This window comes from Aeromonas sp. QDB23 (assembly GCF_027707745.1).
GTDB lineage: Bacteria > Pseudomonadota > Gammaproteobacteria > Enterobacterales > Aeromonadaceae > Aeromonas > Aeromonas allosaccharophila.
On record NZ_JAPCJA010000016.1, the window covers coordinates 1 to 82,485 of the forward strand.

Genomic DNA, 82,485 nt, shown 5'->3' on the forward strand with positions numbered 1-82,485 from the left:
GAGGTACTGGGTTGCATTGATAATAGTCATGGCTTCGGGCGTGTCGGTTTTTTTTTGCGATTAAATCAGATCACAAAAGAAGCCTTTTTTCTATCTATTTCAATTGGTTGTAGCTAAAGATCCTGTACATGATCCCCGGATAGGGTGGGCTAGGGCAACGTCTGTTGCAGGGCCTGAAGTCGTGGCAGAGCTATCTCGGTTGTCGAAAGAAAATTCTGACTTGAGGGAGCAGCTTCGCTTGCTTGACTCAAATAAAGAAACAAAACAGCAAGAGGAGTTTGTAAAGTTAAAGGATATGATGTCCAGTGTTGAAATGAAGATGCCGCTCAGGTTAAAGGGGGATGCTGACTGGAACATATCAGCAGACACAACATTATACAAAATATATTCAATTCTGGCTTCTGAAATAACAATAGAGATTTCAGTTGAACGAGCAGCAACTTATGTTGGTCGTATGTCTAACCCAGATAAAACTAAAGAGTTAAGTGATGTGGCGCCATATCCATTGAACAGGATGCGAGATTGCTTTTTGTCACTTTCAGCTTTAGAACTAGTTGAACCTAGTAAGAAAAAACATCCCGTCTCTGATGTTAATGAGTATTGGTCTCTTAGTTGTCATGGCCTTGCTTTTTTGAAATTCATGAAGTTGAATGCCCTTAAAGATATGGCTAATAAAAAAACGAAAGGGCCGGATGTTTAAGTAAGCATATGTTCGTAAGAACCGGTAGCTGCGATTGTGCGGGCAATCCATCTACTATCTGTATGCTGCGCGAATCAACCCTAATCGCCCTTGCTTGTGCAACGCTCTGTTGTTGGTCGATGGCTTCTGTTGTGATGGTTCATCCCTAGGGCCGTAGGTTTGATTAGCGCAGCGTAATCAGACGATCGCGAAAACAGGTTGCCGTAATTCTGCTGGTGCTTCAGCCGATCTCTTCTCTATGTTCATAGCCACCGAGATTGCGGTGCGGACGATTACGCTTCGCTAATCGACCCTACTTGCCTCTGTTTTATTTGACGCTCTGCTGCTTGTCGATGGCTTGCTCCCCCTTATCCCCGATCCTTCTCCCCTTGTTTATGGCAAAGAGTGGGAGAAGGGAGCCCAGATCGCAGCAATTTTGGAATAGCGTGACAGCTATGGCTAAAGGTTGGCAGGCACTTGTCCCCTCTCCCTTTGGGAGAGGGTTAGGGTGAGGGGAGGTAACACCGGGGTGCAATGAACAAGGCAAATGGCACCGCGATTAAACCCGCGAGGTTTACCGGTGCAATGCGCTTCGCTTATTGCACCCTACGTCCTACCCGGCGGCGTGAGCGCCCAGAAATGCCGCCATGATGGTAAACAGCAGCCAGTCATTGATAATGTGCGCGCCGGTCGATACCCAAATATTTTTGGTAATGATGTAGCCACTGAGCAGCACAATGCGGGCCGTTCCGATAACCAGAAAACATTGCACGAAATTCCACTCATAAGTGGGCAGATGCAACGCACCGAAGATAAGCGCAGTACAGAGCCAGGCGGTGATAATGGCACGCTTGCGCGTCATGGCGAGTTTTTGGTGACAAAACCAGAGCACAGCCAGAAACGGCAATATGGAAACCACCTCCTCACCGAAGAGTTGCGGGGCTGTTTTTAAATAAAAGAGGATGAGTGCCGTATCGGATGCCCCTGCCAGCAGGGCGTTGGCCGGGTTTGCATTCATCTTGAAAACAAGCTGTAGCAACAATGCAACGGTAAAGGAGACCAGAATATTGGCGCCAGCAATGGCCACCATCAACAGAACATCCCGCCATGTCGGCGTGCGAAACAGTGCTCGCCACCCTTTACCCACCATGATGGCAAGCATGGCCAGCGGAATAAGCGGAAACAGAATGGCGGGAACAAAGCCGCCCATGGTGGTTTTAAAAAATGCGACAGGCAGCGTCAGCATCGAGAAACCCAGCGCCGCACCCAGCAGGAGCACTACCCAGTGGCGGGCAGATAATGCATGGGGCCCCTCGCGATAAAAGGGGAAGTCTCCGGCATTTTTGCGCTCGAAACCATAGCAATTCTTGTCATTCAATACCGGCATGGCGGCAGATTGATCTTCACTCATGGCGTCTCTCGATATGTATTCGGGTGTGGTGCAGACAATCGTACACCAAGGGAGCACCCCGCGAGGTTGCCGCTGCAATGGGCTGCGCAGATTACCCCTATGCCTTGATGTGCTGGATTGTTTCATTGGCGCAACAGCTAAAAATGGATTGGTTTCTTTGGTGCAAAAATCATCACAGGCGCCACTCTGCCAGCCTGAAAAAAGCTATCCATCCCGCCAAAAGAGAGGGCCCCGACATCTATGATGGCGGGACCCTTTGCATTAGCAGTAGCGTTGCTGATTCAACCGTTCGCGCTGGTAGGGGCCAGTGAAATGGCTGGCCCGCACCCGATCAGACGGGAATGGCAGCTCCTGCCGGTGGCGGGGTGATCTTCGAGGCGATCAGCTGGCGCAGGCGGGGCACCAGCAGCAACAACACCACGCCGCCCGCCAGCGAGCCCCAGCCCAGCATATTGAATACCGAGCTGTAACCCGGGTTAGTGGCGAGCGGGGTGCTGCCGATATTTTGCGGCATGGCGCCGGAGACATAGCCCGCCAGCACCGAGGCGACGCCAGTCACCATCATCCAGCAGCCCATCATCAAACCTTGCAGGTTGGCGGGGGCCAGCTTGCCAATCATGGCGTAGCCGATAGGGGAGATCAGCAGCTCGCCCAGACTCTGCAGCACATAGCTGATGGCGATCCACTTGAAGGCGACCAGCCCGTCGGCCCCCGCCAGATGGATGCCGATCGGCAGTACCAGCATCCCCAATCCCATGCAGAACAGCGAGGCGGCAAACTGGGAGGGGATATCGATATTCCAGCCCTGCTCGCGCAGCCGTTTGAACAGCAGCGCCATCAGCGGGCCGCCGATGACGATGACGAGGGTGTTGATGTTCTGGATCCACTGGGGAGCGACCCGCAGCCCGAACACGTTGAGGTTGATGTTGTGCTCGGAGAAGAGCATCAGCCCCATGGGCGCCAGCTGGTAGAGCGACCAGAAGATCAGGGAGCCAAGGGCGAGGATCAGGTAGGCCACCATGCGGCTGCGCTCGGCGGCGTCCGGGTGGCGGGCGGTCATCACGCAGAGCAGCACCAGCACCACTGCCCCCAGCATCAGCACGAAGCTGCCGCTAAAGCTGGCGTGGGTCAGCAGCAGACGCAGGGCGGGCACCAGCAGCGCCAGAATGGCGAGGCCGCCGAGCATCCGCAGGTAGAAGCCGCGCCCCTTGATATGACGCAGCGGGGTGTTGATATCCGCCAGAATCGGCCAGAAGAACAGGGTGGCGATGATGGCCAGCACGTTGCCGAGGGTGGCGAACAGGAACAGGGTGCGGTAATCCTCGGTGAGCTGGAAGTAGCCCGCCACCGAGAAGCCCATAAAGAAGCCCAGATTCATCCCGGCGTAGTTCCACAAGAAGGCGCTCTCGCGGCGGTGATCGTCCGGGGCGAAGCGCTGGGTCAGCATCATGTTGAGGCAGGTGACGTTGAGACCGCTGCCGGTGAGGAACATGGCGAGCCCCCAGTAGAGGCCGGTGATGCCCATCTCGGCGATGAGGTAGCAGCCGATCACCTGCAACACCATCCCCATCACGAACAGGTTGCGGTTACTGAGGTAACGCCCGCCGAGGTAGCCGCCAAACAGGTGCAGGCCGTAGTTGAAGGCCCCGAAGATCCCCATCATGGCGTTGGCCTGGGATTCGCTAAAGCCGAGCCGCTTGGTGGCGTAGAGCACCAAAGTGGAGTAGAGCACGGCAAAACCCAGGGTGGCGAAGGTCTGAATAAAGAACAGGGCGCCTGAGCCGGGTGGGACGGCGGCGTGATGAGGGTGTGGTGTCGAAGCGCTCACGGTCTGTCTCCTGTGAGAAGAGAAAATCACAACTCATCCTGAGAGCGTACCGGTCTGCTGCCGGCTAGCCTTTGGCGCTTCCATGCTGGTTTCAAGGCTGGTCTGTCATTTAGCGACCTGCCCGATCAAATTGCCAGACCTTAAATTTAATCCGGCGCGATTAATTGCTTTTTATTGATCTATTCCGCCTTTTTATGCGGGCGAGACCGTGATTTTAGCTCGATTTACCATGCGATTGCGGTACGTTTGATGTGATCTTGTCGGTCTTTTTATGCCAATTTCTGCGGTGTGGTGCGATCTCCATCCCGTTTATTACCCCATCACGTCACGACAACCCGGCTGTTGCGTCGCATATCATTTATTCATCTGCAAGCGTTGAGTGAATAAATATCGGGGGGAAAGGGGCGGCCCGAGGTGGTTGGCGTGTGTTCCCTCTCTGCTGGGGAGAGGGTCAGGGTGAGGGGAGGTGCTTGTCGCCTGATATAACAACGCCCGGCGGGCCGGGCGTTGTGGTGCGACAGGTTGAAGGGGCGACGAAAGCGGCCCTAGAAGTCGTGGTAGAGCGGCCAGCCGAGCAGCGGGTGCTTGAGACCGGCGCGCATCTCGAAGTTGTCGAGCTTCTCCGGCGAGGCGTTCTCTTTTTGCAGCAGCTGGTACTGGCGCACAAAGCCCAGCGTGTGCAGCAGGTTGGGGACAAACCCCTTGCTGAGATCCTGACGCAGACCGGCGATCAGTTCGCCCGGCAGCTCTGCCAGCAGCAGCTCCAGCTGGGCGGCCAGATAGTCGGTGTCGTACCACGCCTCGTTGAGCTCAATCTCCCGCGCCAGTTTGCGCTTGAGATCCTGCTTCACCTTGAGTTTGGCGGCGCCGCTGCCATTGCCGCAGAGAATGCGGTAGAGCAGCGCTTCGGCCAGCTTGTCTTCCATGGTCGGGTGGTCGTTTTCGCAGGCGAAGCAGTGCTGATCCAGCAGGGTCATCAGGCGGGCCTTGTTATGCTCGGCCAGCGCTTTTTCGTACTCCTGCCACCCTTGCCACTCTTCCACGTCCGGCGGGCTGGAGATCTTGTCCAGCAGGCGGGCGTCCACATCCCCAAAGAGGTTGTTGCCGCCGGGCTGCTTGCTGCTGACGGAGATCAGCATCGACCACCCTTTCTGGAACGGCTTGATGGGCCCTTCCGGCGCTTGCAGCAGTGCGAGCGCTTTAGTGGTGTCGCGCTGGGAGAGCTCCTGCAGGCCGAGGCTCACCACGCCGATCACGTCGTGGGCGGCCTGCTCCAGCAGGTGCATCTTGTACTTGTTGTAGTACTTGTCGGCGAACTTCAGGCTCATCAGCACCGCCTTGCCCTTGATGGCGGCGAGCTGCTGCTGACTCAAGAGTTCGTTTTCGCGGCCAAAGCGCAGCACCTGAGTGAGAAAGGGGCCTTGATTGACGTCGCGTATCACTAGTTGCATTGCGGGGTTCCTCAATCCAGAAAGCTGAACATGTCGTCGACTTCGGCGTACTCGTCCTCGACCTTGTTCTTCTCTTTGGCCTGCATCACCAGCTCGCTGGCGAACTTGTTGATGATCCCTTCCCAGCTGGAGTGCTCGTTGCGCAGCAACGCCTTGATGGATTTCTCCACTTCGGGGGTCAGCTCGCGGATCAGCATCAACAGGCTGCGCGGGTCATCCAGCGCGTAGTCGTGGGCATCTTCGCTCTGCTGGCGGTTGCTGTAGGAGAGCGCCTCTTCCAGATCTTCCTCTTCGGCGTGCAGGGGGTCGTGGAAGCCTTCTTCATCCTCGTAGCGGTCGCCACGGTAGAACTCGATAAAGGGGATGGCGAGGTAGAAGAGACCGGCCGGATCATCGGCGACGCACTCGAGGATCTCCCGCTGCTTCGTTTCGCTATCCTGGGTGCGGATCAGGTAGTTGAGGAAGTCGAAGGTGTGCTGTTGCAGCTCTTCGGCGTTGTTTTTGATCGCCTCTTCCCAATAGAGCGGCTGCTGGCAGACGATGTCGCGGATCCGCTCCGGGGTCATCAGCTCCGCGATGATGGAGGGGAAGGACATGTCATGCTGGCCGTTGATCTGGGTCAGGGTGACGATATCGATCTGTTCAATGACTTCGCCCAGCTGCTCATCGGACATGGTCTTGGCGATCAGCTCGAACTTTTCGCTGGCCTGCTTCGGCTCGATAACGGCCAGCTCTTTGATCTCGATGGCGGTAATTTCTATCAGACTGTTGTTCATGCGTTGCCCCAATTAGAAACGTACTTCGTCGTACATATCCTGATCGCCGTCGTCGTCACCATCACCGTTGTAGTCGGCGTCGGCATCTTCCCCGTCTTCATCTTCGTCGTCACGCAGTTCATAGTCGTCATCGGCACGGCGGCCACCGCGCGGCAGCGGGTTGTCGAGCTGGAACAGCACGGCGCAGGCTTCGATCAGCTGATCTTCGCTCTGGGCCCGTACCGCCTTGACCAGCGGCAGGTCGGCATTGTTGAACGCCACCGACACCTTGAATTCATCCCATGAGGGTTGTACGCCGCCGGTGAGCCATTTGTTCCACTCGGGCTTGGTTTTGGCCGGGAACTGCACCCGGCCATAGAGGGCCAGCGGCAGGTATTCGGGCATAAACTCCAGCATGCTCATATCGGCCAGCAGCAGGGTCTTCATCTGGCCGGTGAACTGTTCCAGCGCCTTGGGGTCATCCTGATCCCGGTAGGATTCGATGTTCTCGCTCGCGTCACTTATCAGCGCTTTGATACGCGCCTGATCCCATTTTTTTTGCATAGTGGCTCTTCTTTCCTGCGTTGGCATCAGGGGTAGAACTGATCCCACATCTCCTGCATGGCAGCAGCGGGATCGGTCACGATAACGTTGTTGAAATCCTTGATAAAGGCGGCGCGCTGTTTCGGGTCGGACAGCACTTCATAGGCCTGCTTTACCTGGTGCAGCTTGATGGCTGCCAGCTCTCGCTCTTCTTCGCTCGCCCCTAACAGCTTATCGGGGTGGTACTGGTTCGACAGCCGGCGATAGGCTTTTTTGATGTCGTTTTCGTTGGCGTTGGACTTGACGCCCAGCACCCGAAAGTAGTTGTTCATGGCAGATCCTGCATCACTGGCATCATCGGATTCATACTGCGGGTGCCTGATGGTGGGGATTGGCAAACCAGGCACGGCAAAAACCCGTCATTTTAACGGAAACGGCCCCCCAAAGCGATGAATTGGGCGACGAATTAAGGGGCGGGATGAAGAGGTGTCAGTTGAGCGTCTATTGTTGCCAGTCGGTCTGGCCAGTGCAAGGGCCGCGTACGGGAAGGCGATGAAAAAATGGCCATCCGGTAGGGATGGCCATGTTGAAAGCAACTATGTTGCGTGGCTAGAGTGACGCCCACCAGAGCCGCAGCTGCAAGCCCAACTTCGAGCTCCAGCCGGTGGTGCTGCTCACCAGCTTGCCATCCTTGATGACGAGGACGGTCGGGGTGACGCCCACCTGCCACTTGGCGGCCAGATCGCCCGACTCGTCGTTGTGGGTCGGAAAGGTGAGTCCCTTCTTGCCCATCCCCTTGCCTAACTGCTCCGAATTGCCGGAGCGCAGTGCCACCGTCAGCACGTTTTCACCCTCTTGCCAGAGCTGTTGCACGGTCGGGGTAGTGAAACGGCAGACGCCGCACCAGCTGGCCCAGTAGTAGACCAGCAGCGGCTTGCCCTGACTTAAGGTAGCGAGATCCGTGCTGATGCCATCCTGCAGGGTGACGGGGGCGCTCATCGCCCCTTCAGGCAGGGTCGGGCTGCGCCACAGATCCAGCAGGGTCGAGATAACCAGCGCCATCAGCAGCAGCCAGAGTGCCTCCTTGCCCCAGCGTCGCCAGCGGGATTGAGGATTGATTGTTGTCATCCCTTACCCCAGCTTGGCCAGTTCGGCCTGCACCAGTTGCTCCAGCTCCTCGTAGGGGATGGCGCCCGGCACCAGCTGGTTGCCAATCAGGGTCGCCGGTGTGCCCTGTACCCCGAGAATGGTGCCGATGCGCAGGCTATTGCGCAGCTCCTCGGTCGCCTTGCCCTCCGGTTTGAGCGCCACATTGCCGGTGGCCGCCAGCGTCTTGTTGATGTCTGCCTCGGTCAGCATCCCCTGCTTGCTCATCAGCTTGTCGTGCAGGGTGAGGAAGCGGGCGGGATCCTGCTGCCACAGGGTCAGACTGTACTGGGCCGCCTTGGCGGAGGTCTGCCCCTTGAACGGCAGCAGCTTGATTACCAGCCCCAGATCATCCGGATAGGCCTTGAGCAGTTTGGTCAGTTGGGGATCGAACTGCTTGCAGTAGGGGCAGTTGTAGTCGGTGAACAGCACCAGGGTCAGCTTGGGATTCTTGGCGCCGAGGCGCGGGCTGGTGGCGCTGTTGAACAGCACATCCTTGTTGCCCTTGATGAAGTTGCCAAGCTGCGCCTGCTGGGCGGCCGCGTTCTGCTTCTCCCAGGATTCGGCCGCCTCGTCGAGGATCTTGGGGTTGGCGATCAGGGTCTCGCGGATCAGCTCCTTGATGCGCGCCTCCTGCTCCGGGGTGAAGGGGGCGGCGTGCAGAGCCGGAGCCAGCAGCGTGGCACAGAGAGAGGCCAGCAGGGGCAGGGCGCTCAGGGTTGATTTCATTTGGTGTCTCCTTGAGAAGTGGCAATGCCTGCTTGCGCCAGGGTGGCAAGCAGGGTCGGGCGGTCCAGCAGGGGCGAGAGGATCTCGCCACCCTGCAGGTCGGGCCCGTAGATCTGGTTGAAGGGAATGGCCACGCTACCGCGTTGGCGCAAGAAGTCGGCGATGCTGGCAGAGGGGCGGCTCCAGTCCCCGCGCAGGGCCACCACATCGGGGGCGCTCAGGGCGTTTTGTACGTCATCTCGCAGCAGTACGTTGAATTTGTTGGCTTTACAGGTAATGCACCAGTCGGCGGTGACATCGACAAAGACCCGCTTGTTCTGGGCCAGCGCATCCTGGATGGCTTGCTCCGTGAGCGGCTGCCAGTTGACGGTATCTCGCTGGGGCTTTCCTTCCATCGTAAAGGCGCCGCCCAGCAGCAGGGTCCCGCCCAGCAAGCAGCCCAGCGCCAACCCCAGGGTCACGCCCCGAATGCCATGGCGCCACACGACGGCCAGCAGCAGGGCGGCCAGCATCAGCGCCATCAGGATCAGCATCCAGAATTGGCCGACATGGTTGCCGAGCAGGCTGAGCAGCCAGAGGCTGGATCCCAGCATCATCAGGCCGAGCAGCATGCGCAGTCGCCCCATCCAGCGGCCCGGCTTCGGCAGCCAGAGCGCAAGACGGGGGAAGGCGGCGATCAGCAGCCAGGGCAGGCTCATGCCGAGGCCAAGCGCGGTGAAGATAAGCCACAGCTGACCGAGTGGCGCCGCCAGTGCAAAGGCGACCGCGGTGCCAAGGAAGGGGGCCGAGCAGGGGGTCGCCAGCAGGGTGGCGAAGCTCCCCTGCAGGAAGTGGCCGCCGAGGCCGTTGCCACCGCTGGTGGCGAGGCGGGTGCTGAGATGGCTGGGCAGCCGGATCTCGAACAGCCCCAGCAGGTTGGCGCAGAACAGCGCCGTCACCACCACCATAAAGCCGATAAACCAGATGCTCTGGAACTGGATGCCCCAACCGACGGCGCCTTGCGTGGCGCGCAGCAGGCTGCTCATGGCTGCCAGCATCCAGAAGGAGGCGATGATCCCGGCACTGGCCGCCAGAAATTGCAGGCGAACCGGACGGCGCTCACGGGTTTCCAGCTGCAACACCGATCCCAACTTCAGTGCCAGCACCGGCAGCACGCAGGGCATCAGATTGAGGATCAGGCCACCCAACAGGGCGGCGCCCAGCAGCCAGAGCAGCGAGTGGCCCTGACTCGGCAGGGTCAGCGGGTCACCTATCTCGAGTTCGCTCTGCCAAGCCTGTTCACCGTTGGCCAGGACCAAGCCGAGTGGCTGGTTACGGATGTCGGGCGCATCGCCCTGCCAGCCATCGCTGACCGGAATGCGGGCGATCAGGGTGTTGTCTTGCACCTCCAGCTCGGGTTTGCCAAATTCGGCGCCCTCCAGCCGCTGGAGGAAAATCTGCGGATCCTGCCAGCCCTGCGGGTTGTCGGCAGTCAGCTGCAGCTGGTTTTGCTGATAACCCGCTTTGAGGATGACGGTCTCCGGCATGGCTTGTGGCAGCTTGCTCATCGCCTGGGCGTAGGCAAAGTCGAACCCTTCCGGCGCAGTGCCATCCAGCGCCAGGGTGAAGGGGTAGTCAGTCAGGATGCAGACATTGCTACAGGTTGAAAGGCGCAGGGTGCCCGTCAGCGCCTCGCGGCGGCTGTGGGCAAGCGTGATGGGGAGGCTGACGGCCTTCTGATAGCCCTGGGTCGAGATGCCGCTGACCTCAAACCGCTCCGGTACGGGCCAATGCCACTGCTGCGCCGCTTGAGGGTCATCCCAGAATATTTCAGGGGCAATGCCGCCTTCCCCCGGGTTCTGCCAATAGGTTTTCCAGCCGGATTCGAGCGCCAGGCTGAGCAGCACGCGCGTTTGGGCGGGATCACGGGCGTCGGCTTGCAGCCGCACTTTTGCGTGATCGTTCCGGGGACTGGCAAGCCAGCCGGTGTCGCTGGCCAATCCCATGGATTGCCACAGCAGACCGCCCATCAACAGGGCCGTCTTGATGATGTTTGACATTTTTCTGTCTCTTGAAAATGGAAGTTAGGGGGGTAAACCGCGGCTAACTCATTCTCGCCAGACACAGAGAGTAAGATGCAGTCGCCGTTCAGGCGGAGATATGTTCCGAGGTGGGGGCAACGCGGGTGAGCGGCGCGACAGCGGCGCCAGCAGGGCCATCACGAAGGCGATGGCAAAGAAGATCTGTTCAACGCAGAGCAGGGTAGCGGCGCTCAGCCACTTGCCATTGAGCTGGCAACTGGTGGGCTGCGGGCTGGCCGGTTTGGCATCCTCTTGATCCGTCGCGGCGCTCGGCACAGGCAGTGCCTGACAGCTGAGGGCCTGATCGAGTTGGGCTAGCCGGGCCAGCGGCTGGGCCGCACAGTTGAGCACCAGAATGCAGACCAGCAGCAGGAGTCTTGTCGCCACGCGTTGTCGCAAAATCATGCTCGCCCTACCCTGTTGAATGGTGCATATCCTATCGATCATTAATGACAGGAGCAAGTCAGCGGGATTCGATAAGACCATATGCGCGATGCGGGGTGGTCAGTTCTGTCTGGCGAACGCTTGTTCGCTAAAAGGGGGATCAGTATACTGCGCCGAGTTAAAACTCGAGGTGTTCGATGCTCAAAATTGCCCGTGTGCTGCTGCTTGGTCTGCTGCTCATTTTCTGGTTCCTGTTCGGCCTGCTGCTCTGTCTGGTTCGTCCGCGTCATCCCAACAACGTCTACGTCTTCGCCCGCATGTATCACGCGGTCTGCCCGTTGATCGGGCTGCGAGTCAAGGTGACGGTGGCCGAGGAGGTCAAATCGGTCGGCCCGGCGGTCTACGTCTGCAACCACCAGAGCAACTTCGACATCTTCACCGTGACCGGTGCGGTGCAGCCTGGTGTGGTGGCGGTAGGCAAGAAGAGCCTGCTCTGGCTGCCCCTGTTCGGCCTTATCTTCTGGCTCTCCGGCAACGTGCTGATCGACCGCTCCAACCGCTCCCGTGCCATCGGCACCATCGGTCAGGTAGTGGATCGCATCAAGAATCGCGGCACCTCCATCTGGATGTTCCCGGAAGGGACCCGCTCCAAGGGTCGCGGTCTGCTGCCGTTCAAGGCGGGCGCTTTCCACACTGCGGTGCAGGCGGAAGTGCCGGTGGTGCCCATCGTCTGCTCCAGCTACTTCGGTCAGATCGACCTCAATCGCTGGGACAACGGCGAAGTGCTGGTGGAGGTGATGGCGCCGGTCTGTAGCAAGGAGCACGGTGCCAGCGGCATTCGCGATCTCTCCGACACCTGCCGTGCCCGGATGGAGGCCAAGCTGGCCGAACTGGACAGCAAGCTGGGCCACAGCCACGCCGCTTGATGGATAGCGCAGCTGAATCGACAAGGGAGCCACCGGCTCCCTTTTTTGTTGGTGAAAATCACCACTTGGTTGGCTATTTTCACCAACAAACCCTTCTTGAATTTCCTCAATAAATCCCCATCTATATGTAAAACAACAATAATTTTTCTTGGCACGGCTCTTGTAATGTAATGGGAAGAGATAGCCATCCCATCAACAAGGAGCCAGACCATGAGCGTATTCAGCCGCCTGACCGACGTGATTAATGCCAACCTGCACAGCCTGCTCGACAAGAGTGAAGAGCCGGAAAAGATGCTGCGCCTGATGATCGAAGAGATGGAGCAGGTGCAGGTCGAGATGCGTACCCAGGCCGCTCGGGTGATTGCCGAACAGAAACAGCTGGAACGTCACCAGCAGGCGTTGCAGGCGCAGATCCTGGAGTGGTCGGCCAAGGCCGAACTCGCCATCCAGAAAGGGCGTGAGGATCTGGCCCGTGCCGCCCTCACCGAGAAGCTGGCGGAGGCCAAGAAATGTGAACAGCTGGAGCAGGACAAGGCCCGGGTGGCCGAGGTGCTGGCCCAGCTCACCGCCGACAGCGAGCGACTGGCGGCCAAGCTGACCGAGGCGCGCGAGAAGCAGAAACTGCTGACCCTGCGCGAGCAGACGGCCCACAGCCGCATTCGTGCCCGTGCTCAGGTAGGCAACCAGCGCATGCACGAGTTGATGGCCCGTTTTGACGGTTTTCAGGGCCGGGTCGATCAGCTGGAAGCCCAGCTGGAGGCGGCCACTCTGGGGCAGAATCCCTCGCTGGAGGCCCAGTTCCGCGAGCTGGAGCTCAATGACGAGATCGAGCGCGAGCTGGCTCGCCTCAAAGGCCAGAAGGCGGAGGTGTAATCATGAGCCCCTGGCCCAAGGATCTGGTGCATCGAAAGCTGACCGGGGTCTGCGCCGGTATTGCCAGGCGGTTGGGGGTCTCCAGAGTCACGGTGCGGGTGGTGGCACTGCTCGCCCTGATCCTGATGCCACCGCTGGCACTGGCCGCCTATCTGCTGGCGGTGCTGGTGATGCCGCCCCGTTATGAATTGAAGCGCTGGCTGGATTGACCGAAGGGTTGCCCAGCCGGCAGACAAGGTACTGATAAGGAGCAAGTTATGCTGGAATTTTTCATCTTGCTGGTGGTGCTGCTGGTCATGGCACTGACCGGTTTTACCCTGGTGGCCATGTTGCTGGTGAGCGGCCTGTTTGTGCTGCTTGGGGCGCTGGGTGGCATGCTTGCTCTGATCATCAAGCTGGCCCCCTGGTTGCTGCTGGTGCTGGCGGTTTGCTGGCTGATCAGCAACCGCAGCAAGCGCTCCAATACCTACCTCTAACCCGCCTGAGGTTGTGCAAGACGTTGTGTGGTGCTCCCTGATTTCCCCTTTTCGGCCACTCATTGAGTGGCCTTTTTTTGCCTGTCATCCTCAAGGCCGGGTGGCTGCGGGTAACCATTGCGGGCTCCAGCTCTGCCAGAGCGCAGGGTGCAGGATCAGCTGCTCCTTGAAGGATTTTGGCTGCTGCTTGAGGCGATATTCGATGCGCAGGGCCGCCCCCTTCTCACCGACTTCCTGCTGCCATACCAGCGTCAGCGGTCCCTTGCCGCGCAGGGCGCGAGAGCCCTTGCCACTCTGGTGCTGGCGCAGGCGGCGCAGTGGGTCCGTGCTGATCCCGGTATAGAGCAGGCCGGTGGCGGTGCGCACCATATAGACAGACCAGCGGGAAGGCTCGGGTGGTTGCGGCGCGGGTGTGGTTGTCGCGGACTCTCTCATTCAACGTCTCTGTGCCAAACTCAAAGCAGCTCAAGGAGGTGCGATGAGAGTCTGGTTCTGGTTGTGGTTACTGTTGTCGGTCCCGGCTCAGGGGGAGACGATCCGTCTCTACGATTACCATCAGCATCCGCCCTTCAATACCGGTGGAGAGGCAGGGTTGAGCCACGAGCTGGTCAAGTATCTCAATGAAAAGCTGGAGGGGGAACCCAGGATCGAGCTCTGGCTGGTCAATCGCGCCCGGCTGGCGCTGGAGATGTCGGATCCCGACTTCGACGGTCTGGTGGTCTGGGTCAATCCCGCCTGGGTGGGGGATCCCCAACGCGAGCGCTATCTCTGGACCTTTCCGGTGATGCGCGACACCAACGAGCTGATCTCGAGCATCGACAAGCCGATCACTTATCGCGGGCCAGATTCCCTCAAGGGGCTGGTGTTTGGCGGGGTGGAGGGCTATCGCTACCAGGGGATCGATGAGGCGGCCGCCGGGGGGGAGCTGGTGCGCCACGATGCCAAGAAGGTGAAGATCAATCTGGATCTGCTGGTGCGCGGGCGCATCGATGTGACTCTGGTGCCCGGGTCGGCCCTCGCATTTTTCACCCATGTCCCGGCCTATGAGGGCAAGCTGTTTGTCTCGCCCTTTCCCCAATCCAGCTATACCCGCCATATTCTGGTGCCCAGATCCCGTGCCGATCTCCATGCTCGTCTCAACGATATCGCCGAGCTGATGGACCGGGATCCCCGCTGGCACCAGGTACTGGAGTCCTATCGCGGTACGCCCTGAGGGCGGCGCTTGAGCCGGTGTAGCGGTAGCAGGCTCACCAGCAAGCCCGACCAGACGAAGGCGAAACCGACTGTCTTGATGGGGTCCGGCGCCTCACCAAACCAGTAGATGGCGAGCAGGAAGGCGAGGCTGGGCTCGATATATTGCAGCAACCCCACCGTACTCATCCGGGTTCTCGCCACCGCGTAGCAGAACAGTCCCACCGGCAGCAGGGTGGCGGGTGCGCTGCCCATCAGTAACAGCTTGTCGGCCAGATCCCCGTTCACGAATGCCCCTTCCCCGTGCCACGCCAGCGTGCCGATGATGATCAGCGCGACGGGCAGTTGCACCATGGCTTCCAGATAGAGGCTGGTGCCGGTGTCGTAGTGGATCTTCTTCTTGATAAGGCCGTAGCAGGCGAAGTTGGCCCCCATGATGAGGGAGAACCAGGGGAGCTGGCCGTAGCAAAACAGCATGTAGGCGAGCCCCGCCAGCGCCAGGGCGACCGCCAGATGCTTTTGCGGGGTGAGCCGCTCTTTAAGGAAGATGACGGCGAATACGATATTGAACAGCGGGGTCATAAAGAAGGCGAGGCTGGTGGTCAGCACCTGTCCGGTGGTGAGGCACCAGGTGAACATGCACCAGCTGATGGACATCACGGGCCCCGCCAGCAGAATGAGGCCGAGCTGGCGCGGCTCGCTGCGCAGTTGTGCCCACGGCACCTTGTGGCCAAGCACCAGAAACAGGACGCCCAGCAGTACCACAGACCAGAGCACCCGGTGGGAGATCAGCTCCCACATGTTGACCTCGGGCATAAATTGATAATAGAGCGGCAGCATCCCCCACAGGATGAAGGAGAGGGTCGCGGTGCCGGTGCCTAGCCAGTTTTTCATCATTGTCCGTTTATTAAATTAAACACCCATGGCGATAGTAGGGGGCGCGCCCTGTTTCCACAAGAGGGAAAACAGGGAAATGCTGGTACTATCAACATCATGCAGCAAATCGATACGTTGTTTGAGCAAATCAGGGCCTGCCGTCTGTGCGAGGCTCATCTGCCGCTGGGACCTCGTCCGGTGATCCGCGGGGCCGAGAGTGCCCGGCTGCTGATCATCGGTCAGGCGCCCGGCACCCGGGTGCATGCCAGCGGTATCCCGTGGGATGACCCCTCCGGTGACAGGCTGCGCCAGTGGCTCGGGGTTGATAAAACCACTTTTTATGACGAGTCGCGCATCGCCATCATGCCGATGGGGCTCTGCTATCCCGGCAGGGGAAAGTCCGGCGATTTGCCACCCAGACCCGAGTGCACGCCCACCTGGCACGACAAGGTATTGATGCTGTTGCCCAACATCGAACTGACCCTGCTGATCGGCCAGTATGCGCAAGCCTACTACTTGCGGGGGGCGGCCAAAGGGTCGCTCACCGAGACGGTGCGTAGCTGGGCCGACTATGGCCCCGGCTGGCTGCCGTTGCCGCATCCCTCCCCGCGTAACACCCTCTGGCTCAGGAAGAATCCCTGGTTCGAGCAGGAGATAGTCCCCCATTTGCAGCAAAGGGTCGCCCCTTTGCTGGAGCGACCCTGAACGGTTAAACAGCCGGTTCGGCCAGCGGTTTGGGTTTGCTGCGGGCCATGGCGACCAGCGGCAAGATGATGCAGAGGCACCCCAGCAGCAGCGGCAGGCCCGGCTGCTCGTCAAACAGCCACACCCCGATGGCCACCGCCATCAGCAGACCGGTGTACTCCGCCGAGGCGATCTTGCTCGCCTCCGCCTTGCGATAGGCCACCACGCACAAGCCCGCATAGACCATGATCAGCGCCGAGGAGCCAAAAGCCGGCCACCACATCTGCCACTGCCAGTCGCCCCCTTCCCACAATGCCAGCGCCAGAATGAAGGGCATGCTCAGCACGTTGGTGAAGAACAGGGTCTGGGCGATGGGCTGCTTGAGCGGGATCCGCTTGATCAGCAGGTTGTTGAGCGCCATGGAGAGCGCCACCCCGAGCGCCGCCAGCGCGGCCCAGTTCACCTCGGTCGGGCGCAGCACGATCAGCACCCCGATAAAACCGAGCAGCGCGGTCAGCACCTTCTGGCGCGAGATCGCCTCTCCCGCCATCCATACCGCCAGCGGCACCATCATCAGCGGCGCGGCATAGAAGAGGGCATTGGCGGTAGCGAGCGGCAAGCGGGTGAGGGCGACCACCATCAGGCAGACGCCAACCGCCCAGATATGGGCCCGCAGCAGGTGCCACTTGATGGCCACCGGCGGGTTGCGGCGCCATGACCAGAGCAGCCAGGGCATCAGCAGAAGGGCGGCCGAGAGTTGGCGAAAAAAGACAAACTGGAAGATGGGCTGATCCGGCTCCAGTACCTTGACCAGTGCATCGGAAAAGACCGCCACCATGTTGCCCAGCACCAGATAAAGGATGCCTATCCCTACTGCATTCATACCACCTCCTACTTCAGATGAGGGGAGGGTAGCGCGGGGGCCGTTATCCAGTAAAATGATAAAAAATGACCACTCATGAGATATTTAGATAATGAAGCTGCCCCCCCTGCGTGCCGTGCAATATTTTGAAGTGGTCGCCCGGCTGCTCAGCTTCTCCCGCGCCGCCCTTGAATTGAACGTCAGCCAGAGCGCGGTCAGCCACCAGATCCGCCTGCTGGAGGATTTTCTGGGTGAGCGTTTGCTGCTGCGTCAGGGGCGGCTGCTCTCGCTGACGCCACAAGGGGAGAGTTACTTCGAGGGGATTGCCGCCGGGCTCAGCCAGATTGCCCAGAGCAGCGAGCAACTGCGCGGTGGTGGCGAGATGCGAGTCCGGCTTGCGGTCTACAGCTCGTTTGCGGTGAAGTGGCTGATCCCCCGTCTGGCTGGGTTACGCCAACTCTACCCCGAGCTGGATTTGAGTCTGGAGATGGTGGCGGAAGACCCCGAGCTCTCCGATCGGGTGGCGGACTGTTTTATCACTGTGTCGCCCCACGGGCGTGGCTACTGTCACGATCTTATCTATCAGGAGCGGCTCTTTCCGGTCTGCAGCCGCCGTCTGTTGCAGCAGGTCAGCGGAGAGTGGCCGGGCGCCATCTGGCAGCTGCCGCTGTTGTCGGTGCAGTCCATCTACAAGGCGCGGGGCGAGGATTGGCAGCGCTGGGCCAAGGCGGGTGGGCTGGTTATTCCGGACGAGGCGCGGATGCACCACTTCAGCCATGTGCTGCTGGCGATGGAGGCGGCGGCCTGGGATCAGGGGGTGGCGTTCGTGAATGACTACATGCTGCGGCCCGATGATCCCCAGCTGGTGGCCTTGCCGGTACACCAACTGGAGACGGGGGATGCCTTCTACTTTACCTGCAAGCGCTCGCGGGCCCATGAGCCCGCCATCAGTCGGTTGCGCCAGTGGCTGATGATGGAGACACGGCAGAGTATGCCGCTGTAATTGCTCGGGTTATCAGGCTTTCTTGAACTGGCTCAGCACAAACAGGCTGGTGGCGCAGACGACGACCGAGGGCCCAGCCGGGGTGTCTTGATACCATGAGAGCGTCAGCCCGCCGAGCACGGCGAGGCAGCCGATCAGCGCGGCAAAGCCGGCCATCTGCTCCGGTGTCTGGCTGAAGCGGCGGGCGGTGGCGGCGGGGATGATCAGCAGGGAGGTGATGATCAGTGCGCCGACAAACTTCATCGCCACGGCGATCACCAGCCCGATCAGCAGCATCAAGACGCAGCGCAGCACATCGACCCGGATCCCCTCTACCCGCGCCAGCTCTTCCGAGATGGTCATGGAGAGCAGGGGATCCCACAACCGCCACAGGGTGAGCAGCACCAGCGCGCCACCGCCATAGATCCAGAGCAGATCCATCGGTTGTACCGAGAGCAGGTCGCCAAACAGGTAGGCCATCAGATCCACCCGCACGTTATCCATAAAACTCAAGGTAACCAGACCGAGGGACAGGGCGCTGTGAGCCAGAATGCCGAGCAGGGTATCGGTCGCGACCTGCTGGTTGCGGCTCATGATCACCAGCAGCATCGCCATGGCGAGGCAGCAGACCACCACCGCCAGAGTGAGATCGACCTGCAGCAGAATGCCCAGTGCGATGCCGAACAGACAGGCATGGGAGAGGGTGTCGCCAAAATAGGCCATCTTGCGCCATACCACGAAGCTGCCGAGGGGGCCGGCCAGCAGGGCGATACCGAGACCGGCTGCGAGGGCGTATAACAGAAAGCTGTCCACTTGAATGTCCTGTTGCTTGCGCTATTTGCTGTGAGCGTTGTTGCGAGAAGGCAGGCGGATGACGGGGGCCTGCGGTTCATGATGATGGTGTTCGCCGTCGCAGTGGTGATGGTGGGTATAGACCGCCAGCACCTCCTGCTCCGGTCGCCCGAACAGACGGGCAAATTCGGAGTGGCGCGCCACGCTTTCCGGCTCGCCATGACAGCAGACATGGCGATTGAGGCAGATCACCTCGTGGGTGCTGGCCATCACCAGATGCAGGTCGTGGGAGACCATCAGCACGGCGCAATTGAACTCGGCGGCGAGCTGACCGATCAGGGCGTAGAGCTCGATCTGGCCAGTGATGTCCACGCCTTGAACCGGTTCGTCCAGTACCAGTAGCTCGGGCTTAACCAGCAGAGCGCGGGCCAGCAGTACCCGCTGCATCTCGCCACCGGAGAGTTTTTGCATCCGGTTCTCAAGCAATCCTTCTGCGCCCACCCGGGCCAGCGCTTCCTCGATGGAGAGGCGGCTGTTTTTGCCCAGTTGCAGGAAGCGGCGCACCGTCAGCGGCAGGGTGGGATCCAGATAGAGGCGCTGGGGCACATAGCCGACCCGCAGGTCGCGGTTGCGGGTGATCTTGCCCGAATCCGGCGTGAGCAGGCCGAGTACCAGCTTGCTCAGGGTGCTCTTGCCCGCCCCGTTGGGGCCGACTAGTGTGGTGATTTTGCCTTTATTGAGGGTAAAGGAGACCTTGTCGAGCACAGAGCGTCCATCAAACGAGAGAGAGACCTCTTTCAGCTCTACCAGTTGGCTCATGACAACTCCGGGGTTTACAGCCAGTGAGAGTTATAATATAACAAAAAAGGCTGTTATATTATCACATACTCACCCCCTGACGAGATTCATCAATGAGAATTATTGCGCTTTTCACTGCCCTGCTGGCGGTGAGTTTGCCTGTTCGTGCCATTGAGGTACTGACCACCATCAAGCCTCTTGGCTTCATCGCTGCGGCGATCACTGACGGGGTGAGCGAGCCCAAGGTATTGCTGCCGACCGGTGCCTCTCCCCACGATTTTTCCCTGCGTCCCTCCGATATTCGCAGCATCAACAGTGCCGATCTGGTGGTATGGGTCGGCCCCGAGCTGGAAGGCTTCATGGCCAAGCCGCTGGCCAACCATCCCCATGCTCTGGCTCTGACTCAGGTTGAGGGGATGCCGCTGTTCAACTACGCGACTCAGGATAGCCATGACTCCCATGATCATGATGCGCATGATCATGACCACGCTGCCCACGAGCACGGCGACCATGACGAAGGGCATGAAGGGCATGAGGGGCATCATCACGAAGGGGTCGATCCCCATATCTGGCTTGGCCCGACGCAGGCCAAGGTGATTGCCAAGGCGATCGCAAGCGAATTGGGCAAGCTGGATCCGGCCAATCAGGCCCGCTATGACGCCAACCTCGCGGCATTTGATGCCAAGGTGGATGCCAAGGACAAGGTGATTGCCGGCCAGATGAAGGCGGTGAACCAGAAGGGGTACTTTGTCTTCCACGAGGCGTATGGCTACTGGGAGCGCCACTACGGCATGAGTTCAAAAGGTCACTTCACCGTGAGTCCGGAGCGTCGCCCGGGTGCCAAGACGCTGGTGGATATTCGCAAGGCATTGGAAGAGAAACAGGCGAGCTGCATTTATGCCGAGCCGCAATTCTCACCGGCAGTGATCGAATCGGTGGCACGCAATACCGGTGCCAAGGTGCTGTTGCTGGATGAGGTGGGTGAACAGGTGCCGCTCGGCCCGGATGGTTATCCCCAATTCATGCAGCAACTGGCTGACGCATTCGCCCAGTGTCGCTGATCACCGGCTGAGCCTCTCATCCGGACGGACTATACTGACCTCCAGCATCTGACATGGAGTGTCTGGTATGAAATGGTTGTTGATCCCGGCCTGCACCCTGGCGCTATGTTGCGCCAGTGTGCAGGCATCGCGTCTCTCCGAGTACATTGCCAGTCCGGACCTGCGGGCCAAGCTGCAGGAAGTGTATGGTGGCCGCGCCATTCAGCGGGCCGAGGCTTTTTCTCGCCTGCTGGCCCCCAGAGCGGGCACGACCGACCAGCAGAAGATCGAGCTGGTGAACAACTACTTCAACAATCTGACCTACAGCGAGGATCCCAGGTTGTGGGGGGATGAGGATTATTGGGCCAATCCGCTGGAGTTCATCGGTGCCCGCGGGGGGGATTGCGAGGATTACAGCATCGCCAAGTACTACACCCTGATGGAGCTGGGGGTAGATGAGAAGAGGCTGCGGCTGGCTTATGTCAAGGCAGTCAAATACAACCAGTTTCACATGGTGACGCTCTACTTCCCGACCCCCAAATCTGACCCGCTGGTGCTCGACAACATCAACAGCCGGATCCTGCCCGGTAGCAAGCGTACCGATCTCATCCCCGTTTACAGCTTCGATGCCAAAAGCATCTGGATCATGAAGTCACGCCGGGAAGGGACGCTGGCGGGGAGTGCCGATCGGTTGGCGCAGTGGACATCGATGAAGACCCGTTTCTCCAGCGAGCAACTGCGCTCTCCCCGTCGTCAGCTATAGCTTGCCCGCCGCTTTCAACTCCTCGAAATATTTTGCCGCGCCCGGATGCTGTTCAATGCTCAGCACCGGGCCGGTTTTATTGCGCGCCCGGTGAAACATATTGGCATAGCCATAAGTCTGTTCATTGAACTTGGTCTGCTGGGTCAGCATGGCCTTGGTCAGGCGATAGACAGACGCTTCCGGCATGGCGGCATTGGTGACCAGGGTGGCGGCGATGGCAAAGGTTGGCGTCGCTTTCAGATTGCCAGGGTAGATGCGGGCGGGCACCTGACTGCGCTGGTAGTAACTGACACCCTTGAGCAACTGATCCCGGGTGGCTCCCTCTATGGCAAGAAAGCTGACGGGGCAGCGCTTGGCAGTATCCAGCACGATCCGGTTCGGGTGCCCCATAACCAGTGCAAAAGCATCGATCTGCTTGCTGCAGAGCGCATCCGGCAGGTTGGCCATGCTCTTCAGGTCGAGGTCCTGCTCTTTCGCTCCCAAGATGTTGAACAGGGCCAGCGCCGTCTGGCGGGTGCCCGAGCTCTTCAACCCCATGTCGATGGGGGCGAGCTTGAGCTGTTCCAGTGAGGTGATATCGCCATCGGCACGGATCACTATGGTGAAGGGCTCGGCATGGGTGGCAAACAGGGCGCGCAGCTCAGGTTGCGGCTGTGTGGCAAAAGGGCCCAAGCCCTTGCTGGCCTGATACAGCCAGTCGGACTGCACCATGGCGTAGGAGGTCTCGCCGCTCTTCAGTCGCTGCAGGTTTTCTATTGAACCCGATGTGGCTTGTAGCTTGCACTCAAGTTGTTCATCGGCCTCATGGGCCAGCCGGCAAAACTCTTTGGTTATCTGATGGTAAATCCCCTGCTCACCACCGGTGGCGATAGTCACGGTTTCAGCCATCAGGCCGGGTTGCCACAGCAGGGGCAACAGTATGGCGAGCTTTTTCATGATTGCGCCTCCCTGGCATAACCATCGATACCCCAGGTCCGCAGTGTGTCGATGTCGCGGCACTCTCCCGATTCCGCCAGCAGGGTATAACCGGCGGCATGCATGGTCTGGGAGAGCAGATTCCAGTAGAGCGGCGCATCGGTCAGCTGGCAGCTGATAAAGATGGGGTTGAGCGGGTCAAGTTGATTGAAGGTATCTGCATTGAGGGGAATGGCGCTGAAGGCGAGCTCACACCCCTGTTCCTGTAGCGCGGCCAATGTGGACTGGCCGTGGGCGGGGAACGTGGCCACATCCCAGCGCCAATCCAGAGTCTTGCCGCGTCCCTGGCTCAGCAGGGGGGCGATCTCTGACCATTGCGGATGATTGAGCAGGGAGAGGGGCAGCAAGATCCCCTCAATATGGGAGTGCTGCCACTGTTGCAGAGCGGTCTGGATAGTCGCGAGATCGCTGTCTGCACCGAGGGGCTGGTTGGGCAAGAAGCGCTGATAGAGCGCGATATCCCCTTGAGTTGAGACAAATTTTTGCAGTTGCCCGCCTTCCGGTAACGGGCTTAGCCCTTGCAGCGGCAGCGGGTGGGTCAGTGGCAGCTGTTTGCCCAGCTGGGTGATCTTGAGCCGTTGTTGCAACAGATCCCGTTTGCGTTCGGAGACCAGTTGGTTGATGGAGATCGCCACCTCTTTGAGATCCTGCAACCAGGGGGTGGGCAGGGTGCTGTTGAACTGGTGTTTGCGGATCCGGATCAGTTGCAGGTTGATCTGCTCCAGAGGATGCAGCAGGCGTTTGCACACCAGGGAGATCACCAGGGTAAAGACCACCAGCCCCGCCAGTAGCGCCAGACCGGTGCGGCTGATGGCATTCCACAGATGCTGGTAGGCGTAACCGCTATGCCCCTCCAGTGTCAGGGTGCCCAGCATGCGCCAGCCATCGGTCAACTCTTGCTCAATTTTGACGGGCGGCATGCCGATAACCGAGGGAAGCCAGCCGGGGACATTCTGCTGGGTCGAGTGGAAGACCTTCTGAAACAGCAGCTGGCCATCGGGATCGATCAGGGTGACAGAGCTGACGAAGCCGCCATCAAACATGGCATTAACGATGGTCTCTGCCAGCACCTTGTCGTCATTTAACAAGGTTCCCTGCAAGACCAACCCAAGGGCTGTGATGGCGGTTTCCAGATTGGCTGACATCTGGTCGAGGATGGACTGGCGGACTGTCGTGACTTCCAGTGCGAACAGCAGCGCCGCACCTATCAGGAACAGGACGACAATTATTCTGATTAACAGTTTTGCTAACGACATATCCACTCCATGGAAAAGTTATCGCAACATTTTGGGTTTCTATTCAGAATCGAATCCGACCCGGTTCTTAAAAATAGGAAAAAATGGTTAAAAAAGACGATCATTTCTGCCCATCCGGGCGGGTTATGCATAAAATGTGGGGTTCATGCAGATTGCGATGAACTATTTGTAACTTTTTTTGTCCAACAAACAGTTTTATACGGTTTTGTCACAACTGACATCGCAACTCACACTCTTTAGATCTAAATACAGGATAGCGGATGAAACGTCTCCGTCCCTTGGTAGTACAGGCTGCCAATTGGGAACCACCGGTTCCCCGCAAACACTTTTATGCCATGCTGATGCTGACGGCCATGACCCTGTCAGCAGTGGCATTATTGCCAGCTCCGGGTGACATCCTCGAGCGGCCGCTGCGTCTTGAGTTGCCCATTGATACCGCCGGTACGGCAACCAACGAAAACAACACCGACTTTAACGAAATCCCCGATCACGAACTGGTTGATCAAAGTGCGCCGGATGACGACATCCCGGTTGACACCACCCCCCAGTGGCAGGATTACCGGGTTCGCAACGGCGAAAACCTGACCGCCATTTTTAACAATCTCGGTCTTTCCACCACCACCCTCTACAAGGTGCTGGACGCGGACAACAAGAACTATCTGGCGCGCCTCAAGCCGGGCCAGAATATCGAGCTGCTGATCGATCAGGACAACATCCTGCAGCAACTCAAGATCCGCCTGAACATCAAGCAGACGCTAGTGATGGCGCGCAGCGATGATGCCTATACCGCCTCCATGATCAATGAGAAGGTCGAGTGGCAACCGCAGCGTTACAACGGGGTGATCAACGGCAGCTTCTATGTCAGTGCCCGTAATGCGGGCATTCCGGCCAACCATATCCAGAAGATTGCCAACCTGTTCCAGTGGCGGATGAATTTCGCCAAGGATTTGCAGAAGGGCGACAAGTTCAAGGTGCTGGTCCGCCAGGAGACGGTGGAAGGCAAGAGCACCGGCAACAGCCAGCTGCTCGGCGTGGAAGTGATTAGCCAGGGCAAGAATGTGTCAGCCTGGCTGGCCGAAGATGGCAACTATTACGACGGTCAGGGCAACAGTCTGGAGCGCGGATTCCGCCGCTACCCGACTCACAGCCGCTACCGGATCAGCTCCAATTTCAACCCCGCGCGCAAGCATCCGGTGACCGGTGCGATCCGTCCCCACGAAGGGACCGACTTCGCGGTACCGGTGGGCACGCCGGTGCTGGCGACCGGTGATGGTGTGGTCCAGAAGGCGACCAGCCACCCGCTGGCGGGCACCTATGTGGTTATCAAACATGGCCGCACCCTGGCGACCCGCTATCTGCACCTGAGCAAGCTGCTGGTCAAGCCGGGCCAACGGGTGAAGATGGGCGACAAGATCGGCCTCTCCGGCAACACCGGCCGATCGACCGGTGCCCACTTGCACTATGAGCTGCGGATCAACAACCGCCCGGTCAATGCCATGACCGCCAAGCTGCCGATGGCTGAACCCCTGAGCGGCAAGGAGCGTCGTCAGTTCCTCGCCAAGGTGAAGAGCTACCGCAAGGAGCTGGCCGCGGGTTGATACCTGTCATCACTGCCTGAAATGAAAAGGCCCCGCCAGATTGGCGGGGCCTTTTTGCAGGCGCGGTGAGGGTCAGTACCCCTTGTCGAAGTCAATCTTGCCATCCAGTGGCTGGCCGTCGATAAAGCGGATGTAGTTGCGCACAAAGATCTGTGCCACATCCTCTGGGAAGCTGTAGGCGCTGTTGTGGGGGGTGACGATGAGGTTGGGTTGTCCCCACAGCGGACTGTCGGCGGGCAGCGGCTCCTGCTCGAACACATCCAGCACCGCCATCGCCAGCTTGCCGGTACGCAGCGCGGTGAGCAGATCGCCCGAGTGCACGGCGCTGCCGCGGCCAACATTGAACAGGATGGCGCCCGGTTTGCAGTGTTCGAAGCGCGCGGCATTGAACAGATGACGGGTATCGCGAGTGGCTGGCAGCACGCTGACGATGACATCGGCCTGCGCCAGCATCTTGTTGAGCGCCGGCAGCTGATAAACCTGATCAAACCCGGCCCGCTCCCGACCGCTGCGGCTGATGCCCAGCACCTTCATGCCAAAATGTTTGCCGGTCTGGGCGATATGCTGGCCAATGCTGCCGGTCCCCAGGATCAGCATGGTGCGCCCTTTGAGGCCCTGATAGGGGTGGCTCTGCCACAGCCGCTGCTTCTGCTGCTCCCGATAAAGAGGAATTTGGCGCATCAGGCTGAGCAGATGACCAAAGACATACTCGCTCATCAGCGGGCCGAAGATACCGCGCACATTGGTGAGCTGATAGTCGCGGCGACTGTCAGGGTCGAGCAGCACATCGACTCCCGCATAGGTGGACTGGAACCAGCTCAGCTTGTTGGCTTTGGGCAGCAGCGGTTTGGCACGGGCCGGTTCGGCCATCAGAATATGGGCTTCGCCAATCAGTTTTTCGGCATCGGCCGGATTATCGGCCCGCAGAATGCGCAGATGGGGGAGGTTGGCGGCCTTGAGCAGCCGTTCGTAGTGAGCATTATCCTGGCTGAGCAAAAGAAGGGTACGTTGGCTCATACTCTTGTTCCTTATCAGAATTTGCGGCGCAACAAGATGCCGCTCTCGTCCCATCTTACCTGACTTCATCTCGCAACATAGCCGACCAGGGCGCTTTTTCGTTTTCGCCGCGCCCCTCGTGGGCTACAATCTGCCCCACATTTTGCAAAGGATCCGACTCCAGTGTTTGGTGACAAGTTTTATAAGCGACTGGCCGAGCTACAGCCTTGGCAACAGACCGTCTACACCCTGGCGCTGGCAGAGCGCATGTACCCCAACTATGCCCTGTTCTGTCAGGCCTCCGGCTTTGGCAATGCAAGCGCCTTCCGGCATGCGCTGGATCAGCTGTGGGTCTACCTCACCGTCAAGGGATCCCGGGTCAATCTGGGTGCCATTCTCGAAGAGTTCGAGTCTCACATTCCGGATCCCCGCAAGTTTGAATCCTACGGCGCCTATCCCGCGCTGGATGCCTGCGTTGCGCTGGGCTGCGCCTACAACTCGGTGATCTGCCGGGTTGGCGAAGAGGCCAACGATGCCAGCCATGCATCAGTCGGTACCGTGGCCGGTTTTATCGAGCTGCTGGAAGAGCGGGATCTGACCGAAGAGGAGCTCTACGAGCACGAGTACATGGAAGCCGAGCTGGAGTTCCAGGTCGAACTGCTCAAGCGGGTTGCCCATGAGCGCGACAGCGATCGTATCCTGGCTATCAGAACATTCGCCTGCCAGGATGGCGTCTCCAATATCGGGATCAGCCTGGAAGAGTAATTCTCTCCAGCTCCTGATAGACAAAAGCTCCCGTTCGGGAGCTTTTTTTATGCCTGAAATTGTTCAGCAGCTTATGCCTGCTCTTCGGTGAGGGGTCTGACACTCAGCACCGGGGCTGCGTCGATTTCATCGGCATTCATCATGGAGGAGATGCGTTGCAGGGAGGAGAGCAGCAGGGTCTGTTCCCACGCTTCCAGCGCCTGAAAACGCTGGATGAAGCGTTCTTGCAGCGGGGTGGGGGCTTGGGCCAGCAGGGCGCGGCCTGCGTCAGTCAGTGTCGCGTGAACCTTGCGCTTGTCGGTATTGCTGCGAACGCGCTGCACCAGTTGGCGGCTCTCCAATCGGTCCATGATGGTGGTGGCGGTGGCCTGGCTCATGTTGGTGTGATCGGCCAGCTGGCGCATGGAGATCTGCCCCAGCTCATCGATCCCTTTGAGCAGCAAGAGTTGCGGGGAGGTGAGCCCGGCTTCTTTGATCAGGCGCCTGGAGTGCATGTCGATGGCACGAATAATCTGGCGCAGGGCGACCAGCACTTCATCATGTTTTTCCATGGGGTGTGCGTCATTGGAGGGCTATGGAGAGGCGCAAAATTTTCCGCCTAATTCGTCACAAGGTCAATATGGTTTTTGGTGTAATCATTTCTGCTCTAATTAATTTTGTGTTAGGTTGTCGGGCATTTCACGGAATTCACCCTGACATTTGAGGAGCGAAATGATGAACAACGAGCTGGATATCAAGTCTCTGGTGGCCGAGTTACGCGTGGTCAGAGTGCGCTATGAACTGCCGGATACCTCGGCTTTTGTGCGCTATCAGCCTGCCTACGAAGAGGACCCCAATACCCTCAAGGTGCACCACTATGATGGTGAATTACCCCTCTCTTGCAGCGAGACAGGTACTTTCAACCTAAAGGAGTTGGTGAATGAATTGCGCTACGCCTATGTGCTGGTGCATCTCTTTCCTGATGAAAGTGCCATGAACTTCTATCTGACCGGCCTCGATACTGGCCTGGCACAGCTGGAGTTCATCGGCGGCTCCTACGACTTCAACCGACTCTGGATCACCAGTGGTATCTCCAATCTGGGTGTCCCCATGGCCATCTTCCTTGGCAAGCGTCACGCCGTGAATGGCCAGCCCTCGGTTTCGCTGGTGGATCACCGCGAACAGGCAGCTGGCAAACTGGTCTATCGCGCCATCGGCGGTGCCGGTGATCATGTAGGCGAAGACTTTTTCAACAACGACTAAGGAGGCTGGATGCGAGCAAGCAAAGGGCTATTGAAAGGCCTCAACCCGACCATGGCCATGACGGCCCTCACCGTGATCACCCTGTTTTTGCTGTTTGGCGTATTTGTTCCCGATACCGCGGCCGCCTGGTTTGTCGGTGCCAAGGATCAGATCATTGCCGGGTTCAAGTGGTACTACATTCTGGTTGTCGCCCTGTTCCTGTTCTTCGCTGTCTACTTGATGTTCAGCCGTTTTGGCAGCATCCGACTGGGTGACGACGACCAGGTACCGGAGTTCGGCTACTTCGCCTGGTTCTCCATGCTCTTTAGTGCGGGCATGGGTATCGGTCTGGTGTTCTGGAGCATCGCCGAGCCGATGAACCATCTGCAGGGCAATCCGTTTATTACCGAAGGGATGACCCCGGAAGCGGCCCAAATCGCCATGCGCCTCACCTTCTTCCACTGGGGTCTGCACCCCTGGGCCATCTATGTGATCGTCGGCCTGTCGCTGGCCTTCTTCAGTTATCGCCGCAAGTTGCCACTGGCGATCCGCTCTGTGCTTTACCCCATTCTCGGTGAGCGCATCTACGGCTTCTGGGGCCATGCGGCTGATGTGCTGGCAGTGTTCGGCACCGTGTTCGGGGTGGCGACTTCCCTTGGACTGGGTGTCTCCCAGATGAATACCGGCCTCAACCAGATGTTCGGCATGGCCGTGTCGCAGTCCAACCAGCTTTGGCTGATTGGCGGCATCAGCCTGATCGCCACCCTGTCGGCGGTCTCCGGGGTCGGGCGCGGTGTGAAGATCCTCTCCGAGCTCAATATCTGGTTGAGTGTGTTCGTGCTGGGCCTCTTTCTGGTGCTGGGGCCGACCACCTATATCCTCAATGCCTATGTGCAGAACATCGGCGATTACCTGCAGAACATCGTCAAACTGAGCTTCTGGACCAACACCGAGGCCAACGGCACCTCGGCTTGGCAGTCGAGCTGGACGGCGTTTTACTGGGGTTGGTGGATTGCTTGGGCGCCGTTTGTCGGCATGTTTATCGCCCGCATCTCCAAAGGACGCACCATCCGCGAGTTTGTGCTCGGCGTGCTGCTGGTACCCTCGCTGCTCGGCATGTTCTGGCTCACCGTGTTTGGCGGTACGGCGATGAATCTGGAGCTGTTTGGCGGTGGCGGCGTGGTGGCAGCGGTCAATCAGGATGTGACGCTGGCGCTCTACAAGACGGTCGAGCTGCTGCACTGGGAGACCTTCGGCTGGATCGCCAAGGCCGTGCTGACCCTGCTCATCTGCACCTACTTCATCACCTCCAGTGACTCGGGCACGCTGGTCATCACCACCCTGCTCTCCATCGGTGATCAGGAGCCGCCGGTGCTGCACCGCGCTGTATGGGGTCTGGGGCAGGGGTTGGTTGCCGTCATCTTGCTGGTCTCAGGCGGCCTGGCAGCCTTGCAGGCGGCCAGCATCATAGCGGCGCTGCCGTTCTCGGTGATCATGCTGGCGATGTGCTATTCGCTGATGCTGGGGCTCAAGCAGGAGAGCCAGCGCCAGTTCGAGTATCGCCAGAACCTCAAGCGCCACGATGGCTCATCCCATATGAGCCTGATGGAGCGAATTGGTCCGGCATAACGGCACCAGCAGGGGTTAGCGCCCCTTCACATATAAATCTGGATGCAAAACGGCCGCCCTGGCGATGCTCTCCTTGTGGAGCTCATCATCAGGGCGGCCGTCTGTTATGGGGCCAACATTACTCTTCGATAAAGGTCCACTCATCCTTGATGCGGCTGATGGCATCGGTCCGCTTTTTGGCCAGCTGATCCTTGATCTCTTCCCCTTTGAAACCGGCCGCCACTATCTCTTTCACCGGCACCGCCTGGGCGGCAGCCAGCGCTTCGGCCACGTAGTCAGGCTCGGCGTAGACCCGCTCCTCGAAACCGGTGCGGCCGTGGAAGTCGGCGCGGCAGGCATCCAGCAGCTGGGCAAAGCGCTCGGGGCGGCGCCAGGCATCGGCCTTGTCGAACACCTTGAGCAGGGTGGCGGGCTTGAGCTCAAAGGCGATGTGGATGTGGGTATGCAGATCGCTCACCAGCAGCGCCAGATCCCGGCACTCGTTGGGTACCCTGAACCGCTCGCACAGGGCGCGAATAAGCGGCAGCCCCTTCTGACCGTGGCCGTGATGGCTGGGCCAGAACTCTTTGGGGGTGATCCCCTTGCCAAGGTCGTGGCAGAGGGCGGCAAAGCGCACCGTCAGCTCGGGGGAGATCCGGCACGCCTGCTCCAGCACCATCAGAGTGTGGATGCCGGTGTCGATCTCCGGGTGCCACTTGGCCGGGGCGGGGACGCCAAACAGGGCATCAATTTCGGGGAAGAGCGCCTTGAGGGCGCCGCACTGGCGCAGCACCTCGATAAAGATCTGCGGGGTCGGCCCCAGCAGCACTTTTTCCAGCTCCTTCCAGACCCGCTCCGGGGTGAGGTGGGCCAGCTCGCCGGCGGCCGTCATCTCGCTCATCAGGGTGAGGGTCTCTGGCGCAATGGCAAAACCCTGGGCATGGAAGCGGGCGGCGAAGCGGGCGACCCGCAGGATGCGCAGCGGGTCTTCGGCAAAGGCGGGGGAGACGTGGCGCAGCAGCCGTTTTTGCAAATCCTCGATGCCACCGTAGGGATCATGGAGCTGGCCCTGATCATCTTCGGCGATGGCGTTGATGGTGAGGTCCCGGCGCAGCAGATCCTGCTCCAGGGTCACATCGGGGGCGGCGTGGCAGACAAAGCCGGTGTAGCCCTGACCCTGTTTGCGTTCGGTACGGGCGAGGGCATACTCCTGCTGGGTTTTGGGGTGAAGAAACACGGGAAAGTCGCGACCGACCTGGGTAAAGCCCAGCGCCAGCATCTGCTCCACGGTGGCGCCGACCACCAGATAATCCCTGTCGCCCTGCGGCAATCCCAGCAGGCGATCCCGCACTGCGCCCCCAACCAGATAAGTCTGCAAACCGTCTCTCCCGTCATCAATCGTGGGGCCGAGTATATCGTCTTTGTTACCGCTTTGCTGCCTGACCACCACCTGGCCGCAGCGCCAGTCAGCGCGGCTTTGACTTGGGCGTGACGAGGCCTTACGCTGCCGCACCAGACAGCTGGCGCTGTGTTGCGTGATGGCGTTATGCCCGCGCTGGCCAGATGAGCCGAAGGAACCGCAGAGTTCCCCTTATATCAACGACATGAGAACAACGTGAATCAATCAACCTTCGCAAGCCGGGTTCTGGAGTGGTACCAGCTTCATGGCCGCAAAACCCTGCCCTGGCAGCAGGAGAAGACCCCTTACCGGGTCTGGGTCTCGGAGATCATGCTGCAGCAGACTCAGGTCGCTACCGTGATCCCCTATTACCAGCGTTTTATGGCGCGCTTCCCCGATGTGGTGGCGCTGGCTGATGCCCCCGTCGATGAGGTGCTGCACCACTGGACCGGGTTGGGCTACTACGCCCGGGCCCGCAACCTGCACAAGGCGGCCCAGCAGGTCCGCGATAACCACCACGGTCTCTTTCCCGAGCGTTTTGACGAGGTGATGGCGCTGCTGGGGATTGGCCGCTCAACCGCCGGGGCCGTGTTGTCGCTCTCTCTGGGTCAGCCCCACGCCATCCTTGATGGCAACGTGAAGCGGGTACTCACCCGCTGGCTGGCGCTGCCGGGCTGGCCCGGCCAAAAACAGGTGGAGAACGAGCTGTGGGAGATCGCCATCCGGCTCACTCCCAAGCTGGGTGTGGCGCACTACAACCAGGCGATGATGGATATCGGGGCCACGATCTGCACCCGCAGCAAGCCTGCCTGTGATCGCTGTCCGGTGCGAGCCGATTGCCAGGGGTTGTCGCAAGGCAAGCCCACCGTTTATCCCAACAGCAAGCCCAAGAAGAGCATTCCGGCTCGCGACGGCATCATGCTGCTGATCCGCCATGGCGATGAGTTGCTGCTGGAGAAGCGGCCGCCGCAGGGGATCTGGGGTGGGCTCTACTGCTTCCCGCAGGTGGCTTCGTTGGCGGAGGTCGACGGTCTGCTGGCAAATTTGGGGCTAGCGCACCACGGTTATCGAGAACTGGCCGGTTTTCGCCATACCTTCAGCCACTTCCATCTCGATATCCAGCCGCTGCTGATTGACATTGATGAGGCGCAGCCGCTGCGGCTCATGGAAGCAGATAACCGACTCTGGTATAACTTACGCCATCCTGCCGAGGTGGGGCTGGCGGCTGCCACGGCCCGTCTGCTCGCCTATCCAGAGTTACAACCATAGAGGTCAACATGAGCCGTACTGTATTTTGCCAACGCCTGAAAAAAGAGTGCCCGGGTCTGGATTTTCAACTCTATCCCGGTGAGCTCGGCAAGCGGATTTTTGACAACATCAGCAAGGAAGCCTGGGCCGAGTGGCAGAAGAAGCAGGTGATGCTGATCAACGAGAAAAAGCTCAATATGATGAATCTTGAGCATCGCCAACTGCTGGAAAAAGAGATGGTCAGCTACCTGTTTGATGCAGGTGAAGTGCAGATCGAAGGTTACACCCCGCCTGCCCAATAAGCTCTCCGGCTGTTGTTCGTGTGAACCGGAGCGGGCATGGCGCCACACTGGCGTGATCGCTCCTGAAGTCGCAGCAAATGAATGATGGGCAGCTCTGCTGCCCGGTTTGAGGATCCTATGGGCCGAATTTTTTGGCTGCTGTGCACCCTGCTGTTTCTCTCTGCCTGCTCATCCTCTCCCAAGCCCAGCGGGAGTGAGGATGACGATCTGGTCAACGGCAAGGACATCCGCGGTTTTGAACACATGATCAGCGCGCTCTCCCATAACGTGAACGAGATATGGGGGCGGGAGGCGCTGTTTGCGGGCAAGTTTGACTACGTCAAATATACGGATCAGTACAAGAGCCGGGCCCACATCGACTTCTCCAGCGGTCACATCATGGTGGAGACGGTCTCTGGCGTCGATCCGCGCGCTCACCTGCGTCGCGCCATCATCGAGACCCTGCTGACCCCGGATGATCCGGCCGAAGTGGATCTTTACTCCGATCGGGAAATTCTGACCGGCGGCGAGCCCTTCCTCTACGGTCAGGTGCTGGACAATCAGCGCCAGCCAATCCGTGCCTCCTGGCGCGCCGAGCGCTATGCCGACTACTTGCTCAGCACGGCGATGAAGAAGCGTACCCTGGGTATTCGTACCATCTTCTTCGTCGATATTCCCATGGTGGCCAACCATGAAGATCGACGGGGCTACAAGTATGCGGGGATCATCCGGGAAGCGTCGCGCAAATACGGCGTGCCGGAGAGTCTGATCTATGCGGTGATCAAGACCGAGAGCAGCTTCAACCCCTATGCGGTGAGCCATGCCAACGCTTATGGCCTGATGCAGGTGATTCCGGCCACCGCCGGTCGTGACGTCTATGTGCGGGTCAAGGGCAAGAATGGCCAGCCGACCCGGGAGGAGCTGTTCAATCCGGCCTACAACATCGATGTCGGTACCGCCTATCTGCACCTGTTGCAGACCGTCTATCTGGCGGATATCGAGGATCCGCGCTCCCGTCGCTATGCGGTGATCTCCGCCTACAACGGTGGTGCCGGCGGTGTGCTCAACACCTTCTCCAGCGATCGCAAGGCGGCGCCGGGCCGGATCAACCAGCTCTCCCCCGAGGCGGTCTATCAGGTGTTGACCGAGCAGCATCCCAAAGAGGAGGCGCGCCGTTACCTCTACAAGGTCAATCAGGCCGAGAAGGGGTTTAAAAGAACCTTTTCTGGTCGGGCCGGTTAAGCGATGACGCTGCGTTAACCATGCAAAAGGGCGCTTGATAGCAAGCGCCCTTTTTACGTCTGACCAGTTCGTCGGTGAAGTGGCCTTATTTGGCGATAAAGCCGCCCTTGCTCTGCGGGGCTGCGCCCACTTTCTCCAGGGTTTTCACTTCCACTTCGGTCTTGTTCCAGCTGTGGTCCACTTCACCACGGATACGGATCTGATCGTCCGGGCCCACTTCGGTGCCACGCCACACATCCTGATCCACTTCGACCTCCACTTCACCGCTGGCATCGCGGAACAGATAGTTCTCGCCGCCCAGATGCTTGACCAGTTTCCCTTCCAGGGTGGCCCAGCTGTCATCGGCCAGATCTTTCAGTTGAGCAACGGAGACCTTGTTCTGCTCCTGCGGGCCGGTATAGGCCGCCATGGCAAAAGAGGAGACAGACATCAGGGTCAACAGTCCGATTACGCTTGCGCTTGCCTTGTTCATTTCATACTCCTGTCGTTGGTATGAGGGCATTGTGCCGCGCGGGGCGTGAAACAAGCGTGAAAGAAATACGCAGTTGTGATTGTCTGTTTTGTGAGCGCAAGCGATTTCATCGGTGATGGAACATGTGTGATTTCATCTGGAACTGTAATCTGTCGCCTTCACCAGAAGTCAGTGGTGGCAGACTCTTCCCGTGCTTGCCGCCATTCGAGGGGAAGTCCGCAGGTCTCACCTGCTTAATCGAAGAGCATAACAATATGAAAAAATGGCTTGTTTGTTTATTGGGGTTAATGGCATTGACCGCGCAAGCGGCAGAGGGACGCCAGCCTTTTTCCCGGGTCGTGATGTTTGGTGACAGCCTCTCCGACACCGGCAAGATGTACAAGAAGATGCGGGGATATCTCCCCTCCAGCCCACCCTACTTCAACGGGCGCTTCAGCAATGGCCCGGTGTGGCTGGAGCAGTTGCGTGACCAGCATTTCCCCGGTCTGGTCGTGGCCAACGAGGCGGAAGGCGGCGCGACGGCGGTGGCCTATAACCATCTGGGCGCCCTCAACGGCTGGCTCGGTTTCTGGTCTTGGGATCCAAAATATCAGGTGATCAATAACCTTGACTACGAGATCGATCAATTCCTGAAAAAGGACAAGTTCCGCCCCGATGATCTGGTGGTGATCTGGGTTGGTGCCAACGACTATCTGGCCTATGGCTGGAACACCGAGCGGGATGCGGATCGGGTGATCGATACCATCCGGCTGGCATCCAACCGGTTGGTGCTCAACGGTGCGCAGCAGATCCTGCTGTTCAACATCCCGGATCTGGGGCAGACCCCGTCGGCCCGCAGCATGAAGGTGGTGGAGAAGGTGCGCCATGTGGCCAGCTACCACAACCAGCGGCTGCAGAACCTCACCCGCGAGCTGGCCCCCCTTGGCATTGTGAAGCTGTTCGAGGTCGACAAACAGTTTGACGAGATGGTGCGCGATCCCCAGATGTTTGGTCTGAGCGACACCGAGCACGCCTGTTATGACGGTGGCTACATGTGGAAGCCCTTCTCCGGTAGCGCCGCCGAGGTTGCCCCGGCTCCGGCTTTGAGTCTGTCCGAGAGGGTGGCGATCGCCGGTAACCCGATCCTGGCGCAGGCGGTGGTGAGCCCGCAGGCAAAACGTAGTGCCGCAGCCCTCAATTGCAACGAGCATATGTTCTGGGATCAGGTACATCCGACCAAAACCGTGCACACGGCACTGAGTCAGCGCGTGGCTGATTTTATTGACCGGAACTACGAGTTTGTTCGTCACTGATTCCTCACAGGGCCAGCATGCTGCTGGCCCCTATTCTCCCCCTAGCCCTCTTCAATGCGTCTTTTTGCGTCACACTTAGTTCAATTAACAAACATTTGTTGCTGTTTTTGTAACACACTTGCGTTACAGTGTTTTTTGTTAATTGATATCAGTGACTTGAAAATAGGCTAACGTTGATATGCTGCGATCGCTTTTGGGTGGTTGCACCTATAAGACGAGGTGATATCAATCAACCTCCTCCTACATAAAGTTGCAGAGGCTCAGACATGAAAAAAACATTGATTACCTTGCTGGTTACCGCCTTGCTGGCGGCCAATGCCCAGGCTGCCGGTCAGGACAACACCTGGTATGGCGGTGCCAAACTGGGTTGGTCCAACTTCTATGGCATTGATGAAAGCAATGCCCTGACGCTTGGCAATGAGACCAACGATGCCCTGGGTGCAGGTGTGTTTGGCGGCTATCAGCTTAACAAGAATCTGGGTATCGAGTACGGCTTCGATTATCTTGGTAAATACAAATATGATGCCCGCTCCGCCACGGGCGCTGCGTTTCAAGATGAAGTTCAGGCTCAGCTAATCCATTTGTCTTTGAAGCTGGGCTTCCCTTTGACTGATAGCCTTGACCTGTATGGACGTGTCGGCGGCGGTTATGCGGCAGCGAACAGTGACCTGAAAGGGGGGGACGGCCGGTTCAACTTTGTCGGTGCTCTGGGGGCAGAGTATGCCTTTAATCGTGATTGGGCTGCTCGTCTTGAATATCAATACACCACCCCGTATGGCGACCGCGATGACACCGGCGTGAGAATGGATAACGGCCTGCTGTCGCTGGCGGCGGTTTATCGCTTTGGTCAGGTTGCTCCTGTGGCGCCCGCCCCGGCTCCGGAACCCGCTCCCGCGCCTGTGATGGTCGAGAAGCAGTTTACCCTGAGCTCCGACGTGCTGTTTGACTTCAACAAGGCGACCCTCAAGCCAGAAGCCAGTCAGGCGCTGGATAGCCTCTATACCCAGATCGAAGAGGCGCGACCCAAGGATGGCGTAGCAACCGTGATTGGTCACACCGACCGTATCGGTTCCGATGCCTACAACCAGAAGCTTTCCGAGCAGCGTGCCCAGACCGTCGCCAACTATCTGGTTGGTAAAGGGATCCCGGCCGCCAAGATCAATGTGGAAGGGCGTGGTAAATCCTCACCGGTTACCGGCGACAGCTGTGTCAGCAAGTCCAAGCGTGAGCTGATCGTCTGCCTGGCACCGGATCGTCGTGTTGAAGTGAAGGTAGAAGGGGTTGCCGAGGCTCAGCAATAATCTGCTGAACCAGCCTCTTGCGGGGCGGTAACAAGGCCGCCTCGTTGGTTGTGAAATGCAAAAAAAGCCAGTCAGTTGATCTGACTGGCTTTTTCGTTTCGCGGAGCAAGGCGTTATGAAGGGTGCATTATCAGGACGGCAGCGGCATCACCCGGTTGCGGCCGAGTTCCTTGGCCTTGTAGAGCAGCTTGTCGGTACGTTCGACCAGACAGTCCGCGCTCTCCTGACCGTTGAACTCACCCACGCCAAATGAGGCGGTGATGTGGTCGATACGACGACCCGACTTGCGATCCAGAATCGACATCCGTTCGATGGCCCGGCGCATGCTTTCCGCCATCTGTCTGGCCAGTGCCAGCGCGCGATGGGGAACCAGCAGGGCGAACTCTTCTCCGCCGATCCGATAAGCGGTCACCCCCTCCTGACAGGCGTCACGCAGCCGTTTGCTGAAGGCTCGCAGTACCTGATCGCCGAGCAGATGGCCATATTCGTCGTTGAAGTTCTTGAAGCGATCGATATCGGTCAGGATCAGCGAGAAGGGGTGCTGGCTGCGGATCAGCCCTTCCAGCTCCAGATCGAAGGCGCGACGATTGAGCAGGCTGGTGAGGGCATCTTCGTTGGCCAGCTTGCGGGTCTCGTTGAGCGCCGCCCGCAGCTCCTTGATCTCTTTCTCTGCATTGCTGATTTGATTGCGAAAGTGCATGGTGGACATCCGCACGTCCCGCGATTCGCGCACCAGTTCCCGCAGGATCCCCATGGTGTCTTCCAGACTGAAGCCCTCGTCATCGATGCGGCTGAGCTTGTCAAAACTCTTGTCGAGCATCTCCTGAAACATGCCGGTATCGGAGATGGCGTCCTGCATGGAGTGACCGAGCTCGTTGGCCATGGCGGCCAGGCTCAGTTTCATCGCCTCCATCTGCTTCTCATCCTGAGCGGCCAGATACTGGTGATAGAGCCGTTCGCAGGTGGTGAGCGAGCAGGTTCCCTGCAGCTTGACGGCCTGATCGATCGCCTGGTTGAGCTCGGGCATGCTGGCCGAGACATAGCTGTACCACAGGTGGTAATTGTCCGGCGTCGTGGGGATCTGGTACTTGATCATCAAGGGTACCGCCTGCTTGAGATAGGCGGCAGATTGGGCAAACGTGTCCTTACTCATGAGTTCCGTGTCTCATCATGCCAGCGAACTGAAGATAGTATGACAGAGAGATTGGCCAAAAGGCAGCCGATGGATGCCATTCGCCCCCCCCTTCGATATAATGGCTGGGTTATTACCTACCCTAAGGCCTGCTTATGTCTCAAAAAGATCCTTTCCTCCAACGCGAGGCCGAAAAATACGAAAACCCCATCGCCAGTCGCGAGCTGATCCTCGAACTCATCAAGGGTCACGAAAAGCCGATGTCCCGCGAAGAGCTGGCCAAGGCACTCAAGCTGACTGACGAAGAGCCGTTGGAAGCTTTGCGCCGTCGTCTGCGCGCCATGGAGCGCGATGGGCAGCTGGTATTCACTCGCAACCAATGTTACGCCCTGCCGGATCGTCTGAATCTGGTCAAAGGGTATGTACTCGGCCATAAAGATGGTTTCGGTTTTCTGCGCCCGGAAGGTGGTGGACCGGATCTGTATCTGAATAACCGCGAGATGCAGCGCCTGATGCACGGTGACTATGCGCTGGTGCAGCCGACCGAGATTGACCGCAAGGGTCGTCAGGAAGCGCGTCTGGTGCGCCTGCTCAAGCCCCGTGAGGCAGACATCGTCGGCCGTTACTTCGTCGAGAACGGCGTCGGTTTCGTGGTGCCGGACGACAGCCGTATCGGTCAGGACATCATCATCCCGGAAGGCGAAAACAAGGGGGCTCGCCAGAGCCAGGTCGTGGTGGTGCGCATCAACCAGCGCGCCAACTCCCGCATCAACGCGGTCGGTACCGTACTGGACGTGCTGGGCGAGAACATGGCCCCGGGCATGGAGATCGAGATCGCCCTGCGTACCCACGGTATCCCGCATACCTGGCCGGAGGAGGTGACCAAAGAGGTTGCCGGTCTCGGCGAACAGGTGCCGGAAAAAGCCAAAGAGGGTCGTATCGACCTGCGCGCCCTGCCGCTGGTCACCATTGACGGGGAAGATGCCCGCGACTTTGATGACGCCGTCTTCTGTGAAGCCAAGCGTGGTGGCGGCTGGCGCCTGTGGGTTGCCATTGCGGACGTATCCGCCTACGTGAAGCCCGGCACTGCGCTGGATGCCGAAGCCTATCAGCGCGGCAACTCGGTCTATTTCCCCGAGTTCGTGGTGCCCATGCTGCCGGAGGTGCTCTCCAACGGGCTGTGCTCCCTGAACCCGCAGGTTGACCGTCTCTGCATGGTGTGCGAGATGACCATCTCCGCCGCTGGCCGTATGTCCGGCTACAAGTTCTATGAAGCGGTGATGAACTCCCATGCGCGCATGACCTACAGCAAGGTTGCCGCGATCCTCGATGGCGATCCCAAGCTGCGTCAGCAATATGACCCGCTGGTGGGCCACATCGAAGAGCTCAACAACCTCTATAAAGCGCTCAAACATGCCCGTCACCAGCGTGGTGCGGTGGAGTTCGAGAGCGAAGAGACCCGTTTCATCTTCAACGCCCAGCGCAAGATCGACCAGATCGTGCCGCTGGTGCGCAACGACGCCCACAAGATCATCGAAGAGTGCATGATCCAGGCGAACGTGGCCGCGGCCCGTTACATCGAGAAGAACGAAGCCTTTGCCCTGTTCCGGGTGCACGACCGTCCGGGCGAAGAGCGTCTGACCGGTTTCCGTGATTTCCTGGCCGAATTGGGTCTGGAGCTCAAAGGCGGTCTCGAACCCGAGCCGAAAGACTTTGCCGAGCTGGCTGCCAAGTTTGAAGGGCGCCCGGATGCCGAGCTGCTCTCCACCATGCTGCTGCGTTCCATGCGTCAGGCGGTCTATCAGGCTGACAACATCGGTCACTTCGGCCTGGCGTTGAAGTCCTACGCGCACTTCACCTCGCCGATCCGTCGCTATCCCGACCTGATCCTGCACCGCGCCATCAAGTACCAGACTGCAAAAGAGCAACAGGGCAACCTGCGCCACAAGTGGACCCCGAGCGGTGGTTATCACTACCAGCTGGAAGAAGTGGATCCGATGGGTGAGCACTGCTCCATGACCGAGCGCCGTGCCGACGATGCGACCCGCGACGTGGCCGACTGGCTCAAGTGCGAGTACATGCTGGATCACGTGGGTGACGAGTTTGATGGCGTGATCGCCAGCGTCACCGGCTTTGGTTTCTTCGTCCGTCTGGCGGAGATCCACATCGATGGTCTGGTCCACGTCAGCACCCTCACCAACGACTACTACCAGTTTGATCCCCTGCACATGCAGCTGATCGGCGAGAACTTCCGCCGTCGCTACCGTCTGGGTGACAAGGTGCGGGTCAAGGTGATGGGCGTGAACCTGGACGATCGCAAGATCGACTTCGTGATGGTGGAAGAGCCCCTCAAGGCCACCGGCAAGAATGCCAAAGAGATGGCGCGCAAGCAGGCCGAGATCAAGAAAGAGAAGGCCAAGAGCGCCCAGCGCCACGAAAAACGCAAAGAGGGTAAGGATCACGGCAAATCCGACAAGGGTGGCCGCGCCAAGCCCAGCAACAGACGACCGAGCAAAAACGCTCGCGATAAGGCCAAGAGCACTAAATGAGTACTGAACTGATCTACGGCATTCACGCTGTATCCGCGCTGCTTGAGCGCACCCCGGAGCGTTTCATCGAAGTTTGGGCCCTCAAGGGGCGGGATGACGACCGGCTGCAACCCCTGCTGACCGAGCTTGAATCCCTCGGTCTCAAGGTGCAGAGCGTGAACCGCAAGACCCTTGATGATAAAGCCGAGGGCAACAATCACCAGGGCATCATGGCCAAGGTGATCGAAGCGCCCAAGCTGGCCGAGCACGATCTGGCCAGTTTGCTGGACAGTCTGGCCGAACAACAGGCCCAGCCTTTCCTGCTGGTGCTGGACGGCGTGACCGATCCGCACAACCTCGGTGCCTGCCTGCGCAGCGCCGATGCGGCCGGGGTCCATGCGGTGATCGTGCCGCGGGACAAGGCCACCGGCCTGACCTCGGTGGTACGTAAAGTCGCCTGTGGCGCCGCCGAAGTGGTGCCGCTCATTCAGGTCACCAATCTGGCTCGCAGTCTGCGGGAGTTGAAGGATCGCGGCGTCTGGATCGTCGGCACTGCCGGTGAGGCGGATCACGATGTCTATCAGGCCAAGCTGACCGGCCCGATGGCACTGGTGATGGGCGCCGAGGGCAAGGGGATGCGCCGTCTGACCCGTGAACATTGCGACGAGTTGGTGAGTATCCCGATGGCGGGGGCGGTATCGAGCCTCAACGTCTCGGTGGCGACTGGCGTCTGCCTGTTCGAAGCCGTGCGTCAGCGCCGCAGTTAATGCCGTGATGACCGACAGACCCCCCTTCAGTTGGGCGCAGGTCGCAGATGAAGAGGAGGCCGCGCGCATCCTCTCTTTTGCACGCTCGCTGACCCTGGCCCCCAGATCTTGCCTCTGGCACGCTGGTGACAGTCCGGATCTGCTGGTCAGGGTGGAGCAGGGGCTGCTGCGGGCCAAAGTGGTGCTGGCGGATGGTCGCGAGTACATCAAGGAGTTCTACTGGGAGGGGGACGAGTTTCTCGACTTCCACCACCTGCTCAGTGGTGAACCCGCCCGCTACAGCGTGGAGGCGCTGGAACCCTGCCGCTTGCAGTTGTTCCAGCTGGCCGACCTGCGCCCGCTCTGCTGTTGGCCAATCTGGTACCAGCACCTGCTGGAGGTACAGCTGTGTATCAAGGAGGAGAAGGAGCTGTTGCTGCTGACCGGGAGCCCGCAGGCCCGCTATCAGCACTTTCTGCAATGCTTCCCCGCTCTGGATGCCAGAGTGCCGGATCACCAGATCGCCGCCTATCTCGGCATTACCCCCATCAGCCTGAGTCGCATTCGCAAGCGGTTGAAAGCACTTGGCGAGGGCTGACGCTCTCTCTATTAGCGCCCGATTTTGTGCAAAGGGGTGGGTGTTGCTCCCTATACCCTATCTACCCGCGCATTACGCTGCATCTGCAGCCTGAGCCGCATTCGCAAACGACCGAAAGAACTTAACAAAGGTTAATGCAGGGTGCTGGCGTCACGATTATGCTGGCAGGCCGAACTGATAAGGAGTTGCCGATGAACTGGATCCTGAAACCCTGGTCTGAACTGACCACTGACGAGTTGTACGAGTTGCTGGCACTGCGGGCCGAGGTGTTCGTGGTGGAGCAGACCTGCCCCTTTCAGGATCTGGATGGGCTCGATCGCCGCGAAGGGGTTTGGCACCTGCTCGGTTATCAGGGCGAACAGCTTGCTGCTTACGCGCGGATCATGGCGCCCGGCATCGGCGATGAGAGCGGTGCCGCCATCGGCCGGGTGGTGACCTCGCCCAAAGCGCGTGGCGGTGGTCTTGGTCACCAGCTGATCGGCGAGGCGGTCAAGGCGTGCGAGGCTCGCTGGCCGACTCACAGCATCTGGCTAGGCGCGCAGGCCCACCTGCAGGGATTTTACGGTCAGCACGGCTTTGTGGCTGAAGGGGAAGGTTATCTCGAAGACGATATCCCCCATATGGGGATGCGCAGAGCCGTGGCCTGACCGCCAGGCAGGGTGATGCAGCATGCAGAAGGGCCATCCCGTGGGATGGCCCTTCTTTTTCGCGCTTGGCGATTACTTCTTCTTTTTCTTCTTGGCGGACTTTTTCTTGTCGACCGGCTTTTTCTTCTTCACCGGTACTCGCGCTTCCTTGTGTTTCGGGCGCAGCTCGTCGATCACCCGGCGCTTGAGGCGCTCCTCGGTGTAGCGTTCGATCTTGGCAACCATCGCCATGTCATGGGCTTCTACCAGGCTGATGGCGCAGCCACGGTTGCCTGCGCGACCGGTACGACCGATACGGTGGACGTAAACGTCGGTACCGTAGGGCATGTCATAGTTGATGACATGGCTGACGTTGGGCAGGTCGATGCCACGGGCGGCAACGTCGGTCGCGATCAGGAAGGGCACTTCCCCTGCGTGGAACTTGCGGATCGACTCGACGCGCTTGCTCTGCTCCATCTCGCCACGGATCCAGGCGCACGGGATGCCCGCAGCCTGCAGCTGGCCGGAGAGTTCCGCCAGACGCTCGCGGGTCTTGACGAAGACGATGGCTTTCTGGGTTTCCGGATCTTTCAGGATATGGATCAGCAGCGCCAGCTTGTGCGCTGCATCATCGGCCAGATGCACCCACTGGGTGATCGGGCGGCGTTCACTGCGGGGCGGCTCTGCATGCAGCTCGACCGGATCGTTGAGGATCTCGTTGGCGAACTTCTCAAGGCCTGCCCCTTCCAGCGTGGCGGAGAACAGCATGGTGTGCTTGCGGTAGCGCGCTTCGGCCACGATGCGGTTCACATCCTTGATAAAGCCCATGTCCAGCATGCGGTCCGCTTCGTCCAGCACCAGCACTTCGATGTCGTGGCTCTCGAACTCCTCTTTCTCGATGTACTCGAGCAGACGACCCGGGGTGGCGACTACGATGTCGGTGGTCTTGGTCAGGGCTGGGAGCTGCTCTTCATGGCTGACGCCGCCGATGATGGTCTCGATGCTGAGGTTGGTGTGCGCCGCCAGCGCCTTGGCGTGGGCGGTCACCTGCAGCGCCAGCTCGCGGGTCGGGGTCAGGATCAGCATGCGGCAGGGGCCTGGCTTGCGGCGCGGGAAGTCCAGCAGGTGCTGGAGTGCCGGCAGCAGGAAGGAGGCTGTTTTGCCGGTACCGGTTGGAGCGGATGCCAGAATATCGCGGCCGTCCAGGGCTGGCTCCAGCACCATCTGCTGGATGGTGGTGGGGCGGGTGAATCCCATCTCGGCCAAGGCCCGGTTGAGGGCGGGGTGTAGGTCGAAATCATCAAAGGACTGGCTCATGGCAATACTCGGTCATTAAGGAAACGGCAGATTATAGGCGATTATCTCGTCGGCTCCTATTGGTGAGTGTGTCTTAGCCGCTATAATCGCCCACCATTTTTTCAGATGACGGGGGCCAGATGGGGCGTAGTCGCGGATTTACCTTCAAACAGTTCCATATCAATCACGATCGCTGCGCCATGAAGGTAGGCACCGATGGCATTCTGCTCGGTGCCTGGGCACCGGTCGAACGGGCGCACCGGGTGCTCGATATCGGCACCGGCAGCGGCCTGATCGCCCTGATGCTGGCCCAGCGCAGCAGATCTGACTGCCGTCTCGATGCGGTCGAGCTGGATATTAATGCGGCCAGCCAGGCGCGGGAGAATGCGGCGGCCTCTCCCTGGGCCGATCGGGTGACCATCATAGAGAGTGCCATTCAGGATTATCAGGCTGCCCCTTACGATCTTGTCGTCTCCAACCCCCCCTATTTCGTGGCAGGCCAGTCATTTAGCGATCCGGCGCGGGCGTTGGCCCGTCATACCGGTGCCCTCGACAGTCACGGATTACTGGCGGCCTGCAATCGTTTGCTGAGCCCGAACGGTCAGGTGGCGCTGGTACTACCGACGGCGATGGCCGATGAAATTTTATGCATATCGGCGCATTATGATCTGCATGGGATTTGTTATACAGCTGTTATCACCAGAGAGGGTAAAGAGGCAAATCGTGTTTTATTGCTACTTGGCAGAGGATTAAACAGGTGTGAGAGGGGTGAGATTGTGATCCATTCTGCTGATGGAGCCTATTCCGACAGATATATCCAACTGACCAACCCCTTCTATTTGAAGATGTAAATTTCGTCTTGAACTATTTTTTCACGCCATTATGCTGGTTCCAGATCGAGCGCCCGCTCCAGACCAGCTAAAACCACTGGTTGTGATGAAAAAACACGCGGGGCTCTTTTTTTATCCCCCCTGAACACACCCGGTCAGCGACCGATAAAAACTATAACAAGCAATAATTTACAAGACAGACGAGGTTGAACTTGACGAAATCACTCACATTGTCCGATGTACTCGGATTAGGGTTTATGACCTTCGCCTTCTACCTGGGCGCCGGTAATATCATTTTCCCGCCGTTGGCCGGTTACATGGCCGGTGAGCACCTCTCCCTGGCGATGTTCGGCTTCCTGGTGACTGCCGTGGGCCTGCCTCTGGTGACCATTCTGGCCGTGGCGAAAGCCGGTAACGGCTGGGCGGGCATGACCAAACTGCTGCCTGCCGGTGTCGCGACCGCGCTGGCCGTGGCCATCTATATCATCATTGGCCCGGCCTTTGCTGCGCCCCGTACCGGCTTGGTGGCCTACGAGATGGGCCTCAAGCCGTTCATCGGTGACATGGGTCAGGCGGGTCTGGCGGCTTATACCGTGATCTTCTTCGGCGTGGCCATGCTGGTTTCCATGAACCAGGGCAAGCTGATGGACGCCATTGGCAAATACCTGACACCGGTTCTGATGCTGCTGCTGCTGACCCTGGCGGTCGGGGTATTCGTTGCGCCGCAAGGCACCATGCCTGATGCGTCCGGTGACTATCAGAACAGCCCCTTCGTGAAAGGGATCCTGGAAGGCTACAACACCATGGACACCCTGGCGTCCCTGATGTTTGGCGCCCTGATCGTCGACCTGCTGCGCCAGAAGGGCATTAACGACTACAAGAGCCAGTTCAAGTATCTGGCCATTGCCGGCCTCATCTCCGCCATTGGTCTGTGCGTGGTCTATGTTTCCCTGTTCCGTCTGGGTAACACCGCGGCCGGTGTGGCGACGGATGTCAGCAACGGTGGCGCCATCGTCAACGCCTACGTGCTGAGTCTGTTTGGTCAGCCCGGTCAACTGATCCTGGCCGCCATCATCACCCTGGCGTGCTTCACCACTGCCGTGGGTCTGATCTCCGCCTGTTCAGACTTCTTCCACAATCTCACCGGCATGAGCTACAAGAAGCTGGTGGTATTGCTGGGCGTTGTCTGCGCCGTGGTGGCCAACGTGGGCCTGAGCCAGTTGATCAGTCTCTCCATTCCGGTGCTGGTTGCCATCTATCCGGTTGCCGTGGCGCTGGTGCTGGTCACCTTCCTGAAGGGGTACTTCGGTCGTCCCCGTCTGGTGTTCCGTGCGGTGCTGGTGGTTGCCTTCCTGTTCGGTTGCCTGGATGGTCTGGGTGCTGCCGGCATGAAGATGGATGCGTTTGCCTTCCTGCCGCTGTTCGACAAGGGCCTCGCTTGGCTGATGCCGACCCTGCTGGCCTGCGTAGTAGGCATGGTGGTGCGTCCGACCGAGATGGCCGCCGAAGCCGCCTGATCACGCCCGATGTGATGTTGCCAAGAGCCTGCCCCGTGCAGGCTCTTTTGTTTTTCATCTTTCTGCAGTCTGTGTTGGAGTGTGTGCTGCAGTGTCGTGATGATCGCTCTCGGCGACGTTCGTCAGTTCCACTCCTTTGCCACCCGTGCTCCCCTCTTGGTGCAACCTCTGTTTTGTATCCTTTTGAAATTGCCAAACTTCTTGGTGATTAACTCTGTCTAGTTAAATTGTTTCAATATATTAATTTGAGATTGAGCTTTTATTCATTTTCTTTATGCTGAGTGAGTGATTCTTGTCCTGTCTCAGGACGAGAAAGAAGCAAGAGGTATTGTTACCGGTTATCTGCCAGGCAGTGGGTGCAATCAATAACAAGCTGATAAGGCAGATGAGGTTGGGTTTGACGAAATCATTGAAGTTGTCCGATGTATTCGGATTGGGGTTTATGACGTTTGCCTTCTATCTGGGGGCAGGCAATATCATTTTTCCGCCGCTGGCCGGTTTCATGGCCGGTGAGCATCTGCTGGCTGCCATGTGCGGCTTTTTGCTGACGGCGGTGGGCTTGCCGCTGATCACCCTGATTGCGGTGGCCAAGGGGAGTTCGGGGGGCGGCGCGAGTGGCTGGACCGGAATGACCCGCTATCTGCCCGCCGGGGCGGCGACGGCGCTGGCCATCGCTATCTATATCATCATGGGGCCCGCCTTTGCCATTCCCCGCACCGGTCTGGTCGCCTACGAGATGGGGCTCAAGCCCTGGCTTGGCGATGCCGGTCACGAGGGGCTGCTGATCTACACCCTGAGTTTCTTTGCGCTGGTGATCCTGGTGGCGCTTGATCGGGGCAAGCTGCTTGATGCGGTCGGCAAGTATCTGACCCCAGCCCTGATGGCGATGCTGCTCATTCTTGCGGTCGGGGTCTTTATGACGCCGCAGGGCACCATGCCTGATGCCAGCGGTGAGTACATAGATGCGGCTCTTACCAAAGGAATGCTGGAGGGGTACAACACCATGGATACCCTGGCATCCCTGATGTTTGGTGCCCTGATCATCGGTTTGCTTCGCCAGAAGGGGATCGAGGATTATCGCAGCCAGTTCAAATACCTCACCATTGCAGGTTTGATCTCGGCGGTCGGGTTGTCGGCGGTGTATGTCTCGCTCTTTCAGCTGGGCAACAGCGCCGGTGGGGTGGCGAGCGATATCAGCAATGGTGGGGCCATCGTCAATGCCTACGTCCTGAGCCTGTTTGGCCAACCGGGTCAGTTTATTCTGGCTGCCATCATCACCCTGGCCTGTTTTACCAGTGCGGTCGGCCTGCTCTGTGCCGGTGCCGACTTCTTCCACAGTCTGGCTGGCTGGACATACCGCAAGTGGGTGCTGCTGATGGGCTGCTTGTGCGTCCTGGTGGCCAATGTGGGGTTGAGCGAGCTGATCAGGCTCTCTATTCCGGTACTGGTGGCCATCTATCCGGTTGCCATCGCGCTGGTGCTGGTGACTTTTGCTCAGGGGAGTTTCGGTCGGCCACGTCTGGTGTTTCGCGCCGTGCTGCTGGTGGCCTTTCTATTTGGCTGTCTGGACGGACTGGGCGCTGCCGGTATGCAGATGGATGCGTTCGCCTTCCTGCCGCTGTTCGACAAGGGCCTCGCCTGGTTGCTGCCGACCCTGCTGACCTGCGGCCTTGGCATCTTGGTGCGGCCAAGCGGGAAGCTGGCTGCCGAAGCGGCTTGATTCTGGAACAACGAGATAGCAAAGAGGCCAGCAGCTGCTGGCCTCTTCTGTTTCTGCCGGATCCGTTAACAAGTCAGATTTGCGGGCCTGTCGGCTTGGGTTTGCCGTCCAGACCGTACCAGTGGGTTTGCACCCGTCCGGCATGCCACTCGAAGGTGCCCCAGGGCTGCTTGGCTTCCCAGCGGGGGAAGTTGATGAGCACCCGGTTATCCTCGTATTTGTAGAGGGAGGTGCTGATCTGGATATCCGACAGGATCAACAACAGGGCCCAGCAGATGAAAATCCATTTCAATGCTTTCCACATAGGGTTACTCGAAGCAGATTTCGATGGTGGCGCGGCCGTAATCTGATTCGAACGGCATCATGATCTTGGTGCCATCGGCCCGGTGGGTGATGGTGTGGTTGGCTCCGGAGACGATGATGGGGGTGGCCATATCAAACTCGTAACCCTTCTCACCCAGCATCCGCTTGGCGCCACCGGTTACCATGTTGGTGATTTCACCGACCATGTCGGTCACCTCTTCGTTGATGTTGGCGGGGGCTTCCCCCAGCATGCGGCGCATGATCTCCAGCGCCAGCCCCTTCTCGAAGCTGATGGAGAGAGAACCGCGGGTCTGCGGGCCGACCATGCCGATCAGGCCGGAGACGTCGCCGCGCGCCAGCTCATCCATCTTGCGTTTCGGTTTGCCCGGTTTGAGTTCCAGCTGTGCCATGGTGGAGAGCACATTGAGCAGGGATAGCAGGAACGGATTTACAAAATCAGCCTTCATGATGATTTCCTACAGTGGGCGTACAGCGAGCACATTGGCCATGTGCCTCTATTGTCTTATTGGTAATCGTAAAACCATGCAAGTGGGCTTGCTCGGAAAACGCGCTATCTATGGCCGTATCGTGCAGCTCGACCACATCGCCGCACTCGTCGCAGATCAGTAGCTGCATCGGGTGAGCATGATCGAAGTGGCAGCAGAAGATAAATGCGTTGAGCGATTCCACCTTGTGAGCAAAGCCCTGTTCGAGCAAAAAATCGAGTGCCCGATAGACGGTTGGCGGCTTGGCATTGGCTTCGGTTTGTTGCAGCTGGGCTAACAAATCATAGGCGCTGATGGCATTGCCGTGTGCCGCCAGCAGGCGAAATACCTGACGTCGGGTCGGGGTGAAGCGGATCCCTCGCTGTATACAGAGTCGCTCGGCTCGTTGTAAAAGTTGGTCTTGATTCATGATCGCGCAGATACCCTTTCTATTAGCCGGATACTATCACAGGGCCTCGCATGGCGCGGCGACAAAATTCATTTTCTGGGGCTGCTTCACGTTGTGATAAAATCCGCCCCTTTCTTTAGCCAACCCGGATGATTTTTATGCAGGCGCAGCGTTTTTCCATCGCCCCCATGCTGGACTGGACTGATCGGCATTGCCGTTACTTTCATCGACTGATGAGTCGCCAGACCTTGCTCTATACCGAAATGGTGACCACTGGCGCCATCATCCACGGCAAGGGGGATTATCTGGGTTACAGCGAGCAGGAGCACCCCATCTCCCTGCAACTGGGTGGCAGCAATCCGGCAGATCTGGCGCGCTGCGCCAAGCTGGCCGAGGAGCGTGGCTATGACGAGGTGAACATCAACGTCGGTTGCCCCTCCGATCGGGTGCAGAACGGCCGTTTTGGTGCCTGCCTGATGGGTGAACCGGCGCTGGTGGCTGACTGCGTCAAGGCGATGCGCGATGTGGTCGATATCCCGGTAACGGTGAAGACCCGTATCGGCATCGACGATCAGGACTCCTACGAATTTCTGCAGGCCTTTATCGAACAGGTGCGCGATGCCGGTTGCGACACCTTTATCGTCCATGCCCGCAAGGCGTGGCTGAGTGGTTTAAGCCCCAAGGAGAACCGCGAGATCCCGCCCCTCGATTATCCCCGCGTCTATCGGGTCAAGCAGGATTACCCGGAGCTGACCATCGCCCTCAACGGCGGCGTCACCTCCATGGAGCAGACTCTGGAGCACCTGCAACACGTCGATGGCGTCATGATGGGGCGTGAAGCCTATCAGAACCCCTACATTCTGGCGCAGGTGGACAATCTGGTGTTCGGCCAGAATAACGCCGTGCCGAGTCGCCACGAGGTGGTGCGGATGATGCTGCCCTATATCGAGCAGGAGCTGGCCAAGGGCAACTACCTCTCCCATATGACCCGCCACATTTTGGGGCTGTTCCAGAACATGCAGGGAGCCCGCGCCTGGCGCCGTCACCTGAGCGAGAACGCCTGCAAACCGGGCGCCGGTATTCAGGTGGTGCTGGATGCCATGGCCAAGGTGCCGGAGTTTGCCAGCAGCGAGACGGCCGAATAAGCCGCTGTCAGCAGCAAGAACCACAAAAAGCGCGTCAGTTGACGCGCTTTTTTTCGCTCTATCGCTTCAATATCTGAACTGGTTGATCAGCCGCGAGAGATCCTGCAGCCGCTCCACCAGCAGGGTGATGCCATCGAGGGCTTGCCTGCTGTTGTCGGCGGTGTGGCTGGCCAGCTGGTGGATCTGGTGTACCCCTTCGTCGAGTGTCGCCGTGACGTCGGCCTGCTGGCTCACCGCCTGGGCGATCTCGTCGCTGGTGCGGGTCACCTGTCCCAGCATCCGGTTGATCTGGGTGAGCACGTCGGCGGTGGTGCCCGCGTGCTGCTGGCAGCGATCCGAGGTCTGTGCCCCTTGTGCCATCCCGTCCGACAGCTGTCGGGTGGTCTGTTGCAGCGCCTGGATCATCTCGTGGATCTCGCTGGTCGAGGCGCGGGTCTTCTGGGCCAGCGCCCTCACTTCATCCGCCACCACCGCAAAACCACGCCCCTGTTCGCCAGCCCGGGCCGCCTCGATGGCCGCATTGAGGGCTAGCAGGTTGGTCTGATCGGCGATTTGGCTGATCACTTCCAGAATGCCGCTGATCTTCTGGCTGTCGCTGGTGAGCTGGGCCAGCACAGCGTGGTTGGCATCCAGCTCCTGATGGAGTTGGTTGACGGAGGATTGGGTGGTCGCCAGTGCTTGCAGTCCCTCGGCGGAGACCTGTTGCACCTCGGTGACCAGATTACTCGCCTCATGGGCGCTGTGGGCCACATCGCGAATGGAGTGGCTCAGCTCGGTGATGGCGGTAGCCAGTTGCTCGCTGTGGGCACGCTGCTGCTGCAGGTGAGTATCGATGGTCTGGATGTTGCCCCGGTCATCTTCGGCTGCCTGCAGGATCTGCTGGTTGGTGTCGGCGCTGCGCCCGACCACGGCCTTGAGCTCGGCCTGCTTCATCCGCAAGGCCAGTTCAACGGCCGCCAGGGTGTCGCGCCGCCGGGTGTAGAGTACCTGACAGAGGCGGGTTCCTTTATCTTGATCGGCAAGGGTGAGCAGATGAGCCAGCCGCTGCTGCAAGCGCCAGCCGTGGGTTGCCTGCGCCAGCAGCAACAGGGTAGTGGGTAGCAGCCAGAACAGGTTGCCGGTGGCAAAAGTAGCCAGGGTAGTTAGCAATGCAGAAACGGAGAGCCAGAGGGTCAGCTGGCCCGGTTCAATGTGAAACCGGCTTAGCCAGGGAAGCGCCTTGCCGCTACGCAGCAGGCCATAGAGCTGCTCGGCCCAGGCCACATCGCTGGCGTCGGGTTTGGTGCGCACCGACTGGTACTCGACGATCTCCTTCCGGGCATTGAGGATCGGGGTGACATAAGCGTTTACCCAATAGAACTGACCGCTTTTGGCGCGGTTCTTGACCAGCCCCATCCAGCTTTTGCCCTGTCGCAGCCGCTGCCACATGTCGGCGAAAGCTGCCTTGGGCATGTCGGGGTGACGCACCAGATTGTGGGGCACCCCTTCCATCTCGGCAGCACCATACCCTGCCACATCACAGAAGTGCTGGTTGGCGTAGGTAATATGGCTGGCGGGATCCGTGGTCGAGATCAGTGCGATGTTGTCGGGGAAGTGTATCTCCCCCTCCTGATGGCGTGTGGTCATGTGTCGTTCCTGAAAAAGCCAACTAACTGATAACTATGTTTTTATTGTCGTTCTCAGTTAATCATTCTAAGGCTCTTCAGTGCCCCGAACTTGGCTTGGGTCAATTAATCAACACAATGAATTGATGAAGTGAGGGTCAGCTGGCCGGTGCGAAATCGTGAATTTCGCCGGTTCTCGGTTTAAAGCGCGGATCGCCATCTTTGTAGCTGCGCACCAGTTGCATGGTCTTGCAGAAGCTGGCCTGCTTGTCGTACTCCTGACGGGCCAACTCAATGGCTCGCTCGGCCCGGCGCCGCTCCATCTTGTCAGACTTGCGATCGCTGAACTGTTGCTGCTGTTGCAGCATCCAGCCGACAAACTCTTGCTGGCATTGGGATTCGCTATTGGCCTGCGCAGGCAAGGTCCACAACAGGGGGAGCAGTAACAGATAACGCATGTTCAACCGATGATAAGAGGGGGTGTTCACTAGAAGGGCGGCATTTTATGCCTAAAACTTGAGCATGAACAGTATCAATAAGAGGGCCGCCCGCAGGCGGCCCTCTTCGGTTTCAGCCTTGATTGCCAGTTCAGTGTTTGACGAGATAGAGCTGGCGGCTGTAGGCCACATCTTCCGGGTTGTTGATGGGGTAGCCTTTGAGCCATGGCTTGATGAGACGGGCATTGGTGTACTGGTAGATGGGGGCGATGGGGGCTTGATCCAGCAGGATCGCCTCCGCCTCGCCAAACAGCTTGCTGCGACTGGCGGCATCCTGAGTGCTGGCCGCCTCTGCCAGCAGCTGGTCATAACGGGCATTGGCGAAGCCCGCCATGTTGCCGCTGTGACGGGAGCCCCACAGGCCGAGGAACGCTGACGGGTCGTTGTAGTCGGCGACCCAGGAGGAGCGGATCACCTCGAACTGACCGCTCTGGCGGCTATCGAGATAGGTTTTCCACTCCTGATTGGTCAGTTCTACCTCGGCGCCCAGCTTCTGTTTCCACATACTGGCAATCGCCAGTGCCATCTTCTTGTGAATTTCCGCGGTGTTGTAGAGCAGGGTCAGCTTGAGCGGCTTGTCCGGGCCGTAACCAGCCTCCTTGAGCAGGGCCTTGGCCTTGTTGTCCAGCGCTGGCTGGCTGCTGGTGGAGAGCAGGTTGGCGGCCGGGGTGAAGCTGGCGGTCACATCCGGGGTGAAGTGGTAGGCCGGTTTCTCGCCGGTGCCGAGCACCTTGTCGGCGATCAGGGCGCGATCGATGGTGTAGGAGAGCGCCTTGCGCACCCGCACATCGTTCAGTGGTACCTGACGGGTATTGAAGGCGTAGTAGTAGGTGCCGAGCTGATCCGGGGTATAGACCTCATTCGGGATCTGCCGTTTCAGCTTGTCGTACTGCTCCTTGGGGAAGGATTCGGTGATATGCAGATCGCCCGCCAGATAGCGGTTGGTGGCCGCGCTCTCCTGATTGATCGGCATAAAGATCACCTTGTTCAATACGGTATGGGCCCGATCCCAGTAATAAGGGTTGGGGATCAGCTCCAGCTTCTCGTTGACCACTCGGTTGTTCAGCACAAAGGCACCGTTACCCACAAGTTTGCCGGGTTGGGTCCACTGGTTGCCGTACTGCTCGATGCTGGCCTGATGGAGCGGCGACAGGCTGGGGTGGCTCAGCAGGTTCAGGAAGTAGGGTACCGGTTGGGAGAGGGTCACTTGCAGGGTGTGGTCATCGAGGGCCTTGACTCCCAGCTCGCTGGCAGGCAATTTGCCAGCCACGATCTCATCCACCTTGTCGAAGCGGGCCAACTGGGCAAACCAGGCGAAGGTGGCCGCCTCTTTCGGATCGACCAGCTTGCGCCAGCCGTAGACGAAGTCACCGGCTTTGACCGGATCGCCGTTGGACCAGCGCGCATCCGGGCGCAGATGGAAGGTAAAGAACTGGTTGCCCTTGTTTTCCCAGCTGGCTGCCACCCCGGCAACCGGTTTGCCATCCGGCCCCTGGGTCAACAGCCCCTCGAACAGATCCCGCAGTACCTGCAACTCCGGCAGGCCGACCAGCTTGAGCGGGCTCAGGCTCGCAGGTTCATCCTTGAGGTGGCGAACGACAATCTGCTCGGCGGCGAGTTGTGTTCCGGCGGGAATATCGGCAGCCTGGACAGCAGCACAGCCCAGCAGGGCCAGCAAGGGGCTCCATCCTTTCATGGGTCGGATCCTTCAAATAGTGTGAAGCGGGGTGAAAACTCGGCGAGAAAATATCGCCGACAGATGGGAAATCATGATATCCCGTTTGCTGGTCTGACCGCCAGCATTCGACTCTCACGCCCAATCGGGGTAGCAGAGCGTTTTCGGCGTCTGTGCAGTTCAATGTGGTGAGGAGTATCAAACGATGAAAGCATGGTTATTGCTGGCCTGTGTGTTGAGCCAGGGCGTCTGGGCGTTGGCCCCGTGCCAGAGCGACACGGCGGTGGGCAACTGGTGCGAGATCGGCATTGATGCCTTGCACCCGACTCAGGGGGGCGTCGGTCAGATCCAGGTCGATGAAACCCAGGCCACATTGGCGGGCATGAGCGCAAAGCAGCTCGACAAGTTGATGAAAAAGAAAGAGATCCCCGTGGTGATTGCGCCGGATGGCGGCTACTGGCTGGTAGACCGCCACCATCTCACCAAGGCGCTGTGGCAGCAGGGCGTCAAGGATGCGCGGGTCAAGGTGATTGGTCGCCTGCAGGACAAAGCCAACTTCTGGAGCCAGATGCAGAACAACCACTGGGCCTGGCTCAAGGATGAGAAGGGACAGCCGCTGACCCCTGAGCAGTTGCCGACCCGCATCGACCAGCTGCCTGATTACCCCTATCGCACCCTCGCCGGACTGCTGCAGGATGCTGGCTACTTTCGCAAGGACAAACAGGTCTATTTCGTCGAATTTGCCTGGGCCAGCTGGCTCGGCAAGCAGATGCAGTGGATGCCTGTCGATAACTCCAATCTGGCCGCCCGGCTGCAACAGGCCAAACGGCTCGCCTGCGGCAGTGATGCCAGTGACCTGCCCGGTTATCCCGGCAAGCAGTGCAGCCTCAACCAGTCCAAAAGCGCACAGTGAGCGGATGGGCGATAACGGCATCCACAGCATGCCGGAGATAAAAGAGGGCGACCCCGGGGTCGCCCTCCTGCTGTCAGCTTGTTACTGCTGGTTGGCGGTGGTCACTCATGGCGCTCCGCCCAGCGGGCAGCCGCCTGCTCAAGCAGGGCGACTTCACCTTGCTGGATCAGCGGTAGCAAATCGTTGACCTGTTGATCCGGCCAATCCCACCAGGCGAGGGCCTGTAGCCGGGCAATCTCCTCCTCGCCAAAGCGCATCCGCATTACCTTCGCCGGGGTGCCCGCCACCATGGCATAGGGCGGCACATCCTGATTGACCAGCGAGCGGGCGGCGATGATGGCGCCATCGCCGATGGTGACGCCGGGCATGATCATTGCCTCCATGCCGATCCAGACATCGTTGCCGATGCGGGTATCGCCGGCGGGGCGGTAACTGCGCTTGAGCGCCGCCAGATCGGCGAACGGATAGGTGCTGATGAAGGCCGTGTTGTGGGTGTGGTTGCCCCCCATGATGATCTTCACCCCGGCGGCAAGCTGTACATAGTCGCCGATATGGAGCCGGTCGATATGCCAGAGTGGCTCCCAGCCGGTTTCCGGGCTGCGGCTAAAAGAATCGCCATGGAGGTAGCGCACCGCCACCTCTTCGAAGGGGCCATCCCAGGCGCCCGAGTAGTAGCTGTGCTGACCCTTGAGGCAGATATTGGGGTTGGTCACCGTCAGGTGCAGGTATTCGACCTGCGACCAGTGTTGGCAGGTGTTCATGTTGGTACTCCTTTGCTGAATGGATCGGATTGGTTGCGTTCGCGTGAGCGCAGCTAATAGATCCAGACCAGCATGCGGGGCACGCAGAGCAGGGAGCAGCCCAGCATCTGCGGGAGGCGTGGTCGCATTGTGGTGTGCTCCAAAGAAGGGGGAAGGGCACGATCATAAGGTCGGGCACTCGCTTTGCCAAGGTTGTGGAGAGATCCTGCACTAACCCTCTGGTTGATATTTATTCTCAATTAGCCATGATAACACTCCCACCATAACGGACTCGGGAGAGCGAGATGACACCGCAAAGTTGGCAACGATACATGCTGGAGGCGGAGCGAGCCTGGCAGGCCGGTTCGCTGGGGGCTGCGATCTGTTTTTATCAGCAGGCGCTGGGGGATGTTTACGAGATGACCCAGGTCGAATTGACCGAACTGGCCACAATGCGGGTCGCCACCTGTCACCGGCTGGCCGACTTCTGGCGGGCGATGGATGAGCCGACTTACGAGCTGCGCTACCTGAAGCTTGCCTCCGAGCTGGTGACTGCGCTGGTGCCACAATGCCCCAACCGGGAGTGCGAGGCACTGATCAGCGAGCTGGGTTGCTGTCGCGGTGCCCTGCTCGCGTTTCTCAAGCGCCACCCCAATCCGGAAATTGCCCGACTGATCCAGTTGCAGGACAAGGTGCAGGGCTGCGAGCTGATCGGCCGTTTTCGCCTCAACTGAGCGTATTTGGGCGCGGCTCAGCTCCGCCGTTTGAGTTTCTGGGCGATCCGTTGCTGCGCTTCTTCCCCTTGCAGCGCCTGCGCGAAGGCGCGCGCCTCCAGATCGATGACAAAGTGCACTGCCTGTTTAAGCTCCTGCTTGAGCAGTGCCTTGCTTTTTTGCAGCGCCCTGGGCGGCTTGGCCGCCAGCTTCAGCCCCTGCTCGCGGGCAAAGGAGAGCAATCTATCGGCCGCCACCACCTTGTTGGCCAGCCCGAGCCGCAGCGCCTCCTTGGCATCAATGGCTTCGGCCAGCAGCAACAGCTCGGCCGCCTTGAGGTGCCCCACCAGGCGCGGCAGCAGCAGGCTGGAGGCAAACTCCGGCACCAGCCCCAGCTCGACGAAGGGGAGCTGCAAGCGGGCGTTATCCGCCAGATAGACCAGATCGCAGTGCAGCAGAATGGTGGTGCCAATCCCCACCGCAGGGCCCGCAACGGCGGCGATCACAGGTTTGGGGAAATCGGCCAGGGTGTGGAGGAACTGCAGGATGGGGTCGTCGGGCTCCAGCGCGCTCTTGCCCATAAAGTCGGCCAGATCATTACCCGCGGTAAAGCAATCTTGCTGCCCCTGTAACAGCAGGACATGCACCTCCTCATCGGCCGCCGCCTCTCGCAGCGCCGCGACCAGTTGTTGATACAACTCGGTATTGAGGGCGTTGCGCTTGTCGGGGCGGTTGAGGGTCAGGGTGAGCAAGCCATCCTGCTGCTCAGCGATGAGAATGGGGGCCATGTCTAAATCCTTGTTATTGAAAGGTGCAAAAAAGGTTGCCGTTGGGGTAACCTCGGGGCCGTTTAACAACATCATAAAAGGATTTCAACCATGTTTAAACGTGCGTTTTATTCTCTGCTGGTTCTGGGTATGACGGCGCCGGCACTGGCCAAGGTCGAGGCCGTCGACGGCTATGTGCGCCTGCTGCCGCCGGGTTCCCCCAATACCGCCGCCTTTATGGTGCTCAAGAATGACGCCGACCAGCCGGTCAAGCTGGTGGCGGCCGCTTCTGCTGCGGCCGGGCGTGCCGAGCTGCACACTCACCTGCACGAAAATGGCGTGATGAAGATGCGTCAGGTCGAGAATATCGAGATCCCGGCCAAGGGCGAGGTGGTGCTGAAACCGGGCAGCCTGCACATCATGCTGTTCGAGGTGGGCACGCTCTCCGAGCAGACTCCTGTTCCGCTCACCCTCACCATGGACGATGGTCAGAAGCTGGATCTGTCGCTGCCGGTGAAGCCGATTGAGCCGATGGCAGAGATGGATCATATGAAGCACTGACATTTGTCGTCGCTTGTTCAGCATTCCCGCTGGGTATTTTGGCTGTGCCGAGTAAAATAGTGCCCTTTCCATGTATGCAAGAGGAAGTGAAGTGATGAAGAAGACACTGATTGCCGGTTTTGTGTTGGCTCTGTGCAGCCAGAGTGCCATGGCCGCTGACGACTGGCGTTTTGCCGCCGGTGCTGACGTATGGGCTTCTCAGGGCAGTGGTCAGGCATATGGCAAGAGTGCCAATCATTATGATGACAACTACAACTGGAACGGCTATCTGCAACTGGAACACGGCATCATCTTCCTGCCGAACGCCAAGTTTGAAGTCTCCGATTTCAGCACCTCCGGTGGTGCGTTCAAAAATGACCTGACCGCCTACGATCTGAGCCTCTACTACCGTCTGTTCAACAACGATCTGTTCAAGATCGATCTGGGTATGACCGGTCGTCACTACGATGGCGAGCAGGTTTACTGGGGCCGCCAGGGCTATAAAGAAGATACTCTGATGGCCTATGCCGGCAGCGAAGTTAAGATCCCAGGCACCGGTATCTCCTTCTTCGGCGACCTGCGTACCCACGATGCAGACAACTATGACTACCGTCTGGGTGGCGCATACAAGTTCTCCTCCATGCCGATCAAGCTGCGCGCTGGCTGGCGTGAAGCCAAAGTCGATTTCGACAATATCGATCAGTCAATCGACGGCTGGTTCATGGGTGGTGAATTCACTTTCTAATCTGACGGTGGTCTGACGACGCGTCATCAGCATCGAGCAGCGCATTGACGGTCGGCTGGTTTATGGATGGTGAGTTTACTGTCCAATCTGGCCATCAGCTGGCAACGAGGAGGGATAATGGGGCACATCATAGTCACTGGCGCCGGTTCCGGTCTGGGCCGGGCCCTGACCATAGGTCTGGTTGAGCGGGGCCATCAGGTTTCCATGATGGGGCGCCGTTATCAGCGACTGCAGGAGCAGGAGCAACTGCTCGGTAGCGCGGTGATCGGTATTGCTGCCGATCTGGCGCACCATGAAGAGGTCGATGTCGCCTTCGCCGCAGCGGTGGAGTGGGGCGGCTTGCCCGAGCTGGTGCTGCACTGCGCCGGGGTGGGCGAATTCGGCCCGGTCGGTGTCTACACCGCCGAGCAGATCCGCCGGGTGGTGGAGAGCAACCTCATCTCCACCATTCTGGTGGCCCAGCAGACGGTGCGGCTGATCGGCGAGAAAGGCGGAGTGCTGGCCAACGTGCTCTCCTCCGCCGCGCAGGTGGGCAAGGCCAACGAGAGCCTCTACTGCGCCTCCAAATGGGGGATGCGCGGCTTTCTTGAGTCGTTGCGTGCCGAGCTGAAAGGCTCGCCGCTGCGGCTGGTCAACCTCTACCCGAGCGGGATCCGCAGCGAATTCTGGGACAACTCGGATCATGTGGACCCGAGCGGTTTCATGACCCCGGAAGATGCGGCGGCCTATATGCTTGACGCACTGGAAGCCAGAAGCAGCTGCCACGTGACCGACCTCTTTATCGGTCGTAATCCTTGAGGCGAAGTCCGCCATCCGGTTGCCGTCGTCAGAACATACAGAAACAAAAAGCGCGCCAAATGGCGCGCTTTTCTATTCAGGCAAGGGGGCGGAATTAACGGCCCAGCTTGGCCTTGAGCATGGCGATGATGTCGCCAATGGCCACTTCCTGCTTCTCGCCGGAGCGGCGGCACTTGTACTCCACCACGCCGTTGTCCAGACCGCGATCGCCGATGACGATGGCGTGCGGGATGCCCAGCAGCTCCATGTCGGCGAACATCACGCCCGGGCGCTCTTTACGGTCGTCGAACAGCACATCGACACCTGCCGCTTTCAGCTCGGCGTAGAACTGCTGTGCCTGCTCGGCCACTCGCTCGGATTTGTGCATGTTCATCGGCACGATGGCCACTTCGAACGGAGCGATAGCATCCGGCCAGATGATACCGTACTGGTCGTTGTTCTGCTCGATGGCCGCAGCCACCAGACGGGAAACCCCGATACCGTAGCAACCCATCTCCATGGTGACGGATTTGCCGCCTTCGTTCAGCACGCTCGCCTTCATCGCTTCGGAGTACTTGGTACCCAGCTGGAAGATGTGGCCCACTTCGATACCGCGCTTGAGCAGCAGCTTGCCCTGGCCGCACGGGCTCGGGTCGCCTTCCACCACGTTGCGCAGGTCGGCAACTTCATAGGTAGCGATGTCACGATCCCAGTTGGCACCGGTCAGGTGGAAACCGGTCTCGTTGGCGCCGCAGACGAAGTCCGCCAGATGGGCAGCGCTGCGATCGACGATGATGCGACCGGCAAAGCCGACCGGGCCGATGGAGCCTGCATCGCAACCGGCGGCAGCTTTAATCTGCTCGTCGTTGGCGAAAGTCAGCGGGTTGGCCACGCCAGCCAGTTTCTCGGCCTTGATTTCGTTCAGCTCGTGGTCGCCACGCAGTACCAGCGCGATGACGGCCTGCTTGCCGTGTTCATCTTCCTCTGCCAGTACCAGCAGAGTCTTGGCGATGGCGGTCGGTGCCACGTTCAGGAAAGCGGCCACTTCGTCGATGGTGTGAACATTCGGGGTGGCAACCTTGGTCAGGGCCGCGCTGGCGGCAGCGCGTTCACCAGCCGGCGCCAGCGCTTCGGCCATCTCGATGTTGGCGGCGTAATCTGATGTATCGGAGAAGGCGATCAAGTCTTCACCGCTCTCGGCCAGTACCTGGAATTCGTGGGAACCGGTACCACCGATGGAGCCGGTATCGGCCTGCACCGGACGGAAGTTCAGACCCATGCGGGTGAACGCCTTGCAGTAGGCGGCGTGCATCTTCTCGTAGGTATCGACCAGAGACTCTTTGTCGATGTGGAAGGAGTAGGCATCCTTCATCAGGAATTCGCGGCCACGCATCACGCCGAAACGGGGGCGCACTTCATCGCGGAACTTGGTCTGGATCTGGTAGAGGTTGAGCGGCAGCTGTTTGTAGCTGTTCACTTCGTAACGTACCAGCGCGGTGATCACCTCTTCGTGGGTCGGGCCCAGCACGAAGGGACGGTTGTGGCGGTCGGTCAGACGGCACAGCTCGGGACCGTAGTCATCCCAGCGGCCGGACTCCTGCCACAGCTCGGCAGGCTGAACCACCGGCATGGAGACTTCGACGGCACCAGCATTGTTCATCTCTTCGCGAACAATGTTCTCGATTTTCTTCAGTACCCGCAGACCGGTTGGCAACCAGGCATACATGCCGGAGGCCAGTTTACGGATCATCCCGGCGCGCAGCATCAGCTGGTGGCTGACAACTTCAGCGTCGGAGGGGGTTTCCTTGAGAGTGGAAAGCAGATATTGGCTGGTACGCATCGCGGTAGACCTTAGCTAGAACGGGCGCGGGGCCCAGGATAATTTCAAGGGCGGAATTTTAACAGGCTGGGCGTTATGGCCCAAGGGCTAAATTTGCCGCAACCCGAAAGGTGGCAAGACCCGGCAGATGGCCAGGGGCAATGACCATTGTAATAAGCAGGCTTTTTATGCCTGCAATTTGGCCGGATCTCCGCTAAACTCTGCCACCTTTTCTCGATGGGCATGGCTTTGCCGCGTCCATCACCCCCATTTTTTAGTACTTTTGGAGCCGCTCATGCCGTTAGTGGGACATCAACACCAGATCGAGATCCTGGAACTGACCGACAAAGGAGATGGCAAAGGACGCCTGTTCGATCGCCCCCTGTTTGTCGAAGGTCTGCTGCCCGGTGAGCAGGCGCTGGTGGAGCTGACCGAGGTCAAGCCGAACTATCTGCACGGCAAGGTCGCCGAGCTGCTCCAGCCCTCTGCCGATCGGGTTGCCGATTTCTGCCCCAACACCGAGTGTGGTGGCTGTCAGGTGCGCCCGCTGGCCTATCCGGCCCAGCTCAAGCTCAAGCAGGCACTGGTGCAGAGCGCACTGGAGCAGGCCGGGCTGGGTGATACTCCGGTCAAGGATATCCTTGGCATGGAGAGCCCGTTTGCCTATCGCAACAAGACGCAATATGCAGTGCGCAGTTGTGAAGCGGGTGCCGAGATCGGTTTTTATCGCAAGCACTCCCACGATCTCATCACCGCCGATGACTGCGCGGTGCAGGACTCACTGCACGTGGAGCTCAACGCCCGGGTACGCAACTGGATGCGCGAGCACGACATCGCGGCCTATGACGAAGTGAACCACACCGGCTGCGTGCGCAACCTGATGACCCGCAAGGGCTTCAAGAGCGGCGAGCTGATGGTGGTGCTGGTCACCCTGGGCGAGGAGCTGCCGTTCGAAGCCGAGCTGCTGGCGGCCCTGAGCGATCTGCCGGTCACTACCCTGGTACAGAACATCAACGATGAGCGCACCAACCGCATTCTGGGCGCTACCAACCGGGTGCTGCTGGGCGAAGGGGTGATCCGCGACAAGATCCACGAACTCGAGTTCGAGATCTCGCCGCTCTCCTTCTTCCAGAACAACCCGACCCAGACCGATGTGCTCTACTCCAGCGCCCTCGAGTATGCCGAACTGACCGGCAACGAGACGGTGTTCGACATCTATTGCGGTATCGGCACCATCTCCCTGTTCCTGGCAGGCAAGGCCGCCAAGGTCGTGGGGATCGAGTCGGTGGAGAGCGCCATCAGCGATGCCCGCCGCAACGCCGCCCTCAACGGCATCGAGCACACCGAATTCCACGTCGGCAAGGCCGAGCAGCTGATGCCCGAGCTGCACGCTCAGGGCGTGACCGCTGACGTGGTGGTCATGGATCCGCCGCGCAAGGGCTGTGACAAGGCGGTACTGCAGACCCTGGTCGCCATGGCGCCCCGTCGTCTGGTCTATGTCTCCTGCAACCCGCAGACCCTAGCTCGCGATCTTGCCTGGCTGGTCAAACAGGGCTTCGTGCTGGATGAGGTGCAGCCGGTCGATATGTTCCCGCACTCCATGCATGTGGAAGCGGTAGCCCGTCTGAGCCTACCAGCGAAAGCGTGATCGGACACTGGCGTGGAGGGATTTGCATGTTCCTCCTCCACGCCATGCATGTGGCAGCGGTTGCCCGTCTGAGCCTGCCAGCGAAAGCGTGATCGGATATTGGCGCGGAGCGATTGACATGTTCCTCCTCTACGCCATGCACGTCGAAGCGGTTGCTCGCCTGAGCCAGCCCGCTAAGGCGTGAGTCATCACCTGACACTCGCCCATAAAAAAACGACGCCAGCTGGCGTCGTTTTTTTATCTCTGCAATCGGGGGGATTGCCAGTTAGCTGGCGCTCTGGCGCACCTCGGCGGCGATCTGGTCGAGCAGCTGTTGCCAGCCCTGACCCAGTTCGTTCACCAGCGCGTTGTAGCCATCGGCCGGTAGCACCCGCTCCTGACGGAAGGGGGCATCGCGCAGCACGGTGCCATCTTCCGCCAGCAGGCGCCAGCGGCCGCTCAGCACGGCGCTGCCGTCATGACGGCCCTGAAAGCGCTCCACCAGAATGGTCAGCACCGGCCCCTTGCGGGCGCCATCCTGCCGCACCACCCAGCCCGGCAGGCGGGTGGAGAGGCCATTGAGGGTGAGCTGGTTGAGCTGATCGTCGAGCGCACCGGCCCAGCGATGGTACTCGGTGAAGTGCAGCTCTTGCCCTTCCAGTTGATAGACCAGACTGATCCGGTCGAGCTGGCTGGCCAGCGCCACCGATCGCAGCACCAGCTGGTGCTGCGGTTGGGCTGGGGCCGTTACGGGTTGCTGGCTGTCGGCATCGAGCGAGTAGTAGTGCAGGCTTGGCTGGCTGCTGCAACCCGCCAGCAGGCCCAGCAGGGCCAGCGTCAGGATCTCTTTTTTCATTGTTTGCCTCGCTTGGGCTCAGGGTCCGATGGATGCGCGCGATCGAAGATCAGCGAGCTGGGCTGCTCGTTGAGGGAGTGCACCAGCGGCTGCAGTTCGCGCATCAACTGATTGAGGGTCTGCACCGACTGACGCAGGTCCTGATTGGTCTGGGACTGGGCATCATAGGCCTGCAAGGTCTCCTGCAACTGCTTGAGGCTCTCGTTGAGCGAGGCCGGCAGCTGCTGGGTGGCGTCCTTGGCAGTGAGCTTGTTCAGGTTGGCGCTGACTGCACTGATGTTCTTCAGGGTGCCATCCAGAGTGGTGAGTGACCCGTTGACCTTGGTCAGGGTGGTCGCCATGTCCATGTCGACAAACTTGTCGAGGATGAGGTTCACCTTGCGCTCGATCTGATCCAGCCCGCCCTGCACGGTGGGGAAGACCTGATAACCGGCCAGCTTGGCCTGCTCGAAGCGCGGCGCGTCCGGATAGAAGTTGAGGTCGATGATCTTGCCGCCGGTCAGCAGGCTCGAGGTCTTGAGGCTGGCACGCAACCCCTCCTTGAACTGCTTGCCGAACAGGGCGCGCCACTGATCCTTCTCCGCCTTGGCATAGCGGTGGGAGAGGCGCTGCACTTCGATACGGGCCAGCACCGGGATCTGGCGGTTCTTGAAGATCTGCACTCCCTTGTCCTCGATGAGGTAGGGGGCGGAGATGACGGTACCGACCCGGATGCCGCGGTACTGCACGGCGGCGCCCGGGTGCAGGCCCCCCACGTTGTCATCGAACAGGAAGACGTAGTCGATGAACTGATCCAGGCTACCGGCCAGCACGCTCGCCTCATCCTGGAACAGGGTGAACCCTTCCATCTGTTTGACCGGGTCGCCAGGTGCCCAGCCGGGTGGCAGGCCCATGGTGATGCCGCCGTCGAGCAGGCTCTCCAGCGAATCCATCTTCACCTTCATCCCCTCGCTGCTCATGGAGACCTCGAAGCCCGGGGTCATCCAGAAGCGGGAGTTGCTGCTCACCAGAATGTCATAGGGGGCGTTGATGAAGATTTGATATTGCATCTCGCTCTTTTCTGGCAGGAACTTCGCCTCTTCCACCTGACCGATGGTGAAGCCCTGATAGTTGATGGGGGAGCCTTCCCCCAGCGCGCGGGTGTCGCGACTGCTGAGGGTGAGGCGCAGCCCCTTGGCATCCAGCGAGGCGAGCGGCGGCTTGTCCAGCATGGCGTACTCGTCCCGCGCCCGCCCTTTCTTGCCGGGAGCAAGCTCGATATAGGCGCCGGAGAGCAGGGTGCTTAGACCCGATACTCCTTCACGACCAACCCGGGGTTTTACCACCCAGAACTGGCTGTCACCGCGCAGCATACCGGAGGCGGCGTTGTTCAACCGCCCCTTCAGTACCGCGTGACTGTAGTCTTCGCTCAGCTCGACGGCCTCGATGCGGCCGACGTCCACTTCGCGGGAGCGGATTACTGTTTTGCCGGCAACGATGCCCTCGGCGGTGGCAACAGTCAGGGTGAAGCTCGGGCCCTGGGAGTACCAGTGCTGGAACAGCATCCAGATGCCAATGCACAGCGCCAGCAGGGGCACCATCCAGATTGCGGCGGCAGAGCTCAGAAAATCAGAGCCCGGTTTCCACCTTTTTTTACGCTCACTCACGTTCGCGTTCTCCTTGTTGTAAATCCCAGATCAGGCGGGAGTCGAAACTCATGGCGGCGACCATGGTGATCAGCACCACACCTGCAAATGCGACGGCCGCAGGGCCGGGGTAGATGGTCATCAGATTGTCGAGCCGGATCAGGCCCGCCAGAATGGCCACCACGAAGACGTCGATCATCGACCAGCGTCCGACAAATTCGGTCATGCGATAGAGTTTGAGCTTGCCGAGGGGGGAGGTGACATTGCCGCGCTGCACCATATAGCAAAGCCAGAATAGCGCGAGTATTTTCACCAGCGGCACCACCACACTGGCGAAAAAGATCACCGCCGCGATGGGGTAGGAGCCCATGGCCCACAGCAGCACCACGCCACCAAGGATGGTGGAGGGGCTGTCATCGCCGAGGAACACCGTATCCATGATGGGATAGAGGTTGGCGGGAACATAGAGAATGGCGGAGGTAAACAGCAGCGCCCAGGTACGGTTCAGGCCGCCCGGCTTGCGCGCATGCAGGTGACCGCCACAACGGGAGCAGCTGTGGCTGTCCACCTCGCAGAGGGCGCCACAGATGTGGCAGCCCACCAGACCGGATTCCAGTGCTCCCGCATCCGGATCGATCTCACGCGGTGCGGTGGGGCCGAACAGCCGCTGCCACAGCCACATCTGATCCAGCGAAGAGATCATCTTGATGAGCAGCACCGTGTAGCCGACGAAGGCCCAGAACGACAGCCCCATCTTGATGTCGGCCATCCCCATCAGTTTGACCAGCGAGATGAGTACCCCCACCAGAAAGACATCCACCATCAGCCAGGGTTTGATCCGGCAGAGCAGGCGGCCGAGGGAGCGCAGGGCATTGCTGTGCAGATCTTTATCGATCCGCCACAGCACCAGCATGATGGAGCCCATGTAGACCAGCGGCAGGCCGATCAGGGTCAGGCTCAGCACCGCGCCGAGAAACAGATAGCCCTCATCCACCAGGGTAGTGATGCTCTGCAGAAAGGTCATCTCCTGGCCTATCCCTTTGGCCGAGAAGGACATGAAGGTAAAGGCATTGGCGAGCACGAACATGATGAGTGCCGCGAAACCATAGGCGATCGGGCGCAACTCCTGCTGCGGCAGGTGGCGACTCAGGGTGTGTCCACAACGGGGACAGCAACTGGCCTGCCCCACCTCGAGCGGTGTGGCCGGTATCAGTAGATCACACTCTTCGCAGGCAGTGGCATCATGGACATAGGTGGTGTGGTGTTGGTGTGAAGCCGGATGCAAGATAAAACCCCAGATGAGGCCCGTGGTGGAGCCAGAGCTGGCGATTATCGCAGTTGTACTGGTCAGCGACCAGCCCCCGGAGGCCGCTATTGCTGGCGGGAGTGAGAATGACTTTGACAAGCCAGTGCCCATTTAGCACAATCAAACGCCACTTTTTTTCCGCGGGACAATAATTTATGACAACTGAATCCCCAAGCTACTCCACCATCGAGCAAGCCTTCTCCCTCGGGAACGGGCAAGATTCTGCCCTCAACTGGTTGCGCAAGAACCGCAGTCAGGTCGCTATTTTTCTGGTGAGCGGCATCAAGCTGGAAGGCACCATCAGCGGGTTCGACCAGTACAGCGTGCTGCTGACCGATGCTCATGGTAACCAGCAGCTGGTCTACAAGGCCAAGATCTCCACCATCGCCATGCACACCGGCCGTCCGCAGGTGAATATCCAGCGTGCTCGCAAGCCACGTGTCTCCATGGCGCCGCGCCCCCACGGTGCGCCGGGTCGTTATGACGACAATCAGGGCGGCGGCAACAACGAGTAATCGTCTGCCCCGCACTCCTCGTTGACGCGCCCTGCGTCAGCGGCTGACGGAACCTGCTCTCATTTTCATTCATGTCCCGTATGAGAGCCTGTTCCGGTTATCGCCCCTTGCAGGGCGATATTTTTTTCCGCACTACGCCGTTATGCCGACTGGTTGACCCTCTTTGACCATGCAGGTCTGCATACCCGCCGCTTTTCCGGCCTGTACCCCGATACCGGTATCTTCAAACACCAGACAGCCTGATGGCTCGACCCCCAGCTTGCTGGCGACCAGCAGGAAGGTGTCCGGATTGGGCTTGTGCTGCTCCACATCGTCTGCGGTGACCACCACAGAGAAGTAGCGATCCAGCCCGGTGTTGCGCAGCACCGCTTCGGCGTTGACGCGGGGCGAGCCGGTGCCAATCCCCATCGGGATGACACCATGATAGCGCTCGACCAGCGCCTGCATGGCCGGAAAGACGGTCGCCTTGTGCAGGTTGGCCACATAGTGGGCGGTCTTGCAGCGGGTGACTTCGAGAGGATCGAGGGGGATCTGCTGCTCCTGTGCGACCAGCAGGGCTATCTTGCGGCTCGGCATGCCACCCAGCTCATAGAACCAGTCGGCGTCGAAGTGAAAGCCAAACTCGCGGGCGGTATGTTCCCAAGCGGCGAGGTGCAGCGGCATGGAGTCGACCAGGGTGCCATCAAGGTCAAAGACCAGGCCTTGGAATCCGGAAAGAGTCATGGTGCGGGTGAGCCTCTGGCAAAAAGGGAGCCCATTCTAGCCAGTGACTCACCGTCCTGCCATCTCCTAACTGGTGAGAAACGCTTGCCCCCACATTTGTGACTGAAAATAGACGGGGGTGAGCTGGGCCGGATCGAGTTGATATTTGGGGGCAAGCTGTTCCAGCAGGGCCCAGTTGCCCTGTTCATAGGTGCTGACCAGCTGAAACAGATGAAAGAGTGGCCCTTCGTGCAGTTCGATGGCGCGCTGCACGCTCTTGGGCAGGTGGGCCATCAGCGGCTCCGACAGCAGGGAGCCATCGAGCACCAGGCCTACCAGAAAGGCCCAGCTGGCCTCCGCTTTACCGAGGGCGGTGAGGGCAATCAACTCGCAGAAGCGGCCGCGGGCGATGGCCATGCGGGTGCAGGCCTCCGGCATGTGCTGGCTCACCCGGGCCAGACCGTTGATCAGCACGAACTTGCGGATCTCCTGCTCCCCCAGATAGGAGAGGGCGCGGGGTACCGAGGTGATGGGGGCGGCATGATCGAAGCCGGGGGCGTTGACGTAGGTGAGCAGCAGGCCGGGCAGCCAGGCATCCTGCTCCAGCAGGCGAGCTACCTGGGCGAAGGAGAACTCCTCGTGGCAGATGAGCTGGAGGATCTGCTGTACCAGCGCCATATCGGGCTGGTTGGCCCGCTGATTGACCAGCTCGGGACGGGCGAGAAAGCCGCCGGCAAAGAAGTCGACCCCGGCCTCCCGCAGCGGGAGAAAATCCGCCCAGGTTTCGATGTTCAGCGCCATCCGCTTGTGTTCGGTGGGCTGGCAGATCCCCTCTTCCCCCATCCAGTACACCAGCAGGCGGCTGGCGCCGAGCCAGCGTGGATCCCGGTTGGCGCCATGTACCGCCAGTCTGCGCCGACTGTCGCGCCACTGCTCCAGCACCGGAAACGAGTTGGGCTGGCGTTCGCTGGAGGCTTCAACCAGCGGGATCGCGTCCTGATCCAGCAGCAGGGGACGCTGTTCATCGAGCTGTTCGTGGGTGAAGGGCACCAGATATTGACGCCCCTGCGCCAGCAGGCGGCAATGTTGCGCCAGTGAAGGCCATTCGGCCGGTGAGCTGAGCTGATAGTCGATGCCGTAGGCCACCAGAGCCAGGCGACGATTGAAGATAGGATAGCGACGCAACAGCATGGGATCACCGATAGGCCAGAGTGCGGGCCCTCCCTTGTGACTTGGCGTGGTAGAGCGCTTGGTCAGCCTGTTCGGTCAGGGTCTGCCATGCTCCGTCCTGGGAGGGAACCAGATAGCTAAAGCCTATGCTAACCGTAATGAAATCAGCAACCCGCGAGGCGGGATGGGGCATTTTCAAGCGGGCAAGACCATCGTGGATCCGCCCGGCCAGCTGTTCGGCCTCACCGGGTTGGGGGGCGCAGAGCAGAATGACGAACTCCTCGCCACCGTAACGGGCGACCAGATTGGTGCAGCGCCGCTCTGCATCCCGGAGCACATGGGCCACCTGTTGCAGGCAGAGATCCCCCTTGGCATGGCCGAAGTGGTCGTTGTAGGCCTTGAACTCGTCCACATCGATCATCAATACCGCCAGCAGGTTCTGGGTGCGTCGTGCCCACTCCCACTCCCGCTGCATGGTGATGTCCCACTGGCGCCGGTTGGCGATGCCGGTGAGGGGATCTTCCAGCGACAGCAGGGAGAGGCGGTGATTGGCCTCCTCCAGCGCCCGATTGGTCTCGGCCAGCTGCATGGTGCGTTCGGCGACCCGAGCCTCCAGCTGGCGGTTGAGGGTTTCCAGCTGCTCCTGGGTGCGCTGGCGGATCAGCAGTTGTGACAGAATGGCGGCGTACTGTTTGAAGATCTCGCTCTGATAGGCCTTGAGCGGACGGTGCCAGAGCAGGTTGTCAGCGGCGATCCAGCCGATAGGAGTGGTGCCATCCCATAGCGATACCATGGCGTTCCAGCCACGGCCTACCTGCTGCTTCTCGTAGTAGAGCGGGGTATCTTCCAGCACCAGCACGTAGTCTTTGCGTCTGAGCGCCTCCTGTACCGTGGGGTGATCCGGAATGGGGCTGATGAACCCATGTTCGTCGACCAGCTCGCCCTCTTCGCTGGTGCCCCAGGTGCCGCGCATGGTCTTGCCATCGGGCTCGATCAGGAAGATGGCGACCCGGTCGAACTGCAGCTCCTTGCGAGCCAGCAGCACGGCGTCCCGCAGCAGCTCGTTTTCGCTGCGGCTGTGGGAGAGGGTGACGCTGACCATGTGCAGTGCCTGCAGCATATTGAGGAAGGAGCCCTGCAGCGCCTGACTCTGCACCAGATCGGTCTGGGTATGGAGCCGTTGATCCCGCTCCTGATCCACCTGGCAAGAGAGCAGGTGATTGCTCAGTTCGGCAGTCAGATAGTGAATAAGCAGCTGGATGCCCTGACGCTGGCGAGAGGAGAGGCGGTCGATGCGGCGGTGGGTCTCCAGATAGATGACCCCTTCCAGTTTCATGTGCCGTTTGAGGGGGAAGCAGGCGCGCAGCCGCGGCTGGGCTGGCTCGACATTTTCACCGGAGTCTGGCGGCTGGTAGATCTGCTCGATCACCAGTTGCCCCTTGCCCATCGCCTTGTCGATCAGATGGTGGGGCAGGGTCAGCTGTTCGAGATGAGCGGGAGCCAGTCTGGTCAGCCCCTGATCGAGCTGAAAGCTGTAGAGTTGCGGTTCGGGGGCTTTCAGCCAGAGGTAAAGGCGTTCGGCATCGGTTTTTTCACGGATGGTGGCGAGGCTCACTTCGCATAACTGAGCGAAGTTGGTGAAGTGTTCCGGGTCCCATTCCTGCATACCAATATCCCTTGGGGTGTACCCAAGCGAGTATATAGTTATTTCTCTTTGATTAATATGTCAGAAAGGAGAGGTAGCGCACATAACGGTTGCATTCAGTGCGGCTCATAGAAACATTCACTGAGTTCTCCGCCCATCGCGGTGAAAACCGTGCCCCGTGGCGGTGGTTTTGGTCGCGGGTTGGGCAGAATGCGGAGCAAAAAAGAGAGCCCGCACGATGGCGGGCTCACGGGCAGATCAGATGACTCTGCGCGGCTTATTCTGCCTTGGTGGCCGCGTCCGCAGGCGTTTCACTGCTATCGGCTGGCGCACTCTCGGCCACCGGTGCTTCCGGTGCCGGGCCCGGTACCAGCGCGACCGCCGGCTTGGCGATGAGGGAGCGGGTCTCTTCCACCGCTTCGCTCAGCTTGACCTCGATGATCTGGCCCAGCTCATAGACCACTTCGGTCTTGTCCAGATAGACGCGGCCGTTGTCCCAGTTGCACTCCAGCCGATCCTTGTTGTCGAGGATATGACGGGCAGGCATGAAGACCACGGCGCCGTTCTCTTGCAGACGCAGCTTGAGACCGGCACGCATCACGTCGATGATCTCGGCGTTGAACAGCTGATCGGTGCCCGCGGCGGCTTTCAGGTAACGGACATAGAGCCAGTCACCGATGTCGCGCTCGACCATGCGGTGCAGGCGGCGGCAGGCGGTCAGATGCTCGGTGAGCTCTGTGCTCGGGCGCTCACCCGGGGTCTTGCCAGCGATGACCGCTTTGAGCAGACGATGGTTGACCATATCGCCGTATTTACGGATCGGGGAGGTCCAGGTGGCGTAGGCATCCAGACCCAGGCCGTAGTGGGCGCCCGGTTCGGAGGACATCAGCGCATAGCTCTGGAAGCGGCGGATCTTGCCATCCAGCCAGCGGGTATCGAGGTTGTCGATCCAGCGGCGTAGGGCGCAGAAGCCGGTCAGGCTGGCGATCTCGTCGCGCTCGAACGGGGCCTCGGCGCTTTTCAGCAGGTCGATGGCGCCGTCGAGGGACTCTTCGTCAAAGCCGGTGTGAACGTTGAAGATGCCGTAACCGACGCTCTTGCCCAGTACGCGACCGGCGCAGATGTTGGCGGCGATCATCGACTCTTCCACCATGCGGTTGGCGATGCGGCGCGGCTCGACGTGGATGGCAAGCACTTCGCCATTTTCGCCCAGCTCGAAGTCGTAGTCCGGGCGATCCGGGAATACCAGCGCGTGCTCGGTGCGCCATGCGATGCGCGCTTCGGTCATCGCCTTCATCAGCGGCAGCTGGGCCAGCACGCCAGCATCGATGGTCAGCGCTTTGCCATGCTCGGCCCAGTCGGAGACATCGTCATAGCTGAGGCGGGCGTGGGAGCAGATGCGGGCGGCGAAGAACTCGGTCTCCTCCATCAGCAGGCCATCTTCGGCGATGTGCAGACGGGCGCACAGGGTGTTGCGCTCCTCGCCCTCTTTCAGGGAGCAGAGTTCGTCGGAGAGGGTGCGCGGGATCATCGGCACGTTGCGGCCCGGCATGTAGACGGTAAAGGCGCGCTGGGCGGCCTCTTTGTCCAGCTCGCTCCCTTCGGCCACATAGGCGGTCGGGTCGGCGATGGCGACCAGCAGCTCCCAGCCGTTATCCAGCTTGCGGATTGCCAGGGCGTCATCCATGTCCTTGGTCTTGGCACCGTCGATGGTGAAGAAGGGGACATCGGTCAGATCTGTGCGTGGCAGCTCCTCTTCCTCGATGACCTTCCACTCCGGCAAGTCAGCCGGTTCGATCTGGGCCAGATTGTGGCGCGCCAGCACCACCCACCAGGGCACATTGTGATCTTCCTGGGCGGCGATCTTCTGGATGATCTCGGCAGAGAAGTTGCCGTCAACCAGCGCATGGCGCTTGAGGGTGGCCACCACCCAGTCCCCTTCCTTGAACTCTTTCTCATCTAGGCCCTTCTTGACGCGGGCCTTGATGGCATCCTTGATCAGCGGGTGATCGGCGACCACGTTGAGGCGGTCACGGAACATCTTGACCCGGGCCACGAAGCGGGTAACGGACTGCTCCAGCAGGGTATCCGGCTCGGCCACTTCCTTCTCTTTTTCGGTGCGGATCAGGGCGGTCACCCGGTCACCGTGCATCACCTTCTTCATGTAGGGAGGCGGCACGAAATAGCTGGTCTTCTCATCGACTTCCAGAAAGCCGAAGCCCCGGTCCGAGGCGCGGATCACACCCTCTTTCTTCGGAATGTTTTCGCGGATTTGTTGCTTGAGCTGGGCCAGCAGCGGATTGTCTTGGAACATAAGTGAGGAACCTGAAGTGGAAAACCTGGGTGGAGACCTGATGAAGGATCGCCCAGCACTATACGTTTTTACCCCTCCAAAGCCAAGGTGAATGGCCTGCTCAGCGTGGTTTCAACTGCGATCTGGCGTGGTCAATGAGCCGCAGGGAGAGCTGTTTGTGCACCCCTTTTTCCAGTACCCAGCGGTGCCAGTAGAGTCGTTCCATCAAGATGTGGTCGGGGCTGAGGTTGACCAGTGTTCCGGCTTGCAGCTGCGATCTGATCTGCAATTCGGGGATCAGACAGTAGGCCAGCCCCTGTTCGGCCATGGCGACGAAGGCTTCTGACGAGTGAACGGTATGACAGGGATAACCGCCGGGCTCCAGCCCGAAGTGACGGCGCATGAAGCTGATATGCATATCATCGCGCTGATCGAACGCCACCGCCGGTGTCCTGGCCAGCGCCTCCCGAGTCAGACCGTGGGGAAAGTGGCGCGCCACGAAGGCGGGGCTGGCGGTGAGCAGGTAGTTCATCTCCCCCAGCTCGTCGACGCAGCAACCCGCCAGCGGCCGGGGCTGCAGGCTGACCGCGCCAAAGGCCTGCCCCTCGCGCACCTTGTCGAGGGTACGGCTCTCGTCATCGACCAGCAGGTTGAGTTCGATGGGGTGCAGTTCCAGCAGCGGGGCGATGGCGGGCAGGAACCAGGTGGCCAGGCTATCAGCGTTGACGGCGATACTGATCCGGATCGGCCCCTGCGGCTCGTCGGGGGTCAGATCCCCCGCCAGTTCAAGCTCTAGCTGGTGTACCTGACGGTAGTGGGCCAGCAGTTTCTGGCCGAGCGGGGTGGCCTGCAGCGGCTGGCTGCGAATGAGCAGCGGCTCGGCAAATTGCTGCTCCAACTGCTTGATCCGTTGGGAGATGGCCGACTGGGTGATATGGAGCGACTTGGCCGCCCGATCGAAGTTCTGCTCCTGCAGCACTGCATCCAGTGCCCGCAGCAGTTTGTAATCCAGCTCTTTCATTGCGTCCCTCCCGTTGTATCAGGGCTGACTCTACGTCAGCCGGGCCGGGACAACAATGGTGGCTGAAACGGGGGCGGCGCTGTGATTTTTGACAGTAGTGGTCAGGTCACTGAGGGAGGATACTCTCTGGTGCCGTATGGGGTAGCCCTGCGGAATCATAGCGATCTGTTTATCCCGGGTCTGTTTTCCCGGGATTTTTTATGAGTGGACTGCCAGCGCCAGTGACGGCTGCTGCAGTGGATAATGACTGGTTTGATAATGGCCCAGCAGAGGTTGGGAGACCGCCTGCGCGAAGCGTTCATCCAGATGAAAGCGGATGCCAACGCCCCGCACCGCGCCCAGATCGACCGCCTGACGGTGGCCGAGTCGTTCGATGGGCAGGCCGAGGCGGCGGAAGATGCGCTCCACCGGCAGGCTGACGACGGCGACCAGCTCGCGGATCCCGTGGGCCTGGGCGAAGGCATGGACCTCGCGGAAGATGACGCAAGTGAGTTCGCTGACGCCGTTATTCATGCGCGGAGCGCGCTGGGCATCGATAGCCAGACGGGTCAGTTCCCAGACATCGGGGCTGCGTGGTGCGCGTTCACCGGCAAGGGCGGTGGGGAAGATGGTGGGCAGCATATAGGCATCGGCACAGTTGAGCAGCCGGATGCAGCCACACACGCCTTGCTCGTCTTCGATCAGCACCCAGTGGGTATCTGGCGTGTCAAAGTTGTCGCGCTCCAGGCCACGATGTGACTCCACATCCCAGCCGAGCCGGTCGGAAAAGACGCGATTTCGAAAGCGATAGAGTTCATTTTCCACCTCATTTCGTGGGTGTTCTCTCAATTTTCCTTTGAAAACCAACATTTTGGACCCTCTATCTTGCTATTCGCCGTTATAATCACATGTCTGGCCAAGGGGGCTTTCATATGAACAGAGACCAACTGCTTGAGTACCTCGAACATTTCACTTCGGTGACAGATGGCAATTGTCTGGCCGAACTGATTGGTCGCTTTACGCTCGGGATGGGCTACGACTACTACCGCTTTGCCCTGATCCTGCCGATGTCGATGCAAAGGCCCAAGGTGGTGCTGTTCAACCGCTGCCCCGACTCCTGGGTGCAGGCCTATACCGAGAACAACATGCTGGCGTGCGATCCGGTGATCCAGCTGGCGCGCAAGCAGACGCTGCCCATCTACTGGAATCGCCTCGATGAGCGAGCCAGCTTTCTGCAAGAGGGGAGCATGGATGTGATGGGGTTGGCAGCCGAGTTCGGCTTGCGCAACGGCATCTCCTTCCCCCTGCACGGCGCAGCCGGGGAGAACGGCATTCTCTCCTTCATCACGGCCGAGCGGGCCTCGAGCGATCTGCTGCTGGAGTCCTCGCCGATCCTCTCCTGGATGTCCAATTACATCTTTGATGCGGCCATTCGGGTGGTGCGGTTCAGCATGATGGACAGTGCGGGCAAAGAGCCCCTGACCGAGCGCGAGACCGAGTGCCTGTTCTGGGCAAGTGAAGGGAAGACCTCCAGCGAGATCGCCTGCATCCTCGGGATCACCGAGCGCACGGTCAATTACCACCTCAATCAGGTCACCCGCAAAACCGGCTCCATGAACCGCTATCAGGCCATTGCCAAGGGCGTTGGCACCGGGCTGTTGTTACCCAATCTGGAGCAGGTTGTGGTCACCAACTTCCCCAGCGTGCTGCAGTAGGTCGGAGCTCGACAGACACAACCGATTCTCCTGCCGCACTCCGAGGGTCACAATTGTCAGATCCGGTAATTGACAAGGGATTGAATAGCGGATTGCTGTGGCGGCCATCATTAGCAAAATGAATCAATCAGTAAATCAACGCATTTCTCTGGATGCTTCCCCCTCGCTATAGTGCCGTTCATTCATCACTTCGGACGGTACTCTCATGCTGCTCGCTACGACGTTGCAAGGCTTCACCATCGGCCTTGCCATGATCATCCCCATCGGTGCCCAGAATGCCTTTGTGCTGAGCCGGGGCATCCATCGCAATCACCATCTGCTGAGCGCCACGCTCTGCAGCGGCTGCGATCTCGTCCTGATTGCCATCGGCGTATTTGGCGGAGCCAATCTGCTGGCCGCCAGCCCCCTCGGCATGGCGCTGCTCACCTGGGGCGGGGTGCTGTTTCTCAGCTGGTTTGGCGGCCGCTCCCTGCTCAGCGCCTGGCGCGGTAAGGGGGAGGGATTGGCCGACTCAGCCCGGCGGATGGGGGCCAAGAGCGTGCTGGCGATGACGCTGGGGGTCACGCTGCTCAACCCGCACGTCTATCTCGATACCCTGATGCTGCTCGGCTCGCTGGGTAGTCAGGTAAATGAGTCCCTGCGCCCGGCTTTTGCGGCGGGGGCCATGTTGGCCTCGCTGGTGTGGTTCTACTCGCTGGCGCTGGGGGCGGCGGCACTGGCGCCCTGGTTGGCACGCAGCCGGGTGCAGCGGGGGATCGACCTGCTGGTCGGCATCATCATGCTGACGCTGGCACTGCAACTCGCCCTGGGGGGTTAGCAGGGGACCGGGCATTGTGCTGCCCGGTTTCATAAAAATTAATCAAGACGCCAGTTTGTGGCATATTCTCCGGTGAAATTTTCCATCCTTGTGACTTGCTAGATAAAAATAAGGAAAATCCAGTGAATAGAACCATGAAGCTGGGCGTCATTGCCTCCATCATGCTGCTGTCTGCCTGTGGCGCAGAAAAGCAGGATCAGCCCGGTGCCGTCTCGCTGCGGCTGATCCAGACCTCCGATATCCACTCCAATGTGCTGGGCTATGACTACTACCAGAACAAGGAGGATCGCAAATTCGGTCTCTCCCGTACCGCCTTGCTGATCCGCGCCGCCCGCGCCGAGAACCCCAACAACCTGCTGCTGGACAACGGTGACCTGATCCAGGGCTCGCCGCTGGCGGACTACATTTTCGAGCAATCGGGTGCCGGTTACCTCGACAAGCAGGCCCATCCCGCCATCAAGGCACTGAATGAGCTGGGTTATGACGTGGGCAACCTCGGCAACCACGAGTTCAACTACGGCCTCGATTATCTGGGCAAGATCCTTAAAGGGGCCAACTTCCCCTACGTCAACGCCAACGTGTTTGAGGGGGATGCCTTCAAGCGTGATAGCAATGGCAAGATCGACTGGAGCGGCAACAAGTTCACCCCCTATCTGCTGCTGGATCGTCAGGTGAAGGATGACAAGGGGCAGTCGCAGACCGTCAAGGTTGGTATTCTGGGGCTGACGCCGCCGCAGGTGCTGCAGTGGGACAAGCGTCATCTGGAAGGCAAGGTGGTGGTGGCCGACATGGTCGAAACCGCCAACCACTATGTGCCCGAACTGCGCGCCAAGGGGGCCGACGTGGTGGTGGTGGTCGCTCACTCCGGCATCAATGCCGGCAGCTATGAAGCCATGATGGAGAACGCGGCCTGGCATCTGGCCAAGGTCGAGGGGATCGATGCCCTGATGCTGGGCCATGCCCACAAGAACTTCCCCGGCGACTTCCCGGATCTGCCGTTGGTGGATAATCAGGCGGGCACCCTGAATGGGATTCCCACCGTGATGCCGGGCTTCTGGGGTAACCATCTGGGGATCATCGATCTCAAGCTGGAGCAGGTGGCTGGCAAGTGGCAGGTGAAGCAGAGCCAATCAGCCTTGCGCCAGATCGATTCCAGCGAAGGGAGCAAGGTAGACGAGCAGGTAGTGGCTCTGGTCAAGGCGGACCACGACGCGACCAACCAGTGGCTGGATCGCCCGCTCGGCAAGATCACCTCATCCATCCACAGCTTCTTTGCGTTGGTGCAGGATGACCCCTCGGTGCAGCTGGTGAGCGATGCCCAGCGCCAGCATGCCGAGCAGTTGCAAAAGGATGGCCTGCTCAAGGAGTCCTATCCGATCCTCTCTGCCGCCGCCCCGTTCCGTGGTGGTCGCAACGGCATTACCGATTTCACCTATGTGACGGCGGGGGATATCTCCCTGCGCAACGTCTCGGACCTCTACATCTACCCGAACACCCTGCAGGTGGTCGAGGTGAACGGCGCCACCGTCAAGGAGTGGCTGGAGATGAGTGCCGGTCAGTTCAACTGGGTTGACTCGGCCAAGGGCGAGGTGCAATGGCTGGTGAACGAGAAGTTCCCCACCTACAACTTCGATGTGATCGACGGAGTGAACTACGAGGTGGATATCACCCAGCCCGCCCGTTACAACAAGGAGGGGGAGAAGGTGAGCGAGGGTCAGCGGATCAGCAACCTGACCTTCAACGGCCAGCCCATCGATCCGGCCCAGAAGTTCTATGTGGTGACCAACAACTACCGCGCCAGCGGGGGCGGCCACTTCCCGGGTGTGGATGGCAGCAATATCGTGCATGAAGATCCCTTCGAGACGCGCGAGATCGTCGCCCAATATCTGAAATCCCGTTCCGCCAGCAATCCGCAAGGATTCAGCCCGGCCGCCGACAACAACTGGCACATGAAGGCGCTGCCTGCCGGGGTGGATGTCCGTCTCTACTCATCGCCCCGTGAAGAGGCCAAGGCGCTGGCAGGCAAGGATCTGGCCTATCAGTCCACCTTGCCGATGGATGACGAGAAGCACCCGGGCTACGCCATCTACCGTCTGGTTCGCCAGTAACTCGCCGATGGCCGGACGGTGTGTCCGGTCCGCAGAAAAGCAAATGCCAGTCCGTTCACGCGGACTGGCATTTTTTCTGCGCCGGGCTCGGCGGGAGATGGCTACACCCGGAACTGGGAGAGCAGGCGCTGCTGCAGCAGGCTGGCTTGATGGAGCGAGGAGGCGAGCTGCAGGCACTCCTGCGCCTCCTGTTCGCCGGTTCTGGCTTGCAGACTGATACCGGAGACCTTGTCGGAGGAGTGGCTCAGGGTGTGTGACAGCTGCCCGGTGGCATCGGCCACCTGCTGTACCATGTCGGCCAGCTGGTCGATGGCCCCTTCCACCTTGAACAGGATCTGCTTGGTGTTCTCGGAGTCCTGCATGCCGGACTCCACCGTCTTGAGGTTGCGTTGCATCATCAGGTAGGCGGTCTCGGTCTGCTGCTGGATGCTGCTGATCACCTGGCTGATCTCGGCGCTGGAGGTGGCGGTGCGATTGGCCAGGGTGCGCACCTCGTCAGCCACCACCGCAAAGCCGCGCCCCATTTCGCCCGCCCGGGCCGCTTCGATGGCCGCATTGAGGGCCAGCAGGTTGGTCTGCTCCGAGATGCCGCTGATGGTGGAGATGATCTGGCCAATCTGGCTCGCCTGCTCCTTGAGGGAGTTGATGGCGACGGCGCACTCGCCCACCTCCTGCACCACCCGCTGCATGCCCGCGCTGGCCGAGGCGACGTACTGGCTGCTCTCGGTGGTCAGCTGGCGCACCTCGTTGGCATTCTGGGCCGCCATGCTGCAGTTGTCCGATATGGTGGTCGCTACCTGCACCATCTGTTCGCTGTCGTGGTGCAGGGCCTGGGCGTGTTCGGCGGTCTGGCGGCTGCTCTGGCTGATCGCTTCCACCCGGTTGACCGAGGTGTGGACGTGTTCGCTGATGTGCTGATTGTTGTCCATGGTGGAGCTGATCATCTTCTGCAATTTTTCGATGAAGCGATCCACGCTGTTGGCCAGCGAACCGATCTCGTCATCCCGTTGCAGGTTGATGCGTGCGTTGAGATCCCCCTCGCCGGCGGCGATATCCTGCATCCGTTTGTCCACTTGCAGCAGCGGCGTCACCAGCTTGCGGGTCAGCCAGAAGCCGCAGAGAGTGACCATGATCAGGCTCAGCAACAGGCCACCGAGCAACAGGGCGCGGGTCTGGCTGATGATGCCGTTGAGTTGGGTGACCTGATCCTCGACGGTGGCATCACCGCTCGCCTCGATGGCAACCAGTTGTTGTTTCAGCTGGTCGGCACTGGCCTCATAGAGAGCCTGCTGGGCCTGATAGCTGCCGAGTGCCTCGATCCACTGCCCCATCAATTGCTGATGTCGGGTCTGCAGGGCGCGATACTCTGCCGACAGTGTCTTGCCAGCAAATTCGCCGGTTCCCTCGATATCGAACAGCCCGGTGCCGAGCATGCTGTCGATCGCTTCGTGGTAGAAATCGGTCGCCTCTTTCAGCTCGGCCTTGATCGCCGCCGTGACCCCCTGTCTGCGCATCTTCTCCAGCGCATAGAGCTGGCGCAAAAAGCCGATGTTGGACTCCATCCCCCCGTCGGCCGCTTCCCAGCGGGTAGAGAGGCCGCTGTTCCAGCTGATGGTCTGGTCGGGGGATTGGGTCAGCGCCTCTACCGCGCCATCGCCGATCACCTCCAGCTGGGTCGAGAGACGGGCCATCAGGTCGGCGTTCTGATGCAGCGCCTGATCCGCCTCGGTATAGGCCTGATAAAGCGCCAGCAGCTTCTCTTGCTGCTGTTGATAGCCCTGTTTCTGCTGATCCATGGTGGCAAGGGCCGCGCTATCGATCAGCTGGCCCTGGCTGACCCGGGCCAGCGCATCATCGGTTGCAGCCTTGGCAGCATCGAGTTCGGCCCGATTGAGCGGCGCGCCGTTTTGCATCTTCTGGATATAGAGCTGCTGATTGCCCAGCTCTATCGAACCCTCCATGGCGCCATCGGCGGTCTGCCAGGCGGCGCCCAGCACATAGGAGAGCAGGTCGGCAAGCCGCTGGCTGCCATACCAGCCCACGATCCCCATGCCCAGCGTGCAGCCGAGCAAGATGGCAAGACCCAGATTGGCGGTGGTAACAATTTTCATGTGATGGCCTTCCTTGGTATCGACATTGGCACCATGTTCGGTTCCGAACGGGTTTAGTGTAGTGGTTTATCCCCCGGTCAGGGTCCGCTGCGGTGTTGAAACATCCCGTGCACTGGCTGCACCCGATCAAGCATGGTGGCTAATTGAATAAAAAGCCTCTCTGACGACGCTCCTGTCACGGCCCTATGCTGGATACTTATCCAGTTATTCTTTATGCTATGAGCCAATTTACGAATAGCTGTATTGGTGAGGAGAGAGCCGTGATTGGTCGCTTGAGAGGCATTGTCATTGAAAAGCAGCCCCCCGAGGTCTTGCTGGAAGTGGGCGGGGTCGGCTACGAGGTGCAGATGCCGATGAGCTGCTTCTATGATTTGCCGGAGATCGGCAAGGAGGCGGCCATCCATACTCACTTCGTGGTGCGCGAAGATGCCCAGCTGCTTTATGGTTTCAACCACAAGCAGGAGCGGGCGCTGTTCCGCGAGCTGATCAAGACCAACGGGGTCGGCCCCAAGCTGGCGCTGGCCATTCTCTCCGGTATGACCGCTACCCAGTTCGTGCTGAGTGTCGAACGCGAAGAGATAAGCTCCCTGGTCAAACTGCCGGGTGTCGGCAAGAAGACCGCCGAGCGGCTGGTGGTGGAGATGAAAGATCGGCTCAAGGGCTGGGTCAGCCACGATCTCTTCTCTCCGGCCCTAGTCACCTTGCCAGCCAGTGAGCCCGAATTGCGTGCGCCGGATGTGACCGAAGAGGCGGCCAGTGCGCTGGTGGCTCTCGGTTACAAGCCGCAGCAGGCGAGCCAGATTGTCAGCAAGATCGCCAAAGAGGGGATGTCGGTGGAAGAGATCATCCGTGAATCCCTGCGTAGCCTGGTGTGAGGTAGTTGATGATTGAAGCAGACCGTCTTATCTCATCAAGCGCCGCGCGCGAGGATGAGATTATCGATCGGGCCATCCGCCCCAAGAAGCTGGCTGACTACACCGGTCAGGATACCGTCTGCGAGCAGATGGAGATCTTTATCGAAGCGGCGCGCCAGCGGGGCGAGGCGCTCGATCACCTGCTGATCTTTGGCCCGCCGGGTCTGGGCAAGACCACCCTCGCCAACATCGTCGCCAACGAGATGGGGGTCAATATCAAGACCACCTCCGGCCCGGTGCTGGAGAAAGCGGGGGATCTGGCGGCGCTGCTCACCAACCTCGAACCGAACGATGTGCTGTTCATCGACGAGATCCACCGCCTCAGTCCGGTGGTGGAGGAGGTGCTCTATCCGGCGATGGAGGATTACCAGCTCGACATCATGATCGGGGAGGGGCCTGCGGCCCGCTCCATCAAGCTGGATCTGCCTCCCTTCACCCTGATTGGCGCCACCACCCGGGCCGGTTCACTCACCAGCCCGCTGCGGGATCGCTTCGGCATCGTCCAGCGGCTGGAGTTCTACAACGTCAAGGATCTGACCGATATCGTCTCCCGCAGTGCCCGCTGCCTGGGACTCGAGATGACGGAAGATGGTGCCATTGAGGTCGCACGTCGCTCTCGCGGCACGCCGCGGATTGCTAACCGTTTGTTAAGGCGGGTGCGCGATTTTGCCCAGGTGAAATCCGATGGCCGCATCGATGGCCCCATCGCGGCCCGCGCCATGGACATGCTGGATGTCGATAACGAAGGGTTTGACTTCATGGACCGCAAGTTATTGTTGGCTGTGATAGACAAGTTTATGGGGGGCCCGGTGGGTCTCGATAATCTGGCCGCCGCGATCGGGGAAGAGAAAGATACTATCGAAGATGTGCTGGAGCCTTATCTGATCCAGCAGGGGTATCTGCAACGTACACCCAGAGGACGGATTGCGACCACACGAGCCTACGCTCATTTCGGTCTTCAGCGACCAGATGAGAAGTAATACCAATCAGATTAAAGATGTGATCTAATTGCTCTATTCTGGTTTCACTGTACTCAGTATGTCCGATCCAATC

At 59.7% G+C, this 82,485-nt stretch carries 81 protein-coding genes; 39 read left to right on the forward strand and 42 right to left on the reverse strand.

Going from position 1 to position 82,485, the window contains the following annotated elements; all coding sequences use genetic code 11:
- Window positions 1–181 precede the first annotated feature (181 nt).
- Window positions 182–700, forward strand: a complete 519-nt coding sequence (locus PG888_RS09145; RefSeq protein ID WP_270693282.1) for a hypothetical protein — start codon at window positions 182–184, stop codon at window positions 698–700.
- Between the two features lie 592 nt (window positions 701–1,292).
- Here PG888_RS09145 and PG888_RS09150 read toward each other — a convergent pair.
- From PG888_RS09150 to PG888_RS09195, 10 genes are all read right to left on the reverse strand, one after another.
- Complete coding sequence (locus PG888_RS09150) at window positions 1,293–2,090, reverse strand: CPBP family intramembrane glutamic endopeptidase (RefSeq protein ID WP_270693283.1); 798 nt, start codon at window positions 2,088–2,090, stop codon at window positions 1,293–1,295.
- A gap of 331 nt (window positions 2,091–2,421) precedes the next feature.
- Window positions 2,422–3,918, reverse strand: a complete 1,497-nt coding sequence (locus tag PG888_RS09155; protein WP_270693284.1) for a peptide MFS transporter — start codon at window positions 3,916–3,918, stop codon at window positions 2,422–2,424.
- Window positions 3,919–4,463: 545 nt separating this feature from the next.
- Window positions 4,464–5,369 (reverse strand): cold adaptation protein AtcC, encoded by a 906-nt coding sequence (atcC, locus tag PG888_RS09160; protein ID WP_270693285.1) that lies wholly within the window; start codon window positions 5,367–5,369, stop codon window positions 4,464–4,466.
- A gap of 11 nt (window positions 5,370–5,380) precedes the next feature.
- A complete protein-coding gene (gene atcB / locus PG888_RS09165; protein ID WP_058052352.1) occupies window positions 5,381–6,145 on the reverse strand; it encodes a cold adaptation protein AtcB in 765 nt (254 codons plus the stop codon).
- Window positions 6,146–6,157: 12 nt separating this feature from the next.
- Window positions 6,158–6,688 carry a cold adaptation protein AtcA gene (gene atcA / locus PG888_RS09170; protein ID WP_042061898.1) on the reverse strand — a complete coding sequence of 177 codons (531 nt, stop codon included), beginning with the start codon at window positions 6,686–6,688 and terminating at the stop codon, window positions 6,158–6,160.
- A 26-nt stretch (window positions 6,689–6,714) separates the two neighbouring features.
- Complete coding sequence (gene atcJ, locus PG888_RS09175) at window positions 6,715–6,999, reverse strand: cold adaptation protein ActJcold adaptation protein ActJ (RefSeq protein WP_033135738.1); 285 nt, start codon at window positions 6,997–6,999, stop codon at window positions 6,715–6,717.
- A 277-nt stretch (window positions 7,000–7,276) separates the two neighbouring features.
- Window positions 7,277–7,795, reverse strand: coding sequence for a protein disulfide oxidoreductase (locus PG888_RS09180; protein ID WP_270693286.1), 519 nt, complete (start codon window positions 7,793–7,795; stop codon window positions 7,277–7,279).
- Between the two features lie 3 nt (window positions 7,796–7,798).
- A complete protein-coding gene (locus PG888_RS09185) occupies window positions 7,799–8,542 on the reverse strand; it encodes a DsbA family protein (protein WP_270693287.1) in 744 nt (247 codons plus the stop codon).
- On the reverse strand, window positions 8,539–10,581 hold the full coding sequence (locus PG888_RS09190) for a protein-disulfide reductase DsbD family protein (protein WP_270693288.1): 2,043 nt from the start codon (window positions 10,579–10,581) through the stop codon (window positions 8,539–8,541). Before PG888_RS09190 ends, PG888_RS09185 begins: the two co-directional genes overlap by 4 nt.
- A gap of 48 nt (window positions 10,582–10,629) precedes the next feature.
- The gene (locus PG888_RS09195) at window positions 10,630–11,007 is read right to left on the reverse strand and encodes a hypothetical protein (protein WP_270693289.1); all 378 of its coding nucleotides are present in this window, start codon (window positions 11,005–11,007) and stop codon (window positions 10,630–10,632) included.
- 176 nt (window positions 11,008–11,183) lie between these two features.
- Between PG888_RS09195 and PG888_RS09200 the strand changes: the two genes are divergently transcribed.
- The 4 genes from PG888_RS09200 (at window position 11,184) to pspG (ending at window position 13,261) form a co-directional block, all read left to right on the forward strand.
- The gene (locus PG888_RS09200; protein ID WP_270693290.1) at window positions 11,184–11,912 is read left to right on the forward strand and encodes a 1-acylglycerol-3-phosphate O-acyltransferase; all 729 of its coding nucleotides are present in this window, start codon (window positions 11,184–11,186) and stop codon (window positions 11,910–11,912) included.
- A 210-nt stretch (window positions 11,913–12,122) separates the two neighbouring features.
- Entirely contained in the window at window positions 12,123–12,785 is a 663-nt protein-coding gene (pspA, locus tag PG888_RS09205; RefSeq protein WP_270693291.1) for a phage shock protein PspA, read from the forward strand.
- A 2-nt stretch (window positions 12,786–12,787) separates the two neighbouring features.
- Window positions 12,788–12,994 (forward strand): PspC domain-containing protein, encoded by a 207-nt coding sequence (locus tag PG888_RS09210; protein ID WP_005335873.1) that lies wholly within the window; start codon window positions 12,788–12,790, stop codon window positions 12,992–12,994.
- A gap of 48 nt (window positions 12,995–13,042) precedes the next feature.
- The gene (gene pspG / locus PG888_RS09215) at window positions 13,043–13,261 is read left to right on the forward strand and encodes an envelope stress response protein PspG (protein ID WP_005335871.1); all 219 of its coding nucleotides are present in this window, start codon (window positions 13,043–13,045) and stop codon (window positions 13,259–13,261) included.
- 90 nt (window positions 13,262–13,351) lie between these two features.
- Here the strand turns inward: pspG and PG888_RS09220 are convergent, their stop codons facing one another.
- Entirely contained in the window at window positions 13,352–13,696 is a 345-nt protein-coding gene (locus tag PG888_RS09220) for a GIY-YIG nuclease family protein (RefSeq protein ID WP_270693292.1), read from the reverse strand.
- 43 nt (window positions 13,697–13,739) lie between these two features.
- On the opposite strand from PG888_RS09220, the gene PG888_RS09225 reads away from it, so the two are divergent.
- On the forward strand, window positions 13,740–14,474 hold the full coding sequence (locus PG888_RS09225) for a substrate-binding periplasmic protein (protein ID WP_270693293.1): 735 nt from the start codon (window positions 13,740–13,742) through the stop codon (window positions 14,472–14,474).
- On the opposite strand, the gene rarD is transcribed toward PG888_RS09225, so the two are convergent.
- Complete coding sequence (gene rarD, locus PG888_RS09230) at window positions 14,456–15,346, reverse strand: EamA family transporter RarD (RefSeq protein ID WP_270693294.1); 891 nt, start codon at window positions 15,344–15,346, stop codon at window positions 14,456–14,458. The genes PG888_RS09225 and rarD overlap by 19 nt on opposite strands.
- Before the next feature lie 99 nt (window positions 15,347–15,445).
- On the opposite strand from rarD, the gene PG888_RS09235 reads away from it, so the two are divergent.
- Entirely contained in the window at window positions 15,446–16,033 is a 588-nt protein-coding gene (locus PG888_RS09235) for a uracil-DNA glycosylase family protein (RefSeq protein ID WP_270693295.1), read from the forward strand.
- A gap of 4 nt (window positions 16,034–16,037) precedes the next feature.
- On the opposite strand, the gene PG888_RS09240 is transcribed toward PG888_RS09235, so the two are convergent.
- The gene (locus PG888_RS09240) at window positions 16,038–16,895 is read right to left on the reverse strand and encodes a DMT family transporter (protein ID WP_042656431.1); all 858 of its coding nucleotides are present in this window, start codon (window positions 16,893–16,895) and stop codon (window positions 16,038–16,040) included.
- Between the two features lie 91 nt (window positions 16,896–16,986).
- Here PG888_RS09240 and PG888_RS09245 point away from each other — a divergent pair, with 91 nt between their 5' ends.
- Window positions 16,987–17,877, forward strand: a complete 891-nt coding sequence (locus PG888_RS09245) for a LysR family transcriptional regulator (protein ID WP_163128902.1) — start codon at window positions 16,987–16,989, stop codon at window positions 17,875–17,877.
- A gap of 12 nt (window positions 17,878–17,889) precedes the next feature.
- On the opposite strand, the gene znuB is transcribed toward PG888_RS09245, so the two are convergent.
- Window positions 17,890–18,669 (reverse strand): zinc ABC transporter permease subunit ZnuB, encoded by a 780-nt coding sequence (gene znuB / locus PG888_RS09250; protein WP_033115078.1) that lies wholly within the window; start codon window positions 18,667–18,669, stop codon window positions 17,890–17,892.
- A 21-nt stretch (window positions 18,670–18,690) separates the two neighbouring features.
- Window positions 18,691–19,467 carry a zinc ABC transporter ATP-binding protein ZnuC gene (znuC, locus tag PG888_RS09255; protein ID WP_270693296.1) on the reverse strand — a complete coding sequence of 259 codons (777 nt, stop codon included), beginning with the start codon at window positions 19,465–19,467 and terminating at the stop codon, window positions 18,691–18,693.
- Between the two features lie 92 nt (window positions 19,468–19,559).
- Here znuC and znuA point away from each other — a divergent pair, with 92 nt between their 5' ends.
- Both znuA and PG888_RS09265 read left to right on the forward strand, forming a co-directional pair.
- Complete coding sequence (gene znuA / locus PG888_RS09260; protein WP_182932968.1) at window positions 19,560–20,507, forward strand: zinc ABC transporter substrate-binding protein ZnuA; 948 nt, start codon at window positions 19,560–19,562, stop codon at window positions 20,505–20,507.
- Window positions 20,508–20,574: 67 nt separating this feature from the next.
- On the forward strand, window positions 20,575–21,249 hold the full coding sequence (locus tag PG888_RS09265) for a transglutaminase-like cysteine peptidase (protein ID WP_270693297.1): 675 nt from the start codon (window positions 20,575–20,577) through the stop codon (window positions 21,247–21,249).
- On the opposite strand, the gene PG888_RS09270 is transcribed toward PG888_RS09265, so the two are convergent.
- Both PG888_RS09270 and PG888_RS09275 read right to left on the reverse strand, forming a co-directional pair.
- A complete protein-coding gene (locus PG888_RS09270; protein WP_270693298.1) occupies window positions 21,244–22,185 on the reverse strand; it encodes a TAXI family TRAP transporter solute-binding subunit in 942 nt (313 codons plus the stop codon). The two genes, PG888_RS09265 and PG888_RS09270, sit on opposite strands and share 6 nt — an antisense overlap.
- Entirely contained in the window at window positions 22,182–23,480 is a 1,299-nt protein-coding gene (locus PG888_RS09275) for a LapD/MoxY N-terminal periplasmic domain-containing protein (protein ID WP_234603946.1), read from the reverse strand. The genes PG888_RS09270 and PG888_RS09275 overlap by 4 nt, the downstream gene beginning before the upstream one ends.
- A gap of 260 nt (window positions 23,481–23,740) precedes the next feature.
- On the opposite strand from PG888_RS09275, the gene mepM reads away from it, so the two are divergent.
- Window positions 23,741–25,078, forward strand: a complete 1,338-nt coding sequence (mepM, locus tag PG888_RS09280) for a murein DD-endopeptidase MepM (protein ID WP_042656426.1) — start codon at window positions 23,741–23,743, stop codon at window positions 25,076–25,078.
- A 72-nt stretch (window positions 25,079–25,150) separates the two neighbouring features.
- Here the strand turns inward: mepM and PG888_RS09285 are convergent, their stop codons facing one another.
- Window positions 25,151–26,095 carry a D-2-hydroxyacid dehydrogenase gene (locus PG888_RS09285; RefSeq protein ID WP_139406324.1) on the reverse strand — a complete coding sequence of 315 codons (945 nt, stop codon included), beginning with the start codon at window positions 26,093–26,095 and terminating at the stop codon, window positions 25,151–25,153.
- A gap of 162 nt (window positions 26,096–26,257) precedes the next feature.
- On the opposite strand from PG888_RS09285, the gene PG888_RS09290 reads away from it, so the two are divergent.
- Window positions 26,258–26,839: a YjaG family protein gene (locus PG888_RS09290; RefSeq protein ID WP_075113215.1), complete on the forward strand. Its 582-nt coding sequence runs from the start codon at window positions 26,258–26,260 to the stop codon at window positions 26,837–26,839.
- Between the two features lie 71 nt (window positions 26,840–26,910).
- Here the strand turns inward: PG888_RS09290 and PG888_RS09295 are convergent, their stop codons facing one another.
- Window positions 26,911–27,390 carry a MarR family winged helix-turn-helix transcriptional regulator gene (locus tag PG888_RS09295; protein ID WP_013723454.1) on the reverse strand — a complete coding sequence of 160 codons (480 nt, stop codon included), beginning with the start codon at window positions 27,388–27,390 and terminating at the stop codon, window positions 26,911–26,913.
- 163 nt (window positions 27,391–27,553) lie between these two features.
- Between PG888_RS09295 and PG888_RS09300 the strand changes: the two genes are divergently transcribed.
- Complete coding sequence (locus tag PG888_RS09300) at window positions 27,554–28,081, forward strand: hypothetical protein (protein ID WP_111806169.1); 528 nt, start codon at window positions 27,554–27,556, stop codon at window positions 28,079–28,081.
- Window positions 28,082–28,090: 9 nt separating this feature from the next.
- Complete coding sequence (locus PG888_RS09305; RefSeq protein WP_270693299.1) at window positions 28,091–29,689, forward strand: BCCT family transporter; 1,599 nt, start codon at window positions 28,091–28,093, stop codon at window positions 29,687–29,689.
- Between the two features lie 118 nt (window positions 29,690–29,807).
- On the opposite strand, the gene PG888_RS09310 is transcribed toward PG888_RS09305, so the two are convergent.
- The gene (locus PG888_RS09310) at window positions 29,808–31,046 is read right to left on the reverse strand and encodes a multifunctional CCA addition/repair protein (protein ID WP_270693300.1); all 1,239 of its coding nucleotides are present in this window, start codon (window positions 31,044–31,046) and stop codon (window positions 29,808–29,810) included.
- A 237-nt stretch (window positions 31,047–31,283) separates the two neighbouring features.
- On the opposite strand from PG888_RS09310, the gene mutY reads away from it, so the two are divergent.
- From mutY to mltC, 3 genes are all read left to right on the forward strand, one after another.
- Complete coding sequence (gene mutY, locus PG888_RS09315) at window positions 31,284–32,336, forward strand: A/G-specific adenine glycosylase (protein ID WP_270693301.1); 1,053 nt, start codon at window positions 31,284–31,286, stop codon at window positions 32,334–32,336.
- Window positions 32,337–32,344: 8 nt separating this feature from the next.
- On the forward strand, window positions 32,345–32,617 hold the full coding sequence (locus PG888_RS09320; RefSeq protein ID WP_270693302.1) for an oxidative damage protection protein: 273 nt from the start codon (window positions 32,345–32,347) through the stop codon (window positions 32,615–32,617).
- 117 nt (window positions 32,618–32,734) lie between these two features.
- Window positions 32,735–33,838 carry a membrane-bound lytic murein transglycosylase MltC gene (gene mltC / locus PG888_RS09325; protein WP_111806250.1) on the forward strand — a complete coding sequence of 368 codons (1,104 nt, stop codon included), beginning with the start codon at window positions 32,735–32,737 and terminating at the stop codon, window positions 33,836–33,838.
- Window positions 33,839–33,923: 85 nt separating this feature from the next.
- Here the strand turns inward: mltC and PG888_RS09330 are convergent, their stop codons facing one another.
- On the reverse strand, window positions 33,924–34,310 hold the full coding sequence (locus PG888_RS09330; RefSeq protein ID WP_101325909.1) for a YgiW/YdeI family stress tolerance OB fold protein: 387 nt from the start codon (window positions 34,308–34,310) through the stop codon (window positions 33,924–33,926).
- 254 nt (window positions 34,311–34,564) lie between these two features.
- Here PG888_RS09330 and PG888_RS09335 point away from each other — a divergent pair, with 254 nt between their 5' ends.
- Together PG888_RS09335 and ompA are read left to right on the forward strand one after the other, a co-directional pair.
- Window positions 34,565–35,602, forward strand: coding sequence for an SGNH/GDSL hydrolase family protein (locus PG888_RS09335; protein WP_270693303.1), 1,038 nt, complete (start codon window positions 34,565–34,567; stop codon window positions 35,600–35,602).
- A gap of 266 nt (window positions 35,603–35,868) precedes the next feature.
- On the forward strand, window positions 35,869–36,903 hold the full coding sequence (ompA, locus tag PG888_RS09340) for a porin OmpA (RefSeq protein ID WP_270693304.1): 1,035 nt from the start codon (window positions 35,869–35,871) through the stop codon (window positions 36,901–36,903).
- Window positions 36,904–37,033: 130 nt separating this feature from the next.
- Here ompA and PG888_RS09345 read toward each other — a convergent pair whose 3' ends face one another.
- Window positions 37,034–38,056, reverse strand: coding sequence for a GGDEF domain-containing protein (locus tag PG888_RS09345; RefSeq protein ID WP_213391943.1), 1,023 nt, complete (start codon window positions 38,054–38,056; stop codon window positions 37,034–37,036).
- A 134-nt stretch (window positions 38,057–38,190) separates the two neighbouring features.
- Here PG888_RS09345 and rnr point away from each other — a divergent pair, with 134 nt between their 5' ends.
- The 4 genes from rnr to PG888_RS09365 all read left to right on the forward strand — a co-directional run bounded on the left by rnr (window position 38,191) and on the right by PG888_RS09365 (window position 42,554).
- Window positions 38,191–40,584 (forward strand): ribonuclease R, encoded by a 2,394-nt coding sequence (rnr, locus tag PG888_RS09350; protein WP_042062952.1) that lies wholly within the window; start codon window positions 38,191–38,193, stop codon window positions 40,582–40,584.
- Window positions 40,581–41,330: a 23S rRNA (guanosine(2251)-2'-O)-methyltransferase RlmB gene (gene rlmB, locus PG888_RS09355; RefSeq protein ID WP_270693305.1), complete on the forward strand. Its 750-nt coding sequence runs from the start codon at window positions 40,581–40,583 to the stop codon at window positions 41,328–41,330. Before rnr ends, rlmB begins: the two co-directional genes overlap by 4 nt.
- 7 nt (window positions 41,331–41,337) lie before the next feature.
- A complete protein-coding gene (locus PG888_RS09360) occupies window positions 41,338–41,907 on the forward strand; it encodes a Crp/Fnr family transcriptional regulator (protein WP_270693306.1) in 570 nt (189 codons plus the stop codon).
- A gap of 191 nt (window positions 41,908–42,098) precedes the next feature.
- Window positions 42,099–42,554, forward strand: a complete 456-nt coding sequence (locus tag PG888_RS09365) for a GNAT family N-acetyltransferase (protein ID WP_270693307.1) — start codon at window positions 42,099–42,101, stop codon at window positions 42,552–42,554.
- Between the two features lie 72 nt (window positions 42,555–42,626).
- Here the strand turns inward: PG888_RS09365 and srmB are convergent, their stop codons facing one another.
- Window positions 42,627–43,850 carry an ATP-dependent RNA helicase SrmB gene (gene srmB, locus PG888_RS09370; protein ID WP_139406342.1) on the reverse strand — a complete coding sequence of 408 codons (1,224 nt, stop codon included), beginning with the start codon at window positions 43,848–43,850 and terminating at the stop codon, window positions 42,627–42,629.
- Window positions 43,851–43,969: 119 nt separating this feature from the next.
- Between srmB and PG888_RS09375 the strand changes: the two genes are divergently transcribed.
- The 3 genes from PG888_RS09375 to brnQ (PG888_RS09385) all read left to right on the forward strand — a co-directional run bounded on the left by PG888_RS09375 (window position 43,970) and on the right by brnQ (PG888_RS09385) (window position 47,896).
- Window positions 43,970–44,680 carry a tRNA1(Val) (adenine(37)-N6)-methyltransferase gene (locus PG888_RS09375; RefSeq protein ID WP_270693308.1) on the forward strand — a complete coding sequence of 237 codons (711 nt, stop codon included), beginning with the start codon at window positions 43,970–43,972 and terminating at the stop codon, window positions 44,678–44,680.
- A 191-nt stretch (window positions 44,681–44,871) separates the two neighbouring features.
- Window positions 44,872–46,176 (forward strand): branched-chain amino acid transport system II carrier protein, encoded by a 1,305-nt coding sequence (gene brnQ, locus PG888_RS09380; protein WP_075113281.1) that lies wholly within the window; start codon window positions 44,872–44,874, stop codon window positions 46,174–46,176.
- Window positions 46,177–46,618: 442 nt separating this feature from the next.
- Complete coding sequence (brnQ, locus tag PG888_RS09385) at window positions 46,619–47,896, forward strand: branched-chain amino acid transport system II carrier protein (protein WP_270693313.1); 1,278 nt, start codon at window positions 46,619–46,621, stop codon at window positions 47,894–47,896.
- 73 nt (window positions 47,897–47,969) lie between these two features.
- Here brnQ (PG888_RS09385) and PG888_RS09390 read toward each other — a convergent pair whose 3' ends face one another.
- Genes PG888_RS09390 through zur form a run of 3 tightly spaced genes read right to left on the reverse strand, consistent with a single transcriptional unit; the run spans window position 47,970 to window position 49,114 of the window.
- A complete protein-coding gene (locus PG888_RS09390) occupies window positions 47,970–48,200 on the reverse strand; it encodes a hypothetical protein (protein ID WP_042656409.1) in 231 nt (76 codons plus the stop codon).
- A gap of 4 nt (window positions 48,201–48,204) precedes the next feature.
- Window positions 48,205–48,666, reverse strand: coding sequence for a chemotaxis protein CheX (locus tag PG888_RS09395; protein ID WP_042656408.1), 462 nt, complete (start codon window positions 48,664–48,666; stop codon window positions 48,205–48,207).
- The gene (gene zur, locus PG888_RS09400) at window positions 48,656–49,114 is read right to left on the reverse strand and encodes a zinc uptake transcriptional repressor Zur (RefSeq protein WP_182969788.1); all 459 of its coding nucleotides are present in this window, start codon (window positions 49,112–49,114) and stop codon (window positions 48,656–48,658) included. The genes PG888_RS09395 and zur overlap by 11 nt, the downstream gene beginning before the upstream one ends.
- A gap of 137 nt (window positions 49,115–49,251) precedes the next feature.
- Here zur and dusA point away from each other — a divergent pair, with 137 nt between their 5' ends.
- Window positions 49,252–50,238: a tRNA dihydrouridine(20/20a) synthase DusA gene (dusA, locus tag PG888_RS09405; protein ID WP_182969787.1), complete on the forward strand. Its 987-nt coding sequence runs from the start codon at window positions 49,252–49,254 to the stop codon at window positions 50,236–50,238.
- Window positions 50,239–50,304: 66 nt separating this feature from the next.
- On the opposite strand, the gene PG888_RS09410 is transcribed toward dusA, so the two are convergent.
- From PG888_RS09410 to PG888_RS09420, 3 genes are all read right to left on the reverse strand, one after another.
- The gene (locus PG888_RS09410; protein ID WP_270693309.1) at window positions 50,305–51,864 is read right to left on the reverse strand and encodes a methyl-accepting chemotaxis protein; all 1,560 of its coding nucleotides are present in this window, start codon (window positions 51,862–51,864) and stop codon (window positions 50,305–50,307) included.
- Window positions 51,865–52,000: 136 nt separating this feature from the next.
- The gene (locus PG888_RS09415) at window positions 52,001–52,300 is read right to left on the reverse strand and encodes a hypothetical protein (RefSeq protein ID WP_042062966.1); all 300 of its coding nucleotides are present in this window, start codon (window positions 52,298–52,300) and stop codon (window positions 52,001–52,003) included.
- Between the two features lie 130 nt (window positions 52,301–52,430).
- Complete coding sequence (locus tag PG888_RS09420; RefSeq protein WP_270693310.1) at window positions 52,431–54,035, reverse strand: peptide ABC transporter substrate-binding protein; 1,605 nt, start codon at window positions 54,033–54,035, stop codon at window positions 52,431–52,433.
- A 184-nt stretch (window positions 54,036–54,219) separates the two neighbouring features.
- Here PG888_RS09420 and PG888_RS09425 point away from each other — a divergent pair, with 184 nt between their 5' ends.
- Window positions 54,220–54,927, forward strand: coding sequence for a ParB-like protein (locus PG888_RS09425; protein WP_058052285.1), 708 nt, complete (start codon window positions 54,220–54,222; stop codon window positions 54,925–54,927).
- 101 nt (window positions 54,928–55,028) lie between these two features.
- Here PG888_RS09425 and PG888_RS09430 read toward each other — a convergent pair whose 3' ends face one another.
- Complete coding sequence (locus tag PG888_RS09430; protein ID WP_234602181.1) at window positions 55,029–55,688, reverse strand: CatB-related O-acetyltransferase; 660 nt, start codon at window positions 55,686–55,688, stop codon at window positions 55,029–55,031.
- Window positions 55,689–55,972: 284 nt separating this feature from the next.
- On the opposite strand from PG888_RS09430, the gene PG888_RS09435 reads away from it, so the two are divergent.
- The gene (locus PG888_RS09435) at window positions 55,973–56,401 is read left to right on the forward strand and encodes a DUF2753 family protein (RefSeq protein ID WP_005335785.1); all 429 of its coding nucleotides are present in this window, start codon (window positions 55,973–55,975) and stop codon (window positions 56,399–56,401) included.
- A gap of 17 nt (window positions 56,402–56,418) precedes the next feature.
- Here PG888_RS09435 and PG888_RS09440 read toward each other — a convergent pair whose 3' ends face one another.
- Window positions 56,419–57,168: an enoyl-CoA hydratase-related protein gene (locus PG888_RS09440; RefSeq protein ID WP_182938268.1), complete on the reverse strand. Its 750-nt coding sequence runs from the start codon at window positions 57,166–57,168 to the stop codon at window positions 56,419–56,421.
- A gap of 90 nt (window positions 57,169–57,258) precedes the next feature.
- Here PG888_RS09440 and PG888_RS09445 point away from each other — a divergent pair, with 90 nt between their 5' ends.
- The 3 genes from PG888_RS09445 to PG888_RS09455 all read left to right on the forward strand — a co-directional run bounded on the left by PG888_RS09445 (window position 57,259) and on the right by PG888_RS09455 (window position 59,230).
- A complete protein-coding gene (locus PG888_RS09445; protein ID WP_182938267.1) occupies window positions 57,259–57,708 on the forward strand; it encodes a copper chaperone PCu(A)C in 450 nt (149 codons plus the stop codon).
- A 94-nt stretch (window positions 57,709–57,802) separates the two neighbouring features.
- Complete coding sequence (locus PG888_RS09450) at window positions 57,803–58,432, forward strand: TIGR04219 family outer membrane beta-barrel protein (RefSeq protein ID WP_182938266.1); 630 nt, start codon at window positions 57,803–57,805, stop codon at window positions 58,430–58,432.
- Between the two features lie 117 nt (window positions 58,433–58,549).
- The gene (locus PG888_RS09455; protein WP_042019464.1) at window positions 58,550–59,230 is read left to right on the forward strand and encodes an SDR family oxidoreductase; all 681 of its coding nucleotides are present in this window, start codon (window positions 58,550–58,552) and stop codon (window positions 59,228–59,230) included.
- A gap of 94 nt (window positions 59,231–59,324) precedes the next feature.
- Here PG888_RS09455 and PG888_RS09460 read toward each other — a convergent pair whose 3' ends face one another.
- Window positions 59,325–61,049, reverse strand: coding sequence for a proline--tRNA ligase (locus PG888_RS09460; protein ID WP_182938265.1), 1,725 nt, complete (start codon window positions 61,047–61,049; stop codon window positions 59,325–59,327).
- A gap of 274 nt (window positions 61,050–61,323) precedes the next feature.
- On the opposite strand from PG888_RS09460, the gene rlmD reads away from it, so the two are divergent.
- Window positions 61,324–62,676 carry a 23S rRNA (uracil(1939)-C(5))-methyltransferase RlmD gene (gene rlmD / locus PG888_RS09465; RefSeq protein WP_270693311.1) on the forward strand — a complete coding sequence of 451 codons (1,353 nt, stop codon included), beginning with the start codon at window positions 61,324–61,326 and terminating at the stop codon, window positions 62,674–62,676.
- A 265-nt stretch (window positions 62,677–62,941) separates the two neighbouring features.
- Here rlmD and PG888_RS09470 read toward each other — a convergent pair whose 3' ends face one another.
- From PG888_RS09470 to PG888_RS09480, 3 genes are read right to left on the reverse strand one after another with little or no spacing between them, the layout of a single operon-like run.
- Window positions 62,942–63,511: a PqiC family protein gene (locus tag PG888_RS09470; RefSeq protein WP_182938264.1), complete on the reverse strand. Its 570-nt coding sequence runs from the start codon at window positions 63,509–63,511 to the stop codon at window positions 62,942–62,944.
- Window positions 63,508–65,157 (reverse strand): intermembrane transport protein PqiB, encoded by a 1,650-nt coding sequence (pqiB, locus tag PG888_RS09475; protein WP_182938263.1) that lies wholly within the window; start codon window positions 65,155–65,157, stop codon window positions 63,508–63,510. The genes PG888_RS09470 and pqiB overlap by 4 nt, the downstream gene beginning before the upstream one ends.
- Window positions 65,150–66,421 (reverse strand): PqiA/YebS family transporter subunit, encoded by a 1,272-nt coding sequence (locus PG888_RS09480; RefSeq protein ID WP_182938262.1) that lies wholly within the window; start codon window positions 66,419–66,421, stop codon window positions 65,150–65,152. Before PG888_RS09480 ends, pqiB begins: the two co-directional genes overlap by 8 nt.
- A 176-nt stretch (window positions 66,422–66,597) precedes the next feature.
- On the opposite strand from PG888_RS09480, the gene hfq reads away from it, so the two are divergent.
- Entirely contained in the window at window positions 66,598–66,957 is a 360-nt protein-coding gene (gene hfq / locus PG888_RS09485; RefSeq protein ID WP_005335772.1) for an RNA chaperone Hfq, read from the forward strand.
- Window positions 66,958–67,089: 132 nt separating this feature from the next.
- On the opposite strand, the gene PG888_RS09490 is transcribed toward hfq, so the two are convergent.
- From PG888_RS09490 to PG888_RS09515, 6 genes are all read right to left on the reverse strand, one after another.
- Window positions 67,090–67,680 (reverse strand): HAD family hydrolase, encoded by a 591-nt coding sequence (locus PG888_RS09490; protein ID WP_182938261.1) that lies wholly within the window; start codon window positions 67,678–67,680, stop codon window positions 67,090–67,092.
- Window positions 67,681–67,746: 66 nt separating this feature from the next.
- Complete coding sequence (locus tag PG888_RS09495) at window positions 67,747–68,850, reverse strand: EAL and HDOD domain-containing protein (RefSeq protein WP_064335439.1); 1,104 nt, start codon at window positions 68,848–68,850, stop codon at window positions 67,747–67,749.
- Between the two features lie 4 nt (window positions 68,851–68,854).
- Entirely contained in the window at window positions 68,855–70,495 is a 1,641-nt protein-coding gene (locus PG888_RS09500) for a sensor domain-containing diguanylate cyclase (protein ID WP_270693312.1), read from the reverse strand.
- Window positions 70,496–70,751: 256 nt separating this feature from the next.
- On the reverse strand, window positions 70,752–72,788 hold the full coding sequence (locus PG888_RS09505; RefSeq protein ID WP_182938259.1) for an exoribonuclease II: 2,037 nt from the start codon (window positions 72,786–72,788) through the stop codon (window positions 70,752–70,754).
- A gap of 100 nt (window positions 72,789–72,888) precedes the next feature.
- Window positions 72,889–73,788 carry a LysR family transcriptional regulator ArgP gene (locus PG888_RS09510; RefSeq protein WP_042656383.1) on the reverse strand — a complete coding sequence of 300 codons (900 nt, stop codon included), beginning with the start codon at window positions 73,786–73,788 and terminating at the stop codon, window positions 72,889–72,891.
- Window positions 73,789–73,986: 198 nt separating this feature from the next.
- A complete protein-coding gene (locus tag PG888_RS09515) occupies window positions 73,987–74,637 on the reverse strand; it encodes an acyl-homoserine-lactone synthase (RefSeq protein WP_182938258.1) in 651 nt (216 codons plus the stop codon).
- A gap of 62 nt (window positions 74,638–74,699) precedes the next feature.
- Here PG888_RS09515 and PG888_RS09520 point away from each other — a divergent pair, with 62 nt between their 5' ends.
- The 3 genes from PG888_RS09520 to PG888_RS09530 all read left to right on the forward strand — a co-directional run bounded on the left by PG888_RS09520 (window position 74,700) and on the right by PG888_RS09530 (window position 78,407).
- Complete coding sequence (locus tag PG888_RS09520; RefSeq protein WP_075113182.1) at window positions 74,700–75,482, forward strand: LuxR family transcriptional regulator; 783 nt, start codon at window positions 74,700–74,702, stop codon at window positions 75,480–75,482.
- A gap of 205 nt (window positions 75,483–75,687) precedes the next feature.
- A complete protein-coding gene (gene lysE, locus PG888_RS09525; protein WP_232093575.1) occupies window positions 75,688–76,299 on the forward strand; it encodes an L-lysine exporter in 612 nt (203 codons plus the stop codon).
- A 134-nt stretch (window positions 76,300–76,433) separates the two neighbouring features.
- Window positions 76,434–78,407: a bifunctional 2',3'-cyclic-nucleotide 2'-phosphodiesterase/3'-nucleotidase gene (locus PG888_RS09530; protein ID WP_182939792.1), complete on the forward strand. Its 1,974-nt coding sequence runs from the start codon at window positions 76,434–76,436 to the stop codon at window positions 78,405–78,407.
- A gap of 101 nt (window positions 78,408–78,508) precedes the next feature.
- On the opposite strand, the gene PG888_RS09535 is transcribed toward PG888_RS09530, so the two are convergent.
- Complete coding sequence (locus tag PG888_RS09535; protein ID WP_182938257.1) at window positions 78,509–80,518, reverse strand: methyl-accepting chemotaxis protein; 2,010 nt, start codon at window positions 80,516–80,518, stop codon at window positions 78,509–78,511.
- Between the two features lie 260 nt (window positions 80,519–80,778).
- Between PG888_RS09535 and ruvA the strand changes: the two genes are divergently transcribed.
- Together ruvA and ruvB are read left to right on the forward strand one after the other, a co-directional pair.
- Window positions 80,779–81,393, forward strand: coding sequence for a Holliday junction branch migration protein RuvA (ruvA, locus tag PG888_RS09540; protein WP_075113179.1), 615 nt, complete (start codon window positions 80,779–80,781; stop codon window positions 81,391–81,393).
- 8 nt (window positions 81,394–81,401) lie between these two features.
- Window positions 81,402–82,412 (forward strand): Holliday junction branch migration DNA helicase RuvB, encoded by a 1,011-nt coding sequence (ruvB, locus tag PG888_RS09545; protein WP_042063596.1) that lies wholly within the window; start codon window positions 81,402–81,404, stop codon window positions 82,410–82,412.
- Window positions 82,413–82,485: the final 73 nt, after the last annotated feature.

Coding starts and splice junctions, on each gene's coding strand:
- PG888_RS09150 (WP_270693283.1), bottom strand. CDS start 2,090: ATGAGTGAAGATCAATCTGCCGCCATGCCGGTATTGAATGACAAGAAT.
- atcC (WP_270693285.1), bottom strand. CDS start 5,369: ATGCAACTAGTGATACGCGACGTCAATCAAGGCCCCTTTCTCACTCAG.
- atcB (WP_058052352.1), bottom strand. CDS start 6,145: ATGAACAACAGTCTGATAGAAATTACCGCCATCGAGATCAAAGAGCTG.
- atcA (WP_042061898.1), bottom strand. CDS start 6,688: ATGCAAAAAAAATGGGATCAGGCGCGTATCAAAGCGCTGATAAGTGAC.
- atcJ (WP_033135738.1), bottom strand. CDS start 6,999: ATGAACAACTACTTTCGGGTGCTGGGCGTCAAGTCCAACGCCAACGAA.
- PG888_RS09180 (WP_270693286.1), bottom strand. CDS start 7,795: ATGACAACAATCAATCCTCAATCCCGCTGGCGACGCTGGGGCAAGGAG.
- PG888_RS09185 (WP_270693287.1), bottom strand. CDS start 8,542: ATGAAATCAACCCTGAGCGCCCTGCCCCTGCTGGCCTCTCTCTGTGCC.
- PG888_RS09190 (WP_270693288.1), bottom strand. CDS start 10,581: ATGTCAAACATCATCAAGACGGCCCTGTTGATGGGCGGTCTGCTGTGG.
- PG888_RS09195 (WP_270693289.1), bottom strand. CDS start 11,007: ATGATTTTGCGACAACGCGTGGCGACAAGACTCCTGCTGCTGGTCTGC.
- PG888_RS09200 (WP_270693290.1), top strand. CDS start 11,184: ATGCTCAAAATTGCCCGTGTGCTGCTGCTTGGTCTGCTGCTCATTTTC.
- pspA (WP_270693291.1), top strand. CDS start 12,123: ATGAGCGTATTCAGCCGCCTGACCGACGTGATTAATGCCAACCTGCAC.
- PG888_RS09210 (WP_005335873.1), top strand. CDS start 12,788: ATGAGCCCCTGGCCCAAGGATCTGGTGCATCGAAAGCTGACCGGGGTC.
- pspG (WP_005335871.1), top strand. CDS start 13,043: ATGCTGGAATTTTTCATCTTGCTGGTGGTGCTGCTGGTCATGGCACTG.
- PG888_RS09220 (WP_270693292.1), bottom strand. CDS start 13,696: ATGAGAGAGTCCGCGACAACCACACCCGCGCCGCAACCACCCGAGCCT.
- PG888_RS09225 (WP_270693293.1), top strand. CDS start 13,740: ATGAGAGTCTGGTTCTGGTTGTGGTTACTGTTGTCGGTCCCGGCTCAG.
- rarD (WP_270693294.1), bottom strand. CDS start 15,346: ATGAAAAACTGGCTAGGCACCGGCACCGCGACCCTCTCCTTCATCCTG.
- PG888_RS09235 (WP_270693295.1), top strand. CDS start 15,446: ATGCAGCAAATCGATACGTTGTTTGAGCAAATCAGGGCCTGCCGTCTG.
- PG888_RS09240 (WP_042656431.1), bottom strand. CDS start 16,895: ATGAATGCAGTAGGGATAGGCATCCTTTATCTGGTGCTGGGCAACATG.
- PG888_RS09245 (WP_163128902.1), top strand. CDS start 16,987: ATGAAGCTGCCCCCCCTGCGTGCCGTGCAATATTTTGAAGTGGTCGCC.
- znuC (WP_270693296.1), bottom strand. CDS start 19,467: ATGAGCCAACTGGTAGAGCTGAAAGAGGTCTCTCTCTCGTTTGATGGA.
- znuA (WP_182932968.1), top strand. CDS start 19,560: ATGAGAATTATTGCGCTTTTCACTGCCCTGCTGGCGGTGAGTTTGCCT.
- PG888_RS09265 (WP_270693297.1), top strand. CDS start 20,575: ATGAAATGGTTGTTGATCCCGGCCTGCACCCTGGCGCTATGTTGCGCC.
- PG888_RS09270 (WP_270693298.1), bottom strand. CDS start 22,185: ATGAAAAAGCTCGCCATACTGTTGCCCCTGCTGTGGCAACCCGGCCTG.
- PG888_RS09275 (WP_234603946.1), bottom strand. CDS start 23,480: ATGTCGTTAGCAAAACTGTTAATCAGAATAATTGTCGTCCTGTTCCTG.
- mepM (WP_042656426.1), top strand. CDS start 23,741: ATGAAACGTCTCCGTCCCTTGGTAGTACAGGCTGCCAATTGGGAACCA.
- PG888_RS09285 (WP_139406324.1), bottom strand. CDS start 26,095: ATGAGCCAACGTACCCTTCTTTTGCTCAGCCAGGATAATGCTCACTAC.
- PG888_RS09295 (WP_013723454.1), bottom strand. CDS start 27,390: ATGGAAAAACATGATGAAGTGCTGGTCGCCCTGCGCCAGATTATTCGT.
- PG888_RS09300 (WP_111806169.1), top strand. CDS start 27,554: ATGAACAACGAGCTGGATATCAAGTCTCTGGTGGCCGAGTTACGCGTG.
- PG888_RS09305 (WP_270693299.1), top strand. CDS start 28,091: ATGCGAGCAAGCAAAGGGCTATTGAAAGGCCTCAACCCGACCATGGCC.
- PG888_RS09320 (WP_270693302.1), top strand. CDS start 32,345: ATGAGCCGTACTGTATTTTGCCAACGCCTGAAAAAAGAGTGCCCGGGT.
- mltC (WP_111806250.1), top strand. CDS start 32,735: ATGGGCCGAATTTTTTGGCTGCTGTGCACCCTGCTGTTTCTCTCTGCC.
- PG888_RS09330 (WP_101325909.1), bottom strand. CDS start 34,310: ATGAACAAGGCAAGCGCAAGCGTAATCGGACTGTTGACCCTGATGTCT.
- PG888_RS09335 (WP_270693303.1), top strand. CDS start 34,565: ATGAAAAAATGGCTTGTTTGTTTATTGGGGTTAATGGCATTGACCGCG.
- ompA (WP_270693304.1), top strand. CDS start 35,869: ATGAAAAAAACATTGATTACCTTGCTGGTTACCGCCTTGCTGGCGGCC.
- PG888_RS09345 (WP_213391943.1), bottom strand. CDS start 38,056: ATGAGTAAGGACACGTTTGCCCAATCTGCCGCCTATCTCAAGCAGGCG.
- rnr (WP_042062952.1), top strand. CDS start 38,191: ATGTCTCAAAAAGATCCTTTCCTCCAACGCGAGGCCGAAAAATACGAA.
- rlmB (WP_270693305.1), top strand. CDS start 40,581: ATGAGTACTGAACTGATCTACGGCATTCACGCTGTATCCGCGCTGCTT.
- PG888_RS09360 (WP_270693306.1), top strand. CDS start 41,338: ATGACCGACAGACCCCCCTTCAGTTGGGCGCAGGTCGCAGATGAAGAG.
- PG888_RS09365 (WP_270693307.1), top strand. CDS start 42,099: ATGAACTGGATCCTGAAACCCTGGTCTGAACTGACCACTGACGAGTTG.
- srmB (WP_139406342.1), bottom strand. CDS start 43,850: ATGAGCCAGTCCTTTGATGATTTCGACCTACACCCCGCCCTCAACCGG.
- PG888_RS09375 (WP_270693308.1), top strand. CDS start 43,970: ATGGGGCGTAGTCGCGGATTTACCTTCAAACAGTTCCATATCAATCAC.
- brnQ (WP_270693313.1), top strand. CDS start 46,619: ATGACGTTTGCCTTCTATCTGGGGGCAGGCAATATCATTTTTCCGCCG.
- PG888_RS09390 (WP_042656409.1), bottom strand. CDS start 48,200: ATGTGGAAAGCATTGAAATGGATTTTCATCTGCTGGGCCCTGTTGTTG.
- PG888_RS09395 (WP_042656408.1), bottom strand. CDS start 48,666: ATGAAGGCTGATTTTGTAAATCCGTTCCTGCTATCCCTGCTCAATGTG.
- zur (WP_182969788.1), bottom strand. CDS start 49,114: ATGAATCAAGACCAACTTTTACAACGAGCCGAGCGACTCTGTATACAG.
- dusA (WP_182969787.1), top strand. CDS start 49,252: ATGCAGGCGCAGCGTTTTTCCATCGCCCCCATGCTGGACTGGACTGAT.
- PG888_RS09410 (WP_270693309.1), bottom strand. CDS start 51,864: ATGACCACACGCCATCAGGAGGGGGAGATACACTTCCCCGACAACATC.
- PG888_RS09415 (WP_042062966.1), bottom strand. CDS start 52,300: ATGCGTTATCTGTTACTGCTCCCCCTGTTGTGGACCTTGCCTGCGCAG.
- PG888_RS09420 (WP_270693310.1), bottom strand. CDS start 54,035: ATGAAAGGATGGAGCCCCTTGCTGGCCCTGCTGGGCTGTGCTGCTGTC.
- PG888_RS09425 (WP_058052285.1), top strand. CDS start 54,220: ATGAAAGCATGGTTATTGCTGGCCTGTGTGTTGAGCCAGGGCGTCTGG.
- PG888_RS09430 (WP_234602181.1), bottom strand. CDS start 55,688: ATGAACACCTGCCAACACTGGTCGCAGGTCGAATACCTGCACCTGACG.
- PG888_RS09435 (WP_005335785.1), top strand. CDS start 55,973: ATGACACCGCAAAGTTGGCAACGATACATGCTGGAGGCGGAGCGAGCC.
- PG888_RS09440 (WP_182938268.1), bottom strand. CDS start 57,168: ATGGCCCCCATTCTCATCGCTGAGCAGCAGGATGGCTTGCTCACCCTG.
- PG888_RS09445 (WP_182938267.1), top strand. CDS start 57,259: ATGTTTAAACGTGCGTTTTATTCTCTGCTGGTTCTGGGTATGACGGCG.
- PG888_RS09450 (WP_182938266.1), top strand. CDS start 57,803: ATGAAGAAGACACTGATTGCCGGTTTTGTGTTGGCTCTGTGCAGCCAG.
- PG888_RS09455 (WP_042019464.1), top strand. CDS start 58,550: ATGGGGCACATCATAGTCACTGGCGCCGGTTCCGGTCTGGGCCGGGCC.
- PG888_RS09460 (WP_182938265.1), bottom strand. CDS start 61,049: ATGCGTACCAGCCAATATCTGCTTTCCACTCTCAAGGAAACCCCCTCC.
- rlmD (WP_270693311.1), top strand. CDS start 61,324: ATGCCGTTAGTGGGACATCAACACCAGATCGAGATCCTGGAACTGACC.
- PG888_RS09470 (WP_182938264.1), bottom strand. CDS start 63,511: ATGAAAAAAGAGATCCTGACGCTGGCCCTGCTGGGCCTGCTGGCGGGT.
- hfq (WP_005335772.1), top strand. CDS start 66,598: ATGACAACTGAATCCCCAAGCTACTCCACCATCGAGCAAGCCTTCTCC.
- PG888_RS09490 (WP_182938261.1), bottom strand. CDS start 67,680: ATGACTCTTTCCGGATTCCAAGGCCTGGTCTTTGACCTTGATGGCACC.
- PG888_RS09495 (WP_064335439.1), bottom strand. CDS start 68,850: ATGCTGTTGCGTCGCTATCCTATCTTCAATCGTCGCCTGGCTCTGGTG.
- PG888_RS09500 (WP_270693312.1), bottom strand. CDS start 70,495: ATGCAGGAATGGGACCCGGAACACTTCACCAACTTCGCTCAGTTATGC.
- PG888_RS09505 (WP_182938259.1), bottom strand. CDS start 72,788: ATGTTCCAAGACAATCCGCTGCTGGCCCAGCTCAAGCAACAAATCCGC.
- PG888_RS09510 (WP_042656383.1), bottom strand. CDS start 73,788: ATGAAAGAGCTGGATTACAAACTGCTGCGGGCACTGGATGCAGTGCTG.
- PG888_RS09515 (WP_182938258.1), bottom strand. CDS start 74,637: ATGTTGGTTTTCAAAGGAAAATTGAGAGAACACCCACGAAATGAGGTG.
- PG888_RS09520 (WP_075113182.1), top strand. CDS start 74,700: ATGAACAGAGACCAACTGCTTGAGTACCTCGAACATTTCACTTCGGTG.
- lysE (WP_232093575.1), top strand. CDS start 75,688: ATGCTGCTCGCTACGACGTTGCAAGGCTTCACCATCGGCCTTGCCATG.
- PG888_RS09530 (WP_182939792.1), top strand. CDS start 76,434: ATGAAGCTGGGCGTCATTGCCTCCATCATGCTGCTGTCTGCCTGTGGC.
- PG888_RS09535 (WP_182938257.1), bottom strand. CDS start 80,518: ATGAAAATTGTTACCACCGCCAATCTGGGTCTTGCCATCTTGCTCGGC.
- ruvB (WP_042063596.1), top strand. CDS start 81,402: ATGATTGAAGCAGACCGTCTTATCTCATCAAGCGCCGCGCGCGAGGAT.